113 protein-coding genes and 1 pseudogene (2 of these 114 only partly in view) are annotated in these 113,355 nt (G+C 56.0%); 48 read left to right on the top strand and 66 right to left on the bottom strand.

Going from position 1 to position 113,355, the window contains the following annotated elements:
• The 3 genes in view from BMW97_RS02510 to BMW97_RS02520 are tightly spaced (each overlapping or abutting the next) and all read right to left on the bottom strand, a layout consistent with a single transcriptional unit that may run on beyond the window.
• Positions 1-662, bottom strand: partial view of a DUF3131 domain-containing protein gene (locus BMW97_RS02510; RefSeq protein WP_045910595.1) — the 5' portion only. The gene continues 886 nt to the left of window position 1, outside the view; the window shows 662 of its 1,548 coding nt (coding positions 1-662); it begins with the start codon at positions 660-662; its stop codon lies off the left edge, out of view.
• The gene (locus tag BMW97_RS02515) at positions 659-1,978 is read right to left on the bottom strand and encodes a DUF3131 domain-containing protein (RefSeq protein ID WP_090392512.1); all 1,320 of its coding nucleotides are present in this window, start codon (positions 1,976-1,978) and stop codon (positions 659-661) included. The genes BMW97_RS02510 and BMW97_RS02515 overlap by 4 nt, the downstream gene beginning before the upstream one ends.
• A complete protein-coding gene (locus BMW97_RS02520; RefSeq protein ID WP_045910593.1) occupies positions 1,975-3,792 on the bottom strand; it encodes a glycosyltransferase family 2 protein in 1,818 nt (605 codons plus the stop codon). Before BMW97_RS02520 ends, BMW97_RS02515 begins: the two co-directional genes overlap by 4 nt.
• Positions 3,793-4,073: 281 nt before the next feature.
• Here BMW97_RS02520 and opgC point away from each other — a divergent pair, with 281 nt between their 5' ends.
• Genes opgC through BMW97_RS02545 form a run of 5 tightly spaced genes read left to right on the top strand, consistent with a single transcriptional unit; the run spans position 4,074 to position 8,180 of the window.
• Entirely contained in the window at positions 4,074-5,291 is a 1,218-nt protein-coding gene (opgC, locus tag BMW97_RS02525; protein ID WP_045910592.1) for an OpgC domain-containing protein, read from the top strand.
• Between the two features lie 11 nt (positions 5,292-5,302).
• On the top strand, positions 5,303-6,202 hold the full coding sequence (locus BMW97_RS02530; protein ID WP_045910591.1) for a hypothetical protein: 900 nt from the start codon (positions 5,303-5,305) through the stop codon (positions 6,200-6,202).
• A 9-nt stretch (positions 6,203-6,211) separates the two neighbouring features.
• Positions 6,212-7,426, top strand: coding sequence for a PP2C family protein-serine/threonine phosphatase (locus BMW97_RS02535; protein ID WP_045910590.1), 1,215 nt, complete (start codon positions 6,212-6,214; stop codon positions 7,424-7,426).
• On the top strand, positions 7,416-7,754 hold the full coding sequence (locus tag BMW97_RS02540) for an STAS domain-containing protein (RefSeq protein WP_024908544.1): 339 nt from the start codon (positions 7,416-7,418) through the stop codon (positions 7,752-7,754). The genes BMW97_RS02535 and BMW97_RS02540 overlap by 11 nt, the downstream gene beginning before the upstream one ends.
• Positions 7,755-8,180, top strand: a complete 426-nt coding sequence (locus BMW97_RS02545; RefSeq protein WP_045910589.1) for an ATP-binding protein — start codon at positions 7,755-7,757, stop codon at positions 8,178-8,180.
• A gap of 24 nt (positions 8,181-8,204) precedes the next feature.
• Here BMW97_RS02545 and BMW97_RS02550 read toward each other — a convergent pair whose 3' ends face one another.
• A complete protein-coding gene (locus BMW97_RS02550; protein WP_045910588.1) occupies positions 8,205-9,695 on the bottom strand; it encodes a UbiD family decarboxylase in 1,491 nt (496 codons plus the stop codon).
• 113 nt (positions 9,696-9,808) lie between these two features.
• Between BMW97_RS02550 and BMW97_RS02555 the strand changes: the two genes are divergently transcribed.
• Positions 9,809-10,693, top strand: a complete 885-nt coding sequence (locus BMW97_RS02555; RefSeq protein ID WP_008501665.1) for a LysR substrate-binding domain-containing protein — start codon at positions 9,809-9,811, stop codon at positions 10,691-10,693.
• On the opposite strand, the gene BMW97_RS02560 is transcribed toward BMW97_RS02555, so the two are convergent.
• The 4 genes from BMW97_RS02560 to BMW97_RS02575 all read right to left on the bottom strand — a co-directional run bounded on the left by BMW97_RS02560 (position 10,684) and on the right by BMW97_RS02575 (position 14,105).
• Positions 10,684-11,595 carry a LysR family transcriptional regulator gene (locus BMW97_RS02560; protein WP_045910587.1) on the bottom strand — a complete coding sequence of 304 codons (912 nt, stop codon included), beginning with the start codon at positions 11,593-11,595 and terminating at the stop codon, positions 10,684-10,686. The genes BMW97_RS02555 and BMW97_RS02560 overlap by 10 nt on opposite strands.
• A 4-nt stretch (positions 11,596-11,599) precedes the next feature.
• Positions 11,600-12,586, bottom strand: coding sequence for an MBL fold metallo-hydrolase (locus tag BMW97_RS02565; protein WP_090392514.1), 987 nt, complete (start codon positions 12,584-12,586; stop codon positions 11,600-11,602).
• Between the two features lie 142 nt (positions 12,587-12,728).
• Positions 12,729-13,487, bottom strand: a complete 759-nt coding sequence (locus BMW97_RS02570; RefSeq protein ID WP_090392515.1) for a 5'-nucleotidase, lipoprotein e(P4) family — start codon at positions 13,485-13,487, stop codon at positions 12,729-12,731.
• A 90-nt stretch (positions 13,488-13,577) separates the two neighbouring features.
• Positions 13,578-14,105, bottom strand: a complete 528-nt coding sequence (locus BMW97_RS02575) for a GNAT family N-acetyltransferase (RefSeq protein WP_045910584.1) — start codon at positions 14,103-14,105, stop codon at positions 13,578-13,580.
• 132 nt (positions 14,106-14,237) lie between these two features.
• Between BMW97_RS02575 and treZ the strand changes: the two genes are divergently transcribed.
• The 3 genes from treZ to glgX are packed head-to-tail and all read left to right on the top strand — an operon-like array spanning position 14,238 to position 20,581.
• The gene (gene treZ, locus BMW97_RS02580; RefSeq protein WP_045910583.1) at positions 14,238-16,025 is read left to right on the top strand and encodes a malto-oligosyltrehalose trehalohydrolase; all 1,788 of its coding nucleotides are present in this window, start codon (positions 14,238-14,240) and stop codon (positions 16,023-16,025) included.
• Positions 16,022-18,490: a malto-oligosyltrehalose synthase gene (gene treY, locus BMW97_RS02585; protein WP_045910582.1), complete on the top strand. Its 2,469-nt coding sequence runs from the start codon at positions 16,022-16,024 to the stop codon at positions 18,488-18,490. Before treZ ends, treY begins: the two co-directional genes overlap by 4 nt.
• Before the next feature lie 15 nt (positions 18,491-18,505).
• Entirely contained in the window at positions 18,506-20,581 is a 2,076-nt protein-coding gene (gene glgX, locus BMW97_RS02590) for a glycogen debranching protein GlgX (RefSeq protein WP_045910581.1), read from the top strand.
• Here glgX and BMW97_RS02595 read toward each other — a convergent pair whose 3' ends face one another.
• Positions 20,582-21,127 (bottom strand): winged helix DNA-binding protein, encoded by a 546-nt coding sequence (locus BMW97_RS02595; RefSeq protein WP_024908533.1) that lies wholly within the window; start codon positions 21,125-21,127, stop codon positions 20,582-20,584.
• A 200-nt stretch (positions 21,128-21,327) separates the two neighbouring features.
• On the opposite strand from BMW97_RS02595, the gene BMW97_RS02600 reads away from it, so the two are divergent.
• From BMW97_RS02600 to BMW97_RS02610, 3 genes are read left to right on the top strand one after another with little or no spacing between them, the layout of a single operon-like run.
• Positions 21,328-22,050, top strand: a complete 723-nt coding sequence (locus tag BMW97_RS02600) for a DUF969 domain-containing protein (protein WP_008501655.1) — start codon at positions 21,328-21,330, stop codon at positions 22,048-22,050.
• Positions 22,047-23,033: a DUF979 domain-containing protein gene (locus BMW97_RS02605; protein ID WP_045910580.1), complete on the top strand. Its 987-nt coding sequence runs from the start codon at positions 22,047-22,049 to the stop codon at positions 23,031-23,033. The genes BMW97_RS02600 and BMW97_RS02605 overlap by 4 nt, the downstream gene beginning before the upstream one ends.
• A gap of 9 nt (positions 23,034-23,042) precedes the next feature.
• Positions 23,043-24,038: a DUF2891 domain-containing protein gene (locus BMW97_RS02610; RefSeq protein WP_045910579.1), complete on the top strand. Its 996-nt coding sequence runs from the start codon at positions 23,043-23,045 to the stop codon at positions 24,036-24,038.
• Positions 24,039-24,084: 46 nt separating this feature from the next.
• Here the strand turns inward: BMW97_RS02610 and BMW97_RS02615 are convergent, their stop codons facing one another.
• Positions 24,085-25,500, bottom strand: coding sequence for an MFS transporter (locus BMW97_RS02615; protein ID WP_045910578.1), 1,416 nt, complete (start codon positions 25,498-25,500; stop codon positions 24,085-24,087).
• A 117-nt stretch (positions 25,501-25,617) separates the two neighbouring features.
• Here BMW97_RS02615 and BMW97_RS02620 point away from each other — a divergent pair, with 117 nt between their 5' ends.
• Entirely contained in the window at positions 25,618-26,523 is a 906-nt protein-coding gene (locus BMW97_RS02620; protein ID WP_045910577.1) for a LysR family transcriptional regulator, read from the top strand.
• Between the two features lie 3 nt (positions 26,524-26,526).
• On the opposite strand, the gene BMW97_RS02625 is transcribed toward BMW97_RS02620, so the two are convergent.
• Together BMW97_RS02625 and BMW97_RS02630 are read right to left on the bottom strand one after the other, a co-directional pair.
• A complete protein-coding gene (locus BMW97_RS02625) occupies positions 26,527-27,981 on the bottom strand; it encodes a Cu(+)/Ag(+) sensor histidine kinase (protein WP_045910576.1) in 1,455 nt (484 codons plus the stop codon).
• On the bottom strand, positions 27,971-28,654 hold the full coding sequence (locus BMW97_RS02630) for a copper/silver response regulator transcription factor (RefSeq protein ID WP_045910575.1): 684 nt from the start codon (positions 28,652-28,654) through the stop codon (positions 27,971-27,973). Before BMW97_RS02630 ends, BMW97_RS02625 begins: the two co-directional genes overlap by 11 nt.
• A 162-nt stretch (positions 28,655-28,816) precedes the next feature.
• Here BMW97_RS02630 and BMW97_RS02635 point away from each other — a divergent pair, with 162 nt between their 5' ends.
• Genes BMW97_RS02635 through silA form a run of 4 tightly spaced genes read left to right on the top strand, consistent with a single transcriptional unit; the run spans position 28,817 to position 34,980 of the window.
• Positions 28,817-30,202 (top strand): efflux transporter outer membrane subunit, encoded by a 1,386-nt coding sequence (locus BMW97_RS02635; RefSeq protein ID WP_045910574.1) that lies wholly within the window; start codon positions 28,817-28,819, stop codon positions 30,200-30,202.
• A 23-nt stretch (positions 30,203-30,225) separates the two neighbouring features.
• Positions 30,226-30,567 (top strand): cation efflux system protein CusF, encoded by a 342-nt coding sequence (gene cusF / locus BMW97_RS02640; RefSeq protein WP_045910573.1) that lies wholly within the window; start codon positions 30,226-30,228, stop codon positions 30,565-30,567.
• Positions 30,568-30,578: 11 nt separating this feature from the next.
• A complete protein-coding gene (locus BMW97_RS02645; protein ID WP_045910572.1) occupies positions 30,579-31,829 on the top strand; it encodes an efflux RND transporter periplasmic adaptor subunit in 1,251 nt (416 codons plus the stop codon).
• A 10-nt stretch (positions 31,830-31,839) separates the two neighbouring features.
• The gene (gene silA, locus BMW97_RS02650) at positions 31,840-34,980 is read left to right on the top strand and encodes a Cu(+)/Ag(+) efflux RND transporter permease subunit SilA (RefSeq protein ID WP_045910571.1); all 3,141 of its coding nucleotides are present in this window, start codon (positions 31,840-31,842) and stop codon (positions 34,978-34,980) included.
• Positions 34,981-35,021: 41 nt separating this feature from the next.
• Here the strand turns inward: silA and BMW97_RS02655 are convergent, their stop codons facing one another.
• The gene (locus tag BMW97_RS02655; RefSeq protein ID WP_045910630.1) at positions 35,022-35,591 is read right to left on the bottom strand and encodes a hypothetical protein; all 570 of its coding nucleotides are present in this window, start codon (positions 35,589-35,591) and stop codon (positions 35,022-35,024) included.
• A 178-nt stretch (positions 35,592-35,769) separates the two neighbouring features.
• Between BMW97_RS02655 and BMW97_RS02660 the strand changes: the two genes are divergently transcribed.
• Positions 35,770-36,093 carry a hypothetical protein gene (locus BMW97_RS02660; RefSeq protein WP_045910570.1) on the top strand — a complete coding sequence of 108 codons (324 nt, stop codon included), beginning with the start codon at positions 35,770-35,772 and terminating at the stop codon, positions 36,091-36,093.
• 353 nt (positions 36,094-36,446) lie between these two features.
• Here BMW97_RS02660 and BMW97_RS02665 read toward each other — a convergent pair whose 3' ends face one another.
• From BMW97_RS02665 to BMW97_RS02695, 8 genes and pseudogenes are all read right to left on the bottom strand, one after another.
• A complete protein-coding gene (locus BMW97_RS02665) occupies positions 36,447-37,250 on the bottom strand; it encodes a carboxymuconolactone decarboxylase family protein (RefSeq protein WP_045910569.1) in 804 nt (267 codons plus the stop codon).
• A 15-nt stretch (positions 37,251-37,265) separates the two neighbouring features.
• On the bottom strand, positions 37,266-37,961 hold the full coding sequence (locus BMW97_RS02670; protein WP_045910568.1) for a putative quinol monooxygenase: 696 nt from the start codon (positions 37,959-37,961) through the stop codon (positions 37,266-37,268).
• Between the two features lie 59 nt (positions 37,962-38,020).
• Positions 38,021-38,137: pseudogene (locus BMW97_RS23770) on the bottom strand (aldo/keto reductase); the annotation flags it as partial.
• Positions 38,134-38,682 (bottom strand): NAD(P)H-dependent oxidoreductase, encoded by a 549-nt coding sequence (locus tag BMW97_RS02675; RefSeq protein WP_045910567.1) that lies wholly within the window; start codon positions 38,680-38,682, stop codon positions 38,134-38,136. The gene BMW97_RS02675 and the pseudogene BMW97_RS23770, both read right to left, overlap by 4 nt.
• 150 nt (positions 38,683-38,832) lie before the next feature.
• On the bottom strand, positions 38,833-39,867 hold the full coding sequence (locus BMW97_RS02680; RefSeq protein WP_045910566.1) for an amidohydrolase family protein: 1,035 nt from the start codon (positions 39,865-39,867) through the stop codon (positions 38,833-38,835).
• Between the two features lie 102 nt (positions 39,868-39,969).
• A complete protein-coding gene (locus tag BMW97_RS02685) occupies positions 39,970-40,917 on the bottom strand; it encodes an aldo/keto reductase (protein ID WP_045910565.1) in 948 nt (315 codons plus the stop codon).
• A gap of 84 nt (positions 40,918-41,001) precedes the next feature.
• The gene (locus BMW97_RS02690) at positions 41,002-41,691 is read right to left on the bottom strand and encodes a type 1 glutamine amidotransferase domain-containing protein (RefSeq protein WP_045910564.1); all 690 of its coding nucleotides are present in this window, start codon (positions 41,689-41,691) and stop codon (positions 41,002-41,004) included.
• Positions 41,692-41,702: 11 nt separating this feature from the next.
• A complete protein-coding gene (locus BMW97_RS02695; protein WP_045910563.1) occupies positions 41,703-42,008 on the bottom strand; it encodes a hypothetical protein in 306 nt (101 codons plus the stop codon).
• A 139-nt stretch (positions 42,009-42,147) separates the two neighbouring features.
• Between BMW97_RS02695 and BMW97_RS02700 the strand changes: the two genes are divergently transcribed.
• Positions 42,148-43,047: a LysR family transcriptional regulator gene (locus BMW97_RS02700; protein WP_045910562.1), complete on the top strand. Its 900-nt coding sequence runs from the start codon at positions 42,148-42,150 to the stop codon at positions 43,045-43,047.
• Positions 43,048-43,083: 36 nt separating this feature from the next.
• Here the strand turns inward: BMW97_RS02700 and BMW97_RS02705 are convergent, their stop codons facing one another.
• The gene (locus BMW97_RS02705; protein WP_045910561.1) at positions 43,084-43,992 is read right to left on the bottom strand and encodes a LysR family transcriptional regulator; all 909 of its coding nucleotides are present in this window, start codon (positions 43,990-43,992) and stop codon (positions 43,084-43,086) included.
• Between the two features lie 212 nt (positions 43,993-44,204).
• Between BMW97_RS02705 and BMW97_RS02710 the strand changes: the two genes are divergently transcribed.
• Positions 44,205-45,191, top strand: coding sequence for an aldo/keto reductase (locus BMW97_RS02710; protein ID WP_045910560.1), 987 nt, complete (start codon positions 44,205-44,207; stop codon positions 45,189-45,191).
• 104 nt (positions 45,192-45,295) lie between these two features.
• On the opposite strand, the gene BMW97_RS02715 is transcribed toward BMW97_RS02710, so the two are convergent.
• A complete protein-coding gene (locus tag BMW97_RS02715) occupies positions 45,296-46,333 on the bottom strand; it encodes an aldo/keto reductase (protein ID WP_045910559.1) in 1,038 nt (345 codons plus the stop codon).
• A 425-nt stretch (positions 46,334-46,758) separates the two neighbouring features.
• Between BMW97_RS02715 and BMW97_RS02720 the strand changes: the two genes are divergently transcribed.
• The 3 genes from BMW97_RS02720 (at position 46,759) to BMW97_RS02730 (ending at position 48,166) form a co-directional block, all read left to right on the top strand.
• Positions 46,759-47,202, top strand: coding sequence for a PACE efflux transporter (locus BMW97_RS02720; protein ID WP_045910558.1), 444 nt, complete (start codon positions 46,759-46,761; stop codon positions 47,200-47,202).
• 94 nt (positions 47,203-47,296) lie between these two features.
• Positions 47,297-47,668 (top strand): VOC family protein, encoded by a 372-nt coding sequence (locus BMW97_RS02725; RefSeq protein WP_045910557.1) that lies wholly within the window; start codon positions 47,297-47,299, stop codon positions 47,666-47,668.
• 135 nt (positions 47,669-47,803) lie between these two features.
• Positions 47,804-48,166, top strand: a complete 363-nt coding sequence (locus BMW97_RS02730; RefSeq protein ID WP_045910556.1) for a TIR domain-containing protein — start codon at positions 47,804-47,806, stop codon at positions 48,164-48,166.
• Positions 48,167-48,204: 38 nt separating this feature from the next.
• Here BMW97_RS02730 and BMW97_RS02735 read toward each other — a convergent pair whose 3' ends face one another.
• Positions 48,205-48,978 carry a DeoR/GlpR family DNA-binding transcription regulator gene (locus tag BMW97_RS02735; protein ID WP_045910555.1) on the bottom strand — a complete coding sequence of 258 codons (774 nt, stop codon included), beginning with the start codon at positions 48,976-48,978 and terminating at the stop codon, positions 48,205-48,207.
• A gap of 86 nt (positions 48,979-49,064) precedes the next feature.
• On the opposite strand from BMW97_RS02735, the gene BMW97_RS02740 reads away from it, so the two are divergent.
• Positions 49,065-49,649, top strand: a complete 585-nt coding sequence (locus tag BMW97_RS02740) for an NUDIX hydrolase (RefSeq protein WP_045910554.1) — start codon at positions 49,065-49,067, stop codon at positions 49,647-49,649.
• 306 nt (positions 49,650-49,955) lie between these two features.
• Positions 49,956-50,648: a helix-turn-helix transcriptional regulator gene (locus BMW97_RS02745; protein WP_045910553.1), complete on the top strand. Its 693-nt coding sequence runs from the start codon at positions 49,956-49,958 to the stop codon at positions 50,646-50,648.
• Positions 50,649-50,662: 14 nt separating this feature from the next.
• On the opposite strand, the gene BMW97_RS02750 is transcribed toward BMW97_RS02745, so the two are convergent.
• Positions 50,663-51,301, bottom strand: a complete 639-nt coding sequence (locus tag BMW97_RS02750; protein WP_045910552.1) for an acyl-homoserine-lactone synthase — start codon at positions 51,299-51,301, stop codon at positions 50,663-50,665.
• Between the two features lie 439 nt (positions 51,302-51,740).
• Between BMW97_RS02750 and tam the strand changes: the two genes are divergently transcribed.
• Positions 51,741-52,499 (top strand): trans-aconitate 2-methyltransferase, encoded by a 759-nt coding sequence (gene tam / locus BMW97_RS02755; protein WP_045910629.1) that lies wholly within the window; start codon positions 51,741-51,743, stop codon positions 52,497-52,499.
• Positions 52,500-52,504: 5 nt separating this feature from the next.
• Here the strand turns inward: tam and BMW97_RS02760 are convergent, their stop codons facing one another.
• From BMW97_RS02760 to BMW97_RS02790, 7 genes are all read right to left on the bottom strand, one after another.
• Positions 52,505-53,695, bottom strand: a complete 1,191-nt coding sequence (locus tag BMW97_RS02760) for a cytochrome c biogenesis protein/redoxin (RefSeq protein ID WP_045910551.1) — start codon at positions 53,693-53,695, stop codon at positions 52,505-52,507.
• Between the two features lie 137 nt (positions 53,696-53,832).
• Positions 53,833-55,134, bottom strand: coding sequence for an ATP-binding protein (locus tag BMW97_RS02765; protein ID WP_045910550.1), 1,302 nt, complete (start codon positions 55,132-55,134; stop codon positions 53,833-53,835).
• The gene (locus BMW97_RS02770; RefSeq protein WP_045910549.1) at positions 55,131-55,871 is read right to left on the bottom strand and encodes a response regulator; all 741 of its coding nucleotides are present in this window, start codon (positions 55,869-55,871) and stop codon (positions 55,131-55,133) included. Before BMW97_RS02770 ends, BMW97_RS02765 begins: the two co-directional genes overlap by 4 nt.
• Positions 55,872-55,915: 44 nt before the next feature.
• The gene (locus BMW97_RS02775) at positions 55,916-56,911 is read right to left on the bottom strand and encodes an alpha/beta fold hydrolase (RefSeq protein WP_045910548.1); all 996 of its coding nucleotides are present in this window, start codon (positions 56,909-56,911) and stop codon (positions 55,916-55,918) included.
• Positions 56,912-57,056: 145 nt separating this feature from the next.
• Positions 57,057-57,497 carry a GNAT family N-acetyltransferase gene (locus BMW97_RS02780; RefSeq protein ID WP_045910547.1) on the bottom strand — a complete coding sequence of 147 codons (441 nt, stop codon included), beginning with the start codon at positions 57,495-57,497 and terminating at the stop codon, positions 57,057-57,059.
• Positions 57,498-57,509: 12 nt separating this feature from the next.
• Positions 57,510-57,980: a GNAT family N-acetyltransferase gene (locus tag BMW97_RS02785; RefSeq protein ID WP_045910546.1), complete on the bottom strand. Its 471-nt coding sequence runs from the start codon at positions 57,978-57,980 to the stop codon at positions 57,510-57,512.
• An 11-nt stretch (positions 57,981-57,991) separates the two neighbouring features.
• Positions 57,992-58,567 (bottom strand): hypothetical protein, encoded by a 576-nt coding sequence (locus BMW97_RS02790; RefSeq protein ID WP_045910545.1) that lies wholly within the window; start codon positions 58,565-58,567, stop codon positions 57,992-57,994.
• A 132-nt stretch (positions 58,568-58,699) separates the two neighbouring features.
• Here BMW97_RS02790 and BMW97_RS02795 point away from each other — a divergent pair, with 132 nt between their 5' ends.
• Positions 58,700-59,248 carry a GNAT family N-acetyltransferase gene (locus tag BMW97_RS02795; RefSeq protein WP_045910544.1) on the top strand — a complete coding sequence of 183 codons (549 nt, stop codon included), beginning with the start codon at positions 58,700-58,702 and terminating at the stop codon, positions 59,246-59,248.
• Here BMW97_RS02795 and BMW97_RS02800 read toward each other — a convergent pair.
• The 9 genes from BMW97_RS02800 to sad all read right to left on the bottom strand — a co-directional run bounded on the left by BMW97_RS02800 (position 59,236) and on the right by sad (position 69,602).
• Positions 59,236-60,150: a bestrophin family protein gene (locus BMW97_RS02800; RefSeq protein WP_045910543.1), complete on the bottom strand. Its 915-nt coding sequence runs from the start codon at positions 60,148-60,150 to the stop codon at positions 59,236-59,238. The genes BMW97_RS02795 and BMW97_RS02800 overlap by 13 nt on opposite strands.
• A gap of 200 nt (positions 60,151-60,350) precedes the next feature.
• Positions 60,351-61,802, bottom strand: a complete 1,452-nt coding sequence (locus tag BMW97_RS02805; protein WP_045910542.1) for a tagaturonate reductase — start codon at positions 61,800-61,802, stop codon at positions 60,351-60,353.
• A 117-nt stretch (positions 61,803-61,919) separates the two neighbouring features.
• Complete coding sequence (locus BMW97_RS02810) at positions 61,920-62,447, bottom strand: GNAT family N-acetyltransferase (RefSeq protein WP_045910541.1); 528 nt, start codon at positions 62,445-62,447, stop codon at positions 61,920-61,922.
• Between the two features lie 82 nt (positions 62,448-62,529).
• Entirely contained in the window at positions 62,530-63,495 is a 966-nt protein-coding gene (locus tag BMW97_RS02815) for a sensor domain-containing diguanylate cyclase (protein WP_045910540.1), read from the bottom strand.
• A gap of 119 nt (positions 63,496-63,614) precedes the next feature.
• Complete coding sequence (locus tag BMW97_RS02820; RefSeq protein WP_045910539.1) at positions 63,615-65,054, bottom strand: GGDEF domain-containing protein; 1,440 nt, start codon at positions 65,052-65,054, stop codon at positions 63,615-63,617.
• Positions 65,055-65,167: 113 nt separating this feature from the next.
• The gene (locus BMW97_RS02825; RefSeq protein WP_045910538.1) at positions 65,168-65,524 is read right to left on the bottom strand and encodes a DUF4186 domain-containing protein; all 357 of its coding nucleotides are present in this window, start codon (positions 65,522-65,524) and stop codon (positions 65,168-65,170) included.
• Positions 65,524-66,450 carry a glutaminase B gene (gene glsB, locus BMW97_RS02830; protein WP_045910537.1) on the bottom strand — a complete coding sequence of 309 codons (927 nt, stop codon included), beginning with the start codon at positions 66,448-66,450 and terminating at the stop codon, positions 65,524-65,526. Before glsB ends, BMW97_RS02825 begins: the two co-directional genes overlap by 1 nt.
• Before the next feature lie 62 nt (positions 66,451-66,512).
• Entirely contained in the window at positions 66,513-68,102 is a 1,590-nt protein-coding gene (locus BMW97_RS02835) for a methyl-accepting chemotaxis protein (protein WP_045910536.1), read from the bottom strand.
• Positions 68,103-68,213: 111 nt separating this feature from the next.
• Positions 68,214-69,602, bottom strand: a complete 1,389-nt coding sequence (gene sad, locus BMW97_RS02840) for a succinate-semialdehyde dehydrogenase (protein ID WP_045910535.1) — start codon at positions 69,600-69,602, stop codon at positions 68,214-68,216.
• Positions 69,603-69,700: 98 nt separating this feature from the next.
• Here sad and BMW97_RS02845 point away from each other — a divergent pair, with 98 nt between their 5' ends.
• Entirely contained in the window at positions 69,701-70,579 is an 879-nt protein-coding gene (locus tag BMW97_RS02845; RefSeq protein WP_032674777.1) for a putrescine utilization regulator PtrR, read from the top strand.
• Here the strand turns inward: BMW97_RS02845 and BMW97_RS02850 are convergent.
• The 3 genes from BMW97_RS02850 to BMW97_RS02860 all read right to left on the bottom strand — a co-directional run bounded on the left by BMW97_RS02850 (position 70,533) and on the right by BMW97_RS02860 (position 72,714).
• Positions 70,533-71,015 carry a GNAT family N-acetyltransferase gene (locus BMW97_RS02850; protein WP_024908460.1) on the bottom strand — a complete coding sequence of 161 codons (483 nt, stop codon included), beginning with the start codon at positions 71,013-71,015 and terminating at the stop codon, positions 70,533-70,535. The genes BMW97_RS02845 and BMW97_RS02850 overlap by 47 nt on opposite strands.
• A gap of 91 nt (positions 71,016-71,106) precedes the next feature.
• Positions 71,107-71,898, bottom strand: coding sequence for a PhzF family phenazine biosynthesis protein (locus tag BMW97_RS02855; RefSeq protein ID WP_024908451.1), 792 nt, complete (start codon positions 71,896-71,898; stop codon positions 71,107-71,109).
• A 27-nt stretch (positions 71,899-71,925) separates the two neighbouring features.
• On the bottom strand, positions 71,926-72,714 hold the full coding sequence (locus BMW97_RS02860; RefSeq protein ID WP_045910534.1) for a PhzF family phenazine biosynthesis protein: 789 nt from the start codon (positions 72,712-72,714) through the stop codon (positions 71,926-71,928).
• A 177-nt stretch (positions 72,715-72,891) separates the two neighbouring features.
• Between BMW97_RS02860 and BMW97_RS02865 the strand changes: the two genes are divergently transcribed.
• The gene (locus BMW97_RS02865) at positions 72,892-74,088 is read left to right on the top strand and encodes a sugar transporter (RefSeq protein WP_090392517.1); all 1,197 of its coding nucleotides are present in this window, start codon (positions 72,892-72,894) and stop codon (positions 74,086-74,088) included.
• A gap of 93 nt (positions 74,089-74,181) precedes the next feature.
• Here BMW97_RS02865 and BMW97_RS02870 read toward each other — a convergent pair whose 3' ends face one another.
• Positions 74,182-74,847 carry a MarC family NAAT transporter gene (locus tag BMW97_RS02870; protein WP_032651801.1) on the bottom strand — a complete coding sequence of 222 codons (666 nt, stop codon included), beginning with the start codon at positions 74,845-74,847 and terminating at the stop codon, positions 74,182-74,184.
• A gap of 255 nt (positions 74,848-75,102) precedes the next feature.
• Between BMW97_RS02870 and marR the strand changes: the two genes are divergently transcribed.
• Genes marR through marB form a run of 3 tightly spaced genes read left to right on the top strand, consistent with a single transcriptional unit; the run spans position 75,103 to position 76,192 of the window.
• Positions 75,103-75,537 carry a multiple antibiotic resistance transcriptional regulator MarR gene (gene marR / locus BMW97_RS02875; protein ID WP_008502236.1) on the top strand — a complete coding sequence of 145 codons (435 nt, stop codon included), beginning with the start codon at positions 75,103-75,105 and terminating at the stop codon, positions 75,535-75,537.
• 22 nt (positions 75,538-75,559) lie between these two features.
• On the top strand, positions 75,560-75,940 hold the full coding sequence (gene marA, locus BMW97_RS02880) for an MDR efflux pump AcrAB transcriptional activator MarA (protein ID WP_008502237.1): 381 nt from the start codon (positions 75,560-75,562) through the stop codon (positions 75,938-75,940).
• A gap of 33 nt (positions 75,941-75,973) precedes the next feature.
• Positions 75,974-76,192 (top strand): multiple antibiotic resistance protein MarB, encoded by a 219-nt coding sequence (gene marB / locus BMW97_RS02885; protein ID WP_008502238.1) that lies wholly within the window; start codon positions 75,974-75,976, stop codon positions 76,190-76,192.
• 32 nt (positions 76,193-76,224) lie between these two features.
• On the opposite strand, the gene eamA is transcribed toward marB, so the two are convergent.
• Entirely contained in the window at positions 76,225-77,130 is a 906-nt protein-coding gene (eamA, locus tag BMW97_RS02890) for an O-acetylserine/cysteine exporter (RefSeq protein WP_021242508.1), read from the bottom strand.
• A 194-nt stretch (positions 77,131-77,324) separates the two neighbouring features.
• On the opposite strand from eamA, the gene ydeE reads away from it, so the two are divergent.
• Entirely contained in the window at positions 77,325-78,542 is a 1,218-nt protein-coding gene (gene ydeE, locus BMW97_RS02895) for an efflux MFS transporter YdeE (protein WP_045910532.1), read from the top strand.
• Between the two features lie 46 nt (positions 78,543-78,588).
• Here ydeE and zinT read toward each other — a convergent pair whose 3' ends face one another.
• The 8 genes from zinT to BMW97_RS02935 form a co-directional block, all read right to left on the bottom strand.
• The gene (zinT, locus tag BMW97_RS02900) at positions 78,589-79,230 is read right to left on the bottom strand and encodes a metal-binding protein ZinT (RefSeq protein ID WP_045910531.1); all 642 of its coding nucleotides are present in this window, start codon (positions 79,228-79,230) and stop codon (positions 78,589-78,591) included.
• 52 nt (positions 79,231-79,282) lie between these two features.
• Complete coding sequence (gene urtE / locus BMW97_RS02905; protein WP_045910530.1) at positions 79,283-79,981, bottom strand: urea ABC transporter ATP-binding subunit UrtE; 699 nt, start codon at positions 79,979-79,981, stop codon at positions 79,283-79,285.
• Between the two features lie 9 nt (positions 79,982-79,990).
• Entirely contained in the window at positions 79,991-80,788 is a 798-nt protein-coding gene (urtD, locus tag BMW97_RS02910) for an urea ABC transporter ATP-binding protein UrtD (protein ID WP_045910529.1), read from the bottom strand.
• Positions 80,788-81,861, bottom strand: a complete 1,074-nt coding sequence (gene urtC / locus BMW97_RS02915) for an urea ABC transporter permease subunit UrtC (RefSeq protein WP_045910528.1) — start codon at positions 81,859-81,861, stop codon at positions 80,788-80,790. The genes urtD and urtC overlap by 1 nt, the downstream gene beginning before the upstream one ends.
• The gene (gene urtB, locus BMW97_RS02920; RefSeq protein ID WP_045910527.1) at positions 81,861-83,435 is read right to left on the bottom strand and encodes an urea ABC transporter permease subunit UrtB; all 1,575 of its coding nucleotides are present in this window, start codon (positions 83,433-83,435) and stop codon (positions 81,861-81,863) included. Before urtB ends, urtC begins: the two co-directional genes overlap by 1 nt.
• Before the next feature lie 24 nt (positions 83,436-83,459).
• The gene (urtA, locus tag BMW97_RS02925; RefSeq protein ID WP_023618714.1) at positions 83,460-84,731 is read right to left on the bottom strand and encodes an urea ABC transporter substrate-binding protein; all 1,272 of its coding nucleotides are present in this window, start codon (positions 84,729-84,731) and stop codon (positions 83,460-83,462) included.
• Between the two features lie 202 nt (positions 84,732-84,933).
• Positions 84,934-86,037, bottom strand: a complete 1,104-nt coding sequence (locus BMW97_RS02930) for a cobalamin-independent methionine synthase II family protein (RefSeq protein ID WP_045910526.1) — start codon at positions 86,035-86,037, stop codon at positions 84,934-84,936.
• Between the two features lie 156 nt (positions 86,038-86,193).
• Complete coding sequence (locus BMW97_RS02935) at positions 86,194-86,607, bottom strand: rhodanese-like domain-containing protein (RefSeq protein WP_008502248.1); 414 nt, start codon at positions 86,605-86,607, stop codon at positions 86,194-86,196.
• 73 nt (positions 86,608-86,680) lie between these two features.
• On the opposite strand from BMW97_RS02935, the gene ftrA reads away from it, so the two are divergent.
• The 3 genes from ftrA (at position 86,681) to BMW97_RS02950 (ending at position 88,779) form a co-directional block, all read left to right on the top strand.
• The gene (gene ftrA, locus BMW97_RS02940) at positions 86,681-87,688 is read left to right on the top strand and encodes a transcriptional regulator FtrA (protein ID WP_045910525.1); all 1,008 of its coding nucleotides are present in this window, start codon (positions 86,681-86,683) and stop codon (positions 87,686-87,688) included.
• A gap of 33 nt (positions 87,689-87,721) precedes the next feature.
• Entirely contained in the window at positions 87,722-88,258 is a 537-nt protein-coding gene (locus BMW97_RS02945) for a dihydrofolate reductase family protein (RefSeq protein ID WP_090392690.1), read from the top strand.
• Positions 88,259-88,548: 290 nt separating this feature from the next.
• The gene (locus BMW97_RS02950; protein WP_045910627.1) at positions 88,549-88,779 is read left to right on the top strand and encodes a DUF2554 family protein; all 231 of its coding nucleotides are present in this window, start codon (positions 88,549-88,551) and stop codon (positions 88,777-88,779) included.
• Here the strand turns inward: BMW97_RS02950 and BMW97_RS02955 are convergent, their stop codons facing one another.
• Both BMW97_RS02955 and BMW97_RS02960 read right to left on the bottom strand, forming a co-directional pair.
• Positions 88,780-90,744 carry a peptidase U32 family protein gene (locus tag BMW97_RS02955; RefSeq protein WP_045910524.1) on the bottom strand — a complete coding sequence of 655 codons (1,965 nt, stop codon included), beginning with the start codon at positions 90,742-90,744 and terminating at the stop codon, positions 88,780-88,782.
• Positions 90,745-90,824: 80 nt separating this feature from the next.
• Positions 90,825-91,352: a helix-turn-helix domain-containing protein gene (locus BMW97_RS02960; protein ID WP_045910523.1), complete on the bottom strand. Its 528-nt coding sequence runs from the start codon at positions 91,350-91,352 to the stop codon at positions 90,825-90,827.
• A gap of 92 nt (positions 91,353-91,444) precedes the next feature.
• On the opposite strand from BMW97_RS02960, the gene BMW97_RS02965 reads away from it, so the two are divergent.
• A complete protein-coding gene (locus tag BMW97_RS02965) occupies positions 91,445-92,611 on the top strand; it encodes a benzoate/H(+) symporter BenE family transporter (RefSeq protein WP_045910522.1) in 1,167 nt (388 codons plus the stop codon).
• Here the strand turns inward: BMW97_RS02965 and BMW97_RS02970 are convergent.
• Positions 92,591-93,463, bottom strand: a complete 873-nt coding sequence (locus tag BMW97_RS02970; protein ID WP_045910521.1) for a helix-turn-helix transcriptional regulator — start codon at positions 93,461-93,463, stop codon at positions 92,591-92,593. The genes BMW97_RS02965 and BMW97_RS02970 overlap by 21 nt on opposite strands.
• Before the next feature lie 173 nt (positions 93,464-93,636).
• On the opposite strand from BMW97_RS02970, the gene BMW97_RS02975 reads away from it, so the two are divergent.
• On the top strand, positions 93,637-94,533 hold the full coding sequence (locus BMW97_RS02975) for a DMT family transporter (protein WP_090392521.1): 897 nt from the start codon (positions 93,637-93,639) through the stop codon (positions 94,531-94,533).
• Between the two features lie 39 nt (positions 94,534-94,572).
• Here BMW97_RS02975 and BMW97_RS02980 read toward each other — a convergent pair whose 3' ends face one another.
• The gene (locus BMW97_RS02980) at positions 94,573-95,247 is read right to left on the bottom strand and encodes a DUF3313 domain-containing protein (protein WP_045910520.1); all 675 of its coding nucleotides are present in this window, start codon (positions 95,245-95,247) and stop codon (positions 94,573-94,575) included.
• A gap of 135 nt (positions 95,248-95,382) precedes the next feature.
• Complete coding sequence (locus BMW97_RS02985) at positions 95,383-96,978, bottom strand: ABC transporter substrate-binding protein (RefSeq protein WP_090392523.1); 1,596 nt, start codon at positions 96,976-96,978, stop codon at positions 95,383-95,385.
• Positions 96,979-97,089: 111 nt separating this feature from the next.
• On the opposite strand from BMW97_RS02985, the gene pepT reads away from it, so the two are divergent.
• Positions 97,090-98,319, top strand: coding sequence for a peptidase T (gene pepT, locus BMW97_RS02990; RefSeq protein ID WP_045910518.1), 1,230 nt, complete (start codon positions 97,090-97,092; stop codon positions 98,317-98,319).
• Here pepT and tehB read toward each other — a convergent pair.
• Positions 98,316-98,909 carry a tellurite resistance methyltransferase TehB gene (gene tehB / locus BMW97_RS02995; protein WP_045910517.1) on the bottom strand — a complete coding sequence of 198 codons (594 nt, stop codon included), beginning with the start codon at positions 98,907-98,909 and terminating at the stop codon, positions 98,316-98,318. The genes pepT and tehB overlap by 4 nt on opposite strands.
• Positions 98,910-99,044: 135 nt before the next feature.
• Here tehB and ydcK point away from each other — a divergent pair, with 135 nt between their 5' ends.
• Positions 99,045-100,025 (top strand): YdcK family protein, encoded by a 981-nt coding sequence (ydcK, locus tag BMW97_RS03000; RefSeq protein WP_045910516.1) that lies wholly within the window; start codon positions 99,045-99,047, stop codon positions 100,023-100,025.
• On the opposite strand, the gene rimL is transcribed toward ydcK, so the two are convergent.
• The 4 genes from rimL to BMW97_RS03020 form a co-directional block, all read right to left on the bottom strand.
• On the bottom strand, positions 100,020-100,559 hold the full coding sequence (gene rimL, locus BMW97_RS03005; protein ID WP_045910515.1) for a 50S ribosomal protein L7/L12-serine acetyltransferase: 540 nt from the start codon (positions 100,557-100,559) through the stop codon (positions 100,020-100,022). The genes ydcK and rimL overlap by 6 nt on opposite strands.
• Positions 100,560-100,661: 102 nt before the next feature.
• On the bottom strand, positions 100,662-102,317 hold the full coding sequence (locus tag BMW97_RS03010) for a glucan biosynthesis protein D (RefSeq protein WP_045910514.1): 1,656 nt from the start codon (positions 102,315-102,317) through the stop codon (positions 100,662-100,664).
• A gap of 242 nt (positions 102,318-102,559) precedes the next feature.
• Positions 102,560-103,333, bottom strand: a complete 774-nt coding sequence (locus BMW97_RS03015; protein WP_045910513.1) for a transporter substrate-binding domain-containing protein — start codon at positions 103,331-103,333, stop codon at positions 102,560-102,562.
• Between the two features lie 22 nt (positions 103,334-103,355).
• Positions 103,356-104,525: a pyridoxal phosphate-dependent aminotransferase gene (locus BMW97_RS03020; protein ID WP_090392525.1), complete on the bottom strand. Its 1,170-nt coding sequence runs from the start codon at positions 104,523-104,525 to the stop codon at positions 103,356-103,358.
• Positions 104,526-104,639: 114 nt separating this feature from the next.
• Between BMW97_RS03020 and BMW97_RS03025 the strand changes: the two genes are divergently transcribed.
• Positions 104,640-105,482, top strand: a complete 843-nt coding sequence (locus BMW97_RS03025; protein WP_045910511.1) for a LysR family transcriptional regulator — start codon at positions 104,640-104,642, stop codon at positions 105,480-105,482.
• Here the strand turns inward: BMW97_RS03025 and BMW97_RS03030 are convergent.
• Positions 105,469-106,974, bottom strand: a complete 1,506-nt coding sequence (locus tag BMW97_RS03030; protein ID WP_045910510.1) for a carboxylesterase/lipase family protein — start codon at positions 106,972-106,974, stop codon at positions 105,469-105,471. The two genes, BMW97_RS03025 and BMW97_RS03030, sit on opposite strands and share 14 nt — an antisense overlap.
• 43 nt (positions 106,975-107,017) lie before the next feature.
• Positions 107,018-108,361, bottom strand: a complete 1,344-nt coding sequence (locus BMW97_RS03035; protein ID WP_045910509.1) for a 2-oxoadipate dioxygenase/decarboxylase HglS — start codon at positions 108,359-108,361, stop codon at positions 107,018-107,020.
• 527 nt (positions 108,362-108,888) lie between these two features.
• Here BMW97_RS03035 and BMW97_RS03040 point away from each other — a divergent pair.
• The 7 genes from BMW97_RS03040 to cydB all read left to right on the top strand — a co-directional run.
• Positions 108,889-109,074, top strand: a complete 186-nt coding sequence (locus tag BMW97_RS03040) for a con-10 family general stress protein (RefSeq protein WP_004150795.1) — start codon at positions 108,889-108,891, stop codon at positions 109,072-109,074.
• Between the two features lie 94 nt (positions 109,075-109,168).
• Positions 109,169-109,663 (top strand): YciE/YciF ferroxidase family protein, encoded by a 495-nt coding sequence (locus BMW97_RS03045; protein WP_023311678.1) that lies wholly within the window; start codon positions 109,169-109,171, stop codon positions 109,661-109,663.
• A 23-nt stretch (positions 109,664-109,686) separates the two neighbouring features.
• A complete protein-coding gene (locus BMW97_RS03050; RefSeq protein ID WP_013096662.1) occupies positions 109,687-109,890 on the top strand; it encodes a hypothetical protein in 204 nt (67 codons plus the stop codon).
• A 25-nt stretch (positions 109,891-109,915) separates the two neighbouring features.
• A complete protein-coding gene (locus BMW97_RS03055; RefSeq protein WP_014883791.1) occupies positions 109,916-110,422 on the top strand; it encodes a ferritin-like domain-containing protein in 507 nt (168 codons plus the stop codon).
• A 17-nt stretch (positions 110,423-110,439) separates the two neighbouring features.
• Entirely contained in the window at positions 110,440-111,312 is an 873-nt protein-coding gene (locus BMW97_RS03060) for a manganese catalase family protein (protein WP_008502274.1), read from the top strand.
• 67 nt (positions 111,313-111,379) lie between these two features.
• Positions 111,380-112,783, top strand: coding sequence for a cytochrome ubiquinol oxidase subunit I (locus BMW97_RS03065; RefSeq protein ID WP_045910508.1), 1,404 nt, complete (start codon positions 111,380-111,382; stop codon positions 112,781-112,783).
• Positions 112,783-113,355, top strand: the 5' portion of a protein-coding gene (gene cydB / locus BMW97_RS03070) for a cytochrome d ubiquinol oxidase subunit II (RefSeq protein ID WP_045910507.1). Its footprint extends 438 nt past the window's final position; only the first 573 of its 1,011 coding nucleotides appear in the window; it begins with the start codon at positions 112,783-112,785; its stop codon lies beyond the right edge, outside the window. Before BMW97_RS03065 ends, cydB begins: the two co-directional genes overlap by 1 nt.

Here is a 113,355-nt window from a genome sequence, read left to right on the forward strand (position 1 = left end):
CCGGCCGCGCCGTACTCTTCATAGCCCAGCCGACCTTCCTGAACATATTTCGGCTGGCCGTTCTCCAGATAGGCCCCGTACAGCGTGCCGCAGGGGTCGATCGCGTGGCTGAAATCCCAGCCGAGCACCACGTTATCAATGCTGTTGCCGTATTCCGGATAACGCTCTTTGATGATTTTCAGCCAGACCAGCATTCGCCCGATATCCAGCGCCGAGAAGCCAATTTCGCCGGGCTTGTTGGTGTAGTCCACTTTCTGGCCACTGATGGTGTTATAGGCTTTGTTGGGGAGCTCGTTGCGGAACAGTACCAGGGTGTTTAAAGTGGCGAGGAATTTCAGCATCCGGCGGTCAAATTCCGCTTTATCAATGATTCCCAGCTCGCGCGCCGCCGTCAGGGCGGCCAGATAGGAGGCGCTGTCCCACATGGTGGTGGAGGGATATTTGTTGACCGCATTCACCAGGCCCGTCGTGGGCTGATAGTTGGAGACGAAATACTGCCAGGCGTTTTTCGCGATGGTCATCTCCCGGGCGGTCAGCTCGCCGCTGCGCGGGGAGTAACCTGATGCAGGCAGCTCGGTATCCGCACGCACGGTCGATAACGCCAGCCAGCAGATCGTTATTCCCGTGAGCAGGTGAAAAAGGATCGGGGATCGTGGCTTCATGGCGTTGCTCCTGCTGAGGGGGAAGTGTAGAGGCAGGCCAGACAGAGCATCTGGCCATGCGCGATGTAAGACAGACTTTCCAGCACAATGGCATTGGTATCGGCGTCTACGACGGCATTGACGCTGTTGTTGAGATTTAACCCGCGCTGCCAGCCTTTACCCGGCACCTGAAGGGCCAGAACCTGCTGGCGCAGCGCTTCGCTCCAGCTGTTGCGGAACAGGGCGTACCAGGCAAATGCGGTGCGGGTGGAGGTAATCGCCACTTTCTCCGGCACCTCGTCGCGCAGGTTGCGCGCCTGAACCGGCTGCCTGTCCGGCAGATCGTTGACGTAATCCGGCGCCGGTTCGGCATAATCCGTGCTGACCGGCGGTTTTGGGCTGCGCAGGCTATGGCGCCGCTGCTGGATCTGCATAATCCGCCACGCAATTTCAGCGCTCTGCGCATCAAAGCCAAGCTCAAGACCGGTTAACAGATAGGGGAGACTGATCAGGGAGGTTTGCTTGCCCCATGGCGTGCGAAGCCCTTCATCCGGCACCATCACGCCATCCAGATCGATCATCTTTTGCCCTTCAGGCGGGTTGGTCACCGCGAGGCCTGCCGCGCTGTCAATCAGGCGCAGCGTATGGCTGGCATAGAGACGGTAGCCAAAGCTGTCCCGCTGTTCGTCATCAGTCAGCGTCCAGTGATGGAGCGGAACGGCCGCCTGACTTTGAACGTTATTTTCAATCAGTGCGCCGGTGTTCCAGAGACTAAACAGATCGTGGATAGCCGCCGCGTGCTGAGGATAGCGCCACAGGAGGGTCTGAAGCGCCGTCAGCAGGCGGCTCAGCCCAATTGCCGAGGCGTCGGGTTTGCCGAGGATCTTCAGGGTGTCAGCATGGTAATACGCGGCAGGGAGGCCTTGCTTGTTGAGCGGTAACTGCCCCAGCGTGAACAGGGCCGTGCCGACCCTCTCGTCGAATTCATCGGCGGAAATAATGTTGAGCTGCTCTGCGGCAGCGGTCGCAAACAGGTAGCTCCCTACGCTCCAGAGGCTCAGCCACGGCTCACCGTCGCTGGCGTTCGCCAGCCCGTTTGGCTGGGTATTATTCACGTAGTATTGCCAGGCGACCCGCGCCCAGATGGCTTCGTCATAGGTCAGCGCGCGTTTCGCAGGCAGCGGCGGGAAGTCTTTACTGAGCGCGATGCCGCCGCTGCTTTCCACGCGCGTGGGCATCTGTTTCTCCACCCAGACCACAATGGCAAAGCCGATCAGGAAGCCGAGCAAAATGGTGAGGTAGCTGCGCGCGGGCTGCAGGGCATCACGTATCCTCATTGGGTGACCTCGTCCTCTTCAGCGGGCGTCCACATGGCCGCGAAAATCAGCGGCAGCATGGCGGCGATGTTCACCCCTCCCCAGAAAATATTGATGACGTAGCCGGAGGGGTCGTCTACCTGTCCACGCGCCACCTGGATACCGCCCCAGATAAGCCCTGCGAGGGTCAGCACCACGATGGCAATCTGCGGCTTCACCAGGTAGAGAAAACGGCCCGTCTGCCGCTCTTTTGGCGTGACGTGAAATTTGATCTGCTCGCCCCGCAGCACCGTATTGAGCGCGCGCAGGTTCATGGAAAAGAAGGAGAGATAAGAGGCCCTGCCGTCCCAGGCCGAGATCCCCCAGGTGCCAAACATAAAGGCCAGTTCAGAGAAAATAAAAAACGGGAGAAAATGCAGATAGAACGGCGTCGACCAGGCGGACACCGGCGGAATGCCGGTGAACAGATAGATAATGGGCGAAATCAAAAACACCGTGTTCCACACGCAGGCCATATACGACCAGAAGGTGGTGGCATACATCAGCGTCTGGGGGAGGGAAAGCCTGAAGCGGCGACGGCTGAAGATGTTGTCATGGAACAAAATATCCAGCGAGCCGGCGGCGTACTTAAAACGCTGGATCATCCAGGTCAGCATATCCTGCGGAGAGAGCATCTTCGACTCCACCCGCGGATGCATAACCGAGCGCCAGCGTCGTGCGGCGTCACCGTGCAGCAGCACCGAGGTGTAAATATCTTCCGAGACGTGGAATTTGTAGGGGGTAAGCTCGGTGTCAAACGCCACGTGCGGACGCATTGCATTCTGCAGCGCGTCCCGCGTTTCGTCATCGCGGATGTCGCGGGTATGTCGATGGATCTCCTCTTCGACGGACCAGACATAGCTTCTCAGCGCGGCCTGCATGACCGCCTCACGACGGTGAATGGACGCCGCACCGCAGCAGAAAGCCGCGTTCGCCCAGTTGCGCCGCCGCAGGATCACGTCATAGAACATGCGCGGATCGTTAAAAAACGGGTCGCGGCCTATCGTGACCGGGCCAACACACTTTTGAATCAGCCAGCCCAGACCGTAGCCCACTTTTCCGGCTTTTCGCTGGCCCCAGCGCGACAGGTTTTCTCCTTCCGGAAGATCGAAGAACCACTGCGGCGTCTGTACCCAGGCCACGTCCGGATCGCGAAAATAACCCAGCGTATGGCTGAGCAGGGTGGGAAATACGCGGGTATCGGCGTCGCAGATAACAATAAAATCGCCGTCGGTTTGCTCAAGGCCGTTGCGCAGGTTGCCGGCCTTAAAGCCGATGTTGGTCTGGCGAGTAATATAGTTAACGCCTTCCTCTTCACAGACGGCTTTCATCTCCGGGCGGCGACCGTCATCAAGCACGTGGATGCGGTAGTCAATCGGGAACGGGTACGCCATCTTCAGGGCATCGCGAATGGATAGCCTGACCAGCTCGGTGTCTTCCGAGTAGGTGGCAATGAACAAATCCACTTTTACAGGACGAGGTTCTACGGCCTCCTCAGGCGACAGACATTCGTTAATTTCGCCGGGCGGCGGACTCTGAGGAGGATCCTGTTCTTTCCACAAATTGATGGTAAACAGCACGGTGCCAATCCACGCCAGGGTTTCGGCGAGGACCAGCGGAATGGCATACCATAATGCGTCAGTATTCAGGGAGGCGGTCCAGCGCCAGTAAATATAATTGGCACCCAGAATAAGCGCCGCGACCGCTAACACCTGCCAGGTCATCATTACCCAACGCGGTGTTGTTAACGGCTCCGGAGGACGACGATGTTCAAAACGGGAAAAATAAAAATCCATAGTTCCGGCGTTCCTGATTCCGTGAAAATGCAGACCCATTCTGCTGCGCAGACAGTTGCCCAAAAGCGAAAGAAAATAGCGATTAAACAAGATTTAAGATAAGTGTAGAACGCCGAATAAAAGTGTCCAGCCACGTTTTTATTAATATTTAGCGGTGGTTAATTCAGCTTAAATTCTGCTTAATGATGTTTCATCGGCCGTCGATTAATTGCGGTTACTATTCCTTTAGGCTATCTACTTTATTTAGACCTTAATTTTCGTTTTCAGGCAAAGGACACCCTATGAGCCATGTTGCGCCGTCGGTAGCGCAAGAAGATGATGCTAAATCAACAGCATGGCGTTATGCCGTAGCAGGTGCACGGGACCTGAGAATTGACTTTATGCGCGGCATAGCCCTCGTCATGATGGTCGTGGCGCATACGGAGGTCATGTCGGTATTTAATATATTCTCCTGGGAACGTTTTGGGCTAACAACCGGTGCAGAAGGCTTTGTCATTCTCTCGGGGTTTATGCTTGGCATGCTGAATCGCGCGCGACTGCAAAAAGTGGTTTTACTCACGGTTTCCTGGGGGCTTTATCTCAGGGCGTGGAAAATATATCGCGTAAATATCATTATCATAGTGTCATTTATTCTGCTGGCCTATATCCCACATATTAATGTGTTCGAGGTCACCCATTTTACCGACCGTTTTTCGGGTCAAAGTTGGTCGCTTTATCCTGTTACGCCGCAAATTAAAGAGACCTGGTTCAACATTATTCTCTATTTGCAGATCGGCCCCCATCAGACGCAGATTCTTGGGCTGTATATCTTCTTGCTGCTACTCAGCCCGCTATTTTTGGGGATGCTGCAGAAAGGGAAAGTCTGGTGGCTGCTGGGGCTGTCGCTGCTGGTGTACAGCCTGTGGCAATGGTGGCCGCTTCGGCTGACGCCATCGGAGTTCGAATTTGCCTTTCCACTGCTCGCCTGGCAGTTCATCTTTGTGCTGGGGATGGCCAGCGGCTGGTATAAAGCCGAACTGCTCTCTTTCGCCCGGACGCCGCCGGGAAAAGGGGTCGCGATCGCGCTGGTGCTGGTGGCGCTCATTCTGGGGTTTGTTGCCCAGAACCATACCAACCCGTTTATGCCGCCCGCGCTTCTCATGCACGTCATCCCGCCTGACAGCTTCAATACGTTTTATCACACCTGGGCGGCGAAGAACGGGCTGGGCCCGGTGAGGGTGCTAAACGATATCGCCCTGATGGTTACCGTCTACCTGGTGCTGACGTATTGCTGGACGCCGCTCAACCGCCTGCTGGGATGGTTCCTGATCCCGCTAGGCCAGCACTCGCTCTATACCTTTATTTTGCATGTGTACGTGGTGCTGCTGGTGAGCCAGTTCATCACCTTCGATTTATGGCGTCACGCCTGGATAGAGAACACGTTAGTGCATGCGGCGGCACTGGGTATTTTGTGGCTGATGGCAAAATACGACGTCGGCGCACGCTGGATACCTAACTAAGGATGGCGGTTATGCGCGAAAAATGGCTTCTGGCGGGCGTGCTGCTCGCCGCGATCCCCGCCGCAGAGGCGGCACAAAATAGTGATAAAGAAACCCTGCGCGATAAGAACGGTGAACCCGTTCAGGCAGGCGTTTTTACCAGCCGGTGGGGGCGTTTGTTCTCGGGAAATGACAAGAAATTTTCAGGCGCTCTGAGCTTCAGTTCGGGGCTGAAAGAGCAGCTGGTGAGCGTGCCTAATAGCTCTGACAGCGCCGCGCAGGAGAAAAAAATAAACCAGACGCTCAACCTTAGTCTGCAGTATTCCCCGTACAGCTTCTGGTTTGCCAACATTACCTCCCGGTTGCCGGTCAGAGATACCACCCGCTATACCGCCGATTTTCGCTACAGCTTCGGCTATGACGACTGGCACGCCAATACGTTCAGCCTGGTTTACGGTAACTACGGTGAAAACCACTTCTGGACGTCTGGCAGCCGGAGACATACCTATTTCGAACAGGGCGCCTTTACGCTTGCCTATAAGTTTTCACTACCGAAACCGGTTGAAAACACGCTCCTGATTAATAAAGGGGATTCCATCATTTGCCAGGTCGGGTACAGCTGGGTGCCGCGCTACTACGACCTCAGCAGCGATGACATCCGCAAAAATAAAAACGTCATGCTCGGCGGCTGCGGCTACACCTTTAAACAACATTTCTTCGTTCGCGCAACTGCGTTCTGGTTCCCGGACAGCAGCCAGCAGCAACCCTGGAACGGCGATTACAGCTACAGCTTCGGCTACGCGGGCTATACGCCGGGATCGTTCTCTGTCCAGTACGCAAACTATGCGGGGACGCGCTATCCGGGGCACGGCAACGGTAACGCAAAATTCAGGGAAGGGACCGTGAGCCTCATCTGGTTCTTACCGCTATAGGAGGGATACATGTCGGCGCTGCACGTGTTAATCGTTGAAGATTCGCTGATTTATCGTCGGTTACTCTCCCGGATGCTCACCCAGTGGGGGTATCTCGTGAGCGAGGCGGAAAATGGTGTTGCTGCGCTGGAAATCTTGTCCAGCCAGCCAGTCAGCATGGTGATAAGCGACTGGGAAATGCCGGAAATGGACGGGCTGATGCTGTGTCAGACCATCCGCAACCGTCAGTTTGGCCGCTATGTGTATATCATCCTGTTGACGGCCCGCGAGAATGCCGGGGACGTGACGCAGGGGTTTGATGCCGGGGCGGATGATTTTTTGAGTAAGCCCGTTGAACAGGCTGAACTCCGGGCGCGGCTTCACGCCGGGGTTCGTATTTTGACGCTGGAGGCGACCCTCGCGGCGCACAACAAGCGCCTGAGTGAAGCCTTGCATCAGATTGAAAAAGATCTTGAACTGGCGGCACGCGTTCAGCACTCGGTGCTGCCTTCACACCGCTTACGCTACGGCGACTACTTCTCCGACTGGCTTTTCTTACCGTCAGCCTGGGTCTCGGGCGATGTGTTCAATATCTTTCCGCTGGATTCCCATCTGGGATTTTATTGCGTTGATGTCTCGGGTCACGGCGTGGGGGCCGCGATGATGTCCCTCGCGGTGGCTCGCCAGTTTTTACATGGCCGGGTGGTGGACCGCTTCCTGTTTACCGATGAGGGCGGCATTCAGTCACCCGCGGAGGTTGTCAGGATGTTGAACAGCCGCTTTTGCAGTGAAGAGAGCGACATCACCAGTTATTTCACGCTCATTTACGGCGTGATCGATCCAGAAAGCGGGCAGGGATTGTTGTGCCAGGCAGGGCATCCTACTCCCGTCATTGTGAACGCAGACAGCGCTGTCACGTCCGTGGGCGATGGCGGCCCGCCGGTCGGCCTGATCCCAGACCTGAGCTGGGAGGATGTCGCGTTTACCCTCAATCCGGGGGATCGCTTATGCTTATTCAGTGACGGTATTACGGAGTGCGAGAACGTCAGCGGCGAGCAGTTTGGCCCGCAGCGTCTCGAACGCTGGCTTCATGAGCATGCCCGGCTCCCGGTTGACCAGCTCCTGCCGCGGTTTGGTGACCACCTGACTGGCTGGCGCAATGCAAATCGTGATGAACCGATCGCCTTAACCGACGACGTGTCACTGCTCGTGATTGAACGTCAGGGAGAACAGAATGATTATTAACACCGAGCGACTACCGCATGCCAACATTCTCACGCCCGCGGTCCGGCGGCTGGATGCCTCCGTTGCCGCGACGTTTAAAGCGTCCGTGACGGAGGAAATTGGCAGCGATCGTAAAGCCTTAATCGTCGACTTTAGCAAAGTGGATTTTATCGACAGCAGCGGGCTGGGGATGCTGGTGTCGTTGTTCAAGTTGATGAACGGAAAAGGCGAAATGGCGCTGTGCTCCCTGAACCCCGGGATCATGAACATGTTCACCCTGACCCGAATGGATCGCATCTTCCGCATCTATCCGGATAAACATAGCGCGCTTGCGCAGCTGGGGCAGTAGATGCAGAGGCCGGAGCAGGCTGAATTTCCGGCGGCGATCGCGTCCCTGACGCCGCTGTCCGGCTGGCTTGGCGACAGGTTGAGCGCGCTTCCCGTCGATGATGAGTGGCGTTTCGCCTTCGATCTCGCCGCCTGTGAAGTGGCGACGAACATCATCCGCTACGCGCTTCACGAGGATAACTCGCGCCTCTTTCGCGTCCAGTTCGATGTCCGTGGCAATGACGTCTGCGTTGTTTTTAGCGACGCGGGTGACGCGTTCCCGCACGAGCGGCTTGAGGCCGCCAGGCGAGACCGCTTCTGCGAAATGTCGCCGCTGCTGGAGAGCGGCAGGGGGCTGATGCTCATTTTGCTGAGCGTCGATCGTTTCACTGTGGAACGCGTGGCGGGTGAAAATATCGCCACGCTTGAGAAGAAAATCAGCGTATGACCCGCAGGTCATACGCGCGTGATTTTATTTCGTGTTGTCAGCAAACAGTGTCGGCGCCCATGGACGTGGATCCACCTCCATAAACGGCGCGCGCTCGAAGCGGTCCTTCAGTGCCCACGGCACCGTGCAGTCGAAGATCGTCTTGCAGGAAATGCCGTTGCCGCGAATCGAGGTGCTGTAATCCGGCGACTGGGACGGATCGAGCTGGTGGCCGCGGATCCCCGGAATATTGGTGATGCTGACATCGCCCTGCATGCGCGTCGTCATCGCCCACAGGATGTCGTCGCTGTCGAAAATATCCACGTCTTCGTCGACCAGAATAATGTTTTTCAGCTCCGAGTAGGTGGCTAAGGCGATAAGCGCCGCCTGGCCCTGACGCCCTTCGTCTGACGGCTGGCGTTTTTTCACCTGCAGTATCCCGAGGAACTTACCGCCGCCCGCGGTATGGGCATAGACGTTTTGCAGGAAGCCCGGAATTGCCTCCTCAACGGCATTGCGGATGCTGGCCTCGGTCGGCAATCCGGCCAGCGTGGTATGTTCTTCCCCCGGTCCCACCAGCGTCTGCAGGATGGCGTGGTTTCGCATGGTCACGGCTTTCACTTTGATCACCGGCAGGGAGGGATTCGCCTCGCCGCAGTAGCCCGGGAACTCCGGCATCGCGTGGCCGGTGTTGGTGTGCTGATCCTCTCTCACGCGCACGCCCGGAAGCAGTTCACCTTCGATGATGATTTCCGCCCGCGCGATGGCTTTCTCTTTGACCGCCACGCCCTGCACCAGCTCAACCGGCTGCTGGCGCAGCGCCCCGGCGACGCCCAGCTCGTTATAGCCAAACGGCGTGGTTGGGGCCTCAAAGCACGCGCCGATATAGATGGCGGGATCGAGACCCATGTTGATCGTCACCGGCAGCGGCTTTCCGGCATCCTCCGCCTTTTTGCGGAACACTTCGATATGTCGCCCGGCGGCAAGGAACATGGAAAGCTCGTCGCGCTCCTGCACGCAGAGGCGGTGAATGGTGACATCCGTCAGCGAGCTGTCTTCCGGATCGCTTGCCAGCACCAGCCCCAGACAGAAGAACGGACCCGCATCAATCGGCGTGTTGGTTGGGGCCGGAAGCAGCTTGCGAAGGTCGAAGTCAGGATCGTCAGCGTAGAAGACCTGCTCCTGACAGGGGGCCTGCGAGGCCGGGACGACAACCGGCGCAACCGGTTTTTTGACTGCCTGGCCGACGTGTTTTGCCAGTTCAGAGGGCTCGCAGCCCAGAAGGAGCGCCGCGCGCTCGCGGCTGGCGTGCATGCCCACCAGGATGCGGGAGTGCGGATAGCCCTTAATGCTGTTGAACATCATGGCCGGGCCCGTACGGGTTGGACGTTTGACCGTGCCACCCGCGCCGATATGGCGATAGACGCCCGCCAGCTCCGCATTGGGATCGACCGGATGATCGGTTTCGATATACTGCCCTTCGTGGCGCTGCAGTAAGGCGATGGCGCTGCGGAGATCGTTAATCTTGTGTTCCATATTTTCCTCCCTCGGTTGAATACCTCCATTTTTATGGCAATGACCAATAGCATCAATTGCATCATTACTGTTAAATTGATAAGTAAATTTATATCAATTCAGGAAGTCGTCTCGTGCAGTTTCGTCAGATGCGCCACTTCATCGTCGTGGCCGAAGAGCTCCATATGCACCGGGCCGCCGAGCGTCTGAACATGGCGCAACCGGCGCTGAGCCAGCAGATAAAGGCGCTGGAAGAACGTTTAGGCGTCACGCTTTTCAGCCGTGCGAATCGCCGCTTAACCCTGACGCCCGCGGGCGAAGCGTTCCTGGTAAAAGCCAGGCTTGCCATCTCGTTAACCGAGCAGGCGGTGCTGGACGCCAGACAGACGGCAAGGGGCGAGCAGGGCGTGTTAAACCTCGGGTGCGTGTCGAGCGCGATGTTCGACGGCAGGCTACCCGCCGCGCTTCGCCAGATGCATAGCCGCTGGCCGGCCATTACCATGTCGCTGATGACGGGAAACGTGCAGACGCTCTACGCCGCCGTGCAGAGCAACCAGCTGGATGTGGCCATCATCCGCGCGCCGCTGCCGTCGCTGCCGGACGATCTGCAAAGCCGCCCGTTCGCCTCGGAGAAAACGGTGCTGGCGCTCTATCGTCAGCATCCGCTGGCCGGGTCCGCCGCACTGACGCTCTCGTCGGTGAAAGACGAAAAATGGATCTCCCTGCGCGACCCGGAAGGAATGGGGCTGGAACAGTATTTCTATGACGCCTGCAGCGGGGCGGGCTTTCAGCCGGACGTGGTGCAAAACGCGACCGACGTGCCCACGGTGATAAGCCTGGTATCGGCAGGGTTTGGTCTGGCGCTGCTGCCCGCGTCGGCAAAGGCGGTGAGCGTCGAGAACGTCGTCTACGTGGACATCCTCGACCGGTTGCGGGAGAGCGAACTCACCCTGGTTTGCCACCGGATTATACGCTCAGAAGTGCTTAAAAAGTTTCTGGTTACCCTCGATCACACCTGACGTCCGGCGGCCCGCAGCAGTTGCTCGCGCAGCCAGGCATTCGCCGGATCCTGGCTGTTTTTCGGGTGCCAGTACATGTTGATGGTAATCGGCTGGAGCGGCAGCGGCGGTGGAAAAATATCCAGCGTGCTGGCGAACCGTCGCAGCATCCGTTCCGGCAGGGTACAGACCAGGTCGGTACCGGCAACCAGCGGCGGCGCCATGGCGTAGCTCTGGGTGGACATGGCGACGTGTCGCTGATAGCCCAGCCCGGCAAGAGTTTGGTCGACAAAGCCGGTAAACGGATCTCCCACTGACGACACCACCAGATGGGAAAGCGCGCAGTAGCTTTCCAGATCTAACGGACCTGTTCCGCGCGGATGGCCTTTACGCTGGGCGGTGGCAAACGCGTCGTCGAGGAGTTTGCGCCTCACCCAGCCGTCATGAGCGCCCGCGCTCACGCCGATGTAGATGTCCACATCTCCGTTTTCCAGCTGCTGCGGCAGGTCAGCCATCTCCGGCAGGGCGAAGCGCAGGCGGATGCCGGGTGCGTCGGTGCCCACCTGGTTAAGCAGCCCGGTGCCGAGCATCAGCGCCGGGTTCTCATGCAGCGCGATAACAAAGGTGCGGCTGCTGGTTTGCGCATCAAATGCCGTGGGGGCAAACATCGCGCTGATGCCGCGCAGTACGTTCGCCACCTGCGGCCTGAGCGCTTCCGCTCGCGGCGTGGGAAGCACCCCGCGTCCATGCGGGGAGGGAATGAACAGCGGTTCGCCAAACAGCGTGCGCAGACGGGCGAGACGGGCAGACAGCGCGGGTTGGCTGATGCCCAGCCGAGCGGCCGCATGGGTGATGTTCCTGTCCTGAAGCAGGGCGTCCAGCGTCAGGAGCAGGGCTATGTCCATGTCAGATATCCGCGTCATCGCTCTATTTCGCGCCGCTGGCGTCCCGGTTGGTATAGGTGACAGGGACCCAGGCATAACCGCCTTTCTCGCCTTTCGTCACATAGCCGATGCCCGGGAAAGGCAGGTGCGGGGCGGCAACCAGGTCCTTGTTTTTCACAAAGTCAGCGAACGCATACTCGCGTACGCTTGCCGCTTTGTTCTGATCTTCATCATAGGTGATGGTCACCGCAGGCTGCGGGAACTGAACCGCCGCGGCATGAATGATGTCGCCGACAAAGGTGATCTTCTCGCCTTTACTCGTTAGCGTGTAGAAGGCTGAACCCGGCGTATGGCCGGGATGAACCGTGCCGGTCAGACCCGGGAGAATCTCCGATGTGCCGCTAAACGGCACCACTTTCCCCGCGTCAAGATAGGGCTTCAAGGTCTTCTGCGCGACGTCAAAGTAGTTCTTGCCGTAGCCGGTTTTCTTCTGATTGTCGTCGTTAAAGAAAAAGTCGATATCCGGTTTGCCAACGAAAACGCGCGCGTTGCTGAACACCACCTTGCCATCTTTCACCAGGCCACCGGCATGATCGGAGTGAGCGTGAGTCAGCAGGACTTCAGTGATGTCCTCGGGTTTTATCCCCTGCGTGGCGAGGCTTTCAACCAGACGTCCGCCGGTATCAGGACCAAAGAGCTGGCCAGAGCCGGTATCCACCAGGATTTTATGTCCGGGTATCGCAATCAGGAACGCGTTGATGGAGACCTCAGCCGGGTTGGTCTGGACGTTTTTCGCGAGCAGTGCATCAATGTTTTGCGGCGTAGTCCGGCGCAGCAGCTTGTGCAGATCCTGCGCGACGGTCCCGTCGGTAAACGAGGTGACCAGGACGTCCCCAACCTGAACGCTGTATCCGCCCGCCGGTTGTTTAACGACGTGCTGGGGCGTCTCTGCCGAGGCCTGGATCGCAGGGTAGAAAAGCAGTGAACTGGAAATCAGCGTGGAAAGAGCAAGTTTTTTCACGGTAAGCATACGAGTCTCCTTTGAAAGTGCTCATCTTACTGCTCCGTAAAATTATAAGAACCTGCCCAGAAATGATAGGACCTATAAACGGGATGGATAGTCAACCGAAGGGCCGGGAAGGCGGGCAATGCCTTTTCCGGCCCGTAAGACCTTATTTTTTCAGCGGTGCGTTCCAGCTCTCGATCGTGGCTTTGGACCAGGCGCCATAAGCGGCATTAGGCAGCACAATCCAGTCGTTGCCGAAGTGTTCGGCGCTGGCTTCAACCAGCTCACGCTGCTGCTCGCTCGGCTTTTTGTTTTTAAACTGCACGGCGAAATCCGGCAGGCTGTCGCCGAACAGCATCACGATCTGCTGCTTTTTGAGGATGCTCTGGCGGCGCTCTTCCTTGCTGACCGTATCCAGCAGCACGCTTTCGTCAGACACCTGCGGCAGGCCGAGAGCGTTTAACGTCTTCAGCGTGTCGGCTTTATTTTCCTGCATACGATCCGAGACATAGTAGATCCGGACCTTGCTCTGATTCACGTGGTCAAGAAACGCTTTTGCTCCCGGGATTAAGCCGGGTTTTCCCTGCTTCTCCCAGTCGCTCCAGGTGTCCCATTGTGTATAGTCGTGACACTGCTCCGCGTCGCGCACCAGCAGAGGGGTGTTATCCAGCACCGTTTCGTCGAGGTCCATCACCACGGCGTAGTTTTCGGGCGTTTTCAGATCTTTTAACTTCTCGTTGAAACGCTCGGTGGCAAACCGATAGGTTTGCAGCTGAAGGGCCATAATCTCTGCCGATTTCTGCTGATAGCGCAGCGCCATTTCGTACGCTTTCGGTTCACACAGGTCGCGCCCGGCAGCCGTCGCGGTTGCCGCTGCACTCATAACAGGTAATGCCAGCAGTAATGCCTTAGCCATTGAATTCACGCTTTTTTCCTCAACACCCTGGTTAAAATCCCGAAAGCGTAATGAAATTCAGTGACAGAAATATGACCGCGATGTGGCAATGTGTTTCCGCTAGACCAGCATGTAATACCAGAACAGGGCGACCTCGTCTTTTTCCGGCAAGGCGTTGTAGAGATAACGGTCGTACCCGCCCAGGGTGAATCCGTAGTGACGGTAAAACAGGCAGGCAGAGACGTTCACATTTTGTGTTTCAAGCCGTAATCCCGGCGCGTTTACGCTGCGGGCCCAGACGTGGGCGGCGGCCATTAATTTTTGCGCGGCGCCGGTTCTGCGTCTGGTGCGATCAACGGCAATATAATCCACTGAAATAAACTTATTCCAGCCGATCGACGCGGTAATAAATCCGGCTAATTCACCGTCATCCGTTTCCGCCACAAGAAATATGGCGTCCGGATTAACGCAATGGTTTTCAAGCGTTTGAATGTCAAGTTCGTAGGTTTTTATCCACGGCTCGGCGACGGCTTCAATATGCAAATCACAATGGATAAAGGGCTCTCGCGCAATGTGGCTAATGGTGAAAGAAAAGTCACAACATTCAAGACGGACGAGGTCCGTATTTAATCCTTTTCGAATCTGCATAGTATTCCCGATAGTGAGTTATTTCATAAAGAATAGACGAAGCGGTTAAATCTGCTGAGCTCACGCACTTTTAATCCTGAACTAAGCTTGTACTTCGTTCCGCGTAAAATGTGGGTCATTCGAGGACAATGAATGGAATTCAGGACATTTCAAAAGCAGTGGGGTGCTGAGTTTATTTCCGATGACGTTGTACGTTTTCGCGTCTGGGCAGAAGGACAGAAAGAACTTACGCTACGTCTTGCCGCCACCGATGTGCCGATGACGGCAACAGGCGGCGGCTGGTTCCAGGCAGACGTCCCTGGCGTCACGCACGGTGCAGAATATCAGTTTGTTCTTCAGGACGGCATGGCGGTGCCCGATCCCGCCTCGCGGGCGCAAAAGGGCGACGTTAACGGACCCTCGGTAGTGATCGATCCCCGACGTTACCAGCCGGTCAACCGCGACTGGGCAGGGCGGCCGTGGGAAGAGACGATCATTTACGAACTGCACATCGGCACCTTTACCCCGGAGGGCACCTTCCGGGCGGCCATCGACAAGCTGCCGTATCTGGCAGAACTTGGGATTACCCAGCTTGAAGTGATGCCCGTCTCTCAGTTTGGCGGTTCCCGCGGCTGGGGGTACGACGGCGTGCTGCTGTATGCCCCTCACTCTGCCTACGGTACGCCGGAGGATTTCCACGCGTTTATCGATGCCGCGCACGGGCTGGGGCTTTCCGTGGTGCTGGATATCGTGCTCAACCACTTCGGCCCGGAGGGGAACTATCTGCCTTTGCTGTCGCCCGCGTTTTTCGATGCACAGCGGATGACGCCGTGGGGCAACGGCATCGCCTACGAGCGCGAGCCGGTGAGACAGTACATGACCGACGCGCCGCTCTACTGGCTGACGGAATACCGGCTGGACGGCCTGCGGTTTGATGCCATCGACCAGATTAAAGACGGCTCGGACACGCATATTCTCGAGGAGATTGCCGCAAAAATTCGCGAGGCCATTCCGCACCGTCACGTTCACCTGACCACGGAAGACAGCCGCAACGTGATTTTCCTGCATCCGCGCGATGAACAGGGCAACGCGCCGTTGTTTACCGGCGAGTGGAACGATGACTTCCACAACGCCGCCCACGTGTTTGCCACCGGTGAGACGCACGCCTACTACCAGGATTTTGCCTTTGAGCCGGAGAAAAAGTTCGCCCGGGCGCTGGCGGAAGGGTTTGTCTACCAGGGCGAGGTGTCTCTGCAAACCGGAGAATCTCGCGGGGTGGAGTGCCGCACCCAGCCGCCGCAGTTTTTCGTCGATTTTATTCAAAACCACGATCAGACCGGCAATCGCGCCCAGGGCGAGCGGCTTATCTCCCTCGCGGGTGCCGACAAGACGCGGGTGCTGCTTGCCGCGCTGCTGCTCTCCCCGCATATCCCGCTGCTGTTTATGGGCGAGGAGTTTGGGGAAACGCATCCGTTCCTGTTCTTCACCGACTTTCACGGCGAACTGGCAAAGGCGGTGCGGGAAGGGCGCGCGAAAGAGTTTACTGGCCATGCCGGGCACGATGAAACCGTCCCGGACCCGAACGACGTGAACACGTTTATCCGCTCAAAGCTCGACTGGCATAAAGTCGCCACCGACGAGGGCAAGACGTGGCTGCGCTATACGCGCCATCTGTTGACGCTGCGCCATCGCTATATCGTTCCGCTTCTGCATCCGGGCGGTGCCGTTGAGGGCCATGTGCTCAAGACCGCGCCCGGCATGGTGGCGGTGTGCTGGCGCTTTCCGTCGGGGACGCTCTCACTGGCGCTTAATATCGGCATTAAGCCCGTCGCGCTGCCTGCTATGGCGGGGGAGACGCGTTTTGCCTCGCCGGAGGTCACTGACGTTTTACCCCCGAACGGTATTGTCGTTCGCTTTGCTGATGGAGAAGCATCGTTATGATCCCTTCCGCCACGTACCGAATTCAGTTCCGTAACGGCATGACCTTCGACCGCGTTGTGGCGCTGGTGCCGTATATGAAGGACCTCGGCATCAGCCACCTTTACGCATCGCCCGTGTTCACTGCCACGACGGGGTCTACCCACGGCTATGACGTGACCAACCCGAATGAAATCGACCCTGCCATCGGCGGGCGAGACGGGTTTGACCGCATGACCGCCGCGCTCAAACAGGCCGGTATGGGGTTGATTCTGGACATTGTCCCCAATCACATGTCGACCTCGCTGGAAAACGCATGGTGGCGGGACGTGATTGAATATGGCCAGCAGAGCCGCTATTTCCGCTACTTCGATATCGACGGGTCGCGACCGCTAACGCTGCCGTTTCTTGGCGACACCTTTGAGGCGGAGCTGGAGAAGGGAGCTATCACGCTAAAACGTGACCCTGTCACGAAAAAAACCGCGCTGGTCTACTACGACGCCGAGTATCCGCTCAACCCCGGCACGTACAGCGAGGAGAAGAGCATTGCCGAGCTGCACAACGCGCAAAGCTGGCGGCTGATGTCCTGGCGGGAGGCACCAAAGCAGCTCTCGTGGCGGCGCTTCTTTGAGATCACCGGACTGGTCGGCGTTCGGGTTGAAGATGATGCGGTCTTCGACGACACGCACCGGCTGATCCTTGAGCTGGTCCACGCGGGCGTGGTGGATGGTCTGCGCATTGACCATGTCGACGGCCTGGCGGATCCGCTGGGCTATCTGCAGCGCCTGCGGCAGGCCACCGGGCCCGACTGCTACATTACGGTCGAAAAGATTCTCGCCAAAGGGGAACAGCTCCCCGCTGACTGGCCGGTATCCGGTACCACCGGCTACGAGTTTATCGCCTCGCTGGCGGAAGTGCTGGTCGACGACGATAGCCTGGGGCGTCTGGAGAAAATCCATGACGAGACGCTGGGCATCACGGTCGATCGCCACGCGGAACTGCGCGATGCCAAAGGCCTGATGGCCGATCGTAATTTTGAGGGTGAATTCACTACGCTGCTAAACCTTGCTGAGGATCTGGCACGCCGCAATGAGGTTGCGCTGCCACGCGAGGAAATCCGCCACGCGCTGCGCGAACTGCTTATTGCGTTTCCGGTCTACCGCACCTATGGCACTCGCGAGGGGTTAACCCCGCCGGACGTGGCGCTGCTTAACCGCGTGGTTGCCAGCGTGGAGACGTCGGAAGCCGCGCTCAGCCTGATCGTGCGCATTCTTACCGGCGACCTGCCGGAAGATTGCCGCGAGAGCGCCGCGCTGTTCAGGACCCGCTTCCAGCAGCTCACCGGGCCGCTGATGGCGAAGTCCGTTGAAGACACGCTTTTCTTTCGCCACAACCTCGAGCTTGCGCTCAATGAAGTCGGTGCCGACCCGACCCCGCGCGCGTTTTCCTTATCCCGCTTTCACCAGGAGATGCGCATTCGTCTGGCCCGTCAGCCCGACGCGCTGCTGGGCACCTCCACGCACGATACCAAGCGCGGGGAAGATGCCCGGGCGCGCCTTTACACCCTGACGGAAGCCCCGGAACGCTGGGGGGAAAATCTGGTCCGCTGGCGGCAGATGAACCAGACCCAGGTGCGTTTTCTCAATGACGGTACCGCGCCGAACGCCGCCGATACGTGGATGATCTACCAGGCGCTGGCGGGCGTCTGGCCCGCCACGCTGTCACCGGACGACGCAGACGGGCTGGCATCACTGCAAGAACGTTTTCTCGGCTTCCTCGAAAAAGCGCTGCGCGAGGCGAAGCAGCGCACCGACTGGATTGACAGTAACGAGAGCTATGAGAGCGTGGTGTTGAGCTACGCGCGGCACCTGCTTTCACCGGACAATAGCCTGTTCCTGCACGATTTCAGCGAGGCGATGCAGCCCTTTATCCGCGCCGGGCTGATGAACAGCCTCAGCCAGACGGTGATCAAGCTGACGGCGCCCGGCGTGCCGGATATTTATCAGGGCAGCGAGGCGCTTAACTTCAGCCTTGTCGACCCGGATAACCGACGCGAGCCGGACTTTCCGGCCCTGGTGCAGAGCCTCAGTGCGGCGGATGCCGGGGTGTTTGACAACCCGGCATGCTGGCGGGACGGCAGGGTAAAACAGTTCGTTACCGCCACGCTGCTACGGCTTCGACCGCACTACGACGCGCTTTTCCGCTACGGCGACTGGCTGCCGCTTAAGGTCAGCGGCGAGCGCGAGGAGAACCTGATTGTCTATGCGCGCGTTAAGGACGACGAGGCGCTGATTGTCGCCGTGCCGCGTCTGGTTTTTGACGTCACCGATAATCATCAGCTGTGGGTCAATACCACGGTCGCGTTACCCGACGAGCTGGCCGGGAAGCGCTATCGGGATCTGTTCAGCGGCGAAAGCCGCATGCTGCAAGAAACGCTGGCGTTAACGTCAGAAAAGGGATGTGTACTGGTTCTGCTTACCTGCGAATAATCGTGGAGAACGAAAATGGCAAAGGATACATCGTTTGAAATTCGGGCCGGTAATGGCCAGCAGTTGGGGGCGAATTATGACGGGAAGGGCGTTAACTTCGCGCTGTTCTCCGCTCACGCTGAACGGGTGGAGCTCTGTCTGTTTGACCCGTCCGGGAAAACGGAAATCGCCCGGCTGGAGCTGCCGGAGTATACCCATGAGGTCTGGCACGGCTATGTGCCCGACCTGAAGCCGGGGGCGCTGTATGGCTATCGCGTCTACGGCCCCTACGACCCGGAAAACGGTCATCGCTTCAACCCGCATAAGCTGCTTATCGACCCCTACGCTCGCGAACTGGTGGGTGACATCGACTGGAACGATGCCCATTTCGGCTATGAGCTGGGGCATGACGAGCTTGATTTGAGCTTTGACACGCGGGACAGCGCGCCGTTCACGCCGAAAGGCAGGGTCATCGACCCGAATGCCTTTGACTGGCAGGACAACAACCGGCCGAACGTTCCCTGGCCGCATACCATTGTCTATGAGAGCCACGTGAAAGGCTTTACCCAGATGAACCCGGCCATACCGCCCGAGCTACGCGGCACGTTTGAAGGCATGGGGCATAAAGCCTCGGTCGATTATATCAAAAGCCTGGGCATTACCTCGGTGGAGCTGCTGCCGGTTCACTGGTTCCCGGATGACCAGCACCTGCTCGACCGCGGCCTGAAGAACTTCTGGGGCTATAACACGCTGGGCTTTTTTGCTCCGGCGTCGCGCTACTACGGCCCGGCAGGGATTCAGGGCTTTCGCGATATGGTGCGCGCCTATCATGACGCGGGCATCGAGGTCATTCTTGACGTGGTGTATAACCACACGGCGGAAGGGAACGAGCTTGGCCCGACGCTCTCGTTTAAGGGGATTGATAACTACAGCTATTACCGCACGCTCCCGGACCAGCACCGGTACTACATCAACGACACCGGGACGGGAAACACGGTCAACACCTCGCATCCGCGCGTGTTGCAGATGGTGATGGATTCCCTGCGCTACTGGGCGGAATCGATGCACATTGACGGTTTTCGTTTCGACCTCGGGACGATCCTGGGCCGCGAGCCCGAAGGGTTTGACCCGCGCGGCGGTTTTTTTGACGCCATGACTCAGGATCCGGTCTTATCCCGACTGAAGCTGATTGGTGAACCCTGGGATATCGGTCCCGGCGGCTATCAGGTGGGCGGATTCCCGCCAGGCTGGGGGGAGTGGAACGACAAATACCGCGACACCGTTCGCGAGTACTGGAAGGGGGACAACGTCTCCACGGACTTTGCCGCGCGTCTGCTCGGTTCCGGCGATCTGTACGATCTGCGCGGACGCCGTCCGTGGGCCAGCGTCAATTTCATCACCGCCCATGACGGCTTTACGCTGAATGACCTGGTGTCGTACAACGAAAAGCACAACGCCGACAACGGTGAGGACAATAACGACGGGCATAACGATAACCGCTCGTACAACTACGGCGAGGAAGGGCCAACCGAGAACCCGGATATTATTGCTACCCGCGAACGGCAGAAACGTAATTTCCTGACCACGCTGCTGTTCTCCCACGGCACGCCGATGCTGCTGGCGGGGGACGAGTTTGGCCGTACGCAGAAGGGGAATAACAATGGATACTGCCAGGACAGTGAGATCTCGTGGATCGACTGGAAGGGACTCTCCGAAAACGACGCTGCGCTGCGCGAGTTTACCCGTCGTCTCATTGCCCTTCGCGCGCAACAGCCGCTGCTGCGCCGTGAAAGCTGGCGCGACGGGCTGGAGATCCGCTGGTTCAATGCCGGAGGTGGTCCACAGCAGGCCGAGCAGTGGGATGAAGGCTCGACGCTTGGGGTCTCCATCAGCAGACCGGATCTGCGGCAGGAGGACGGTATCTGGCACGACGTGCTGATGCTGTTCAACCCGTTTGAAGGCACCGTGCCGTTCCAGATCCCGCAATTTGGCGAAGGGGGATGGGTGCTGGAGCTGTCTACGGCGGATGACGCTGCCACCGGGACAGCGATCACCGAAACCGTTGAGTACGAACTGGCCGGGCGCAGCATTACGCTGTTCCGCCGTCCTTAGTTACAGTGACGCCGCCGCCCGGGCGGCGGTGTCATACAGGGAGGAGATCGTGCGTAACAGCTGCGCGGTCTCGCCAATCGACTTCCCGGCAATGCCGCTCTCCGCGTGGATCGCAATCAGACACGCTTCCCGCACGTCCCGGTATTTCATGCACAGCGCTTTCCCTTCCTCCGTGGTGGAGAAAAAAAGCTCTTTACCCGCTTTCTCGCTCGTCACGTAGCCTGCTTTGACCAGCTTTTTCAGGGCATAGGTCACCACGTGGGTATCTTCCACGTTGAGGACGAAGCAGATATCGGCCAGCTTTTTCTTGCGGTCGCGGTGGTTCACGTGATGCAGCAGCGAAACGTCAAAGGCGCCCATATCGGGCTCGCCGGCAGCCGTCATGCAGCGCACCATCCATTTGTTGAACGCGTTGCTGGTCATGATCAGCGCATATTCCAGCTCTGATAACTCCGCGCAGCGCTCGGATACCAGGTGGCGGGAAGAGACGATCCGGCCATCGTTGATATCGTCGCGATCGGGTGAAGCACTCTTTTCTGAGGTCATAACGTTCCTTAGCCAGAAATGTAAACTCATCGATAAAATAAGAACATTTTATTGATAATTTGTTTACATGTTTTTGAGGTTCAGATATAGCTTTTTAGCGCAGGTTTTGCGAAGCCTGCCAACAAAACACAACATCGCTCGCCGCAAATTAAAAAAATAGCCGTCGGCGCGCAACGCTCACTTTCGATAGGGTAAACGTTATGGACGGTACTACGCTGTTGCCGCTGATCGGGATACCGATCGTGGTTATTGGTTTTGCACTGCGCTTCAACCCGCTGCTGGTGGTCGTGGTAGCGGGGCTGGCGACGGGTCTGCTGGTCGGGATGGATTTCGGCATGCTGCTGGAAACCTTTGGCGAGAAGTTCGTCAATAGCCGATCGCTGGCCACCTTCATCCTGATCCTGCCGGTGATTGGTCTGCTGGAATATTACGGGCTTAAAGAGCGCGCCCAGGCCTGGGTGGCGAAGATCGCCAGCGCCACCTCCGCGCGTATTCTGATGCTCTATTTTGTCGCGCGGGAAGGCACCGCCGCGCTGGGTCTGATGTCGCTGGGCGGTCACGCGCAGACGGTGCGCCCGCTGCTGGCGCCGATGGCCGAAGGGGCGGCGCTGAACGAATATGGCGAGCTGCCGCAGCATATTCGCGACAAAATCAAAGCCCACGCCGCCGCGTGCGACAACATCGCGGTCTTCTTTGGGGAAGATATCTTTATTGCCTTCGGGGCGGTGCTGCTGATCGACGCGTTCCTGAAAGAAAATGGTATTCAGGGCATTGAACCGCTGCATATCGGCCTGTGGGCCATTCCCACCGCGATTGCGGCATTGATTATTCATATGACGCGCCTGCTGCGCCTCGATGCAAGTATCCGTCGCGACGTGATGGCCTGGCGTGCAGAGCAGGGTACGCAGGAGGCCGCGCAATGATGACGCTTATCACCATTAACCGCGTGTACTACCTGATTGGCTTTGTCGTGATGCTGCTGGTTGTGATGACCCTGCGCGATCGCGCCAATCCGAAGCGCTTTACCACCGCGCTGTTCTGGTTCTTGTTTGGCGGGATCTTCCTGTTTGGCGATCTGATGGTTCAGGAACTCGGCAAATCGCTGGCGTACCGGATTATCGGCGGCGGGGTTATCGCCATCGCGCTGCTGGCGGGCTTTGGCCTCGTCGGGAAAGGGCACTATAAAATGTCCACCGAGGAGGAGCGCGTCACGTCGTCAAACCGGCTTAAAAACTGGCTGTTCCTGCCCGCGCTGATGATCCCGGTGGTGACGGTGTTGGGCACGTTATTCCTGAAGGGCGTTTCGATCGGCGGCGTGTTTCTGCTCGATCAGAAGCAGCTCACCCTGGCGGCGCTGTGCGTGGCCTGCGTCGCGGCGATCTTTACCGGCTGGTGGCTGACCAAAGGCACACCGCTGCATGCCGTTCGTCAGTCCCGTCGTCTTGTCGATACCATCGGCTGGGCGGTGATCCTGCCGCAGATGCTGGCCATGCTCGGCGGCGTGTTCGTGGTGGCTAACACGGGCGACTCGGTACAGAAGGTGGTGAGCCTGTTTGTGAACCCGGACAGCCGCTTTATGCTGGTGGTGATTTACTGCGTGGGTATGGCGCTGTTTACCATGATTATGGGTAATGCCTTTGCGGCCTTCCCGGTGTTAAGTGCCGGTATCGCCTTGCCGTTTCTGATCAACGTGCATCACGGCAACCCTGCGCCGCTGCTGGCGATTGGCATGTATGCAGGCTACTGCGGCACGCTGATGACGCCGATGGCCGCGAACTTCAATATCGTTCCCGCCGCGCTGCTGGAGCTGAAAGACAAATATCAGGTGATCAAGATCCAGATCCCGACCGCGTTAACCCTGCTGGTGGTGAACGTGTTCTTAATGTATTTCCTCGTGTTTCGCTAAGGAGCTGTCATGGAATTAACGCAACATCAGGCCGACGCGTTTGCCCGCATGCCTTTGACCTATTTGCGCCAGGAATACCCGAACCACATTATGCACCTGCTGAATGATGATGGTGACGTTCTGCCGCCGCGTGAACTGCATCCCATTTTCTACGGCTGTTTTGACTGGCACTCGGCGGTGCACGGTTACTGGCTGCTGCTGCGCTGCGTGCGCCTCTATCCAGAATTACCGTGCCGGGACGCGATCGTCGCGCTTTTTGACGAGCACATGACCGAAGAGAACGTGGCGAAGGAGCTGGCCTATTTTACCGCGCCGTTCCGCGCCTCGTTTGAGCGTCCGTATGGCTACGGCTGGCTGCTGGCGCTGGCCCAGGAGCTGAAGCAGTCGACGCTGCCGCAGGCCGCGGGCTGGCACCAGACGCTGGCACCGCTCACCCAGGATATTCGCAACCGGCTGGTGGATTACCTCGGTAAGCTCACCTATCCGATCCGCGTCGGGACGCACTACAACACCGCGTTTGCCCTCGCGCTGGCACTCGATTACGGTCGCGCAGTCGGAGACAAGGCGCTTGAACAGACGATTGTGGCAGCGGCGGAGCGGTTTTATCTCGCCGACACGCGCTATCCGGCTCATTATGAGCCCGGCGGAGACGAGTATATTTCCGGCGCGCTGACGGAGGCGCTGCTGATGAGCAAGGTGGCTGAAGAGTTCCCGGCCTGGTTTGACGCGTTTCTGCCGGAGGTGGGCGCCGTTACGGCACTGATGAACCCGGCGGAAGTGAGCGATCGTACCGACCCGAAAATTGCCCATCTGGACGGATTAAACCTCAGCCGCGCGTGGTGTATGAAGCACATTGCGAAAGCGCTTCCTGCCAGCCACCCGGCGCAACCGGCATTGCGCGAGGCGGTGACGAAACATCTTGCCGCCAGCGTCGGGCATGTGGTCGGCAGCCACTATAGCGGCGGGCACTGGCTGGCGAGTTTTGCGCTGCTGGCGCTGGAGTAAACAAACGCGCCGTCTTTCTTGCCGGGTGGCGCTGCGCTTACCCGGCCTACATTGTGCAACGCTTGCCTGTAGACCGCGCGGGGCGCAGCCTGCTCAGGCTAAATACCACCGAACCTGTCGAGGCGATGACGGCTAGCCACAGTGCAACCTGGATAGCATGTTGATGGTCCCATCCTGCCGCTGCTCCCAGCAGAACCCCCACCACGGCGGCGCCGAGACACTGGCCGAATGTCCTCACAATCGACAACACGCCGGAAGCATAGCTGGCATATTCCCGCGCGACGTTAGCGAGCATTTCCCGGTTATTGGGGCTCTGAAAGCAGCCAAATCCAATACCGCATACCAGGCTGCGCAGGCAGATATTCCACACGGAAGGATTCTCCGGCAACGTGGCCAGCAGGACCAACCCACCGACAAAGACGATAAGCCCGAGGGTCGAGATCAGCGGCGCGGAGATCGTATCCGCCCAGCGACCCGCGTGCGGCGCGATCAGCACGATGCCAATCGGCCACGGGGTAAACAGCAGCGCCGACACCACCGGGCTGTAGCCATACACGCTCTGAAACAGGAACGGCAGCGCGACAAACGTGATCCCCTGGCTCACAAACGAGGCCAGCGAGGTCAGCGCGGCGAGGGTGAAGCGCCCGTTTTTGAACATCACCGGTGGCAGTAACGGATGTTGCGCGCGCCGGATACGCCAGGTAAAGGCGAAGGCGCTGACCAGCGCGAGAACGCCCCAGCAGACGGCCTGCCGGTTAATGTGTTGCGTCACGTGCTGAAGGCTGTCGGCCATCATGATTGCGGAACCTAACAGGACGGCGGAGAGCACGGCGCCTGGCGCGTCAAAGGGAGTGCGGTCAACGGCCGATTCCCGCGGCAAGGCCCGCCATGCGAGCAGCAGGGCGATGCTGCCCGGAATAAGGTTAATGGCGAACAGCCATTGCCAGCTCAGGGCGTCCAGTATTGTTCCGCCGAGTACCGGGGCAATCGCCGTGCTGGAGGCGATAAGCAGGGCGTGCAGTCCCAGGATACGGCCCAGCAGTCGGCCCGGAAAAACGGACCGCAGGATCGCCGGGGCGATACTCAGGGTCGCCGCGCCGCCGATGCCCTGCAGAATTCGCATCCCGGTTAACATTTCCGGCGTTGTTGCCAGCGCGCAACCCAGCGAGGTGAGCGTAAAGGTGGCAAGCCCGGCCAGAAAGATTGGGCGATAGCCCACCCGGGCCGCCAGCGCCGCGAAGATGGCCAACGTCATCGCCGCTGACAGCAGATAACCGTTAGCGAACCAGACCGCAACGTTCGCGGGGACCTGCATCGCTCTTGCCATGGAGGGGAGCGCGATGTTGATCATGGTACCGTCAAAAACGCCCATCAGCGTGGTGGTCATAACGGCGGCCATCACCCTGGCGCGTTCATGTCCGGGTAAACCTTCATCGCCGGGCTGGTTTGAAAAGAGCGTCATCGTCGTTACTCCGAATAAGAATCGTGATGACGAAACTATAATCATGCGGTATACAGGGCGGAAGACGCAGCATTTGCACTTAATCATTGCACGTAACGCCATATCTGAGGAGCCATCGTGTCCGATCCTGATTTTAACCTTCTGGTTGCGCTCGACGTTTTGCTGGCAGAAGCCAGCGTGGCGGGCGCGGCGCGACGTTTGAACCTGAGCACCTCCGCCATGAGCCGCACCCTGAGCCGGCTGCGGGAGGTGACCGGCGATCCGATCCTGGTACGGGCCGGTCGTCACATGGTGCTGACGCCCTGGGCCGAAGCTACCCGGGACCGCGCCAGAAGCGCTGTGCACGAGGCGAGGGCGGTGCTGCAGCCCTCCACCGACGCGCTGAAGGTGGAAAGCCTCGAACGGCTGTTCACCATCCGGGCCAACGACGGTTTTGTGGTGGCGTTTGGGCCTCTGCTCATTGCTGCGGTTGCGAGCGTTGCGCCCGGGGTGTGCATCCGCTTCTCACCGAAACCGGAAAAAACGTCGCGCTACTTGCGGGAGGGACTTGTCGATCTGGAGATCGGCGTGCAGGGCAACATGGGGCCTGAAATACGGCTGCAAAGGCTTTTCCAGGATCGGTTTGTTGGCACGGTGCGCAAGGGGCATCCGCTGTCAGAGCAGCCGGAGGTCAGCCTGAGTGACTATGTCGCCTGGGGGCATGTGGTGGCCTCGCCGGACGGATCGCTGCACGGGTTTGTCGATGAGGCGCTGGCGGAGCGCGGGATGAATCGTAAGGTCGCCAGCGTGGTGCCCGGCTTTCCGACGGCGTTATCCGTGGCGCTGGCCTCCGATCTGATTGCCATGGTGCCAGCGTTATACCTGCTCAATCAGGCGATGACCGAGCGCGTGCACGTCTTTGAACTGCCCTTTAAGATCCGCACTATTACGGTATCCCAGATGTGGCATCCGCGCATGGAACGGGACCCGGCGCATCGCTGGCTCAGGGAAAAAGTCCTTGAAGTGTGCCGCGCGGTTTGCTGACGCTCAGAGCACTTTCCCCGGCACGGTGAGGATGAAGCGCGTCGACACCGCATCCGATTCCACGCGGACTTTTCCGTGGTGTGCGGTGACGATGGACTTCACGATGGCAAGCCCAATGCCGCTGCCTTCACCTTTACGCTGCCTGGACGGATCGACGCGATAAAAACGGTCAAACAGCTTCGGCAGATGCGCCGGCGGGATCGGCGTACCGGGGTTTTCTGTCACCAGCTCAACGTCATTATCCTGTTTTCGCAGTGAGACCGTCACCGTTTTGCCCGCTGGCGTATAGCGCAGGGCGTTAGATAACAGATTATTGATGGCTCTTCTGAACATCTGCGGATCGCCTTCTATCAGGCAGGGCATCCCATTGAATGTCAGCGCGATGTGGCGTTCTTCCGCCCAGGCTTCGAAGAAATCAAACACCTTCATGACCTCGGCGCTCAAATCAAACATCACCCGATCCGGGATGAGCTGATTATTATCGGCCTGTGCCAGGAACAGCATGTCGCTGACCATGCGGGTCATCCGGTTGTACTCTTCCAGGCTGGAGTACAACACATCCTCCAGCTCCTTCGGAGAACGGTTCTGACTCAGCGCGATCTCCGTTTGCGTCACCAGGTTGGTGATAGGGGTTCTGATTTCGTGCGCGATATCGGCGGAAAAGTTAGCCTGACGGGTAAAGACATCTTCAATCTTTTCGATCATCTGGTTGAAGGAGATGACCAGCTGTTCCAGCTCAACGGGGACGCGGGACGGCTCCAGTCGTGCATCCAGGTTTTCGGAGGTGATGTTTTTAATGGCGTTGCTGACGTTACGCAGGGGCAAATGTCCCTGACGCACCGCGATGCGGATGACAAGAATAATCAGCAGGCTGATAACCGCGGCAATCGCCAGAAGGTTTTTTTTCAGCGCCTCAAGATAGTGGAGATGAAAATTAATGGAGAGCCCGATCAGCATGACGTAGTCCTGGGTTTTGCCCTGCAGCGTCGCCGTTCCTGAGGAGGCGATAATCCGGTACGTTTCCATTTTCATGGCGGACCCGGCATGCATGGGGGGGGCCGGGTCTTCTACCGTCCAGAGAAACACATCCTGTGCACGACGGTGTTCGCTAAAGTCCGCCGTCTTCATTGCCGGGCGCAATGCCGCCCCTTGCGTCGAGCTGAACAGGGTATTGCCCAGCGGATCCAGAAGCAGGACGGCCACGTTGCGGTAACTGGCGATCGACTCTTTGATCTTACTGATTTTCTTTTGGTCGGGATCTGCCGGTGAGTGCAGAATGCGGTGCATCGCGGTGCTGATCTGCTGAAGGTCGCTGATATCCTGCTCGGCAAAGTGCTTCTCAACGGAGTGCAGCATGAACCAGGTAAAGGCGAAGAAGGCCAGTATGGTGGAGAGGCTGATAAAAAAGGTCAGCCGCAGCGCAAGAGAGAACGGGCGTCGGAGGGGCTTAACGCGCATCCGGTACCTCCAGCATATAGCCCACGCCGCGCACCGTCTGGATCAGCTTCGGTTCAAAGTCATTATCGATCTTTGCGCGCAGCCGCTTTACCGCCACGTCAATCGCGTTCGTGTCGCTGTCAAAGTTCATGTCCCATACCTGGGAGGCAATCAGGGAGCGGGGCAGCACTTCCCCCTGATGGCGCATGAAAAACTCCAGCAGACTGAACTCCTTGCTGGTGAGCACAATCCGACTTCCGGCCCGGCTGACCTTTCTCGACACGAGGTCAACCGTCAGATCTGCTACCTGAAGCTGGCTTTCTGCGATCACCGTATTTCCGCGTCTTAACAACGTCCTTACCCGGGCGAGCAGCTCGGCAAAGGCGAATGGCTTGATCAGATAATCATCTGCGCCCAGCTCAAGCCCTTTAACCCGGTGTTCAATCGTACCGAGAGCCGTCAGAAGCAGTATGGGCATCCCTTTGCCGGCAGAGCGGAGCATACGGACAATGTCCCAGCCGTTCACATCGGGCAGCATGATGTCGAGAATCAGCAGATCGTATTCAGCGGTCATGGCGAGATGGTAGCCGTTCAGGCCATTATCAGCGTGGTCCACGACAAACCCCGCTTCAGTGAGTCCCTTGCTGAGGTACTCACCGGTTTTCATTTCGTCTTCAACGATCAGTATTTTCATCTTGCTCCCCTGACTGGCTGCTGATGACATTCTATGGCGCCCGCCACCGTTCACAATGACTTACGTTAAAAATGACAACATTGTCATTATCCCGTCACCCGTCAAACAGGAAGCGTTCAGTAGAGTAGCCCTAAAAATACTCTGGACTTCATTTGAACCGTTATGTTCCTGATAAAACGACTTAGCATCAGTACGGTATTTATCCTGGCAGGCTGCGTCTCGCTGGCCCCCGACTATCAGCGCCCGGCGTCACCGGTCCCCCAGCAGTTTTCGCTTTCACGCAACGGCCTGACGCCCGCGGTGGCGGGGTATCAGGACACCGGCTGGCGCACCTTTTTTGTCGATCCGCAGGTAGCCGGGTTGATTACGGAAGCCCTGAACAATAATCGCGATATAAAAATGGCCGTCCTGAAGGTTGAAGAGGCGCGGGCGCAGTTCAACGTGACGGAGGCGGGGCGTTATCCGCAGCTGAATGGATCCGCGGGTATCACGTACAGTGGAGGACTGAAAAGTGACAAACCGACTTCGCAGCAGTACGACGCGGGTCTTGCGCTCATTTACGAACTCGACTTTTTCGGCAGGCTGAAGAACATGAGTGAGGCTGACCGACAGAACTATTATGCCCAGGAAGAGGCCCGTCGCGCCGTGCATATCCTGCTCGTCTCTAACGTGTCGCAGAGCTATTTCAACCAGCAGCTGGCGTATAAACAGCTGCGTATCGCGCGGGAAACGCTGGAAAATTACCGGCAGTCTTATGCATTCGTTGAGCAACAGCTGGTGACGGGCAGTACGAACGTACTCGCGCTGGAGCAGGCCCGGGGACAGATCGAAAGCACGCAGGCAGAGATTGCCAAACGTGAGGGGGAGCTGGCGCAGGCCAATCATGCCCTGCAGCTGTTCCTCGGGACGTACCGTGCGCTGCCGGGCGACAGTGGAATGAACGCCAGCGATATTGCGCCGGTAAAACTCCCGCCTCATCTTTCCTCAGAGATACTGCTGCAGCGCCCGGATATTATGGAGGCGGAGTATCAGCTTAACGCGGCCGATGCGAATATCGGCGCCGCGCGTGCCGCCTTTTTCCCGTCGATTTCCCTGACCAGTGGGCTTTCCACAGGCAGCACGGAATTATCCAGCCTGTTCACCGCGGGCAGTGGAATGTGGAATTTTATCCCTAAAATCGAAATTCCCATTTTTAATGCGGGCAGGAATAAGGCCAACCTGAAACTGGCTGAAATTCGTCAGCAGCAGTCGGTCGTGAATTACGAACAAAAAATACAGGCCGCCTTCAAACAGGTCGCCGATGCGCTCGCGCTGCGGGACAGCATTAACCAGCAAATTGACGCTCAGCGTCGTTATCTTGATTCGCTCCAGATTACGCTCCAGCGTGCCAGAGGATTATATGCCAGTGGTGCGGTCAGTTATATCAACGTGCTGGACGCGGAACGTTCTCTTTTCTCCACCCGCCAGACCCTTCTCGACCTTATTTATGCCCGACAGGTTAATGAAATAACGCTCTTCACCGCCCTGGGCGGCGGTTGGGTCGAATAACTGTACTTAAAGAGGAAACTAAAATGCGTAATTCACTTAAAGCCGTGGTATTCGGTGCGATCGCCGTGACGTTTTCTGCCGGCCTTCAGGCTGAGGTTCATCAGCACGAGGCGATGAGCGCCGCCCGTGAAGGGGCCGCTGAGCAGGTTATTACCGGGACCGGTATCGTGAAAGACATTGATCTCACGAATAAAAAAGTCACGATTTCTCATGAGGCCATCCCGGCGATTGGCTGGCCCGCGATGACCATGCGTTTCACCTTTATTGAGGCCGATGAGAGCATCAACGCCTTAAAGGTCGGCAGTCACGTTGATTTTTCATTTGTTCAGCAGGGCAATATCTCATTACTAAAGAGCATTAAATAGCGAGAAACGGCATGGCCTCATTAAAAATAAAATACGCTGCCATGATAGTCAGCAGCCTTATTGCCGGAGGGCTGATATCCGTGACGGCGTGGCAGACACTTTATTCATCTGTAAAAACAGCAAATAGCGTTGCGGAGAGAAAGGTCCTTTTCTGGTATGACCCGATGAAGCCTGACGTGAAATTCGACAAGCCCGGTAAATCACCGTTTATGGATATGGATCTGGTCCCGAAATATGCGGACGAAAATGACGATAAAAGCGGTGGCGGTATCCGTATCGATCCGACGCAGGTCCAGAATTTAGGATTAAAAACGCAAAAAGTGACGCGCGGAACGCTGAATTATGCCCAGACGATCCCGGCCAACGTCAGCTATAACGACTATCAGTTTGTCATTGTGCAGGCGCGCGCGGAAGGGTTCGTTGAGAAAGTCTACCCGCTGACGATCGGCGATAAGGTGAAGAAAGGCACGCCGCTGATTGATATTACCATTCCGGACTGGGTCGAAGCGCAGAGCGAGTTCCTGCTGCTCTCCGGCACCGGTGGAACGCCCACGCAGATTAAAGGGGTTCTGGAACGGCTTAGGCTGGCGGGTATGCCGGATGAGGATATTCAGCGGCTGCGTGCGACCCGCACTATCCAGACCCGGTTTACCATCAGGGCGCCCATCGACGGGGTGATCACGGCATTTGACCTGCGCACCGGGATGAATATTTCGAAAGATAAGGTCGTGGCGCAAATTCAGGGAATGGATCCGGTCTGGATCGGCGCGGCGGTCCCAGAATCGATTGCGTATCTGCTGAAAGATACCTCGCAGTTTGCTGTTTCGGTACCGGCCTGGCCGGATAAATCCTTCCCGGTTGAAAAGTGGAGTCTTCTGCCAAGCGTGGATCAAACCACCCGTACGCTGCAGGTGCGCCTGCAGGTCTCCAACAAGGATGAGCTGCTGAAACCGGGCATGAATGCCTACCTGAAGCTGAATACCCAAAGTCAGGAAATGCTGCTGATTCCGTCTCAGGCCGTTATCGATACCGGCAAAGAGCAGCGCGTTATTACCGTTGACGCTAACGGGAATTTTGTACCGAAAAGGATCCACGTTCTGCATGAATCTCAGCAGCAGTCCGGCATTGGTAGCGGGCTGGAAGAGGGGGTGTCAGTCGTCGTCAGCGGTCTGTTCCTGATTGACTCGGAGGCCAATATTACCGGTGCGCTGGAGCGCATGCGCCACGCTGAAACCCCTGACGAAGCCCATTCTGGCCATTAAGGAGACGATGATGATTGAATTGATTATCCGGCGGTCAGTGGCTAATCGTTTCCTGGTTATGATGGGGGCGCTGTTCCTCAGCGTCTGGGGGACATGGACCATCATCAACACCCCGGTTGATGCCTTGCCCGATCTGTCTGACGTTCAGGTGATTATCAAAACCAGCTATCCCGGCCAGGCCCCACCGATTGTTGAAAACCAGGTGACCTATCCACTCACCACCACCATGCTGTCGGTTCCCGGCGCGAAGACCGTGCGCGGCTTTTCGCAGTTTGGTGATTCGTATGTTTATGTCATTTTTGAAGATGGCACCGATTTGTACTGGGCCCGTTCGCGCGTGCTGGAGTACCTGAACCAGGTTCAGGGCAAACTCCCTGCTGGCGTGAGTTCCGAGATCGGCCCGGATGCCACCGGCGTGGGCTGGATATTTGAATATGCGCTGGTGGATCGCAGCGGAAAACACGATCTCGCCGAGCTGCGCTCATTGCAGGACTGGTTCCTGAAGTTTGAGCTGAAAACGATCCCGAACGTGGCCGAAGTGGCCTCCGTTGGCGGCGTGGTGAAGCAGTATCAGATTCAGGTTGATCCGTTAAAGCTGGCACAGTATGGCGTCAGCCTGCCGGACGTTAAGCAGGCCCTTGAATCGTCTAATCAGGAAGCAGGGGGATCGTCCGTAGAAATCGCGGAAGCGGAGTATATGGTGCGGGCCAGCGGCTATCTGCAGACCATCGATGATTTCAATCACATCGTCCTGAAAACCGGCGAAAACGGCGTACCGATCTATCTGCGTGACGTTGCCCGCGTACAAACAGGGCCGGAAATGCGCCGCGGTATTGCCGAGCTGAACGGGCAGGGTGAAGTGGCGGGCGGTGTGGTGATCCTGCGTTCGGGTAAAAACGCGCGCGAGGTCATCACGGCGGTGAAAGATAAGCTGGAGACGCTGAAGGCCAGCCTGCCGGAAGGCGTTGAGATTGTGACCACCTACGATCGCAGCCAGCTCATCGACCGGGCCATTGATAACCTGAGCGGCAAGCTTCTCGAAGAGTTTATTGTGGTGGCCATCGTCTGCGCGCTGTTCCTCTGGCACATTCGCTCGGCGCTGGTGGCGATTATCTCTCTGCCGCTTGGCCTGTGTATTGCCTTTATCGTCATGCATTTCCAGGGGCTGAACGCCAATATTATGTCGCTCGGAGGTATTGCCATTGCCGTCGGCGCAATGGTGGATGCCGCCATCGTGATGATTGAAAATGCGCATAAACGGCTGGAAGAGTGGGATCACCAGCATCCGGGGGAACAGATTGACAACGCCACCCGCTGGAAGGTGATCACTAATGCCTCCGTTGAAGTGGGGCCAGCCCTGTTTATCAGCCTGCTGATCATCACCTTGTCGTTCATTCCCATCTTTACCCTCGAGGGACAGGAAGGGCGGCTGTTTGGTCCACTGGCCTTCACGAAAACGTACGCCATGGCGGGCGCGGCCGCGCTGGCCATCATCGTGATCCCCATTCTGATGGGATTCTGGATCCGGGGTAAAATTCCCGCCGAGACCCGTAACCCGCTGAACAGACTGTTGATTAACGCCTATCATCCGCTTCTGATTCGGGTGCTCCACTGGCCTAAAACAACCCTGCTGGTTGCGGCATTATCCATCTTCACGGTGATCTGGCCCCTGAGCCAGGTAGGTGGCGAGTTTTTACCGAAGATCAACGAAGGCGATCTGCTGTATATGCCCTCGACATTGCCAGGCGTGTCTCCGGCAGAAGCGGCGGCGCTCCTGCAAACCACGGACAAACTCATCAAAACCGTGCCTGAGGTAGCGTCGGTGTTCGGTAAAACCGGTAAAGCCGAAACGGCCACGGATTCCGCGCCGCTCGAAATGGTCGAAACTACCATTCAGCTTAAGCCTGAGGATCAGTGGCGACCCGGCATGACGATTGACAAGATCGTTGACGAGCTCGATAAGACCGTTCGTTTGCCTGGCCTGGCGAATCTCTGGGTTCCGCCCATCCGCAACCGCATCGATATGCTTTCAACCGGGATTAAAAGCCCCATTGGCATCAAGGTGTCAGGTACCGTTCTGGCTGATATCGACGCCACGGCGCAGCGCATAGAGGCAGTCGCCAAAACGGTGCCGGGCGTGGTGTCTGCCCTCGCTGAACGTCTGGAAGGCGGGCGCTACATTGATGTCGATATCAACCGGCAGAAAGCCTCCCGCTATGGAATGACGGTGGGCGACGTGCAGCTGTTCGTCTCCTCGGCCATCGGCGGCGCGACGGTGGGGGAAACGGTGGAAGGCGTGGCCCGCTACCCGATTAATATTCGTTATCCTCAGGACTACCGGAACAGCCCGAACGCGTTGAGGCAGATGCCGATCCTGACGCCGATGAAACAGCAGATCACGCTGGGTGATGTGGCGGATATCAACGTGGTTTCCGGCCCCACGATGCTAAAAACGGAGAATGCCCGACCTGCAAGCTGGATTTATATCGATGCCCGCGGCAGGGATATGGTGTCCGTAGTGAACGACATTAAAACGGCCATCAGTCAGAACGTAAAGCTGAGGCCGGGTACCAGCGTGTCATTTTCCGGACAGTTTGAACTGCTTGAGCACGCCAACAAGAAACTGAAGCTGATGGTGCCGATGACGGTGATGATCATTTTCATTTTGCTCTATCTGGCGTTCCGTCGCGTGGACGAAGCGTTGCTGATCCTGATGAGCCTGCCGTTCGCGCTGGTCGGTGGGATATGGTTCCTCTACTGGCAGGGTTTTCATATGTCAGTTGCAACCGGCACCGGGTTTATCGCCCTGGCCGGCGTGGCCGCAGAATTTGGGGTGGTCATGCTGATGTATTTGCGTCATGCCGTTGAAGCACATCCGGCGTTGTCCCGCCAGGAAACGTTCACTGAACGGGGGCTTGATGAGGCGCTTTATCATGGTGCCGTGTTGCGCGTGCGGCCAAAGGCAATGACCGTCGCGGTGATCATCGCGGGTCTGCTGCCCATTCTCTGGGGGACCGGCGCAGGGTCAGAAGTCATGAGCCGGATAGCGGCACCCATGATCGGCGGGATGATTACGGCACCGCTACTATCGCTGTTTATTATTCCTGCGGCGTATAAGTTAATTTGGTTGCGCAGACATAAAAAGCCATAAAAAAACCCGCCGGTAGCGGCGGGTTTTTACGTGATGAATGCTTAGCGCGCCTTGCTGATCAGTTTGCGCCAGGCTCTGTTATGTAGCGTAAATAGCAGCATCTTATAGAAAGCGGTAGAGAGGATACAGCTGCCGCTAAGCCCCAGCATGACAGTACTCACCATCGCAGCGGTCAGACTGACGCCCGGAGCAGCGCTACCGCTCAGCGCGGCCAGCAAATAGGCTGCCGTTAATACCAGACTCATCACCGCCAGCGTAAGATGTAACCGCACGGCGCGCATGCTGCCTTTGCCAATCATAAACATCGTCACGCCGTTGATGCCTGCGAACAGTAGGGCGATCAGCACAATCCACACGAATACGCGTTCGGCTGGCTGGCCGAGTGCGGCGAGTACGCCATAGCCCAACCATAGCTGAGGAATCGCGAAGCTGACAATTACCCCGAGAGTGCTGATTGCCGCCGGAATACCCATGGTGTGTAGACCCACAGGTTTGCCCATTTCTTCAGCCAACTGAGTCTTTAGCTGTTGCAGCTGTGTCGGGGAGGTATTGCTTATGCTGGTAGCCACCTCGTTACAGTGTTGCAGGCGACGGGATGCTCTTCTAATTATTTGAATAATCAAAGTTTTGCCTCTCTCACTCCTTGAGTCCTGGATCAGGGTAGGGATTAAGCCCCTGGAGTGACAGAAATGTCACTCGCCAGTCATGCGATAAACAGCGGCCGGTTTTTATAATTCATTATAAAGAAGGCCACCAACTGTTGAGCACTTTAACTTCGGAGATACAACCATGAAAAAGCTCCTTTTATCTGTTATTGCCATCCTGGCGGTTTCTGCATCCAGCTGGGCTGCAGAGACAAACAACAACGAACAGGTAATGTCTCATGACATGATGCAAAACAACACAGAAGCTGCACACCAGAGCATGGCTGACATGCATAAGGAGATGATCAAAAACGGTCCATGCAGTACTAACGAAACAGCGACGTCGTTTTCTGCGATGAATGAACACGAGAAAGCGGCGATTGCACACGAAACGGCGAATAACGGACAGTCTTCGGCTAGCCATCAGCAGCAGGCGCAACAACATCGTCGCCAGATGACAGAGAATTAATCGGCTGCGAAGCCTCTCAGTGATTATTGACGTTACTCATACGCTCCTTAAAAAAGGGGCGTTTGTTAGTGGGAAGGCCGGGTTATCACGTAGAGAATAGTTATTGGCATATCGTATTTAACTATTCTGGGTTTGAGGAATATACATAATTTACGACAGCACCAGAAACAGTATAACAAACTGTTTTAAATGCATATTAATCAAATGGCGATTCAAACTCACAGTTATGAACTCAGTTTTGGTTCATAACTGTGTTAAACGCTGTCCATAAATCACTCGATGTCACGCCTGTTGGTTCATGAACTGTTCGTTCTAATTTTGTGATGTGCGTCAGGTTTTAGTGTTCAGTAATGTTACCTTTTACTCGATGATCGATTGTTTAGCACCTCTCCGACAACCGGAGCAGCAGTAAATGCGTTTGGCCAGCCAGCGTAGAACGCGGCCTGGGTAACGATCTCACCAGCTTCCTCAACAGAAAGTCCATTATCCATTGCTCTATTGAGGTGATAGCCAATCTGCGCGCTCTGTCCGGATGCGATTAACGCGCTGACCGTAATCATACTTCTGTCGCGGGGTTTCAGCGCGGGTCTTTGCCAGAGATCCAGGAACAGTGGATCTGTAGTGAATTTAACCAGGCCCGGAGATATTGGGCCAACATTTTTTTCCACTGTCTCTGAACGCTGCTTTTCTGCTTCCTGATTGAGAGGAAGCAGGTCCGGAGAAGCTTCAGGAAGTACATCTGCCGTGACGCCACGAGTTTCAAATACTGCTTTGGTCACGCTGACGGCTGACATGGCATTTGACCAACCTGAGTAGAACGCCAGATGGGTAATGATTTCTGACAACTCCGCTGGCGTAACGCCATTATCAAGGGCAATGTCTATATAGTGCTTAAGGTCGCCAGGCTGGTTTCTGGCAATTAGCATGGCGACGGTCACCATACTACGATCCCTGGGCGAGAGGGCATCGCGTGTCCACAGATCTTCAGTAATCGCTTCTCGACCAAAGCGCGCAAGAGCCGGTGAGACGGAACGAATATCAGCTTCCGAAATTGTTGAAGGTTCAATTTTCATCATCGCTTTACCTTTTGTTTCCTCAGCAGTAGCAAAATCAGAAATAACAAGCGACATGGCCGCCGCTGCAATTACGCTTTTCATGTTAATCCTCACTGGTCAACGGTGCGGATCCTGTTTGATTCCGCTTTTGTTACGAAGAAATACCGGTTTTACCGGGATAGCGTCCTTACTGGCGCTCATATGCGCCGTTTGCCTGAGATAGTCACGGAAGTGTGGCGTTTGTCGGTGCAGTTGATACGCTTCCTCACTGGCGTAAATCTCATAGAAACACCAGCGGTTCGGAGTCTGTGAATCTGTAGCGGCATACATCGCTAATACGCCTTTCTCTACTTTGAGCGATTCCGCCATTTCGGGCAGGACGATGTTTTTAAACTCGGTCTGAAATTCAGGCTTTACCTCGACGATCACCAGATTATTAATGGTTCGCTCATCCGGTATGATGTGTTTGTCCCCCAGAAATTGGGGCTCCAGGGTGATTTTATTTTTCCGATCGATAATGTCAGGTGCCCGGGCAGCGAATGCCTTATATGGTTCGGCATTCAGATGTTTGCGGTAAGCACTTTCGTTTTCATAAAGTTCGACCATGAATGCCTGACGTGGATTGTCGCTGCGGTGCAGGGCGTACATCGCCAGCGTACCTGCTTCATGATCAACCGAAGCGGAAATCGTCTGTCTGGCTACGTCTGCAAAATCTTTGTCCCGATCGGGCCTGACGCCGAGCTCAAAGAGATTCATCACTCGCTTATCCGGCGCGTCCAGTTTTGTTGCAAAGACAGGGCTGCTTATGAGCATACAAATTAAAAGCATAAGGGGCTTTTTCACGATGATCCTTTTACTGAAATTACTGTTTGCTACCGCGTCCAGACCTGATTAACGTCTTTCGTTTGCGGCGTGTTTTGCGCCATGATCCCCGTCAGAACGTGCGGCTGGTAGGTTTCTTCCAGAAACCGGATTTCCTCCGGGCTCAGTAATTGAGCAGCTCGACAAGCCTTGAAGCGTGTTCCCGGGCAAGCGTTTTTTGCTGCGCGATTTTGTCGGCATCCCGGTCGGCATAGCTGATACCGCAGGTATAAACCGGCGCCAGCAGCTCAAGATTGCACAGTTTTGCCGTGGTCTCGAACGGAATAAGATACTCTTCAATGGCATGGTCAAAGAAACCGTCAGCGGTATAGAGCGCCTGTGGCGCCCCTGTAGTGAAGGAGAGGAGCAGCTTTTTACCGCCCAGTTTCGCCGTTGAGCCATGCGCGAAGCCGTGGACAAAGACCTCGTCCAGCCATTGTTTCATTAACCCGGGCAGCCCATACCAGGAAAAAGGAAACTGCCAGACAATCACATCGGCCCTGAGCAGGCTTTCCTGCTCCGCAGCGATATTGAATTTGCCGTCCGGATAGAGCCAATCCAGACGACGAATTTCAGCATCGGGAAGGGCGGTCGCCACTTCATCAAGGATCGTGGCATTGGCGACGGAATGGGTAAGCTCAGGATGGCCTGAAACAATAAGGATATTTTTCATTTCAATGAGTTAAATATATTTGATGAATGTTTAACCCAGTATAGAGTGACACCATTATTTTTTTTAGAGCAGTAAAGACTCATTCACTTTTAGACAAAAACTAATAATGGTCGACTGTTCTCATTGTACCGGTCATCACGAACCCGTGAACTACGCCGTGATGCCCAGTAAACGTTCTGCATTGCGAAATGCGATGGCCTCTTTTTCAGCCTTGTTGACGGGCAGACTGTCGATAAAGGTTTTTACACCGTCCAGGGTCTGATAGGGATAATCGACGGAGAACAGGATCCTTTCTGCCCCCATTAACGCGTAGATAAACTGGAAGTGCGGCAGCGACAGCATACCTGACGGGGTAACGTAAACGTGCTCCTGGAAGGTTCTCGTTAGCGTGCGTGACAGACCCGTTGCAGCCAGTGGAAGGCTGTCATCAAGACGCTGCAGCCAGAAGGGCAGCATCTCCCCCCAGTGGCCACTGATTACCTGCAAGTGGGGATATTTATCAAATACGCCCGATAACATCAGCCGTAACAAATGGATCCCGGCTTCGTGATGCCAGCCCCAGCCAAACATAGAGAGCCGGGCGTTGACCTCTGCGCTGAAGCCCGTGAAGTAGGCCTGTTGCACGCTGTTAAACGGTAATCCGGGATGAAGATAGAGTGGCACATTCAGTTTATTAAAGCGGGAAAGCAGGGAGTCATAGTCAGGATGATCGAGAAAGCATGAAGAGGGTCGGCCATTCAGAAGTGCCCCCTTAAACCCCAGTTCTTCAACTGCGCGGACAAGCTCTTTTTCAGCCTCTTCCGGCTGTGCCCAGGGAAGAGTGGCAAATGCCGCGAAGCGATCCGGATGATTTCTTACCGCCCCGGCAAGGCGGTCGTTTGCCGCCGTATTTAATGTTACCGCTTCATCCTTAGGTGCCAGCTGGGGGAATCCGCCCACAGAAAGGATCTGAAGGGTAATTCCAGCCTCATCCATATCCTTGAGGCGGCGGCTTCCCAAATCAGCGCCTTTCGCGTTTATCAGCGCATTCTTTTCTATCTGCGGCCGGCTTCGGTCAGGATTATGACCATCAGCGACGGTTTTCCCCCAGTCGCCAAGGAAAGGCGCCTGCTCAAGCGCAACAGGCATACACGCTCGGCCTAACTCGCTGTCGAGATAATGTTCTTCAAGGCAAATGATTTTCATATTCTCACCCTTCATACAAAGCAGTAAAAGTGATACAGATTAGAATCACCCGGAACAGCCCGTTCGTGTGTGTCATTCATGACAGTCTGTTCCGGACGGGCTTTACACCATCGGTTTTTCCCAGGCGCCTCGTGTATCCACTCTGGTCTCTGCGGCGAGTTGTTCCAGCAGGATGATTTCCTCATCGCGTAACTGGATGTCTGAAGCGCAGGCGGCGTCCAGAACGTGATGGACTTTAGTCGCACCAACGAGGGGAAGGGTACCTTTCGCAATAGCCCATGCGATGGCTATCTGTGCCACGCTGGCATTCCTTTCGGCTCCCATTTTTTTCATGGCGGCGGTTAATCTTTCAATCTGCGGCAGTACAGAGTTATAACTTTCGGCCCGGCCACTCCCGGCAGGCATGGGATGATTTGAATCATAACGACCACTGAGCGCGCCTTGCTCCAGGACCATGTAAGCAAAGAACGTGATGATATTTTGTCGGCAATAATCAAGGATTCCGGCCTCTTCAGAAGCGCGATAGAGCAGGCTGTAGTGATTTTGTACTGCACTGAGGGAATAACCGGAAGCGTTAAGGATTTCGTTGGCGCGTCTGATTTGTGCCAGATTGTGGTTGGAAACTCCTACGCGTTTTACCTTACCGCTTTGTAAAAGTGGGATTAGTCCTGGCGTCCATTTCTCAACGTCGAGGGGATTATGGATCCAGTAGATATCAATCGCGTCCACGCCCAGGCGTCCGAGGCTGGCCTCAAGCATATCGCTGACAGGCTGCGCTGACTGTTCGTTCGCAATCTGCGGCGTGAATTTGGTGGATAAAATCATATCCTCGCGGGGGAACTGACGGACTAATGCTCCCAGCGCTGCCTCGGAACTCCCCATGCCATATACTGCTGCGGTATCCCAGAGATTGAGGCCCTTACTCATGGCCGTGGTGAACACGTCTGCCATCTGAGTATCAGAAAGATGATTGCCGAAGACGGTGTCGCCACCGGCGAAACCTGTGCCCCAGGACCATGTGCCCAGCGCGACGGGAGGTAGTGTTTTCATATTCAGCTCCTGTAAAAAGGCCGGAACGTTGCTGACGTAAACCGGCCAAAGAGGGTGAGTAACGGTGAAAAAGAGATGAATGGATTAAGCTGACTGGCGGAGGGCATTTAACAGCGCCACACCGACACCGTGCGCTGAAGCGGGATTCTGCCCCGTGATAAGGCGACCGTCAGTAACCACATTTTCAGACCAGCTCGGGGCTTCATGATGAAGCGCGCCATGCTCGCGAAGTGCAGTCTCAAGCAGGAAGGGAACCACATCTGTAGTGTGAACTTCTTCCTCTTCCTTGTTGGTAAAGGCCGCCACGTTTTTGCCTTTCACCAGGTATTCGCCGCTACTGAGCTTTGCGTCAACCAGTGCCGCAGGTCCGTGGCAGACGGCTGAGACAATGCCATCACTTTCATATACTTCGCGGATAATACGCTGGGCATCCTGGCTGTCGCGGAAATCCCACATGGTTCCATGGCCGCCTGCAAAGAAAACGGCGCTGTAATCGGTACCGTTTAGCTCGGATAACGCTGGTGTTGTTGCCAGGCGCTGCTGAAAATCGGTTTCGTTCCAGTACCAGGCGTTGACAGGATCACTGAGGTCAAATCCATCCACCGGCGGCTGTCCCCCGCGAATGCTGGCGATCATCGTTTTTAGTCCGGCATCTTCCAGTACTTTCAGCGGATGGGTCAGCTCGGCCAGGAAAAAACCGGTTGGTACACCGGATGCGCCTTTAATCGGATGGCTGGAAACGACACACAGCACGGGTTTATCTGCAGGTTTCATATCGGGCCTCACTATTTATTTTTAAATTCAGCGGCAAAGAGATTTTCCCAGTTAATAAAGGAGCCAAGCGGAATGCACTCAAAGCTTAATAAGCCAGCTTTTGCCAGCGGGAATTCGGCCATTACGTTCATCGCTTCATCGACAGAGTCACATTCAAGAAAAATAGCGACGCCAGGTCTGTCCTGACGGAAGTAGATGTCGCGGATGAAGCCGGATTTATACAATCCCCAGGCGTGCAGCGCTTCAGCGTTAAGGTGTGGCGCATATTTTTCCAGCGATGCTCCAGGTGCGGGGATATCCAGACATAAAATTCGCATCATAGTCTCCTGAACTCAGGTCGTTGTAGAAAGAGATAAAAGTATAAGAGGCGAATTTCACGAAGATTAGAGGAGCATTGACTTAAGCATCTTTAGACTGTACTTAATAATCAGGCGGAGATTGCTTTAGGAAAACATTATGAATAACGCCCTGTATAACCAGATACGGATCTTTCAGAGCATTGCACGTGAGGGCAATATTTCGGCAGCCGCAAGAAAACTGGAAATTACGCCTCCCTCCGTCAGCAATGCGCTTAAGCTGCTGGAAGATCATATTGGCCATCCGCTTTTTGTGCGTACGACCCGCCGTATTGAGCTGACGGAAACTGGGCAGCTGTTGCTGGAACAGACCGCTGCGGCGGTGGAGTCGCTGGAACATTCGCTTGAAAGCATTCGCGACCAGAATCAGGAGCCCTCTGGTATCGTGCGAATCACGCTCTCGCGTTTTGCCTATCTGTTAATTCTTAAGCCTGCAATGGCGAAATTCTGTCAGCAATATCCGGGTATACAGCTTGAAATTTCGGTTTACGACGGTACCGTGAATGTTATCGAAGAGCGTTTTGATCTTGGGATCCGTTTTGGCGATATCCTCGAAAGTGGGGTGGTGGCGCGGCCGTTAATGAAACCCTTTCGTGAAGGGCTATATGCATCCTCAGCTTATATCAGCGAGCATGGAATGCCCGAGGAGCCGGCTGACCTCAGTCATCACAAGCTGATTGGCTACCGTTTTATCACTAACAACCGCATCCTTCCGTTGATTCTGAACGATCGCGGAGAGCAGTTGACGGTTGAGATGCCCGGGCAGTTAATCAGCAACGATATTGACGTTATGGCAGACGGGATCCGTAACGGCCTGGGAATTGGACGTTTGTTTGAACCCATCTGGCAGTTACAGCCGGACAGGGAGCGCTTTATACCCGTGATGGAGAGCTACTGGAAAACCTACCCGGCAGTGTATCTCTATTACCCCAAAAATGCGGGTAAAACGAAAAGAGTGAAGGCCCTGATTGATTTTCTGATATCCGCTACGGGACGATAAAGACGATAACGCCTCGTTCAGTATGGAGGCGCTATTTCACAACCCTAGCGGTCGGGCCTCCTGTATGAACTCAATCAGAAGGCGAAGCCCGGTCGGTAGTTGCCGGCGGCTTGAATAATAGATATGAAAACCTTCCTCCAGCGGGGACCACTCCGTAAGCACCAGGCGGAGCCGTCCATCCTTCACATAGGATGCAACAAGAGGCTCCGGAAAATACATCAGGCCGGCTCCGCCTAATACGGCCACAAGGCCCGTTTCAGCCTGATTGACCGTCACAGAGCCAGGCACACTGATTTGGTACGTTTCGCCGTCTCGCTCAAGTTCCCAGCGATAAATCCGATCGTCGCCGAGACGATTGCTTATACAGCGATGGTGTAATAAATCATCAGGATGTTCAGGCGTTCCGTAGCGTTCAAGGTAGTCGGGGGATGCTGCGATAACCCAGCGAATATCGGCAGATAAACGCCGGGCAACCATGTCTTCCGGGACGGTGCCACCATAGCGGATACCGGCATCGAAGCCCGCATCAGTGACGTCAACCATACGGTTGCTGGCCACAATATCGATTTCAATATCGGGATAGCGATCCATAAACGCGGGCATAACTGGCGCAAGCAAAAGATTGGCCGCTTCAACGGCAGCATTGATGCGGATACGTCCGGTAGGGGTATTACGATACCGGTTAAGCGATTCAAGCGCGCCTTCTATCTTGTCGAAAGGCTGAAGGACAGACTGAACCAGTTCTTCACCTGCAGCCGTAGGTGTAACGCTCTTGGTCGTGCGATTAAGGAGGCGAACCCCGAGCCGGGTTTCCAGTCCCTTCAGGGCATGACTAAGCGCTGATGCACTGACACCTAATTCAATCGCCGCACGGCTGAAACTGCGATGACGTGCAATAGCCATGAAATAAATGAGATCGGCGACATCCGCTCTGCTTATTTGCATACAGAATCGTTTTCCTTGTGCGTTAAGGCCCGAATGTATTGATACGGAAATGATATACACCATAGACCGATTAGCGCTAATCCGTTGCTGAATTTATTTCACAAGTCCATCCACTCATCGCCTCTCACTGAACACGTTGTGCTTCGTTATTCTTGAAAATTATGCGCTCTGGCCGTCGGTCAGGGCGGAACATTCACCTAACGGAGCCGTGTATGAACTATACGCATCTTGGCCGCACCGGCCTGAAAGTCAGCCGCCTTTGTCTCGGAACCATGAATTTTGGTGACGTCACCGACGAGAAAACCAGCGCCTGCATTCTGGATGAAGCGCTTGAGGCAGGTATAAATTTCATTGATACAGCAGACGTGTATGGCACTGAACAATCACCCGATATCCAGCAAGGCTCGGGGCTGTCCGAAGAGATTATTGGTCGCTGGCTCCAGCAGGGTGGCCGGCGAGACAGTATCGTTCTGGCGACGAAAGTCTATCAGCCAATGGGGCCAGGTCCGAATGATCGCCGTCTTTCTGCTTACCATATTCGCAAGGCCTGCGAGGACAGTTTGCGACGGCTTAAGACCGACCATATTGACGTCTATCAGATGCATCACATCGATCGCTATACGCCATGGGAAGAGATCTGGCAGGCCATGGAACTCCTTGTTCAGCAGGGAAAAGTGCTTTATATCGGTAGCAGCAATTTCGCGGGCTGGGACATTGCGACTGCGCAGTCAGTTGCTACGGCCCGTCATTCCCTTGGCCTGGTTGCTGAGCAAAGTCTCTACAATCTAACTGCCCGAACTGTTGAGCTGGAGGTCATTCCCGCATGCCGCCATTTTGGCATGGGATTGATCCCCTGGAGCCCACTTGCCGGAGGGTTGCTTGGCGGCACACTGAAAAAGATGGCAAGCGGGCGCCGTGCAAGGCCCGCGTTTGCCCGTCTAATTGAACAACACCGTCCTCAGCTGGAAGCCTACGAAGGATTATGTGAGGACCTCGGCGAAACCCCTTCCGATGTGGCGCTTGCGTGGCTCCTGCAGAATCCTGTCGTTACTGCTCCACTTATCGGGCCTCGTACGGTCGAACAACTCCATCAGGCGCTTCATGCAACGACAATCACACTATCAGACGACACCATGAGCTGTCTCGACGAAATCTGGCCCGGACCCGGGGGAGAAGCGCCCCAGGCTTATGCCTGGTAATTACCGTATGTAGGGTGGTCGCGCAGACCCGTTAACCGAGAGTCAGTTTGATAAAAGTTAAACTTTTACTGGGGGACCCGGCAACGCCGGGCCAGAGTAGGGCATTAACAGTCCTGTATTGCTGAAGGCTGCGTGAGTGAAGGTGGCGTATCCGGAAGTGGGGGAATGATCCCGTCGACGGGGTGCGGCAGATAGTGTGCCTCGAGTTCCATGATTTCGGCATCGCTAAGTGAAAAGTCCAGCGCGCTGATAGCCGTGGAAAGATGTTCTGGTTTCGTCGCGCCGATGATCGGTGCTGTGATGACCGTTTTTGATAGCAACCAGGCAATTGCAACATGGGCTCTTGGCACATCGTGCTTTTCAGCAATTCTGGCAACAACATCAACAACGGGCTTATCCAGCAGGGCTGCGTTCTCATACATTTTTAACGCAAAGGCATCGTTTTGCGTTCGTCGGGACGTGACACTCCAGTCGCGCGTGAGCCTGCCGCGTGCCATCGGACTCCAGGGGATCACACCAACGCCCTGGTCTTCACACAGGGGTAGCATCTCGCGCTCTTCTTCCCGGTAAAGCAGGTTGTATTGCGGTTGCATCGTAATAAATCGGGACCAGCCGTTACGCTCTGCAGTATGCTGCATTTTTGCAAAGCGCCAGGCTTCCATAGATGATGCGCCGATGTAACGTACTTTTCCTGATTTAACGAGGTCATGCAGAGCCTCCATGGTCTCTTCAACAGGCGTGGAGTGGTCAAAGCGGTGAATTTGAAAGAGATCCACATAATCCATACCTAAGCGCATCAGGCTATCGTCAATAGACTGAAAAATGGCCTTGCGGGAAAGAAACCCGGTATTGGGTGAGTTGCGCCATGGAAAGAAGGTCTTTGTCGCCACAACGATCTCGTCGCGTCTGGCCATTTCTCTCAGCGCTTTTCCTGTGATCTCTTCAGAACTTCCGCCCGAGTAGATATTTGCGGTATCAAAAAAATTAATGCCAGCTTCAAGCGCCTGACGAATGAGCGGACGTGACGCTTTTTCATCCAGGGACCAGGGTTGAGGCAAACGTTCGGGGTCACCATAGCTCATACAACCGAGACAAAGACGGGAGACTTTCAAACCGCTACGACCCAGATTCACATACTTCATTCGTTGTTCCTTCTTTTATTACCAGCAATTCTGTATGCGACAGGTTATTGCACTGGTATGAAGGGGACCAGCATGTGCTATCGAATGGTGCTGTGAGTTTTTCTCACAAATGGTTTGTTATCGACGGTGGATTTTATCGAGAAGGGAGGACACCAATGTCCTGATTTCTGTTGCTGCATGAGAGCACAATGGAGAATAGACCTATAAATGCAATTTAACATAATATACATTATGCGCACCAATGTATGATTCCTCAAAATCTGGATGTATTCGGTCGTAATTGTCCTGGACCATTCCGAGCTCGTGCAGTCGCCTTTTCACGCGTTCATGCTGACATGATACCCACACAACCCAACATCTGCGTTTACACATGGTTGAAAGACGTTTGATATACTTCAGCCTTTGACCACTGCTGCCGTAAACTTATGGAAATTGAATTAGATAAAAGTGTCAGAGAAAGGATTTTCCACGCGGTCATTTTTGAAGTGACGGCTAACGTTATCATCGCGCTGTCGCTTGCCTGGCTGATGAACGTGTCGGTACTCCAGTCAGGCTCGCTGTCCGTGATATCCGCGCTAACCGCCACGGCCTGGAATTTTGTGTTTAACAAACTCTTTGACTCTCTTCAGAAAAAATACCGATTTGAAAGAACATTTCTGGTCCGCGCGCTCCATGCGGCCTGTTTTGAAGTTGGCCTTATCATCACGTTAATTCCTGTGGCAATGGTGATGCTGAATTTAACGGTGACGGAGGCTTTTTTTGTTGAGATCGGTCTTGTACTGTTTTTCCTGCCGTACACGATGCTGTTTAACTGGCTCTACGACTACCTGCGCTGGACATTTGTTGGACGGAAACGGTCGACTCAGTAGCGAGACATCTGTCACATAGGCACGCCCTTGATCATATTCGACTCCTCTCACCTTCTATACTCTTCATTTCCCTATCTCTTTTGAGGAGTCGATAATGTTTGACCATGTTAAATTCGGCGTCAGTGATTATGAAAAAAGTAAAACCTTCTTCCTTGAGGCGCTTCGCCCGCTTGGTGTGGAACTCATTGATGAAGGCGCGCCAGATTACGGTGTTGAAATGAGCGCTGGCGACGTTTCACTTTGCCTTTTCCAGACAAATGATAAACCTGCGCCTCTGCATCTGGCGTTTGTGGCTACTACACGTCAGCAGGTTGATGATTTTTACCACGCCGCGCTGCGCGTTGGCGGACGTGATAACGGCGGGCCGGGATTACGACCGTACGGTGAAAATTATTATGCCGCTTTTGTCATCTCACCTGATGGTCATAACATCGAGGCCGTGTGCCATGCACCGGAGAACCGGTAGCACAACGCCTTTGTCAAAATGCTCATGCGACTTTGTGCACGATATTGCACGAAGTATTGTGTTTCAGGCCGGTAATGGCGTAAGGTATCCTCTGTAAATGTGCAGTTTCATGCAATAACGCTGACAGAGGTATTAATGACACAACAGTTGATTTTAATTGCCGGTCCCTATCGCAGCGGAACCGATGGTGTTCAGGCGCGAATTGATGAGAATCTGGCGCGTCTCGAAAACGCAGCATTAGCCGTTTACCAGCGTGGCCACATCCCGGTCATTGGTGAATGGCTTGCTTTGCCGCTGGCAAAAGCCGCAGGCTCAAAAACGGTGGGTGATGAAATCAGCGAAGCGATGCTGTACCCCGTTGCTCACCGGCTCATCGCAAAATGCGATGCGATTTATCGTATTGTCGGTGCGTCTAAAGGTGCCGATATGGACATTGAGGTAGCCAGGAAATATGGTCTCAGCGTGTATACCGCGCTTGAGAACATTCCAGAAGCGTAAGCCTGGACGCCAGCCAGCCTGACGTTAAAGGCTGGCTGTCAGAGGCGGTCACGATCTGAGGCCAGCACGACGGATACCCCCTTTTCCGATACCGCGCGGATCCACGCCTTATCCGTACCGTCTTCAACGACGATGGTATTCACTGAAGATACATCGCCAATCACAAACGACGACGCGGTGTTGATCTTTTCCGGAGACGCCAGAACTACCGTTTCCGCGGCTCTGCCGGAAAATGCACGTTTGATGCATGCCTCTTCGAAATCACCGGTTGTCAGCCCCGCATCGGGATGAATACCGGTCACTCCCATAAAGAACAGGTCTGCATGTATATTCTCTATGCCTTCGATGGCCGCAGCACCGACCGCAACAATCGAGTGTTTATACAAGCGTCCGCCGATTAAAATCACCTCAATGGAAGGATGATCAACGAGCCCCAGAGCAATACTTGGGCTGTGCGTCACCACGGTGATGCGTAAGTCAGGAGGAAAAAATGTAATCAGCTCCGAGGTAGTCGTGCCACCGTCGACAATCACCACCTGGCCTGATGAAATCAGCTGTGCTCCTTTCCGGGCCACCCTTTTTTTCGCATCCATCTTCACGGATTGCCGTTCTGCAAACGGAGCTATAGCGGAAGATGATGGCAGCGCGCCGCCATGAACACGCTGCAAACGCCCTTCTGCCGCCAGCTCGCGCAGATCGCGCCGGATGGTGTCTTCAGAGACGTCAAAGAGAATGCTGAGCGCTTTTGACTGGACCTGGCCTTCGGCATCCAGCTTTTCAAGGATCAATTGTTTTCGCTGACTGGTGAGCATCATGAATTCCTGATGTTGCATGTTTAATCTTGAACATGCATGATATTGCTGTTTATGATCATTACTCTACGTAAGGAGGAACAATCGTGCAATCAAAACGTGCAGATGTGCGCATCATCGACAGTGAAACCCTCTCAGACAACTGGTACATCCTTAAAAAATATACCTTTGACCTGCAGCGACGTGATGGCGAATGGCAACGGCAGCATCGGGAAGTCTATGACCGTGGCAACGGCGCGACGATTCTTCTCTATAACCGTGAGAAAAAAACGGTGATCCTGACGCGTCAGTTCCGCTTCCCTGTCTTTATCAACGGCCACCAGGACGATTTAATTGAAGCTGCCGCGGGATTGCTGGACAACATGGATCCCGAAAGCCGCATAAAAGCAGAAGCGGAAGAAGAGACCGGCTTTCACGTTTCGCGCGTGCAGAAAATCTTTGAAGCCTATATGAGCCCAGGCTCCGTCACGGAAAAACTCTATTTTTATCTTGCCGAGTACCAGCCAGATGACAGAACCGGCGCAGGCGGTGGGATCAAGGCTGAGGGGGAAGATATCGATGTGCTGGAAATGACGCTTGAAGAGGCTTTACGCAGCATTGAAACGGGCAAGATTGTCGACGGTAAAACCATCATGCTGCTTTATCATGTTGCCCTGAAAGGTATTCTGTAACCTACTGGTTTACATCCTGATTTGAAGGCGTACGAAATCGGGACGCTTGTGCACTACCCGGATGAAAAGCGTAAAACCTCCTAAATTTTGCAGCCTACTATATTTAGTGAACGCTTTCGAAATTCGATAAAATCATCAACTATTCCCTGAGTCACCTGCATTTATCATTCAAAAATGCCAAACGTTCACGAGGCTGCCTGCTGAGGTAGCCTGTCTTATCGGTTGTCTGGATTAAAATGCGACTCGCTACAGATAACGAAGCATATTATACTTGGTCCTCCACTCGAACAGGAGGCAGCAACTCACGTGAAGGATACATATTACAACGACATAACGATCAACACGCAAATTCAGAGTGAGCTGGACGCGTTTTTTGAGGATTTCAAAGGGATCGTCTTCGCCTACGCTATTATGAACAAGAAAGATCCTTCACAGATGAGGATACTCAATAATAGCCCCGAGTGGTTTAATATCTATCTTGAAAGAAAATATCAGTTCATTGACCCTGTCATTATACGGGCTTTGCGCTGTGTTGAAGATTTTTTCTGGGAAAGTGATGTCGTCCTGTCGGATGGTTACAACCTGACACGCATTTTCGACGAAAGTGTCCAGTATGATATTTACCAGGGACAGACGTTTCCTCTGCATGACTATCTGAATAATCTTGTGGTCTTATCCGTCATCAGTCCTAAGCATTCTGGCATTGACATAGAGAAATATCGACCGCAATTTCTACGCTTCCTTGTTCAGTTACATCAGAAGACACTCAATCTTTATAGTCAGCATCAGCAGAAGAAGAATGTTTTCTTATCGCCACGCGAGCGCCAAATCCTTAAATGGGTCAGCGCCGGGAAAACGTACGCAGAAATTGCGGTTATTTTGTCTATTGCTGAGCGCACCGTTAAATTTCACATGGGCAATATAATGAAAAAACTCGGTGTAAATAATGCCAGACACGCAATAAAACTTGGAACGGAACTCCGGTTACTGGAGGACTGAGCCTCAGCCACTGGTTATAAATGGCGTAAATGCTCGAGCATTTCGCGAAGCCAGTGACTGGATTTATCTTTGCTAATAATGTCTTCAATAATGCTGGGGCTGGCAGGCATATAAATATAATAAATAACCTCCCCTTTTTCAGAGACACCGCGCTGAATTACTTCAACTTTCCAGTTTGCATGGCGAAATATGGCATACATACCACGACTGGCTACTGCGTACATCCCGTGATATTTTTTCTTTAGGCAATAAATATTCATTGCAAGAAACAATGCTTTACTGGCGGGCACGCCCTGCAGACTTGCAGAGTCTCGTGTTTCTTTATCTAAAAATAAGCGACTCACTTCACAACAGGGAACATCTGCTGGAAAAACAATGGGATTATCGAAATAGTTGTGAAAGATCTCGCTTATCATTGTCGGCTGCGTTGCGTTAATAAATCGCGCGCCGCATAACAGCTGTCCATCATACATTCCCAGCAAGTATGTCGTGTTATGGGAATCAAACTGATCCTTTTCCATACCTCCGATGCATTCCACTTTCCAGTCGAGTCGGTCCCGAAAAGTTTTTCTTCTGAGTCGGTAGAGTTCGTGTGCTAATGCTGGTGGTAAATCATCGTAGTCGTGTAAAAAAAATTCAATGACAGAATTCATGCTCTTGTTCCTGATAATAACACCTGAAACTATTATCACCTGTCTTTAAGGACAGCTTTCATTGTGCCGCATATTCCCTATACTTAAAAAGTACCTGACCACGAAGTTCTCGCAAAACTAAGCGGTCAGGAGGTCAAAGACCTACGAAACACCAGGGATATACCCATCGATGATTATCTAATATTTAAAGTTTCGGGTACAGAGCATAAGAAGCACTTTGCCGATAAAATATTAAAAAACAATAATCACAAAATAATTACAATAAAAACATTGCCCCTTAATCTTTTAAGGGGTAATATTTCTGTTTGCTTATTTTTTCTACCTTCCCTTCGTTTTACTGACTCTGCTGATTTCATCTGTCCAAAACCCTCGTCGGTACCGCTTTACAGACATCTGCCTGTGCTATTCTTGCTGAATCATGTAAGACGGAGAATTGATGATGGCCGACTGGAACCCTTCTCTTTACCTGCAATTTGGCGCAGAAAGAACGCGTCCAGCCGCCGAATTGCTCGCCAGAATTCCTCTGAATGAGGCTACGACTATCGCCGATCTGGGCTGCGGTCCGGGCAACAGCACGGCGCTGTTGAAGCATCGCTGGCCTTCTGCGCACATCACCGGGGTCGATAACTCCCCTGCTATGCTCGAGGAAGCACGCGCCGCCTTACCTGACTGCCACTTTGTTGAGGCCGATATCCGGCAGTACAAGCCTGGTCAGCCGCTGAGCCTAATTTATGCCAACGCGTCGCTGCAATGGGTTCCGGACCATTATGATCTCCTGCCGCATCTTGTCTCCCTGCTTAAGTTAAATGGCGTGCTGGCGATCCAGATGCCCGACAACTGGCTGGAACCTACTCATGTGGCGATGCGTGAAGTGGCGCTGGAGCAAGAGTACCCAGACCGGGGCCGCGAACCTCTGCCGGGCGTACATGCTTATTACGATATTCTGTCGGAGGCTGGCTGTGACGTGGATATCTGGCGGACAACCTATTATCACAAAATGAGCTCTCATCAGGCCATTATTGACTGGGTAAGCGCCACCGGCCTGCGGCCCTGGCTCCAGGAACTGAATGAGAGCGAACAGAAACGTTTCCTGAAACGCTACCATGAACTGCTGGAAGAGCAGTATCCGCTCCAGGAAAACGGGCAGATACTGCTGGCTTTTCCTCGGTTGTTTATCGTGGCTCAACGCCAGCCCTGATCCGATTACAGGCGGGCTTCTTTGAGCAACTGCTGGATAACCTTTTCCTGCTGCGCATAATCCCCCTCGCCAAAGGCGGTATAGCGCAGCTGCCCTTTAGCATCAAAGTAGTAATGCGCTGGCCAGTACTGGTTGCCGAACGCATTCCAGATTTGATAGTTGTTATCCGTCACGACCCGATACGGCAGTTGCCACTTTTTCACCGCATTTTTAACCGACGAAAGCGGTTTTTCCCAGGGGTATTCCGGGGTGTGAACCCCAATCACCACCAGACCCTGCGATTGATACTTTGTAGCCCACTCCCGCACATATGGGAGCGTATGCTGACAATTAATGCAGTCCCAGGTCCAGAAATCAATCAGAACAACCTTCCCTCGCAATGATTCAGACGTGACAGGGTCACCGTTAATCCATCCTGTTCCACCACTTAGCGAAGGCAGCTGGCTACTGGGCTCAGCGATTGCCACCGGCTGGAGCTTCACCGTCGCGGTTGTGGGTTTTGCCAGGCTTAAGAGCGCGGTCTCAAGACGGTCTGCGACGCCGTTAGCGCCTTTCAGCAACGAGGTCATCCCCGTCGCATTCATGACGACTGCCGCTAACATCGCCACCCCCGCCCCCTGACGCAGCTTCGCCATGAGTGCCGATTTTGCTCTCAGCGGGGTCATTAGCGTGCGGCCTCCAGTGACGAGTAATCCCAGCATCAGCGCGCATCCGCTGCCATAGGCAGCCAGCAGTGCGCCGGTGGTAATGGCGGAATCCCCCGCAATGTTAATGCTGAAGATCGCTCCCAGGATGGGGCCCGCGCAGGGAGACCAGAGCAGTCCTACCGCAAGCCCGGCCAGAAATGCCGATGCCATTCCGCGCGTTTGCCCGCTTCGGGTGTTGAGGACATTTCCCGCGCTGACGGCCGGACCGGCAATACGCTGGGCGAAAGACGGGAAAATTAAGGCCAGCGCGGCGGTGGCCAGAATGACGAGCGCGATCCAGCGCCCGACAATGGTCGCCTCTGTTATCCACTCGCTGGCGACGGTGACGACCATCGCCACCAGGGTGAACATCACGACCATCCCTGCGAGCAGGGCCAAAATATGTCGTCGTTGCCCCTGAAAACCGGCAAACAGGAGTGGAATAACCGGGAGCGTACATGGGCTGAGCAGGCTTATCATCCCGCCCAGAAAAGCGATTAACAGAAACATAATGACCTCACATTACACGTCCTGCGACACTGCAGTGAGGCTATTTCATCGTCCTGATGTGTTCAGGATATGTGTAAACGCGCGGTTTTTGTCTGGCTCTGTATCACCCAGGCCAGGAGATACAAAGCCGTACAATTTTACGAACGACGCGGTAGCGTAATGGCGACATCCAGTCCGCCTCCGGCGCGGTTAGCCAGCCTGAGTTTGCCGTCCAGCTGTGCGGTCAGCTGCGCGGCAATCGCCAGGCCGAGTCCTGTCCCGCCGGTATCGCGATTACGCGAGGTTTCAACCCGATAAAACGGCTGCAGAACCGCCTCCAGTTCGGCTTCGGGTATTCCCGGCCCGTCGTCCACAATGTGAATCACCACCTCTTCGGCAGACGAAATATCAATGGCAATGACGGCACCGCCGCCGAACTTAAGCGCATTATCCAGCAGGTTAGTCATCACTCTACGAAGCGCCTGTGGACGCGTGACGATGGGCAAGCGGGTTTCGCTTGCCAGAAACTGCACGTTTTTACCAATGTCCTGATAGTCGCTGGCGATGCTGTTGACCCAGGCGTTCAGCTCCAGCTTCAGCGACGTTTCTTCCAGTGATTCTGATGACCGGGCATACGCGATACCCTCCCGCACCAGACGAGACATGCTATCAAGATCATTGAGGAGCTTGTCGCGTAGTTCCGGTTCCCCGGCCATTTCGACACGCAGCTTCATGCGAGTAATGGGCGTCTGGAGATCGTGGGAAATCGAGGCCAGGATCTGTGCGCGTTCCCGGAGATAAGACTGAATGCGCGCCTGCATGGCGTTGAAGGCATGCGCTGCCCGCTGCACCTCAAGCGGCCCCTTTTCCGTCATTGGCGTGCTGGCCGCCGGATCCAGCGCGTCCACCGCGCGGGTAAAGTGTGAAAAAGGCCGTACCACCTGCCGCACGGCGATCCAGGCGCAGACGGCCAGAACCAGCAGCTGCAGGACGAGAACGATCGGGAGCCAGCTGGCGACGGGCGGCATGCGCGGGATCAGGTCAATGGTCAGCGGCGCGCCATCGCGTAATGTAAGATGGGCCTGAATATGTGAAATGGCGCCGGGAACCGCGGTAAAGCTAAGCGGGTAATGCGCGGCAAGCGTCGCTTTTAAGGTTCGGATGGCATCTTGCGAACGCTTATCCGTCGGCGCTGCGCCGGGTTCCCCTGTACCCAGAATATAACGATAGTTACCTCGTTCAAGCCGAGGCAACCAGGCGGCGCGTTCGCTGGCCGGTAAGCGGTCTAAAATGGCGACGCTGGTTGCGACATCGTTTTCCAGATTACCGAGCATTACCGTGCGCGCGCTGTGCATGCGTTCAGTCATGACCAGCGTCAGGCTCAGGGCGTTAGCCAGCAGCAAACCGGACAGTACGACGATCAGCAAACGGGCCAGCAGAGAGCGTGGCCAGAACGTCATTCGTTAACCTCTTTGATGGTCACCGGCATCGTAAAGACGTAACCTTCGCTGCGCACGGTTTTGATATAGGCGGGCGTGCGGGCATCTTCATTGAGACGCTGGCGAACCCGGCTTACCAGCAGATCGACAGAACGTTCAAACAGTTCGGCGTCACGTCCCTGCGTCAAATTGAGCAATTGGTCACGGGTCAGCACGCGTTGCGGATGGTCCAGGAAAACGCGCAGCAGACGATACTCCGCCCCACTGAGTGCCACAATCACCCCTTCCGGGTCGATTAAGTGGCGAGCAACGGTATCGAGCTGCCATTCACCGAACATCACCAGCCGCCCTGCTTCTGTCACCTGTAGATTGGGCGGCATTGTGCGAAAACGCCGTAAAATCGCTTTAATGCGTGCCAGAAGCTCACGGGCGATAAACGGCTTCACCACGTAGTCATCCGCCCCCATCTCCAGACCCAGGATCCTGTCCGTCTCCTCATTGCGCGCCGTCAGCATCAGGATGGGCAGATCTTTATGTTTGCCGCTGCGTAGCTGCCGGCATAGCGTGAGACCGTCATCGCCGGGCATCATGACGTCCAGCACCACCAGGTCGATATGTTGTTTATCCAGTACGCTACGCATCTCTTTGCCGTTGGCCGCGCCCGTCGCGCGATAGCCAGACTTACCGAGATAATCGACAATCAGTTCACGAATATCCCTGTCGTCATCGACGACAAGGATGTGGTCAATATGTTCCACCGAACTCTCCAGACCGAAGGGTAACGTACTGAAAATAGCACATTTCACAGCTTATCCGCGTCGATAACTGCCTTGACGAAATCCTGTGGATCTTCCTGAGGCGGGTTATGCCCCACGGTTGCGCCGAAGGTGCGGTGCTCATATTTGCCGGTAAATTTAGCTGCATAGGCCTGCGGTGCCGGATGCGGCGCGCCGTTGTTGCCGCCTTCGATGGTGATCGTTGGGACGGTGATATTCGGCAGCGTGGCCAGTTTTTGCTCGTAGCGGTCGTATTTGCGCTCGCCTTTTTCCAGTCCTAAACGCCAGCGATAATTACTGAGCGTCACCGCGACGTGGTCCGGATTATCGAGGGATTTGGCGCTGGCGTTAAAGACCGCATCGCTAAATTTCCAGTCAGGCGAGGCCTGCGACCAGATTAAGCGCGCAAAGTCATGCGTGTTTTTGGCATAGCCTTCAGCACCGCGTGCGGTGGCGAAATAGAACTGATACCACCACTGCTGCTCTGCTTTTGGCGGCAGCGGCTGTTTGCCAATCTGCTGGCTGCTGATGAGATACCCGCTCACCGACACCAGTGATTTTACGCGTTCAGGCCACAGCGCCGCGACGATATCCGCCGTCCGGGCGCCCCAGTCATATCCTGCAAATACCGCCTGCCTGATATTCAGGGCATCCATCAGATTAACGATATCTTTCGCCATCGCCGAGGGCTGGCCGTTGCGCGGTGTGTTTGCTGACAGGAAACGCGTGGTACCGTAGCCGCGCAGAGACGGCACAATGACCCGGTACCCTTTTGCCGCCAGTGCGGGTGCAACCTCGGCATAGCTGTGAATATCGTAGGGCCAGCCATGCAGTAAAATAACCGGCTGACCGTCTTTCGGGCCAATGTCGACATAACCGACATTCAGATCGCCGGCGTTAATTTGCTGAGGATGATCAAAGGCTGCGGTGACGTTTGTGCCAGTGACTTCGGCCTGACAGGACATCACGGTGCCAAGCGAAACGGTCAGTGCGAGGGTTGAGTAAGCAAGTTTGCTGAACATGTTGGTATCTCCGGTTGAGTACAATTCACGGGGATATCACAACACCTCAATGTATAGCGGATATGTGCGAAAGCGGGTTTATTGCAAGCCTGTGTATGTATCCGGGACGCTGATACAGTGTGATACAAACACAGGCGCTGAAGTTTTAGAGGGAGAGACGATAGCGGACGTAATCGTCAGCTTCACCATATTTGTCATAGAGTTTACGCGCCGGGTTGTTTTCCCGGGTGACCCAGTACAGTTTCGACCACCCTTCGCGCTTGCCTTCCTCAATCAGCGCGTCAATGAGCGCCTTACCGGCTCCCGCCCCGCGTTCGGCAGCATCAACAAACAGATCTTCCAGGTAGCAGATGGGCGCGGTTGACCAGGTGCCTTCATGCAGAACACACATTGCGAAACCGATGACCTTTTCGTCCTTCTCCACGACCCGGCAGAACATCGATGAATGCGCTGAGAGCGCCCTTTCCCACGTCGCTGCGGTGACGGATTCCTCGAGGAAGCAATCATAAAAATGGGTGTAACCATCCCACAGCGGTCGCCATTGGGAATAATCCTCTGCGCGTAAAGGTCTTACCGTAACTGCCATGTTTTCCTCACATTACAGGTCAATTGCCATTTCAAAACAGCGTAAATCAGCCCCCGCCATACGCGAATGATGATTATGTTCTCTCAGCGTAACAAACCCAAGCTTCTGATAAAACGACTGGGCGTTAGGCGTCGCATCGAGCGTCAGGCGGGTTATCCCCCGGCTGCGGGCCTCATGTTTGAGTGCCTCAATAATCCGGGTCGCCATGCCTTTACCGAAGGCTGCAGGCAAGGTGAAAATCGCCTCCAGGCAATGGGTATCCAGATCGAGATAGCCGCTTGCCGCAACATCGCCCTTTTCATCTTCAACCACGTAAAAAGGGTATTCAATGACCATCTGCCGATAGCGTTCGGGCATCAGATCAGGCGTCCAGCGCGCAATGACCTCTGCGTCGTAACTGGTTTTACAGCCGTGACGAATCGCCTGGTTGCGAATATTCCAGAGTGTTTCGGCTTCCTGTGGCCTGGCTTTTCGTAATGTCATAAGCTCCCCCTTTAACGGCTTTTTAGCCGCATTTCCTGTGCCGATCTGGCAAGACGCTGAGTACGACAATAGAGCGTAAACAGCACAAAGCCGCTGCTGTTCATCACCACCCGACAAAGTAACAGCGCGAAAGATGCAATGACGAGTGGCCAGAGGCTTCCATCATGAGAAAGCAGGATATGTAGAACCTGAACGAGGGTCGTTATCAGCAGGATGATGAATAACGCCATAAAGCCCGACAATCCCGACGTCTTACCACGAGCCAGTAGTGCGCTTGTCACAATGAGCGCGCCTGTCATCGTCAATGATGGTAAGAAAAAGCTCAATGCATGATGTAAAGGAGACAAACCCTGCAACGTGCTGAGAAAAGGCAAAAGGTTTAACGCAAACGCCACTAAAAACAGAGGTAACAGCATAGCTACCGGATAAGGATTTTGACGCGGAAGCTCGCTGAGGGGGCGCGAAAAATACCGTTCCAGCTCGGGAGTGGGTCGGGTATCCCCACGGGTAACAGCTTCCTCTATCTCTCTGCCATGCTGCAAGAGATTCTGGAATACGCGTCCAACTAAAAGAGACAAAAATTCCATTAAAATTTCGCCATTAGAGATGCAACCCATCTTTGGTAGTGAATAACCACAGCACGTCTCAACAGAATGTGATAGAGATGAAAATACCAGAACGCAAACAAAAGCATAACGCCTAAATAGGGAGATCCGCGCATGACAATACCGACGCTCACGACAGAACGTTTACTGCTGAAACCGCTGGTTGCGGAAGATGCCGTCCAGATACAAACGCTGTATCCGCGCTGGGAGATTGTCCGCTATATGGTCTCTTCCGTGCCCTGGCCCTATCCGGATAACGGCGCGGAAAACTATGTCAACAACGTGGCGCTGCCGGATATGGCGAAAGGGATTGCCTGGTTCTGGAGCATCCGGCGACGTGAGGTGCCGGATGAATTGATGGGCATTATTTGCCTGTACGACGTCGAGGATAACAACCGCGGGTTCTGGCTCGCGCCGGAGTTCCAGGGTCAGGGATATATGCGCGAAGCCAGCATTGCCGCGACGGATTACTGGTTCAACACGCTAAACAAATCCGTTTTGCGGGCCCCGAAGGCCGCTGCTAACAGCCGCTCCCGTCGTATTTCAGACAGTAGCGGCATGCGGCTTATCAGGACGGAGAAGAAAGCCTACGTCAGCGGGATGCTGGACTCCGAGCTGTGGGAGATCACCCGCGACGAGTGGAACGCCCGTCAGGTCAGCTGATAGTGCTTATCCGGCACCAGCCTTTCCGGAATATTCTCCTCGTCGTTCATCTGCAGCAGATCGCGTTCCATCATGTTGCAGATGGCGTCCAGCGGCAGGTCGTTATCTTCGGTGCCAAACGGGTCTTCCAGCTCTTCCGCCAGGGTGTCCAGCGAGATAAAGGTGTATGAAATCAGCGCCGAGACAAAGGGCGTCATGTAGTGCAGATCCACAACCAGCGCAAACGGCAGCATGATGCAGAACAGATAGACCGTACGGTGCAAAATCAGCGTGTAGGCAAACGGTACTGGCGTGGTCGCAATGCGCTCGCAGCCGGACAGGACGATGGACATATCGTTCAGACGGTTGTTCAGGCTGTGAAACAGGATGTCTGAGAGTTGCCCGTTACGTCGCCGCACGGCCAGCCACTCCCCCATGATCAGTAAAATACGGTTCGCGGGCGCACTGGCCTTCATCACCTGACGTAAATCATCCGGAGAAAGATAGCGAGAGAGTTGATCTGCGTTTAGCTCCCGGCGCAGGGTCATCCGCAGGCAGTTGGCAAAAGCAATCTGCAGTCGCACGAATTCGCCGAGGTGCTTATCGTCAGGCAAGGTGTTTTTTACCTCGCGAAACAGCGAGCGTGCCGCTATCATCAACTGCCCCCAGAGCAGGCGAGCCTCAACGTAGCGTGAATAACAGGCGTTGTTTCGGAAACCCAAAAAGATAGCGATCGCCACGCCGAGAATGCTGAATGGCGCCACGGTAAATTTGATGCCCAGTGAGGTATACCACGGCAACATCAGGATAACGGCAATAGAAAGCAGGAAATTGAGCAGCAATCGGGTATAGATCTTAGGCAGTACCGAACCGTGCCAGACAAAAATCAGTTGTAGCCAGTGCTGTTTAGGACGAACGATCATAGTGAGTTTCAGGAAAGAAAAGAGCGAGGCTATTAAACGAGATCCCCGTCACCGTTGCAAGCTTGTTAACGGGGCATTGCATTTTCTCCCCTGATTAGCGAAATCCGCACAGTGCTGCATCTGCTTTTTAAAAACAAAGCCAATAGTATGTTGTAACTAAATAGATCGTATTCAAACCCGGCCGAAGCCGGGTGAACGCATTAGCAAAGCGGTTTAACCGCAGCGCGCATGCCCTTCAGCAGAATGGCATCCAGGTCCAGCGTGACCTGGTCGACAAGCCCACTCACCTGCGTCAAGTCCTGCTCCCAGTGTTCGCGTGCGCTGAGCACGGACTGTACCAGCTCACGGGTGCTCAACTGCCGATCGCGGTGCTGCGCCCAGAGCTGCTGATAGCTTTCCAGCCAGCACGCATCATCCTGCACCGGATAGCTCTCCCCGTCACGCTCCGCGCGGTAGAACGCGATCAACGCGGCTAAGGCAAACGTCAGACGTGCCGGTAATTGCCCCGTTGCCTTCTGCCCTGCCAGCAGCTGCGGCAGGATGCGGGTACGGTATTTGGTCATACCGTTAAGCGCAATGGAAAGCAGCTGGTGTCTGATGTAAGGGTTACGAAAACGCCCAGTCACCGCACTGGCGAAAGATTCCAGCTCGTTACGCGGCAAATCGAGGACCGGAATGATCTCCTGATAAATTGCTTTTTCGACGAACGCGCAGATCTCCGCATCATTCATCGCCTCGCCTACCGTATCCAGCCCGGCCTGGAAGGCGACCGGCACCAGCGCCGTATGCGCCCCGTTCAGAATGGCAACCTTGCGTTCTTTGTAGGGCCTGATGTCGTCGACAATCCGTACATTTAGCGGGTACTTATCCAGACGAAGTTCGCGGGCAAGGGATGCAGGTCCCTGAATAACAAACAGATAGAAGTGTTCGGCCGTGTCCAGGAACCCATCGTGATAACCCAGCTCAGCTTCAAGCGCAGCCGCTTCGTCACGTGGATACCCCGTCACGATACGGTCAACCAGCGTCGAGCAGAAGCTGTTGGCGTCATTGAGCCACTGAATAAAGGCGGCGGGCAGCGCCCACTCCTGCGCATAGCGCAAGACGAGTTCACGCAGTGCGTCACCGTTGTAGTCAATCAACTCGCAGGGAATGATGATCCAGCCCTTGTCAGCCGCACCGTTGAAGTGGCTAAAGCGCTCAAACAGCAGACGCGTCAGCTTCGCCGGGTAGCTCACCGCTGGGGCATCGTCGAACCGGTCACCCTCGTGGTAGCTGATACCCGCTTCGGTGGTATTCGAGAAAACAAAGCGCATATCCGGATTGTGTGCCAGCTTCAGGAACGCATCATACTGATTGTAGACGTCGATTTCCCGGTTAACGGAGCGGATAAGCCGGCTCGCGGTAACCGCCTCACCCTTCTCATTCAGACCACGAATGAGCGTGGTATAGAGACCGTCCTGCGTATTCAGTGACGGCGGGAAGTCGCTCTGAATCGGACGGACGATAACTACGCCGGCGTTAAGATCGGTATGTTCGTTTAACAGGTCAATTTGCCAGTCGACAAACGCGCGCAGGAAGTTGCCTTCACCAAACTGAATGATGCGTTCGGGATACAGAGCACCGGGAAAATCGCGACGGTTGAGCGTGTTCACAAGAGGTTCCTTTTATGATTAGTCATACAGCCTGATAAGATTGGTACGATAACTTATCAAAACTTAACGACCAGAAACCCTGTTTTGATCAATACGTCGCGTAGTTGTGCAGAAAAATTATAAGGACTTATAAAACACGGACGTGGATGTCATGGCACCGTCCGGCATCAGGGCATAGCGCGGGATCTCACCAACCTTTTGCCAGCCGGCACGCTGGTAGAAAGTCTCGGCCCCGCTGCCGGTGGAGGTATCGAGCACCAGCACCGAAATCTCTCTGGCTCTGGCCTCAGCTTCCAGCGCTTCCATCAATGCCATCGCGGCCCCTTTCCGGCGCGCTTTCTCGTGGACCAGCAGCTTCGCCACATCGGCGCGATGCGGCTGGTTTTCCGGCTGATCTGTGATCAGCTGCACCGTTCCGATGATGCCGTCCTGCGCATCGACGCAGGCAAGCACCAGTCGCTCGCCACGCGCGACGCTTTCGGCAATACCGCGCCAGAAAATACGGGCCTTATCCAGGCCATAAGGAAGCATAAAGCTGACGGATGCCCCGCCGTTTACGCAGTTTTCGAGGATCCCGGCCAGCGCATCAAGATGGGTGAGGATCTCTTCCCGGGTGAGATTTTTGATTTGCAGTGAGGTATTCATTGTTTTTCCTTACGTTGAATACACTCACTTTGTATTTAACAACTTATTAACGCAAGCGGAATGGACATAGGCTTTTGTTATGTCACCGGGCGCGCTGGCGCTGCTGTTTCATGGCGTACATCTTTTCATCGGCATCTTTTAACCACTGCTGCAGGTCGTTGCCGTTATGATCGAATTCGCTAAGCCCCCATGAGAACTGAAGCGACCAGGGATGCAGCTTGCGGGCGTTATAGTGTTCCACCTGCTCAGCGAGATACTGCATGGCTATCCAGGCGCCCTGCTCGTCGGTATCCGCAAACAGCACGGCGAACTCGTCCCCGCCAAAACGCACCAGCAGATCCGCTTCACGGAAAGAAGCACGCATCAGTTGCGCCATGACTTTCAGCGCCTTATCACCCTCTTCATGCCCGTAGCGATCGTTAATCTCCTTAAAGCGATCCAAATCCAGCCAGCCGAGCGTGAGCGGCTCAGCCCGGCGCCGGGCAACAGAAAGCGTGAACCGCACCAGCTGATTAAAGCCCCGACGGTTGAATAAACCCGTTAATTCATCCGTTGTCGCCGCGCTGATAGCGGCAAACTCATCTTCAGCCAGCGCGCCAAGATCCCCCAGCACCGCGAGATCGGCCGCTGAAAACTCCCTGGGCGCGTAGTCAATCAGGCAGAGCGAGCCCACGCTCGCGCCGTCACGCAGGCGCAGCGGGAAGCCCGCGTAAAAACGCACGCGAGGTTCACCGGCCACCAGCGGATTATCCGCAAAACGATCGTCCTGCAGCATATCCCCCACCACCAGCGGTGCTTCGGTGAGGATCGTATGGCCACAAAACGAAATGTTACGCGGTACGGAATTGGGTGCCTGCCCGTCGGCCGACTTCACAATAAGTGAATGCTCATCAATCAGATTGACCATCGCCAGCGGCACCTGGAAGAAGCGCTTTGCAAGACGTGTTAACCGGTCAAACGCCGGGGAGCTGTCTATCTCAAGCAAACCGGATTCGCGCAGCGAGTTCAGTCTGTCTGTTTCATTTTCAGGGGTTGCAGGTGCTTTCATAATGTCTCCTGACGTAAAGCGTTACTAAAAGCGTAGCTTAAACAGAGACATTGTCAGTGTTCGAACATCCTGTTAAGCCGCTTGCTATTCACGTCAATGCCTTATGACGATTAACGCAGCTATATTTCACTCCCGGAGGTCGCGGCAACTTGCTCGTCCGACATCCGGGCACTGGTACGATTTCGACCCGCTTTTTTTGAACGATAAAGATGATCGTCCGCTTCGGCCATCAACGTGTTGAAGACCTCGGTCAACTGCCATGACTCAGACTTTCCGCTTCCGAGGCCAATACTGACCGTCAGATAGAGCGTCTGGTGGCGCCACGTAAAAGGATGGCTGGCGACGGTGGTTCTGATACGTTCCGCCAGTTCATAACCGTTTTGCGAATTACCAGAGTTTACCACCACCGCGAACTCTTCCCCGCCCATTCGCGCAACCATGCCGTCTTCGCCGACAACCTGTTGAACCTGTCTGGCAAATGACGCCAGCACGCGGTCACCACACTCGTGGCCATAGTTATCATTAATGCTTTTAAAGTAATCGATATCCAGCAGCATGACGGTCAGAAAACGCGAGTGCCGGTGCGTCTCTTCGTGTTTTAACGCCTCATAAAGCCCGGAACGCGAGTAAACATGCGTTAAGAAGTCATAATCCGCCCGCAGGGAAACCTGACGGATCAGGGAATTAATGGCAGCCATGCTGACGGAGACCATCACCGGACAGATCGCCATCGTGGCAATACCCAGCCGGGCAGAAAACATCATTGGGGTGGTAAACGGCGTCGCCACGGCAATATTAATCACCGAGTTGGCAACCAGAATAATTTCAATGGCACCCGTCACAAACGTCAGCAAGCAGGTCACAGGCAATGGGTAGCGTACCGCACACCAGATAAGCGCAGGCAGAGGAAAAGAGAGGCTCCCCGCTCCGCCGATCACCACCGACGCGACCACCGAGACAATTAGCGCAATAACCGGTAACAGTTGCTCCAGACGCAACCTGAATTCGCGCACGGGCATGCCCAGCGTGAGCATACACGGCACAACAAGCACCCCGGTTGAGAACTGCTCGCTAAACCAGTCGGCGAACAACGGCCAGAACGTATGACTGTCAATCCCGACCGAACCTACCGCGCCGAGCAACGCGCACAGCAGCGCGGCAATCAGACAGTAGTTGAACAGGCGTAATGCGTTAAGCGGATCGGGGGTTTTCTTCATCAGCCGCTTGTCACGCTGAACCAGCACGGCCACAACGACGATAAAGACCATGTTAGACAGGTTGATCACCACGGAGGCCATCCCCCAGCTGGTCGTGACCGCGTCGTACATCAGCATCGCGACATAGGATACCGCATAGTAATGCAGGCGATTCAGGAAAACATATCGGGCAAAGATCCCTGCCATCACGCCATTGAGTGGCCAGAACAGCGACAAGGCCTCCACGAGACGTAATTCCGCGCCCACAAAATAGAACAAGGTGGTGAGGATAAAGATCGTCGATGCATTTCGCAGCGGCGTGTCAGGCTGGAACGGTCTGAAAGCGGTAAGAGCAGAACGCATTAAATATCATTCCATATGAAAGCTTATGGCAATTATTGCGGTCGTCAGCACGATCGGAGCTCACTTAAGATGCATCTATAACACAAATACAGCGGGATCATAACTCGTCAAATTTAGGCGTTCATCTGCAGTACCAACCAGTGGTGAATAACGCTGACGATATACTGCTGCTGCTGTGCGGTGAGCTGAACACCGTGTGGAATATTATGCCATTTTGCCAGGCAGCCCCGACAACAGGTGGCGGTAGCATGCTGGGCGATAAACACCGGGTGACCGCGCATGGGCGTCTGTTTCCCGTCGTTTGCAGGTTGTGCAGGGGCAAGACGCTTTTCGACAAAATCCGCGGCATGCCGGTCAATGGTATCCGGGCCTTTGTCCCAGCAGTACTGCCGTTCCTTATCGCCTAAGCGAAAGCGCGAGCGAAACGTCGATCGCGCCAGACGGGAAAAAAGAGGATCCAGGTCAGACATCAGTAGACTGAACGTCCCATACGCTGGGTCAGTTTCTCCAGAACCGCCACACCGGCAAGCGAATTTCCGGTTTCATCCAGCTCCGGGCTCCAGACCGCAATCGCCATTTCATGCGGCACAATAGCCACGACTCCGCCACCGACGCCCGATTTAGCCGGGAGACCAACGCGCCAGGCAAACTCGCCGGCGTTTTGATACATCCCGCTGGTCGCCATCAGCGCGTTAACCTGGCGAGCCTGCAGAGGTGAAACCACCTCCTGATCGAGATGCGGCGCGTGCCCCTGATGCGCCAGGAACAGGAACGTCTGAGCCAGCTCAACGCAGCTCATCTTCAGGGCGCAGTAATGGAAGTAGTTTTGCAGGACGGTCGCCACGTCGTTATGGAAATTGCCGAAGGATTTCATCAGCCACGCGATGGCCGCGTTACGGGCGGAATGTTCGAATTCCGAGCGGGCCACCACCGGATCGTAGGCAATGTCGTCGACGCCCGAAAGCTGGCGCACGATCTCCAGCATTCGCTGACGCGGCGCGCTGAGTCGGCTTTGCAGCATATCGCAGACCACCAGCGCCCCGGCGTTGATAAAGGGATTTCGCGGTTTACCCTGTTCTATCTCGAGCTGAAGCAGCGAGTTAAAAGGCTGGCCGGACGGATCTTTGCCCACCCGCTGCCAGATCTCGTCTTCTTCATACTGGCGCATCGCCGCAACCAGACTGAGCACTTTCGAAATGGACTGAATGGAAAAACGTTCTGTTGCATCCCCTGCCTGGTATCGCTGTCCGTCGATGGTACAGATAGCAATGCCCAGCTTATTCCCGCTGACCGAGGCAAGGGCCGGAATATAGTCGGCAACCTTCCCCTTTCCAATTAACGGACGAACCTGCGCCAGAATCTCGTCCAACATCTCATTATGGATGACCGCAGCCACACTTTGCTCCTTGCCCTCAGGCTAAAACGGGCTGCGAGTATAACAGAGGCTTATGTATTGCGTCAGGCGCTAAGACGAAAACGCGAAACGGCCTGCAATAAAAGATCGGATTGCTTTTGCAGACGTTCAGAAGCATCCGAGGCGTCAGAGACCAGCAAATCCGTCTGACGGGAGACCTGGTTCAGCGCCTGAAGCTGACGCGTCATCTGGTGAATACTGTCTCCCTGGCTGAGCGTGGCGGTGGAGATCTCATTAAGCAAACTGCTTAAATTGCCCACCAGACCGGTGACCTGCTGCAGATTCTCTTCCATCAGGGTGACGGCACGAGAACCGTCTTCAATCCCCTGCACCGAGCGGTTGATCAGCTCCTGAATGGTCTGCGTTGAGTGGCTGCTCTTTCTGGCCAGCAGCCCAACCTCCCGGGCAACGACGGCAAATCCGCGCCCCTGATTTCCGGCATGGGCCGCCTCAATGGCGGCATTCAGCGCCAGGATGTTCGTCTGAAACGCCACGCTGTCGATCATCGCCACGATCCCGCGCATCTCTGACGATCGCTCGACGATCGCCTGCATGGACGCGTTTACGGTCGACATCATCTGGTCTCCCCCCACGGCTGCCTGGCGCGCTTCATCGGCCCGGGAGCTGGCGAGTCTGGCATACCCGGTATTGCCTTCAACGTGGCTTTCCAGCGCCGCGATATGCGCCGTCACATCTTCAAGCTCTTTCGCCTGGCGTGCCGACTGCTGATACAGCTTCTGATTACCCTGAGCCAGAGCATCAATGTTCTCCACCATGGTCGCCGTGGCATGGCTGACCTGCGTCACCAGCTGCTGCAGGCCAAGCTGCATCGTGGCGATACTGTCGCTAAGCTGCCCAATCTCGCGATTGAAACGCATAACGTTCGGCGGCGTGCCGGAGAGATCCCCTGCTGCCAGCCGGTTGATATGCGCGATGAGCCGACGCAGCGGTGTAATCACCCATCGGGACATACCGAACCAGACGACAGCGGCGATGGCGACTAACAGCACCGGGGCAAACAGGAATAACGTTTGCAGGTCGGAGAGTTGCGCCATGAGGCTCTGACGCCCCTGCATCGCCTGCTTCTCGCTTGCCTGCTGATAGCGCGCATAGTTGTCGTTAAAATCCGTCTGAAACGCCTGCGCCGGGACGGCAAAAAAAGCGTCGATGGTGTTGGTTTTGACCAGACCTTCAGCCTGCTCTTTGATCGCACCGTAGAAAAGTTGATAGCTGTTCACCAGCGCGTCGTCTTTCGGCGGATTCAGCGCCAGCCAGGCCTTCCATGCCTGCTGCGAAACCGTCAGCGCCTTTTGCGCGTCATCCATCAGGCTATGCCAGCTTCCGTCGGAGCCGGTCTCTTTATCCTGCATAAACCAGACGCCGGAGCGGTTGAGGAGATCGCTTGCGGCCAGCAGAGAGACGCGAGCCAAATCCAGCTTGCTCTGCTGCTGCCAGGCCAGCAGGTTGTGCTGCTCGTTGCGCTGGGCTTCGTTCAGGGAGGCATTAAGCAGGAGTGACGAGGAGAGCTGCAGCGCGGAGAAAAGGCCAATGATGCAAAAGATACCCGTCAGCAGGCCAAAGTGACGGGGGGTGAGACGCTGCGCAATACGGCGGAAAATTTGCGTTAGGTTCATAATTAGCTTCATTTACAAGGCGTTAGACGCGAGCGAGTCTACGAAATGAAAATGACAGAACCATTGCAGAATAGTGACAACGGCCCTCGCGATGAGGGCCGAAAATAAGGATTACACGCGATCCTTCCACACCGTCTGCGCATTACAGAACTCGTGCAAGCCAAAGTGGGAAAGCTCGCGGCCAAAGCCGCTTTTCTTCACGCCGCCAAAGGCTACGCGCGCATCGCTGGCGCTAAAGCCGTTGATAAACACCCCACCGCACTCCAGCTCGCGGGAGAAGGTCTCTGCCAGCGCATCACTGGCGGTAAAGACCGTGGCTGACAGACCAAAATCGCTGTCGTTGGCCAGCATCAGGGCGTGCTCCGCGTCTTTCGCGACCGTAATGGCCGCGACCGGACCAAACAGCTCCTGACGGAACGCCGTCATCGACGGGGTGACATTCGCCAGCACGGTTGGCGCATAATAATTCCCCTCGCCGCTGATTTTCTCACCGCCCAGCAGCAACGTTGCCCCTTCTGCCAGCGTCGCCTGTACCTGCTGATGCAGTTCATCGCGCAGATCAAAACGCGCCATCGGGCCCAGATAGTTTTCTTCCTGGTCCGGCGCACCCAGCTTCAGGGCCGCAACCGCATCGACAAAGCGTTGGGTAAAGGTGCCCGCAATACCTTCTTCCACAATGAAGCGTTTGGCCGCCGCGCACACCTGTCCGGTATTCTGGTAGCGGCCTGTTACCGCCGCCTTCACGGCAAGATCCAGGTCGGCATCGTTGAGAACGATGAACGGGTCTGAGCCGCCCAGTTCAAGAACGCATTTCTTCAGCGCGGCCCCCGCCTGAGCACCAATGGCTGCCCCGGCACGCACGCTGCCGGTGACGGTCACCGCCGCAATACGACGATCGTTAATCGCCTGGCTGACGCCGTCGTTGGTGGCGTTCACCCAGCCGAACACGCCTTCAGGAAAACCCGCATCCGCAAAAATCTGCGCGATAAGATCCGCCGAGCCGAGCACGTTGGGCGCGTGTTTGAGCAGATAGCTGTTCCCTGCCAGCAGAATCGGCACCGCGCCGCGCAGCACCTGCCAGAGCGGGAAGTTCCACGGCATTACCGCGAGGATCGGCCCCAGCGGACGGTATTCAATAACCGCGTTCTGGTTTTCCACCTGCGTGGGTTCCGCACGCAGCATCGCCGGGCCGTGCTCGGCGTACCAGTCGCACAGGCCGGCGGATTTCGCCACTTCCGCCCGCGCCTGCTGGATGGGTTTGCCCATTTCACGGGAGATCGTCTGCGCCATCTCTTCAGCGCGATGACGCAGCGCGGCACCAAGATCGCGCAGCTTTTGCGCCCGGTGGGAGACGCTTTCGCGACGCCACTGGCGATAGCCCGCGTCGGACTGAGAAATCGCGCGTTCAACCTGTTCCGGCGTCGCCCACGGATACGCGGCGAGGGTTTCACCCGTGGCCGGGTTGACAGAGAAGGCATGTGTTGCAGAGGAATAAGTCATAGTGTTCTCCACGTTTTTCGGTTGATTAATTGTGGCCCACTCTGCTATTTCTTAAAAATGAATAATACTAACCACCTTATTCACGAAACGAGAACATTATGGATTTAACCCAGCTTGAGATGTTTAACGCCGTCGCGCTGACGGGCAGTATCACCCAGGCGGCGCAAAAGGTGCATCGCGTGCCGTCTAACCTGACGACCCGCATCCGCCAGCTGGAAGCCGATCTGGGCGTTGAGCTGTTTATTCGTGAGAACCAGCGTTTGCGTTTATCCCCGGCCGGGCATAACTTCCTGCGCTACAGCAAGCAGATCCTCGCGCTGGTGGATGAAGCGCGCATGGTTGTCGCGGGGGATGAGCCGCAGGGCTTATTTGCCCTCGGCGCGCTGGAAAGTACTGCCGCCGTGCGCATTCCTGAAACGCTGGCACAGTTTAACCAGCGCTATCCGCGCATTCAGTTTGCCCTTTCGACCGGGCCATCCGGGACGATGATTGATGGCGTACTGGAGGGAACCCTGAGCGCCGCCTTCGTCGACGGGCCGCTGTCGCACCCGGAGCTGGAAGGAATGCCGGTCTACCGGGAAGAGATGATGCTGGTCACGCCTGCCGGGCATGTGGAGGTGACGCGCGCCGCGCAGGTCAGCGGCAGCGACGTGTATGCCTTTCGCGCCAACTGCTCGTATCGCCGACACCTGGAGAGCTGGTTTCACGCTGACCGCGCCGCGCCCGGTCGCATTCATGAGATGGAATCCTATCACGGCATGCTCGCCTGCGTTATTGCGGGCGCGGGCATCGCGCTGATGCCGCGCTCGATGCTGGAGAGTATGCCTGGACATCATCAGGTGGAAGCCTGGCCGCTGGCAGAAAACTGGCGCTGGCTCACCACCTGGCTGGTGTGGCGACGCGGGGCGATGACCCGCCAGCTGGAGGCCTTTATAGCGCTGCTAAACGAACGTCTTCAACCAGCGCCTTCTCCATAAACAGGCTGAGCGGATCGTCAACGTACGGGGCAAACGCCGGGCGCAAATCGTATCCGCACTGTTCATAAAGACGCACCGCGGCATGCTGCTTGATGCCCGTCTCCAGCCGTACCGTATGGCAATGACGGCTCAGAGCTTCATCTTCCAGGGCGGCCAGCAGCGTCTCTCCCAGATGCTGGCCACGATGGGCCGGATCAATATAGACCCGCTTCATCTCGCCCGTACCGTCGCCGTTGAGCACGATAGCGCCACAGCCAACGGCCTGAAGCTGCTGGTCGCGAATGATCATCAGGATCAGCGAGGCTTCCGGCAGCGCAGCCAGATCGAGCAGATGATTACTTTCAGCGGGATAGAGTTCGCTCTGATAGCGGTCAAGCGCCGCGATCAGGCTAAGAATGTCCGGGTGACGTGCAGATTCAGAGGTAATGGAATACATGGCAGGCTCCTTGCTTTTTTATGAGGCTAAATTTCAACATAGCGCAGGCCTGCCAGGGTGCTTCATAGTATTAACTTATCGCTCCGCCCTGTTAGCGCAAAAAAACACGCCCTTTCAGATACAGGGTGGCCTGACCGCCGATCAGCACGCGGTCGCCCTTCAATTCGCAGCGCAGATCCCCGCCACGGTGTGACACCTGGCGGGCATTGAGTGACGTTTTACCCAGCTTTTCGCTCCAGTAAGGGATCAGCATGCTGTGGGCAGATCCGGTAACCGGATCTTCGGGCACCCCTTCGCCCGGGCAGAAAAAGCGGCTGACGAAGTCATATTTATCGCCCGGCGCCGTCACGCAGATCATTTTATCCAGCGGAAGCATTGCCCCAATATCCGGCGTTAACGCTTCTACCTGCTGCTGGCTCTCCAGCACCACCAGGTAATCACGTCCAACGCGCACCTCTTTTGCCTCTGTGATGCCCAGACCGCTAAACAGCAGCGCAGGTGGGTTCTCGACCACCTCCGTTGACCACGCGGGGAAGTTCAGCGTCAGCCAGTCGCCGCTGCGTTTAACCGTCAGCTCGCCCACGAAGCGCGTGGTGAAGGTGATTTCAGTGTGCGGATAGTCAAGGTATTCGAAAATAACGTGCGATGCGGCAAGCGTGGCATGGCCGCACAGGTTAATTTCATCCAGCGTGGTAAACCAGCGCAGCTCAAACCCACCGTCGGTACGGACGAAAAAGGCGGTTTCAGACTGGTTATGCTGCTGCGCCATTTTGAGCAGCGTCTCGTCCGGCAGCCACTCTTCCAGAGGACATACCGCTGCCGCGTTGCCGCCAAAGGTTTTGTCGCTGAAGGCATCCACCAGATAAAAATCAATTTCCTGCATTGTCTCTTCCTCTCTTGTTATGGGTATTTAGCGCAGAAAAACTGTGCCTTTCAGATAAAGTGAAGCCTGTCCGCTCATCAGCACGCGCGAGCCTTTCAGTTCACAGCGCACGTCGCCGCCGCGCGCGGAAACCTGACGGGCAAGCATGGCTGTTTTCCCCAATTTTTCGCTCCACCAGGGAATTAGCATGGTGTGCGCGGAGCCGGTGACCGGATCTTCCGGTACGGAAACGCCGGGGGAGAAAAAGCGGCTGACAAAATCGTATTCCCCCTCACCGCGCGCCGTCACGCTCACCTTATGCTCGCCCGGCGTCATCGCCGAAAAGTCCGGGGCGAGGGCCTCGACCTGCTGGCGATTTTCCAGAACGATGACCCAGGCGCGCCCTTTCCGGGCTTCAACGTAGCGGCTGATACCCAGCGCCGAAAGCATTTCCGGCGGAGGCGTTTCTTCATGGATTGGGCATGCCGGGAAGTCCAGCGTCATCCAGTCCCCCTCCCGGGTGACCGTCAGGCGGCCAGAGGCGGTATCAAAATGGATCCGCGCGTCCGGGTAATCCAGCTCGGTAAACAGTACGTGCGCCGCCGCCAGCGTAGCGTGACCGCAGAGATTGACTTCGCTAAGCGTGGTAAACCAGCGTAGCTCAATGCCCCCTTTGCTGCAGACGAAAAACGCCGTTTCCGACTGATTATGCTGCTGCGCCATCTTCAGCAAGATCTCATCGGGTAACCATGCTTTCAGCGGGCACACGGCGGCCGGATTACCGCCAAACGTGGTATCGCTGAACGCATCGACCAGATAAAAATCAATCTCCTGCATTGTCTTACCGCCTGTTTTTATTGTGTTGTTCTTTTATATTCAATGAAAACAGCGTCCCCGGCTACCGCTTTCATAAGGTAAATATTGAGATCTGCGTCACATAATGGTTGAGTTTTCGCCGTTCGACGTTTTAAGATCGTCTCCTCCTCTTTTCAGCAACGAATCTCAGACATCCCTATGACAACGAACACAGTTTCCCGCAGGGTCGCGTGGCTACGCGTGGTCACGCTGGCAGTTGCCGCGTTTATTTTTAATACCACAGAATTTGTGCCGGTTGGGCTATTGTCTGACATCGCTGACAGTTTCCAGATGGAAACGGCGCAGGTGGGCATTATGTTGACCATCTACGCCTGGGTGGTGGCACTGATGTCTTTGCCGTTTATGCTGCTGACCAGCCAGATGGAGCGGCGCAGGCTGCTGATCGGTCTGTTTGTCTTGTTCATTGCGAGCCATGTGCTGTCGTTTATGGCGTGGAATTTTACGGTGCTGGTCATGAGCCGAATCGGCATCGCCTTTGCCCATGCGGTGTTCTGGTCGATTACCGCGTCGCTAGCGATTCGCCTGGCGCCGGCGGGTAAACGCGCCCAGGCGCTGGGCCTGATTGCCACCGGTACCGCACTGGCGATGGTGCTGGGTCTGCCAATCGGCCGCATCGTGGGGCAATACTTCGGCTGGCGCACGACCTTCTTCGCCATCGGTATGGGCGCGCTGGCGACGCTGTTATGCCTGATTAAACTGCTGCCCGCGCTGCCGAGCGAACATTCCGGCTCGCTGAAAAGCTTGCCGCTGCTGATGCGTCGCCCTGCGCTGCTGAGCATCTACCTGCTGACTGTAATCGTCGTGACGGCCCACTACACGGCGTACAGCTATATTGAACCGTTTGTGCAGGTGGTGGCGGGCTTTAGCGCCAACTTTGCCACCGTCTTACTGCTGATCCTCGGCGGCGCGGGCATTATCGGCAGCGTGCTGTTTGGCAAGCTGGGTAACCGGCACGCCTCCCTGCTGGTGAGCAGCGCCATCGGCCTGCTGCTGGGCTGTCTGCTGTTATTGATGCCCGCCGCGGGCAGTGAAAGCCATCTGGCGATCCTCAGCCTGTTCTGGGGCGTGGCGATCATGATTATTGGCCTGGGTATGCAGGTGAAGGTGCTGGCCCTGGCGCCGGATGCGACGGACGTCGCCATGTCGCTGTTCTCGGGGATTTTCAATCTGGGCATTGGCGCGGGGGCGCTGGTGGGAAATCATGTCATCCTGCACGTGTCGATGTCGGCGATTGGCTATCTGGGGGCTATTCCGGCCCTGGTGGCGCTGATCTGGTCGGTACTCATCTTCCGTAAGTGGCCGGTGGCGCTGGAGGAACAGGGGCAGCACGGGTGAGGGTTGTTGGTGCCGGGTGGCGGCTTCGCCTTACCCGGCCTACGTTATTACGATTTGTAGGCCGGGTAAGCGCAGCGCCACCCGGCAATGAACTTAATGATAGGTCTTAATAATCTCCAGCACGCCGTTAATAATAAACTGCACGCCCATACAGACCAGTAAGAAGCCCATCAGACGGGAAATTGCCTCGATACCGCCCTTACCTACCCAGCGCATAATGGCGCCGGAGCTGCGCAGCGACACCCACACGATAAGACCGATAATCGCAAAAATCAGCGGTGGCGCAACCGTCAGTACCCAGTCCGGGAAAGTTGCGCTGTCACGCACCGTTGACGCGGAGCTGATGATCATCGCGATGGTCCCCGGCCCCGCCGTGCTCGGCATGGCAATCGGCACAAAGGCGATATTCGCACTCGGTTCGGTTTCCAGCTCTTCCGATTTGCTGGTCGCTTCCGGCGACTCATGCGCTTTTTGCGCCGGGAACAACATGCGGAAACCAATAAAGGCCACAATCAGCCCCCCGGCGATACGCAGACCAGGGATGGAAATCCCGAAGGTATTCATCACCACCTGTCCGGCGTAATAAGCCACCATCATGATGGCAAACACATACACCGAGGCCATCATCGACTGATGGTTGCGCTCTGCGCTGTTCATGTTCCCTGCCAACCCGAGGAAAAGCGCCACCGTCGTTAACGGGTTAGCCAACGGCAGCAAGACCACCAGCCCAAGGCTGATTGCTTTAATTAAATCCAACATAGTGCGTTGTCGTCCTTATCCATATTTAACACAGCAATTATAGGGGGAAAGTGTGACATTCAGCCATGGGGGCAACGTAACGATTATTTTCCTTCAGAAAAGATAACTGTCAGTTATCTCTATGATTTGAAAGACCTCAAAAAAAGTTCATGAAACGTTTTAGCAATTCGTGGCATCGGCTGATTCATTCAGTTGACTTATACTTGCCTGAGCAATAATATCTGCCGTGACTAACTACTTGCCAGGGCAACCATTGTGAAAAGCACCAGTGATATCTTTAACGACGTTGTTCCGCTGGGTCGTCTTATTCATATGGTCAATCAGAAAAAAGATCGCCTGCTCAATGACTACCTGTCACCGCTGGATATCACCGCAACACAGTTCAAAGTGCTGTGTTCCATTCGCTGCGAAGTGTGTATCACGCCGGTTGAGCTGAAAAAGGTGCTCTCTGTCGATCTGGGTGCGTTAACCCGCATGCTCGATCGTCTCGTCTGCAAAGGATGGATAGAACGAAGCCCTAACCCGAATGACAAACGCGGCGTACTGGTGAAGCTAACCAGCGATGGCGCGGCCATGTGCGAGCAATGTCATCAATTAGTAGGACAAACACTGCATCAGGAACTAACAAAAAACTTAACGGCAGATGAAGTGGCAACCCTTGAGCTTCTGCTGAAGAAAATCCTGCCGTAAACAGAAAAAAAGAGGTATGACGATGTCCAGACGCAATACTGACGCTATCACCATTCATAGCATTTTGGACTGGATCGAGGATAACCTGGAATCGCCGCTCTCCCTTGAAAAAGTGTCAGAGCGTTCGGGTTACTCCAAATGGCACCTGCAACGGATGTTCAAAAAAGAGACCGGTCATTCATTAGGTCAATATATTCGCAGCCGCAAGCTGACGGAAATTGCCCAGAAACTGAAAGAAAGCAATGAGCCGATCCTTTATCTGGCGGAGCGTTACGGATTTGAATCACAGCAAACCCTGACGCGTACGTTCAAGAACTATTTTGACGTGCCGCCTCATAAGTACCGAATCACCAGCGTGCCGGGCGAATCCCGATACCTGTATCCGTTAAAACACTGTAGTTAATCATCGCCTGTAACAGACGTAACCGAGGAAATCATGAAAGTTATCGCCTCCGCCGCCCTCGCCTTGCTGGTGCTGTTCTCCAGCCAGACCTTCGCGGAGCAAACCCCTCGTGCAACGCAGCAAAATAATCCTGATACGATGATTTTGCCGTCAGCACATGACCAGTCGCCTTATGATTTCAACCACATGGGTGCTGGTAGCGACAAATCCGACGAATTAGGCGTGCCTTATTATAATCAGCACGGCTTCTGATTCGTTTTTGCCCCGCAGATGCGGGGCTTTTTTTATGCCTTTTCGCTTACCCGCGTCGTCCGACGAACCCGCAGACCAAACACGTTAATGTACAGCCCGGCCATGATCAGCACGGCACCCAACAGCTGCAGCGCGCTTAGCGTTTCATCCAGCAATATCGCCGCACTGGCAAGTCCTACCACCGGCACCAGCAGAGATAACGGCGCGACGCGCCAGGTCTCATACCGCCCCAGCAGAGATCCCCAGATCCCGTAGCCCACAATGGTGGCGACAAAGGCCAGATAGACGAGAGACAGGATCGTGGTCATATCGATGTCGACCAGACTGTTCAGCATCACCGCCGGACCGTCCAGAATACTCGACGCCAGCAGAAACGGAATAACCGGGATCAGTGCGCTCCACACCACCAGCGACATCACCGCCGGGCGCGCCTCGTGCTGCATAATCAGCTTGTTGAAGATATTCCCGCAGGCCCAGCTCAGCCCTGCCGCCAGCGTCAACATAAACCCGAGCAGCGCCACATGCTGACCATTCAGGCTGGCCTCGATCAGCACCAGCACGCCGAACACCGCCAGGGTGATCCCCGCCAGCTGTTTGCCCTGCAGACGCTCGCCAAACACAAATGCGCCGAGAATAATGGTAAAGAACGCCTGCGCCTGTAACACCAGCGAGGCAAGACCCGCCGGCATACCGAACTTGATGGCGCAAAAGAGAAACGCGAACTGGCCAAAGCTAATGGTCAGACCGTAGCCCAGCAGCAGTTTAAAGGGGATCTTTGGACGCGCCACAAAAAAGATGGCCGGGAAAGCGACCAGCATAAAGCGTAAACCGGCCAGCATCAGCGGCGGCATGTTATGCAGCCCCAGCTTAATGACCACAAAGTTGAGCCCCCATACTACGACCACCAGCAATGCCAGCAGCCCGTCTTTCCGCGTCATATCCCGCCCCTGAATTATTAATAATTTGTTAACACTTCAAGGTAACAGAAAAAAGTACGTCACGAGAAGATCATTATTTCTGGCAGGCAGCTGAAGCACTTAGGGATAAATCAGGTGCTATACAAGCCCCTTATGTCATGGTAATCCTGTTAACACACATCTAATAAAAGCATAAGCAACTGTCGGGCAGGAATATGAAACCATCTCTCAGGCGCTCAACCGCAGCGCTGCTGGCATCGTCATTGTTGTTAACCATCGGTAGAGGGGCAACGCTGCCGTTCATGACCATCTATCTCACGCGCGTCTACAGCATGAGCGTCGAGAATATTGGTTATGCCCTGACCGTGGCGCTGACCATTGGCGTGGTATTCAGCCTGGGATTTGGCATTCTGGCCGATAAGTTTGATAAAAAACGCTACATGCTGATCGCGATTGTGGCGTTTATCGCCGGCTTTGTGGCGATCCCGCTGGTCAATAACGTTACGCTGGTGGTGCTGTTCTTTGCGCTGATTAACTGCGCCTACTCCGTCTTTTCGACGGTGCTGAAAGCCTGGTTCTCCGACGTACTGACGTCCAGCCAGAAGGCGCGGGTCTTCTCGCTGAACTACAGCTTCCTGAACATTGGCTGGACGGTCGGCCCGCCGATTGGCACCCTGCTGGTGATGTACAGCCTGCAGCTGCCGTTCTGGCTGGCAGCCTTCTGTGCCGCCCTGCCGCTGGGCTTTATCCATTTCTTTGTGCAAAAAAGCGTGGCGTTAGATACCGCAGAGGAGAAGACGCCCTGGCAGCCGTCGGTCTTGCTGAAAGACCGCGCACTGTTCTGGTACACGCTCTCTGGCCTGCTGGCGTCCTACGTGGGTGGATCGTTCGCGAGCTGTATTTCGCAATACGTTCTGGCCGCACATGCGGACAGTGATTTCGCCGAAAAGGTGGTGGCCGTGGTGCTCCCGGTCAACGCTGCCGTGGTGGTGACGCTGCAATATGCGCTGGGCCGCAAAATCTCAGCCAGCAATATCCGCCCGCTGATGACCCTTGCCACTCTGTTTTTTATCGTGGGACTGGGCGGCTTTATGCTCTCCGGGGAAAACCTGGTTTACTGGGGCATCGCTGCCGCCATTTTCACGCTGGGCGAGATTATCTATGCGCCGGGTGAATACATGCTGATCGACAACATTGCGCCACCGGGTATGAAAGCGAGCTATTTCTCCGCGCAGGCGCTGGGTTGGCTCGGCGCGGCGGCAAACCCGATGATCACCGGTATCATCCTGACCAACCTGCCGCACTGGTCCTTGTTTGTGATCATGATGGTCGCCATCGCCATGGCCTGGCTGATGATTTTGCGCGGGATGAGCGTGAAAAGTGAAGATAGCGTGTCGGGTGGCGCTGCGCTTACCCGACCTACAAAACCCTAATCGTAGGCCGGGTAAGGCGAAGCCGCCCCCCGGCAAAAGCAAAAAACTAGTGGTGCAACATCTCCTCCACCACCTGCTCTTTATACATCTCGTTCGGGTAATAGGTCGGCCAGTTGTCCATCTCTTTCAGCAGCGCCTCCTGAGAAGTGTTGCCCATGAAGATATGGAAGTGAGACGAGGCCTTCGGTCCGATGGTATGGTCGCTAAACTGCACGAACTTCGGCGCCTTGCTAGCGACGTCCTTACACTCAAACAGATAGCGAACGCCTTTCTTACCTGACGCGTAGGTCAGAATTTTGTAGCCGCTGTAATCATACTGACACCGGCTGACCGCTTTGCCCTGATGGAATTCCATCACGTTATTTTCGATGCCGATGGCATCCACGTCCGTCGCATATCCCGTGCGGTAGTAGGCTTTCACCTCATCAAAGGATTTGCTTTTATCCTTCTGCGCTTTCTGCTTAAAGACCGGATCCAGCGAACCATCGAGCAGGAACGGATAGACCGACTGCCAGGTGCCGTCCCAGTCAGACAGCGTTCTGTCCTTCACGTCTTTATCCTCAAACACGCCGTTCGCCGCCTTCTGTTCCGCTTCGGTCATCTGATGGCCGTGCGAGTGAGCAAACAGCTGGCCGCTGACCAGCAGCGCTCCCAGAGTCATGGCAAATTTTCCAATATGTGCAGCCAAAGTAACGCCCTCATTCCGTTTTATAAGAATAAGAATGTTATATTATAACATTTCAGATCGCAACCAGGCCGCGCACGCCCTCCTGCTCCATGTTTTCGCCCCGCCCGCGCTGAATAATGGTGCCGCGGGACATCAGCAGATAGCTGTCGGCCAGCTCGGCGGCAAAGTCGTAAAACTGCTCCACCAGCAGGATCGCCATGTCACCTCTGTTTGCCAGGGTACGGATCACGTGGCCGATCTCTTTAATAACGGAAGGCTGTATGCCTTCGGTCGGTTCATCCAGGATCAGCAGCTGCGGACGGCTCGCCAGCGCGCGCCCAATCGCCAGTTGCTGCTGCTGCCCGCCGGAGAGATCACCCCCGCGACGATGCTTCATCTCTTTGAGCACCGGGAACAGCTGCCAGATCTCCTCCGGTACCTGCTTCGCCTCGCGGGCGGAAAATCGCGACAGTCCCATCTGGAGGTTCTCCTCCACGGTCAGGCGCGGGAAAATCTCCCGTCCCTGCGGGACATACGCCACGCCAGACTGTACCCGCTGGTGCGGTTTACTGTGGGTGATCGTTTTTCCCTGCCAGATGACCTCCCCGGTTTTCGCCGGGATCAGCCCCATCAGACACTTCAACAGCGTGGTTTTCCCCACGCCGTTGCGACCCAGCAGACAGGTGACTTCGCCGGTGACGGCCTCAAAGCTCACGCCGCGCAGGATATGACTGCCGCCGTAATACTGATTCAGTTCGTTGACCTGTAACATTCCCTCTCCTTAACGTCCCAGATAGACCTCAATCACCTGCTCGTTGGCCTGAACTTCGCGAAGCGATCCTTCCGCCAGCACCCGCCCCTGATGCAGCACGGTCACATGGTCGGCGATGGTTTCAACAAAGCCCATATCGTGCTCCACCACCATCAGGGAGTGTTTGCCTGCCAGCGTTTTGAACAGCTCTGCGGTGTATTCCGTTTCCGCGTCGGTCATTCCGGCGGCGGGTTCATCCAGCAGCAGGAGATGCGGGTCCTGCACCAGCAGCATGCCGATCTCCAGGAACTGTTTCTGCCCGTGGGAAAGCAGCCCGGCCCGTCGGTCGCGCTCCGCGCTAAGGCGCAGCAAAACCAGCATCTCGTCAATGCGGTCGCGCTGCTCGCCGTTGAGTTTTGCTCGCAGGCTCGCCCAGACGGATTTATCGGTTTTCATAGCGATCTCCAGGTTTTCCCACACCGTCAGCGCTTCAAAAACCGTGGGCTTCTGGAATTTACGCCCGATGCCCTGGCGGGCGATGGCCGCAGGCTCCAGCGCGGTCAGGTCGATGGACTGATCGTAAATCGCCCTGCCGCTCTTTGGCCGCGTTTTGCCGGTGATGACGTCCATCAGCGTGGTTTTACCCGCCCCATTGGGACCGATCACGCAGCGCAGCTCGCCCACGCCGATATTCAGCGAGAGATCGGTCAGGGCCTGAAAACCATCAAAATTGACGTTAATGGATTCAAGCTGAAGTACAGGGTCAGTCTGGTCCCGGTAACGATCGCCGGGTAGCTGGCGGGTGAATAACCCTTCGGCTGGCTGCATTATTTTTCTCCCTTACGAAACAGTCCGTAGACGCCGCGCGGTAAAAACAGCGTAACGGCGATAAAAATCAGCCCCAGAAACAGCTGCCAGTATTCCGGCATCGCGACGGTGAAGAAACTTTTCGCCCCGTTCACCAGCGCCGCGCCAATCACCGGCCCCACCAGCGTGCCGCGCCCACCCAGCGCCACCCAGATGGCGGCCTCTATCGAGTTTGTCGGCGACATTTCGCCCGGGTTGATAATGCCCACCTGCGGCACATAGAGCGCCCCCGCCAGACCGCACAGTACAGCAGAGAGCGTCCACACCAGCAGCTTGAACCCGCGCGGATCGTAGCCGCAAAACGTCAGCCGGTTTTCGGCGTCGCGAACGGCGGTCAGAATGCGGCCAAACTTGCTCTTCGCCAGCGCAAACCCTGTGCCCAGGGCCAGGAGCAGCAACAGCACGGTGGCCAGAAACAGCGCGATACGGGTCGTCGTTTCCGTTACTGAAAACCCGAGCAGCGTGGTGAAGCCGGTAAAGCCGTTATTGCCGCCAAAGCCGGTTTCGTTGCGAAAGAACAGCAGCATCCCGGCATAGGTCAGCGCCTGGGTCATAATCGAGAAATAGACCCCTTTGATCTTCGAGCGGAAGGCAAACCAGCCAAATACCAGCGCCAGCAGCCCCGGCACCAGCACAATCAGCACCAGCGCCCAGGCAAAATGCTGGGTGCCCCACCAGAACCATGGCAGTTCGCTCCAGGAGAGAAACGACATAAACGCAGGCAGACCGTCACCTGCAGCCTGGCGCATCAGGTACATGCCCATCGCGTAGCCGCCCAGCGCGAAGAAGATCCCGTGCCCAAGCGACAGCATTCCGGCATAGCCCCACACCAGATCCAGCGCCACCGCAACGATGGCATAGCAGAGGATCTTGCCAATCAGCGTCAGCATCCAGGTCGACAGCGCCAGCGGATGCGTCGCAGGCAGTAAGGCGAAAAACGGCAATATCAGCAGACACACCACCAGCAGGCTGCCTGCAAGTTGCGTTGTGCGTGGCGCTTTGCGCGCCAGCGTTAAGGTCAGCGGCTGGCTCATCAGTCAATTACCCTCCCTTTCAGCGCAAACAGTCCCTGCGGGCGTTTCTGAATAAACAGCACGATCGCCACCAGAATCACGATCTTGCCCAGCACCGCCCCCATCTGCGGTTCAAGAATTTTATTGAAAATGCCCAGACCAAACGCCGCGGCCACGCTGCCTGCCAGCTGGCCTACGCCTCCGAGCACCACCACAAGGAAGGAGTCGATAATATAGCCCTGGCCCAGCTCCGGCCCGACGTTACCCAGCTGCGATAGCGCCACGCCGCCTAACCCCGCAATCCCTGAGCCAAGCCCGAACGCCAGCATATCGATGCGCCCTGTCGGTACCCCGCAGCAGGCGGCCATGCTGCGGTTTTGCGTCACCGCCCGCACGTTGAGCCCCAGACGGGTTTTATTCAGAATGAGCCAGGTGAAGAACAGCACCAGCAGCACGAAGCCCAGCACCACAATGCGGTTCCACGGCAGCGTCAGGTTGGCAAAAACCTGCACCCCGCCGGAGAGCCATGCCGGGTTCGCCACCTCGAGGTTCTGGGCGCCAAAGGTCATGCGCACCAGTTGGATAAGCATCAGGCTGATGCCCCACGTCGCCAGCAGCGTTTCCAGCGGACGACCGTACAGATGACGGATCACCGTGCGCTCCAGCACCATTCCAATGCCCGCCGTCAGGCAGAACGCGACCGGCAAGGCGATAACGGGATAGAGCGCCAGCCACTGGGGCGCAAGCCCGGCCATCGCCTGCTGCACCATCCAGGTGGCATATGCCCCCAGCATCAGCATCTCGCCGTGGGCCATGTTAATCACGCCCAGCAGGCCGTAGGTGATAGCCAGCCCCAGCGCGGCCAGCAGCAGTACCGATCCGAGGGACAGCCCCATAAACGCCTGGCCCAGTAGATCGCCCCACATCAGTCGGTGCTGGATCTGGCTAAGACTCTCATCTGCGGCCGCGCGAACGCCGCTATCCGGCTCCGTCTGTGGCTGGGTAAACGGGGTGAGTCTGGACTGTACGTCCGGATCGTCGGACTGGCCTAACAACGCCACGGCCTTGCGGCGCACCTCGGCCTGCGGGCTTGCCAGCTGGAGATTCGCGACCGCCAGCAGCAGCGCCTGACGCGCCACGGCATCCGTTTCATCGCTCACTCGCTTTTCCAGAAAAGCGAGCATGTCGGGCCGGGCATCGCGCTGCAGCTGACGCGCCGCCTCCCGCCTTTCGGTGACACTGTCACTCACCAGCTGATGCGTGGCGATGGCGGTCGCAGCCAGCACGCGCAGCCGGTTCGTCAGACGAACGGCTTTGGTTGGGCCCTCTGCCGTCTGGCTTTCCCCCAGCGGGATGACGTTGCCATCGCGTTGTGCAAAGGCGTGCTTTTGCGTATCGACGTAGAGATTTTCTTTTTGCAGCGCCTCAAGGAGCGGCACTCTTGACGCATCCGGCGCGGCGGCCCACTGCGTCAACAAATCCGCCTGCTGGCTGCGGCTGGCGGCAACAAAACGATCGGCATCCGATGCCTGCACCATCCCTGGCAGCAGTCCGGAAAGCCATACAAGAGCGATGAACAGGCGCATGGCGTTCATGACGTTTCTCCCTGCGGTGATGGCTTAGTTACTGGCGGTTTTCATCGGCTGGTCGGGCTTTTTGTCATTCCCGGCGATGAACGGACTCCACGGCTGGGCGCGTACCGGCTGTTCGGTCTGCCACACCACGTTAAACTGACCGTTGCCTTCGATTTCACCGATCATGACCGGCTTATGCAGATGATGGTTGGTGGCATCCATGGTGAGCGTAAAGCCTGACGGCGCCTTAAAGGACTGACCGGCCATCGCCGCACGCACTTTGTCCACATCGGTTGTGCCTGCTTTTTCCACCGCCTGCGCCCACATATGAATCCCCACGTAAGTCGCTTCCATCGGGTCGTTGGTCACCACGGTGTCGGCGTTCGGCAGCTTGTGCGCCTTCGCATAGGCTTTGTAATCCGCCACGAACGCCTGGTTAGTCGGATTATCGACGGACTCAAAGTAGTTCCACGCCGCCAGGTTACCCACCAGCGGTTTGGTGTCGATCCCGCGCAGCTCTTCTTCACCGACGGAGAAGGCCACCACCGGCACATCGGTCGCTTTCAGCCCCTGGTTAGCCAGCTCTTTGTAGAACGGTACGTTGGAGTCGCCATTGATGGTCGACACCACGGCGGTTTTGCCGCCCGCAGAGAATTTTTTGATGTTGGCGACGATGGTCTGGTAGTCGCTATGACCAAATGGGGTATACACCTCTTCAATATCCTTATCCTCCACCCCTTTCGAATGCAGGAACGCGCGCAGGATCTTGTTGGTGGTGCGCGGATAGACGTAATCGGTTCCCAGCAGGAAGAAGCGTTTCGCCGCGCCGCCGTCTTCGCTCATCAGGTATTCCACCGCCGGGATCGCCTGCTGGTTCGGCGCCGCGCCGGTATAGAAGACGTTTGGCGACATTTCCTCGCCCTCATACTGCACCGGATAGAAAAGCAGGCCGTTCAGTTCCTCAAAGACTGGCAGTACGGATTTGCGCGAAACCGAGGTCCAGCAGCCGAATACCACCGCCACTTTATCCTGGCTCAGCAGCTGACGGGCCTTCTCGGCAAACAGCGGCCAGTTTGAGGCCGGATCCACCACCACCGGCTCCAGTTTCTTACCCAGCACGCCGCCTTTGGCGTTGATCTCGTCGATGGTCATCAGGGCAACATCTTTTAGCGGGGTCTCGGAGATAGCCATCGTGCCGGAAAGAGAATGCATGATCCCCACTTTGATGGTATCGGCCGCCTGCGCGCCAAAACTCATCCCCATCGCCACGACGGACGCTGACAACGCGAAGGCTTTTAGTAAAGTACGACGGTGCATATTTTCACTCCTGAAAAAGAACGCTGTGCGAAAACGTCCGTTACGGCGTGGACGCGGAAAAAATGTGTCAGCGAAGCAGGAGCAAAAAGAATGCCAGAATGGAGATAGCGCTATTTCTGGGAGGGGAACGCCGGATGTAAAGAGAACGTCTCACAATGGCACAGCGCTGCACTTTTATAATGCAGCGCTGAGGAGGAAGGTTTTACCAGACTTCGCTGGCGATCTGCGTGACCAGACGGACTTTGTCCCACTGCTGGGATTCGCTCAGGCTGTTGCCCTCTTCGGTAGAGGCAAAGCCGCACTGCGGGCTAAGGCAAATTTGCTCTTTCGCCACGTATTTCGCCGCCTCTTCCAGACGGGCTTTAATCCCCTCCGGGTTCTCCAGCTCGCCGTTTTTTGTGGTAATAAGACCCAGCACCACCTGCTGCTTGCCCGGGCGGACAAAGCGCAATGGCGCAAAATCCCCGCTGCGGTCGTTATCATATTCGAGGAAGAAGGCGTCAACGTTGACGGTTCCGAACAGCACTTCCGCTACCGGCTCGTAGCCGCCCTCGGAAATCCAGGTGGAGCGGAAATTGCCGCGACAGACGTGCAGCCCGATGGTCAGGTCGTCCGGCTTGCCCTCCAGCGCCTTGTTCAGCACGCGGGCATAGATGCGCGCCAGCTCATCGGCGTCGTCGCCGCGCTCGCGGATCTGACGGCGCTGATCGTCCGAGCAGAGATAGGCCCAGACGGTGTCATCCAGCTGCAGATAACGGCAGCCCGCATCGTAGAAGGCCCGAATGGCGTCGCGCCAGGTGGTGGCCAGATCGTCAAAATAGACGTTCAGGTCCGGATAGACGGTCGCATCAATGTCTTTGCGACCGCCGCGGAAATGCAGCACGCTCGGGCTGGGAATGGTCATTTTCGGCTGGGCGTTCCCGCTGATGCTTTTCAGATAGCGAAAGTCTTCCAGCATCGGATGCTCGCCAAAGCCCAGCTTGCCGGTGACGCGCACGCCGTGGGCTTTGGTTTGCACGCCGTTAAACTGAATGCCCTGCTGCGAATCATAACGCTCAACGCCCTGAAGACCGTCGAAGAAGTCGAAGTGCCACCAGGCACGACGAAACTCACCGTCGGTCACCACATGCAGGCCGCACGCACACTGCTGCTCGACGACGTGGCGAATGGCCTCATCCTCTACCGCGCGAAGCTGCCCGGCATCAATCTCACCGCTGGCAAATTTCAGGCGAGCCTGCTTGATGGCATCCGGGCGTAAAAAACTGCCGACTACATCGGCGCGGAACGGGGCGTGGTGTCGTTGCATGGAAATCTCCTCAGTCTGCCGGCAATAATTGCCCGCAGTGATAATTCATCATTTGAAGTTTTAGACTTCTGGATGTCTAAATGTCCAAAAACAATGTCATACCTCACCGGTGCCGGCAAACGAGAAAATTTCACGGGTGTTGAAAAAAATTCATCTTCACAGCGCGGCGACGGACGCCTCGCTGGCAAACGCGTAGCGTTCATCTTCCCAGCCGGTGATCCCACCGAGCATGATTTTGACCGGCAGACCGAGACGCGCCAGCTTCAGCGCGGCTCTGTCCGCGCCGTTACAGTGCGGCCCTGCGCAGTAGACGACGAACAGCGTCCCTTCAGGCCATTGGGCCATGCGCTCAGCGGTCATCTGGCTCCACGGCATATGCAGAGCGCCCGGCACATGGCGACGGGCAAACTGCTCCGGGCTTCCCACAACGTGCAATAAAACAAAGTCCTGCTCATTATGCGTGATGGCATGATGCACATCGGCGCAGTCGGTTTCGACGCTCAGGCGGCGCAGGAAATGGGTAACGGCTTCCTGCGGCTCGGCAGCCGGAAATTCAGTAACATAGCTCATGATCCTTCCTCATCTTTGGCGTTTGTGTTAACACTACTCTATCCACAAATTCAGCCCGTGAATGCGCTCGCTTATGCCAGAAAACAGCAAAAAGATGACAACGTTAAGACAGATTGCCCGACCGAAGGTTGTGGTGCTGGCGTATGACGGTCTGTGTACCTTTGAGTTTGGGGTGGCGGTGGAAATCTTCGGCCTGCCGCGCCCCGAGTTGGGCGACGACTGGTATCGTTTTGCCGTGGCAAGCGTTGACAGCGGAGAGCTTCGGGCGACAGGCGGGATCCGTATCATTACCGATGGCGATCTCTCCCTGCTTGAGTCTGCCGATCTGATCGTGGTGCCGGGCTGGCGGGGGCTGGACTCGCCGGTGCCGGACGCGCTCTGCAACGCATTACGTCAGGCCAGCGCGCGAGGCTGTCAGCTGCTCTCCATCTGCTCGGGCGTATTTGTGCTGGCCGCCTCGGGGCTGCTGAACGGACGTAAAGCCACGACGCACTGGCGCTACATCGAGACGCTAAAAACCCGCTTTCCTGACATCGACGTGGTCGAGGATGTGCTCTACCAGGATGAAGGCGATATACTGACTTCCGCAGGCAGCGCGGCGGGAATCGATCTCTGCCTTCACGTTGTACGAAGAGATTATGGGATGGAAACCGCCAACAGCGTGGCGCGTCGGCTGGTCATTCCCCCTCATCGGGATGGCTCTCAGCCGCAACAGCTGAGTCGCCCGGTGGCGCAGCTGCGCGAAAGCCAGCGCCTTGGTCAGCTGTTTGATTTTCTGCACACGCATCTTACCGAGCCGCACAGCGTCGACTCGCTGGCGCGCCGCGTCGGTATGAGTCAGCGCACGTTTCTTCGTCGCTTCGAAGCGGCAACGGGAACGACGCCTGCCCGCTGGTTACTCAATGAGCGCTTGCTGCGGGCGAAAGATTATCTGGAAAGCAGCCGTTTAAGCATCGACAGCATCGCGGAACAGACCGGGTTTGGCCAGGCATCGACGCTGCGTCATCATTTTCGCCAGCAGTTCGCAATTTCCCCGGCCCAGTACCGTAAACAATTTTCTCATTCCGGTACTGCCCGCTGAGGCGTTAGTTTTATGGTTAATACGGAGCACCAGATGGTCACCACACACGTTTTTATCGCAACCAGTCTTGATGGCTACATCGCCAGACACAATGACGATATCGAGTGGCTGCTGCAGCGCGATGACCCGACTGAGGATCATGGCTACGCGGCGTTCATCGCGGACAAAGAGTGGATCGTTATGGGCCGGGGGAGCTATGAGAAGGTGCTGACTTTTGACACCTGGCCCTATGACCGGCCCGTGCTGGTCCTCTCCCGACGGCTGGCCGACACGCCCGTGCCCGACGCACTGAGGGGAAAAGTACAGTTTTCCGGCCTCACGCCAAAGGAGGTGCTCGACGATCTGGCGATGCAGAACGTCCATCGCGTCTATCTCGATGGTGGGCAGGTGATACAGTCGTTTCTGCGGGAAGGACTGGTCGCCGATATGGTGATCACGACCGTTCCTGTCCTGCTCGGCTCGGGTAAATCACTGTTTGGCGCCCTGCCCGGGGATATCGACTTGACACTGGTCTCCAGCCGCAGCTTCCCTTCGGGTCTGGTGCAGTCGCACTACCGACTGATGCCGTAAAACCACGGTAGACACTGCGCAAAAAAAAACCGCCAAAAATGGCGGTAAATGCTTGCATGGATAGATTTGTATTTTGGTCTCTACGTCCCGACACGACATGGCCGGGCTGCGGATCCCATACAACCTAACATCCGTTGTCTTAACGAAGGTTAAACAGCCTTTTTAACCTGCTGCAGCGCGCCCGAAATCATACTCTTTGACATTTCCTTTGCGCTAATTTGAAGTTTTGAATAATAACCATAATAAATAATCGGCATGATCAAGCCGCAATGTTATTCGGCGGTGACTTCATGGTTAAAAAAGGTTTATCTCTCGTGATGCTGATCTGTGCCCTCTTTTCAGGCCAGCTTATGGCCGGGCACAAAGGACATGAATATCTGTGGGTAAAGAATGTGGAGCATCAGCTGCGTCATGAAGCCGACAGCGATGAATTGCGAAGTGCGGCGGAGGAGTCGGCGGAAGGTTTGCGCGAACACCACCTGTGGCAGAAATCGCGCAAACCGGACACGCACGTTCGGTAATTAGCTGCCCTTGCGTTTTGGCAGCGTTTTCATCAGATCGTCCGGACTGACGGACGCCACAATACTGCCGGGCTGCGGCATTTTGAAGATGTGGTTTTTCATCTTGCCAATCACATGCATTTCGCACGGACGGCAGTCAAATTTAAGGGTCAGCACTTCGTCACCGTTTACGAGCTGCATAGGGGTAGCCTTCCAGCTCTTGATGTTGCCTTTCGCCTGCTTAGGACACAGGTTAAACGCGAAACGGAGGCAGTGCTTGGTGATCATCACCGGCACATCGCCCTTCTCCTCATGCGCTTCATAGGCCGCGTCGATCAGCTGCACGCCGTGGCGATGATAAAATTCACGTGCTTTATGGTTATAGACGTTGGCCAGGAAGGATAAATGCGTATCCGGGTAGACGGGCGCAGGAACGGCTTCCGCTTTACGGCTAGCGCGTGGGTAGTTCGCCAGGCGCGCGTCATCCAGCATCTCGGCGGTTTCACGGCGGAACTGGTTGAGCAAACTGTTCGGCACAAACAGGGCATCCGGCAGGTTGATCTCAACGTTGCGGGCGTAGTAAATCGTCTGGCCCAGCTTCGCGACGCCATCCTTCAGGCTGTTGAGCGCTTTCTCCGCGTTGTTTGCCACCTCGAACAGGCCATCAAGCGTATGCGTTACGCTGATGCCGTCTTCACAGGTCATGGTCAGAATCAGCTGCTCTTCCCAGCCGCCCAGTTCTATATCCACCGCGATACGACGTTCGCTGGAGGTTTTCAGCAGCGCCTGCTGCCAGTTATGATCGAGGTTACGGTTAAGCGCCGCGTTCGGTCGCGCCTTGTAGAGATCGGCCGGCATTTCATTCGGCCACACGCGGTAGCGGTTCTCGCCGGTTTTTTCGACCGTGTTGGCGCGGAAGCCCACCACTTCACGCTTAATCATCACGTTAAGGCCATCGCCGTTCGCCAGCGGCTCCGTCACCGCAACATCAAGGTGATCTTTCGCCACTTTCAGCACTTCGCCAACCGGTAAGCCGATAAACTTCGGTGAGTCAAACGCGCCGATATCCCCTTTACGGGCATTCACAAAATAGTCCGTGCTGCCGCGGTGGAACGTTTTGTCCGTCGACGGAATAAAGAAATGCTCGGTACGACCGGCCGACGCGCGCGCCAGGTCACCGCGATCCTCAATAATGGCATCCAGCATCTGGCGATAGTGCGCGGTGATGTTCTTCACGTAGCTCATATCTTTATAGCGCCCTTCAATCTTGAAGGAACGCACGCCCGCGTCGATCAGCGCGCCCAGGTTGGCGGTCTGATCGTTATCCTTCATCGAGAGCAGGTGTTTTTCAAATGCCACGACGCGGCCCTGATCGTCTTTCAGGGTATACGGCAGACGGCAGGCCTGTGAACAGTCGCCGCGGTTGGCGCTGCGCCCCGTTTGCGCGTGGGAAATGTTGCACTGACCGGAATAGGCGACGCACAGCGCGCCGTGGATAAAGAATTCAATCGTCGCGTCTGTCGCCTGGTGAATATCGCGGATTTGATTCAGGTTCAGCTCGCGGGCCAGGACGATCTGCGAAAAGCCGACGTCAGAGAGAAACTTCGCCTTCTCTACCGTGCGGATATCACACTGGGTACTGGCGTGCAGTTCAATGGGCGGAATATCCAGCTCCAGCACGCCCATATCCTGAACAATCAGGGCATCCACCCCGGCCTGATAGAGATCGGTAATCAGACGTTGCGCAGGCTCCAGCTCATCATCATGAAGAATGGTATTCAGGGTCACGAACACTTTCGCCCCGAAACGGTGGGCGAACGGCACCAGTTCAGCAATATCGCTCAGGCTGTTGCTGGCGTTATGGCGGGCACCGAAGCCAGGACCACCAATGTAGACGGCATCTGCGCCATGAAGGATCGCTTCACGGGCAATGGCGGCGTCACGGGCCGGGCTTAAAAGTTCAAGATGATGGGATTGCAGGCGCATACTTCGTCGTTATCCGTTATGGTCAAAATGGCGGCTATTGTAGTCAGAAGTCTGCGTCAGCGAAACAGTTTTGCGTAGCCTCAGCGGGGATAATGAATCAGGGAGTGAAAATGCACCGTCCGGTCGCTGCTGTTGCGGTAGGCATGCGGTTTATCGCCGGCGAAACGGACGCCCGAATCGGCAGAGATCGTCTGCCACTTGCCCTCGAGCTTCATCTCCAGCTCGCCGCTGACCACCACCACATGTTCAATCACCCCCGCCTCATGCGGCGTGGATTCACTCAGGGCGCCGGGGGCCAGGGTAATGGAGAAATAATCAAACCGGAACGCCTCGTCCCACGGAAAGAGCGGCTTGACGACCATCGCCTGCTGCTGCGGGTCAAACACCGCCTGTCGGTCCGCCTCAGGCGTGATGAAGGCGGAAAAAGGCACGTTCAGTCCTGTGGCAATTTTCCACAGCGTCGACACCGTGGGGCTGGATTCATTTCGCTCGATTTGCCCGAGCATTGCCTTTGACACGCCGGTCTCGTCCGCGAGCTTCGACAAACTCCAGCCGCGTGCCTGGCGCAGCGTTTTCAATGTGGTTGCAAGATGTCGTGTGATGTCCATGTTCCCTCCTGGTGACATTCAGCATACCACTTGTACGCTATAGCGCACAGTGCTACCTTACTGCGGACGTTATAACGCACAACGGAGTTTTCATGCGCCCTTCCTCTCATCTTATTCCAGTCGCACTGGCTGGATTTGTCGCCGTACTGGTCGGTTACGCCAGCTCGGCAGCCATCATCTGGCAGGCCGCCGCCGCGGCAGGCGCCAGCGCGCAGCAGATTGCGGGCTGGATGACCGCGCTGGGGATTGGGATGGGCATCAGCACGCTGGCGCTCTCCTGGTGGTACAAAGCGCCCGTACTTACCGCCTGGTCGACGCCCGGCGCGGCGCTGCTCGCCACCAGCCTGCACGGCGTCACGCTGGCGGAAACCATTGGCGTGTTCATCTTTGCGAACGCGCTTATTTTGCTCTGCGGCGTTACCGGGCTTTTCGCCCGACTGATGAAGCTGATCCCCCATTCGCTTGCTGCCGCCATGCTGGCCGGGGTATTGCTGCAGTTTGGCCTCCACGCGTTTGCGCATCTTGAGGGACACTTTCTGCTGTGCGGCAGCATGATTGCGGCGTGGCTGATCGCCAAAGCGCTGTCGCCGCGCTATGCCATCGTGGTCACGCTCCTGGTGGGCGGTATGGTGGCATGGGTCGGTGGTGACGTTGTCACGGATAAGCTCACGCTTTCACTGGTGATGCCCGAATTTATTGCGCCCGCCTTCACCTTCACCAGCCTGGTGAGTATTGGCTTGCCCTTCTTCCTGGTCACCATGGCCTCACAAAACGCGCCGGGGTTCGCCACGATGAAAGCCTCCGGTTACCCGCTGGCGGTCTCACCGCTCATTATCGTTACGGGGGGAATGGCGCTGCTGTTTTCTCCGTTTGGCGTCTTTTCAATCTGCATTGCGGCCATTACCGCCGCCATTTGCCAAAGCCCGGATGCTCACCCGGATGCGGGTAAACGCTGGCTGGCGGCCATCGCTGCGGGAGGGTTTTATCTGCTGGCGGGAATTTTCGGTGGCTCCATTACCGGGCTGATGGCCGCGCTGCCGCTCAGCTGGATCCAGACGCTGGCCGGTCTGGCACTGCTGGGCACCATCAGCGGGAGTTTATATCAGGCGCTGAGTCACGAAGCGGAGCGCGACGCGGCTATCGTCACATTTCTGATGACCGCAAGCGGCGTGACAATCCTGGGCATCGGTTCGGCATTCTGGGGGCTGATGCTGGGCGGAGTATGCTACGCCCTGTTTTCACGCGCTCGCCGCGCGTAGCTGCGAAGGCGTCATGCCCGTCGCGCTGCGAAAGCGGTTGCTGAAGTGGCTGGCGGAGTTAAACCCGCAGGCAAGCGCGATCTCCGTCAGCGGCGTCGTCGTATGCTGGACAAGGGCTTTCGCTTTATCCATTCGCCTCTGCATCACATACTGATGCGGCGCCAGCCCCGTCGACTGGCGGAACATGCGGGCAAAATGGTATTCGCTGAGGGCAGCCTGCGCCGCCAGTTCGGCCAGCGTCAGGGGCTGCCCGAGATTCTCTTCGATAAAGGCGAGGACGTTGCGCAGCACAAACGGCGACAACCCTCCCGTGACAACCGGCAGCTTCCACTGCACGTTTGAGTAGTTTTGCAGCAGATGGGTCAGCAGCAGCGTGGAGGCCGTGCTCAGGGTCAGCTGGTTGGCGTGCTGCTGCCAGTCACAGCCCAGTAAAAACTGGCGATACAGCGTGGTGATCTTCGGATCGCTGCCAAAAATGCGCTCGTCCAGGGTCAGCGAAAGCGGTCGCTTGTCCCAGATTTTCTCCCCCACGTCGCGCAGGTGTTCATCGGTGCAGTAGAGATGCACAAACGACAGGTCATCACGGATGTCCCACGTCGATTCGCTCTCTTTGGGCATCAGGCAGAAACGGTCCGGCCCCCCACCGTTCTTCCAGCCGCCCGGCGTTTTTTGATAGCTTTCGTAGCCGTCCGCCACGTACAGGCTGAGGGTGTGATGGTTACTTTTAACGGTTATCGTGTCGTGCTTGTTGTACCACGCTGCCAGCTGAATACCCGAATTCAGCGAGACGGTTTCCCGCAGGACTGCATTCTGTTGGCAAAGCGTTTCAAAGGTATCGTAAGCGTGAGACATAACCGTTAGCGCATGAATGATCGGAATATCAGTCTAAAAAGAGTTGTCCCCCGTTGCCAGACCCCAGGGAAGAAAAAAGCGCAAGATTTTGCAAGTCACCCGCAAGCAGGTGAAAGCCCGTTACGCAGTTCAGCGCCATACTGCGGGCTTCCGCGGTTTGAGAAGAGACAACTATGAACGCATTATTATATGGACTCGTGGTCATTATCTGGGGAACCACCTGGATTGCGATTTTCCTGCAGCAGGGCCCCGTCGCGGCGCCGGTGTCGATTTTCTGGCGCTTCGCCGTCGCCAGCCTCACCATGATGGTGGTGTTACTCGCCCTGCGTCGCCTGCGCACGCTGGCGCTTCGGGATCATCTTTTTTGCCTGCTTCAGGGATGCTGTGTTTTCTGCTTTAACTTCTGGTGTTTTTACACGGCAGCGGCACATATCAATACCGGGCTGGAGTCGGTGATCTTCTCCATGGCGGTACTCTATAACGCCATTAACAGCTTTATTTTCTTCGGACAGCGCCCGCCCGCGCGTTTCTGGACGGCGGCGGCACTGGGGCTGGTTGGGATTGTCACCCTCTTCTGGGACGATTTGCTGGCCAGCGGCTGGAGCGCGTCACTCCTGACCGGTATTGGGCTTTCCGCGCTCGGAACCTACGGCTTCTCGCTGGGCAATATGATCAGCATGCGCCATCAGCGCAGAGGCCTGGAAACCATGACCACCAACGCCTGGGCGATGCTCTATGGCACGCTGGTGATGGGCTGCATTGCGCTGTTCAGAGGCGATAGCTTTGTGCCGGAATGGACGGTGAGCTATCTCGGCGCGCTGGTGTATCTGGCACTGTTTGGCTCGGTGATTGCTTTTGGCGCCTACTTCACGCTGGTTGGACGTATTGGCCCAGGCAAAGCGGCCTACAGCACGCTGCTCTTTCCGCTGGTGGCGCTCTCCATCTCCACGGTCTATGAAGGCGACGTCTGGCATGTCAACGGTATCGTGGGATTAGTGCTGATCCTGGGAGGAAATATGGTGATGTTTACCAAACCGGAAACCTGGTTCAGACGCTTACGGATGGCGTAAATAAAAAGGCCTGCATTACGCAGGCCGTTTTATTTTATTTTATTTTGCGGTCTTTTTCACATCAAACATGGTGGCATCCGTCGCCATATCATCAACAACCTGCTTCAGCGTCGCAAAGGTCATTGGCGTGCTTTCGTTATTCAGCTCTTTACCTTCGCCTTTACGTACCACCTTCATGACCGGTTTGTTGGTGGCCGCATCGATCAGCTCGCCTTCAAAGAAGAGATGCGTATCCATGGTGCGGTGTCCGGTCGCCATCTGCGTACCGGCAACCACCAGCGCAACAGGCACCACTTCATAGAACTGCAGCCCCTCTTTCTGCGAACTCACCCCGGTAATCGCGCCGCGGAAAATCAGGCTATGTTTACCCGGCGTGGTCACAACCGGCTTACGCGTACCAATCGCCGTTTTCATTTTGTTATTGGTGTAATTCAACAACTCATCAAGCGTTTTTTGACCAATTTGCGTGGTCGGTTTTGGCGTTGGGTAATAGGTAATCGGTGTCCAGAGAATACTGTCGTAGTTAGCCTCATTATAAGAAGGATCAACCCAACGCAGCGTTGGTTTACCCGTCGCAGACGTTGTCTGCTGCAAGCCTGAGTAGTCTTTTAAAAAGCCGGAGTATTGTTCTGGAGCGGCGACTTTTGAAGAACAGCCCGCCAACGCCAACAGACCAGTAAGCACTGCAACTTTAAAAAAAGTTTGAGTACGCATGATAGTTTTCCATGTTATCTGCAAGTATGCATTTGAAGTTATAGCAAAAGACGGGCGGGTTTGTTGTGACAAAAAATGATGCGGTGAGCACAAATTGCAAAAAGATTGCCCGGACGCAAGCCGGGCAGTGAAAAATTACTGATTTATATCCACTTGCCAGAACAGATGTTTGCCAAACGGGTCGATTTCATAGCCCTTCACCTCCTTGCGTACCGGTTCGAAAATCGTTGAATGCGCAATCATCACCGCAGGCATCTGGTCATGCATCATCTGCTGCGCCTCTTTATACAACGCCACGCGCTTATCATGATCGGTTATCGATTTCGCCTCGGCAATGAGGCTATCGAAGGGCTTGTAGCACCATTTCGCCGAGTTTGATCCGCCGTTCGCCGAGGTGCAGGTAAAGAGCGGGCCGAAGAAGTTATCCGGATCGCCGGTGGCCGTCGTCCAGCCCATCAGCGCGGCCTGATGCTCTCCGCCCTTCACGCGTTTCAGATACTCGCCCCATTCGTAGGTAACGATTTTGGTCTGTACGCCAATTTTCGCCCAGTCCGCCTGAATCATCTCCGCCATGCGTTTCGCATTCGGGTTATAGGGACGCTGAACCGGCATCGCCCATAAATCGATGCTGACGCCGCTGGCAAAACCGGCTTCTTTCAGCAGCGCTTTGGCTTTTTCAGGATCGTAGTCGTAATCCTTAAGCTCGCTGTCGGCACTCCAGACGCCCGGCGGCAGCAGATTCTTCGCCACAGTGCCGGTACCGTGGAACACCGCATCAATAATGGCCGGTTTGTTGATGGCCATCGCCAGCGCCTGACGGACCTTCACGTTATCCAGCGGCGGCTTCTGCGTATTGAACGCCAGGAAGCCGGTATTCAGTCCGGCCTTGCTCATCAGGTTGATATCTTTGTTGGCCTTCATGCGCGGCAGATCGGCCGGGTTCGGGAACGGCATCACCTGACATTCGTTCTTCTCAATTTTGGCAAAACGCACGGAGGCATCCGGGGTGATGCTAAACACCAGCCTGTCCAGCTTCGATTTCCCCTGCCAGTAGTCGGCAAACGCCGTGAACAGGATCCGGGAATCCTTCTGATACTGCGCCAGCTTAAACGGCCCGGTGCCGATGGGTCCCATATCCACCTTCTCCGGCGTGCCCGCTTTCAGCATCGCGTCGGCATACTCCGCTGATAGGATCGAGGCAAAATACCAGGCCAGATCGGCGACAAACGGCGCTTCCGGGTGCGCCAGGGTAAAGCGCACGGTGTGGTCATCGACTTTATCAATGGCGGTAATCAGGCTGCCGAACTCCAGGCTTTCGAAGTTGGAATAGCTGCCGTTAGAGACGTTGTGGTAGGGATGATTCACGTCTTTTTGCCGCATAAACGAGAAGATCACGTCGTCGGCGTTAAAGTCACGGGTCGGCGTGAAGGATTTATTGCTCTGGAACTTCACGCCCTTGCGCAGATGGAAGGTGTAAACCTTGCCGTCGTCGCTCACCTCCCAGCGCTCCGCCAGGCTCGGCACCAGCTCCGTGGTACCAGGTTTGAAATCGACCAGACGGTTATAGACCGGCACGGCGCTGGCGTCGACGCTGGTTCCCGAGGTGTAAATCTGAGGGTTAAAGTTTTCCGGCGATCCTTCGGAGCAATACACCAGCGTTTTCGCAGCGACAGCGGAACTGACCGTGAGTGCCGCGAGCGCCAATGTGAAAGTTGTGAGTTTGCTTGTCATCATTTATTCCTGTCTTTTTAATTCGACGGCTAATTAATTCTTTTGCCATTTCATAAATAACATTAAAGTGATGTGGCAAACACCTGAAAAATAAATAAGGAATAAATCACTATGGGCTCGCCGCTTTCCAGACAATTAACGCACCGTTTTTTCCGCTATCTCGCGATCACCAGCCAGAGCGATCCCAAAGTCAAAACCCTGCCCTCAACGCCGGGCCAGCATGACATGGCGCGCGAGCTGGCGCAGGAGCTGGCACAACTGGGGTTAGACGACATTGTTATTGATGAATTCGCCACGGTGACGGCGATTAAAAAAGGCAACGTGCCCGGTGCGCCGCGCATCGGCTTTATTACCCATATTGATACCGTCGACGTGGGACTTTCACCGGATATTCATCCACAAATATTAACGTTTACCGGTGAAGATCTCTGTCTGAATAAAGAGAAAGACATCTGGCTACGGGTAAAGGAGCATCCCGAAATTCTGGCTTATCCGAACGAGGAGATTATTTTCAGCGACGGAACCAGCGTATTGGGCGCCGATAATAAATCGGCGGTCACGGTGGTCATGACGGTGCTGGAAAACCTGACGGCGGAGCACCGGCATGGCGATATCGTCGTGGCGTTTGTGCCTGACGAAGAGATCGGCCTGAACGGTGCCAAGGCGCTGGATCTAAAGCGCTTCGACGTCGACTTTGCCTGGACCATTGACTGCTGCGAGCTCGGTGAGATTGTCTACGAGAACTTTAATGCGGCAGCCGCGGAAATCCGTTTTACCGGCGTGACGGCGCACCCGATGTCCGCCAAAGGCGTGCTGGTGAATCCCCTGCTGATGGCGACTGATTACATTAGCCAATTTGACCGCCAGCAAACGCCCGAGTGCACCGAGGGACGTGAAGGCTATATCTGGTTTAACGGCATTCAGGCCGGACAGAACGAGGCCGTTCTTAAGGCCAATATCCGCGACTTTGACAAGGAGAGCTTTGCCGCGCGCAAGCAGCAGATTGCCGACGTAGCCGCGCTGATTGCCGCCCAATATCCGACGGCCAGAGTGGACTATCGCATTGAAGATACCTACAGCAATATCAGCAATGCGATTGGCGAAGACCGGCGTGCAATCGATCTGATGTTCGAGGCGATGGAATCGCTCGGCATCACGCCGAAACCGACGCCAATGCGCGGCGGCACCGACGGCGCGGCGCTCTCGGCTAAAGGGCTACTCACCCCGAACTTCTTCACCGGGGCGCATAACTTCCACTCGAAGTTTGAATTCCTGCCGCTGTCGTCGTTTGAAGCGTCTTATAAGACTGCCCTGCAGATCTGCCTGCTGGCCGCCCGTTAAGCGGGCTTCCGTGCCAGCATCGTGGCAAAGCGCAGCTTGATGCGATTGCCGTTTTCATCAGTGCGGTGCAGTTCGCCAACGTCCTCGTTGTATTTGAGCAACTCCCAGCCTTCGTAGTAGTTGCTCAGCTCACCGCTCCTAAAGGCAAACGGGAAGCCGACCGTGCAGGGGTAGTCTGCCGTATCCATGGCGGCAACGATCAGATTGTAACCGCCCGGCGTCGTGCAGCGCTGCATATTGGCGATAAGGCCCGGGATGGTTTTTGCCTCCAGGAACATCATCACCACGGTAGAGAGAACAAAATCGTACTGGCCGTCAAAGCTCAGGTTGTTGAGATCCTTAATCGCGGTATGCAGATTAGCGATCCCTTCTTCCGCCTTGATGCGCTCGATATTGTCGATGCTCATCGGGTTCTTGTCCCACGCGGTCACATCGTACCCGTTGGCCGCAAGGTACAGGCTGTTACGGCCGTTGCCGCAGCCCAGATCCAGCGTTTTACCGGGCTTCACAATCTCCGCGCTGTACAGCACCTCTGAATGGGTACGGGTTAAGCCATATTTCTCTGTGAAGTAATTCTCATCGACGGTCATTATTTTTCCTGCATTCGCATAAAGTGAAAGTGTATTTTACATGCCATTTTAAGGCGTTTACCGTCTGGTTGCCAAGCCGCTCGAAATGCGAAAACTTTGCTACGTTTAGTGAAGACGCTTATCAGAGACATGAAGATGAACAAATATCGCCTTAGCGACGAGACACGCCTCTGGCAATGGAAAAACGGCGAAATCACCCACGCCACCACGCTGCGGCAGATTATCGCCACGGCGGACTTTAACGACGTGACAGTCGGCACGAGAGGCGGCTGGATTGACGATGAGCGCGCCCTCGCGCAGGACGGCGACTGCTGGATCTACGATGAAAACAGCGTGGTGTTCGCGGGGGCAGTCGTCTCCGGCAACGCACGTCTTACCCTGCCGTGCATCATTAGCCATGACGCGCACATCGGCGACAGCTGCTGGTTGGACGGCGTGGAGGTCAGCCACGGGGCGCGAATAAGTGACAACGTCACCATTCAGCAATCCTGCGTACGGGGCGAGTGTCATATCTACGGCGACGCGCGCGTGCTGCATCACAGCGTGGTCATTGCCGCCAAAGGGCTGACGCCGGACCATGAACAGATCCTGCAAATTTACGACAAGGCTACGGTGAGCCAGTCGCGGATTGTGCACCAGGCGCAAATCTACGGCGAGGCGATGGTCAATTTTGCCTTTATTGAACACCGGGCCGAAGTCTTCGACAACGCGATCCTGGAGGGTAACGAACTGAACAACGTCTGGGTGTGCGACTGCGCTAAAGTCTATGGTAACGCCCGGGTGATAGCCGGGTTTGACGACGATGCCATCCCGACGGTGCGCTACAGCTCGCAGATTGCGGAGAATGCCGTGGTCGAAGGCAACTGCGTCATCAAGCATCACGTCCTGATTGGCGGGCACGCCTGGCTGCGCGGCGGGCCGATCATGCTGGATGATAAAGTGGTGATCCAGGGGCGCGCGCGCATCAGCGGAGATGTGCTTATCGAGCACCGGGTTGAAATCACCGACGATGCGGTCATTGAAGCGTTTGCCGGCGAGAGCATTCACCTGCGCGGCGAAAAAGTGATTAACGGCGACCAGCGCATCACCCGCACGCCGCTGCTGGGCGCGTTATAGGGTATAGATCCGGCCGTAGATATTGACATCGTCAAAGCGGCCATTCAGGTATTCCGCTTCCCGCAGGTACCCTTCCAGCGTAAAACCGTTGCGCACGGCAACGCTGTTGCTGTGCTGATTCGCCACCCGACACTTGATCACAAAACGACGGATCTCCCCGCGTTCAGCGTAGTAGCGCATAAACGCCTGCAGTGACTGAGAGAGAATGCCCTGACCCTGGTGGGCTTCATCCAGCCAGTAGCCGATGTAGCCGGCTTTGTTGGTCGGTTCAATGGTGTTGAACGACAGCACGCCAACCAGCGCATCATCCTTGAAGATCAGAAACATTTTGGCGTAGCCGCGCTGGTGCAGCATCTGGTTGCTCTGCACGTTGCGGCGGGTATCCTCTTCGCTGCCCACGTGCTGCGCCCAGTCAAAGGCGGTTTGCAGAAAGGCTCTGTTTTTGACGACGAGATTGTGCAGGTCGGAGGTGTAGCGCTCTTCGACGGAACGTAGTTCGATGTGTTGTGAAACGGGGATGACTTCAGATGTCATGGTGCCTCGTCATCGCCCGGTGGCGCTGCGCTTACCGGGCCTACAGTACTGAAACGTACGCCGGGTAAGGCGAAGCCGCCACCCGGCACAATCCCACAAAAGTTAACGCATTACCCGGTCGTCAACATACTGACGTTTATCCGGCGCCGGTGGGAAATACTGGTACAGCCAGGTTTCACTGATGGCATCGCCCTGGCAGCGCAGGAACAGGCGCATATCCACCGGTTCCGTCGAATCTGACGTCGGGTACCAGTCAAACAGAATGCGATAGCCGTCAAACGGCTCAACGTAGAGGATCTCTACCTGCTTCGCTTCACCGCTGGAGAGCGTAATCACCGGCTCGATGCCTTTTGGCGCAGCAGCCTTCAGGTCGCCGCCGACGAAGTCGATGGCAAAGCGACGGGCCCACACTTTCGGGTAGTTTTCGCCCGGCGCCCAGCCTTCCGGGAAGCCGCCCATGCCGGTACGGGTGGCATAGACGTTGGCCAGCGGGGAGCGCACCGGCGGCATCGCGCTCCAGTAGAGGCGATATTTAAAGTCCAGCTCGTCGCCCGCTTTGACGGCTTTTTCCGGCTGCCAGAAGCAGACCACGTTATCCAGCGTTTCACCGGTGGTCGGGATCTCCATCAGGCCAACCGCGCCTTTACCCCAGTCGTTACGCGGTTCCACCCACAGGCTTGGACGCTTGTTGTACCATCCCATCACGTCCTGATAGTGCGAGAAATCGCGATCGAGCTGCAGCAGACCGAACCCTTTCGGGTTTTTGTCCATATAGGCATTGAACTGCAGCTTCTGCGGGTTGTTCAGCGGACGACAGATCCACTCCCCGTTGCCGCGCCACATCGCCAGGCGGTCGGAGTCATGGATTTGCGGGTGAATAGTGTCACACATGCGGCGTTCGTTATTACCGCAGCTGAACATGCTGGTCATCGGCGCGATGCCGAGCTGCTTGATGTCCTTACGCGCGAAGAGGTGGTTTTCCACCTCCATGATCACCTGACTCTTCTCGCAGTGGATCACGAATTTATAGGCACCCGTGATGCTCGGGCTGTCGAGCAGCGTATAGACGGTAAAGGTCGTGTCGCCGGGCTTGACGGTCTCAAACCAGAAGGAGGTAAAGTCCGGGAACTCTTCCGGCGTGTCGGTAAAGGTATCTACCGCCAGGCCGCGGGCGGAAAGGCCGTACTGGTAAGTGTCATCCACTGCGCGGAAATAGCTCGCGCCCAGGAAAGAGACGATATCGCGACGCGCCAGCTCCGGCGCCTTAAACGCGCGGAAGCCCGCAAAGCCGAGATCGCTTTGCCCTTCCAGCTGTTTGGTATCCACCCCCGTTTCACCGTAGCTGAACAGCTCCGGACGGAAGTGGATCTCGCGCGCCATAGAGGTGGACTGGTCCAGTGAGAACATCCGCACGCGACGGCGGAACCCCATTCCCATATGGAAGAACTGCACGTCCAGCTGACGCCCTTCAATGTTGTTCCACAGTGACTGTTTTTCATCGTAGCGGATGGCGTTGTACGCCTGCGGCGTCATCGTGGCCAGCGTCTCCGGCAGCGGGCGCGGCGCACCACCCCACGGGGTTTTCGCCAGGTCATGCGCCATGGATTGCAGGACGGAGAAGTCAAAACGACGGCTCTGGCCGTCAGCAATGTCAGAGTCAGCAGCGTAAGCCGCTTTGGAAAACAGGGAAGCAAGGCCGGATGTGCCGCTCAGGGCTGCCACTGCCAGCGAGCCTTTTAGAAAACGTCTGCGATTCATGCCTGGAAAAACGTCCTTATGGTCGTGTGAATGTGTTTCGCGCTCGGCGAAATGACGGCAAGAAAGAACGCACAGCCTAAACAAAAATGGTTAAGAATCCAATTGTTGGCCGGTGATTATCTGAACAAAGTGAGAAATATTTTCTGTCGACCAGAACGGCCCGAAAGTGGTGTAAAGAAAGCCTGGAAAATGTGTATAAAAATGCCCCGTCAGGACATCAGCTGACGGGGCGAATGAGGCGGTTATTTTACGCTGACATCGATACCCGGGAAGTACTTATCAGCGAGTTTGGCGATCGTGCCGTCGGCACGTACTTTATCAATTGCGGCATCAAGCTGCTTTTTGGTGGCCTCGTCACCTTTACGCAACCCAAAGCCGATCCCACTGCCGAGGATAGTGTCGTCAGACACCGGCTTGCCGATGAAGCCAAACCCTTTCCCCTGCGGCTTGCTGAGGAAACCTGCCTGCCCGGCCGCGGACATGACCAGCGAGGCGTCGATACGGCCATTCAGCAGATCGCCCCAGGCCATATTCTGATCTTTATACGACACCACGGTGACACCCTGCTTTTCCCAGTGCTCTTTGGCATAGGTTTCCTGAATGGAGCCCTGCAGCACGCCAATGGTTTTCTCCTTCAGCCCTTCTGGGGTTGCCTCAACCGCCGTGCCGGCCTTGCCGACCAGCTGCGACGGAATACGGTAAATCGGCTGGGTAAAATCAATGCTCTTGCGGCGCTGCTCGGTGATATTCATCGCCGAGTTGATGGCGTCGAATTTCTTCGCCACCAGGCCCGGGATCAGCGCATCAAACGAGGTTTCCACCCAGCTGCACTTCAGCGCTGCCGCTTTGCAGATGGCATTCCCCAGCTCAACGTCAAACCCTTCCAGTTCGCCTGCCGCATTGCGGCTTTCAAACGGCGGATATTCGGCTTCCAGACCGTAACGCAGCTCGGACGCCGCGAAGGAGGAAAAGGTACACAGCAATCCCATGCCGACAACTAGCGCGCGTATTTTCATCTCAAACTCCTCAGAGCCTATCTCAGCGTGGTTTAACCCGACACAGGGCTTGGGCACCTGCCCGTAACGTCGCCTCATCTTTCGCAAAAGAGAGACGAATCAATTTATTATCCGTACCGTCCGCATAAAACGCCGACAGCGGAATGGTGGCAACACCGTACTCAACGATCAGCCGTTTCACCAGCTCGCTGTCGCGCTCGTTGCTGAATTGGCTGTAGTCCGCCAGCATGAAGAACGATCCGGCGCTGGGCAGCAGCGTAAATGGCGAATCGGCCAGCAGACTCTGCAGCAGATCGCGCTTGCGCTGGTAAAACGCCGACAGCGACAGCCAGGTTTGCGGGTCGACCATATGTTCAGCAAACGCGTGCTGCATTGGCGTATCGGCAGAAAACATTAAAAATTGATGGACTTTACAAATCTCGTCCATCAGCACCGCCGGTGCAACACAGTAACCCACGCGCCAGCCGGTGACGTGATAGGTTTTTCCGAAAGAAGAAATAATCACGCTACGCTCCGCCAGCTGCGGGTGCGTGGCCATCCCGTGGTGCGGCTCACCGTCAAACACCACGTGTTCATACACTTCGTCAGACAAAATGATGATGTCGGTATTGCGCGTCAGCGCCGCCAGCTGCTGCAGGTCGTTGGCTGAAAAAACCTGGCCGCTCGGGTTGTGCGGCGTATTGATGATGATCATGCGCGTGCGCGGGGAGATGGCAGCCCGGACTTCGTCCCAGTTGACGGCAAAATCCGGCACGGTGAGCTTGATGGCAATCGGCGTTGCCCCCTGCAGACGGACAATCGGCGCGTAGCTGTCAAATGACGGCTCGAAGTAGATCACCTCATCACCCGGGTGCACCAGCCCGCTGATTGCCGAATAGAGCCCTTCGCTGGCGCTGGCGGTCACCAGCACCTCGCTGGCCGGGTCATATCGCGTGCCGTATAGGGTGGCAATTTTATCGGCAATACGCTCTTTGAGCGGCTGCAGACCGGTCATCGACGCATACTGGTTATGCCCCGCCTCCATTGCGCAGGTAACGCCCGCAACAAGCTTCGGGTCGCAGGAAAAATTCGGTGCTCCCTGAGAAAGGTTAATCGCGTTATGCTGCGCCGAGAGCTGGCCGATAACGGTAAAAATGGTGGTGCCCACATCGGGCAGTTTAGAGCGCGTTTGCACTGGCGTTCGTAAAGTCATCCTCTTTCCCTTCTCATGGACATTGCATAACTATTCAAACAACATCTCTGTTGTCGGGACAATCGAATTGTTGTCATAATAGCCATGAGAAAAATGCATAGCTGAGGTGTTTCCATGTCGCGCCGTTCGCTCCCGCTTAATGCCATCGACGCATTTTTAGTCACCGCGCGTCACCTGAATCTGACCCATGCTGCCGCAGAACTTTGCCTGACGCAGGGGGCCGTGAGCCGCAAGATAGCCTCCCTCGAAGCGTGGTTTGGCTTTCCGCTTTTTGAACGCCACGCACGCGGCCTGCGCCTCTCTTCGCAAGGCAGCGCCCTGCTCCCGGAACTGCAGTCTGCTTTCGAACACTTGCTGACCGTGGCCGACCAGGCCCGCAGCCAGCAGACCGTGATCCGGCTCAAGGCGCCCACCTGTGCCATGCGCTGGCTGGTGCCGCGCCTGCTGGAGGTGGAGCGTGAGCAGCCGGATCTGCAGATCGCCCTGACCACCACCACCGATCACAACGTCAACTTCAAAACCGAATCTTACGACGCGGCCATCGTGTTCGGCACGCACATGAGCGCAGGCGACCTGCTGTTCGAAGAGGCGCTCACCCCGGTGATAAGCCCGGTGCGGACGGGTACAGCGCTGGGATCGCTGACGTTCCTGCACCCCACAAGGGATAAGACAGACTGGTCGCTGTGGCTGACGAAACAGGAAGGTCCGGGCTTTGCCATGCACAAAAATCAACACTTCGACACGATGGATCTCGCCATCACGGCCGCCATTCAGGGGCTGGGCGTGGCCATTGCCGACGAAACGCTGGTGGCCGAAGATGTCCGCGCGGGAAGACTGATGCGGCCTTATGAAACCAGCATAAAAACCGGCGCGAGCTACCGGCTGGTGCTGCGCGAAACGCCAGGCGAGGAAAATGGACTGGCGGCGTTTCGCGCCTGTTTGCTTAATCGAGGCTGACGTGGTGCTTCATTACCCGTTTGAAGAGGCTCATGCGGGCGCGCATAAAGCGGTTTTCAAGCCGGAATCCTGCATGTTTATTCACGCCAATGCGTAACAAAACATCCCGCCCTTTTCGGCATGCGGGCCAGTGCGTCGGCCCTGGCAGGATCTCACGAGGCCCTGCATCTCGCGCAAAGCTCACCCAGTAATCGGCCACGTGGGCAGCAAACTGTAAATCCCGTTCGTTGACATACTGGCGTGAAGGCTCCACCTGGCCGAGTGTATCGAAGACGTAGGGCACCTCATTGCCGTGCCAGGCGCCGTTGATATAGGTGGCATGTTCTGCTTCCGCGACATAGTCAAACCAGTAACGCCAGCACAGTCCGCCGACGCGCTGCTGCGCCTGCATCACGACATAGCCCATCGTGGTGAACGCCATGTCGCGGCATACCTGCCTGCCCAACTCCTCATCGCCCTTGACGCCCGGATAGAGCAGCTTAATCAGCCCCAGCCCGAAGCGTCGCTCCCGGCGGAGCTTCTGGATTTGCCCGGCGAGATCGATGCCAAACACCGCCATCACGCTGGCCTCATCGCTGTTCGACCCAATCATCACCGGTACGGGATGCTGGCGGGCAGCGAAAAAGACGTCCAGCATCGCTTCGGGCAGAACGCAGTCCCCGACGATGGGCGCCGGGGCGACGTTCAGCGGCGCGGTGAGCGGCCAGAACGCGTCCGGCGAAATGGCGCGCAGCTGCTCAGCAGTCGCCTTCTCCAGGCCAAAATGGGCGGCCAGCGCCTCCCCTTTTTGCAGCGCCTGTTCACGCGGCGTGTCCGGCAAGGTATACCCGCTTTGCACAATCGCCTTGTGGAACAAGTCAGCCGCCAGGGGCGATGCCAGCAGAGAGAGCACGCTGCGCGCACCGGCGGATTCGCCAAACAGGGTCACGTTAGCGGGGTCGCCACCAAATGCGGTGATATTGTCCCTAACCCATTCGAGGGCCGCGATCTGATCCAGCAGGGCAAAATTATGCACCACGCGATCTTCCTCGCCTTCCAGCGCGGGATGGGCGAAAAAGCCGAGATGGCCGAGACGATAGTTAATCGTCACCACAACCACCCCGCGTGTGGCCAGCGATTTGCCGTTATAAGGCGGCAGGCCGCCTGCGCCAATCGTAAACCCGCCCCCGTGCAGCCAGACCATAACCGGAAGCGCCCCGGCGCGCTCTTTGGGGGACCAGACGTTCAGATAAAGACAGTCTTCCGAGAACTGACCGGGATCGCCCCCGCCCAGCTCCTGACAATATTCGCTGCTTTGCCAGCTTGAGGCCGAAAAGGTAGTAGCCTGGCGAACGCCATCCCACGGCTCAGGGGGCCGCGGGGAGCGCCAGCGCCACTCGCCCACGGGCGGTGCGGCGTAGGGAATGCCGCACCAGACGTGGACATTTTCATCGGTTAAACCAGACAGTGCGCCCTGGCGCGTTTCAACCACAGGGGCGGAAGGATTTTGCATAACGACCTTATTTTTTCCATCACACCCCAGCAGAGTAACGATTTCAGAGCAAACCGCAACGCTGTTTGCTGCGGGTTTCAGCCTCCTGGTAGAGCGTGAACTCGTCATACACCGGGCAGCCCAGAGCGTCTTCAAACGCATCGCGGCTGGCGTTGCCGTGGCTACGGGCCTGGGTTTCATTCCCGAGATTGGACTGGAATATCCCGGCGGCGCTAACCGGGAGGAAATCTTCGTAGGTGATCGGCTGAGCGACCACCCATCCGCGCTCTATTAGCGGCTGCGGATCATCGCCCGGCCGGAACGCATGGCGATGCGCTTCACCCGCAGGCGTCAGACGGTAGCGGAAATACGCCAGATCCTGACGGCGCATTAGCAGTTCACTGTCCGGGAAGGCGCTAAAGATCTCCCGCAGATGCAGCTGATGCGTCAGGTTATCTTTGCCGGTACCGGCCTGGGAAAGCAGGCTATCGTACAGTTCACGCCCTTTCGGGGTCAGCGCCACGCCGCGCTGCTCAATCTCACCGAAGCGCGCAGTGTGGGTGCCCTTATGTTCCCCGGCAAACAGCACCGGCTCTTCCAGGGCTTTAAAGCTGGTTTGACGCAGCAGGACGGGCACCTCGCGACGCGGCGGCCCTTCAATCAAAATTTTCGGCTCGATACCGTACTTCGGCATCAGCTCCTGCACCCGGTCAATATCCAGCGTGCGCGGCGTGAGGTGGTTAATATGGCAGCCCGGGAAGCAGACCACATCGGCAATCAGGCGATGCTCGTTATGCAGCGCCTGATAGGTTTCCTGATCGACCGTCGCATGACGGTGCCAGCGGAAGGTTTCCAGCGCTTCCTGCACAAACTCGTGCGCCTGTTCGTCAGTAAACTGCCCCTCAGATTCATACAGATCGAGCAGCGCCAGGCAGCGCGGGGTAAAGATGTTTCGGTGAGAGAGGATTTCCGCCGCCCGTTCGCGCAGCGCGACGTTGTCAATCAGCTCAAGGCGCAGCAGCGACGTAAAGATACGGAACGGATTACGGCACAGCGCCGCATCATCGATCGGGCGAAACGCCGTTGAGTGGACCGGCACCCCCGCCTGGGAGAGATCGTAATAGCTGACCGGGTACATCCCCATAATGGCAAACATACGACGCAGGGTTGAAAGTTCATGTGCTGTGCCAACGCGGATCGCCCCGTGCCGCTCCACGTTCAGGCGCGCAAGCTCATCGGCGTTTGCCAGTTGTTCATGTAATAGTGGGTTATTTTCCAGCACCGCCAGGTTTACGTCCGCAACCAGTTCGAGCAAGGTGCCGTACTGCGGAACTTCCTGCTGGTACATCGCCGACATAGCCTGCGAAAAGTGTTCCCGAATGTCATCAGCCGTGATGGTGTTCGCCATGATGTCATGCCTCCAGTGAATATTACCTGGAGTGTAGAGAAACCCGTTCCTTCCGGGGGGAAGAATTTCTGATTTGTGATCTTAAGACGACAGTGGTCAAACCGTGTGCTACTGGTCCCTGAACAGGTCCGAACGAAACCGCCCTTTCGACCTGAACGTTTTTATCCAGGATTTTCCTTATAATTATTTAGGGTTCCGCTTGCTAGCTATAAAGGAGTATTTTTTGCTTTTTTTCTGACTGCAAATTAACCAATTTGAGTGCGCCATTATTTTTTCCTCACCTTTCAAATTTTTAGTTCGAAGTTAGGATTAATCCGAATGGCTGTTTACAAGTCCCTCCTGCCTATCCATATTTCCATTTTAAGCGAAGCGTAAATTTACAAATATTTAAAAATAACGCAGCCGCAAATAGCAAAACGCATTTGACGGATGACGCACAGCGACTAGAGTTATTACTCGAACGACGAGTGATACGGAATATTTTCGTATCGTACTGACATAACCAATATATGACTATGAGGTTTAATATGGCAGAGCATCGTGGTGGTTCCGGTAATTTCGCAGAAGACCGTGAAAAAGCATCAGAAGCTGGACGTAAAGGTGGCCAGCACAGCGGTGGTAATTTTAAAAACGATCCGCAACGCGCATCTGAAGCGGGTAAGAAAGGGGGACAGAACAGTCACGGCGGAGGCCGTAAGTCTGATAACTCCTGATCTTATTTAGTATTCTTTTAATAAAACCAGAGAGCATGCTGCGGGCTGAAAAGCTCGCAGTACCCTTTCTTTATTTTACCGGAGCGTAATTATTATGAATATGAAAAGTGTTGAGGATGTATTTATTCATCTTCTGTCGGATACCTACAGCGCGGAAAAGCAGCTTACCCGAGCGTTAAGTAAACTTGCCCGTGCCGCCTCCAGCGAGAAGCTGAGTGCCGCCTTTACCGCACACCTTGAAGAGACGCAAGGTCAGATTGAACGTATCGACCAGATCGTCGAGCAGGAAGACGGTATTAAGATCAAACGCATGAAGTGCGTGGCGATGGAAGGCTTAATTGAAGAAGCCAACGAAGTCATCGAAAGCACGGAAAAAAATGAAGTGCGTGATGCCGCGTTAATTGCTGCTGCACAAAAAGTTGAGCATTACGAAATAGCCAGCTACGGTACCCTTGCCACATTAGCAGAACAACTGGGCTATAAAAAAGCCGTTAAACTTCTTGCCGAAACGCTGGAAGAAGAAAAAGAGACCGACCTTAAACTCACCGACCTGGCCGTTGGAAATATTAACCAAAAAGCGCAGAAATGACGCAATAACACAGGTTAAATAAAATGAGCATCAGTCCCAGGACAATTAAACGGTGCCATTTAACGGCAGCTATAATATGGTTCATACTCGCTATCCCTTCCGTAATATGGTGGAAGAACAGCGTGCTATGGGTCATTATCATCAGTATCTATGCCAATATTGTCGGCCATTTATCTGGCTACAGTGCCGCACGTGCCGATCAGGCTGCTGAAAGTGAGACCAAATAAGCGAACCCCTAATGAGGATACAATGATGAATCACGTAGAACACTACCATGACTGGCTACGCGATGCCCATGCGATGGAAAAGCAAGCCGAATCTATGCTGGAATCCATGGCCAGCCGTATCGATAATTATCCTGATGTTCGCGCCAGAATTGAACAGCATATTAATGAGACAAAACGGCAAATCACATTGCTGGAGGAAATCCTCGACCGTAATGATATTTCTCGTTCGGTCTTAAAAGACTCGATGAGCAAAATGGCGGCGCTGGGGCAATCCATCGGCGGCATGTTCCCTTCAGACGAAATCGTGAAGGGCTCGATCAGCGGATATGTTTTCGAACAGTTTGAAATCGCCTGCTATACCTCCCTGCTGGCAGCGGCCAAAAAAGCCGGGGACACCGCTTCGATACCCGCTATTGAGACGATCCTCGCAGAAGAGCGCGAAATGGCCGACTGGCTGATTCGCCATATCCCGCAAACGACGGAACAGTTCCTGCTGCGCTCAGACGCATCGGGTGTCGAAGCGAAAAAATAATCCACAGGAGAGTGCCTATGTTTCGACACGTCAAACAGCTGCAATACACGGTTCGCGTCGCCGAACCGAATCCCGGCCTGGCCAACCTTTTACTGGAACAATTTGGCGGACCGCAGGGTGAACTGGCCGCCGCCTGCCGCTACTTTACGCAAGGGTTGAGCGATGACGATCCGGGCCGCAAGGATATGCTGATGGATATCGCGACCGAGGAATTAAGCCACCTCGAAATCATCGGTACCCTGGTCGGTATGCTGAATAAAGGGGCCAAGGGCGCGCTGGCGGAAGGGGTGGAAAATGAGGCCGAGCTGTATCGCTCCATGACCGAAAACGGCAATGACAGCCACATCACCTCCCTGCTCTACGGCGGCGGTACCCCGCTCACCAACTCGGCGGGCGTGCCCTGGACGGCGGCCTACGTCGACACCATCGGCGAGCCGACGGCGGACTTGCGCTCAAACGTGGCGGCAGAGGCCAGAGCGAAAATCATCTATGAACGGCTGATCAACGTGACTGACGATCCCGGCGTTAAGGACGCGCTGGCGTTTCTGATGACGCGTGAGGCGGCGCATCAGCTCTCCTTTGAGAAGGCGCTGCAGTCCATCCGTAATAATTTCCCGCCGGGAAAACTGCCGCCAATCGAGGAATTCACCAACAAGTACTACAATATGTCTGAAGGTGGAGAGGTTCGCGGAAGCTGGAACAGCGATAAACATTTCGATTACGTTGAGTCCCCCCAGCCTGCGGTGGATGGCGGCGATGGCAGTGCCAGCGTCACGCTCACAACCGAGCAGGCAACCCTGGTCAAGGCGATGTCTGCCCGCACGAAATCCGATCCACATTCCGACCCACTGACCGGTGCCGAGCTGGGTGCCGGTAAGACTAAACCGTAATCGGTTTGCCGGGCAGGCCTGAACTGCCCGGCAATTCGCGTGCCCCATCGTCTCAGAGGTACGGACCATGTTCGAACTCGATGCGTTTCATCTGGCCAGAATTCAGTTCGCTTTTACCGTCTCGTTCCACATCCTGTTTCCTGCAATCACCATCGGTCTCGCCAGCTACCTGGTGGTGCTGGAGGGCATGTGGCTGCGCACCAAAAACGACGTCTGGCGATCGTTGTACCACTTCTGGCTAAAGATATTTGCCGTTAACTTCGGCATGGGCGTCGTTTCCGGGCTGGTGATGGCGTACCAGTTTGGCACCAACTGGAGCGGGTTCTCCCAGTTCGCTGGCAGCATTACCGGCCCGCTTCTGACCTATGAGGTGTTGACCGCCTTCTTCCTGGAGGCCGGATTCCTCGGCGTCATGATGTTCGGCTGGAACAAGGTCGGCCCGGGGCTGCACTTCTTTTCGACCTGCATGGTGGCGCTCGGCACGCTGATGTCGACCTTCTGGATCCTTGCCTCCAACAGCTGGATGCACACGCCGCAGGGTTTCACTATCGAGAACGGCCAGGTGATCCCGCAGGACTGGCTGGCCATCGTCTTTAACCCCTCCTTCCCTTACCGTCTTATTCATATGGCTATCGCCGCGTTTCTGAGCAGCGCGCTGTTTGTCGGGGCATCGGGGGCATGGCATCTGCTGCGCGGTAACGATACGCCCGCCGTTCGCACCATGTTTTCGATGGCGATGTGGATGGCGCTGCTGGTCGCGCCCATTCAGGCGGTAGTGGGCGATATGCACGGCCTTAACACGCTTGAACATCAGCCGGCAAAAATTGCCGCCATTGAGGGCCACTGGGAAAATCCCCCCGGCGAGGCCACTCCGCTGCTGCTGTTTGGTCTGCCGGATATGGAGGAAGAGCGCACCAAATACGGCCTGGAGATCCCCGCGCTCGGCAGCCTGATCCTGACGCACAGTCTGGACAAGCAGGTCCCGGCGCTGAAAGACTTCCCGAAAGAGGATCGACCCAACTCGACCATCGTTTTCTGGTCGTTCCGCGTGATGGTCGGGATGGGACTGCTGATGATTACCCTTGGTCTGGTCAGCCTCTGGCTACGCTATCGCCATCGACTTTACCACTCGCGTCCGTTCCAGTGGTTTGCCCTCTGCATGGGGCCTGCCGGGCTGCTGGCGCTGCTTGCCGGCTGGGTGACAACCGAAGTGGGCCGTCAGCCGTGGGTCGTCTATGGCTACCTGCGCACCATCGACGCGGTATCGCTGCATAGTACCCTACAGATGAGCATCAGCCTGCTGGCGTTCTTCGTCGTCTACTCATCCGTGTTTGGGGTGGGCTATGTTTATCTCATCCGGCTGATTAAGAAAGGACCTCAGCCCGTCGATACGCTGACGTCAAACACCTCGGGCACGCCTGCCCGTCCGCTGTCTGCCGCTGAGTCTGTTCCGGAAGAGGAGAGAATCTGATGGGCGTCGATATCTCAGTGATTTGGTTTGCCATCATCGTGTTTGCCACGCTGATGTACATCATTATGGATGGCTTCGATCTGGGCATTGGCCTGCTGTTTAACTTCGTGGGCGATGCGAAAGAGCGCGATGTGATGGTCAACAGCGTAGCGCCCGTCTGGGACGGCAATGAGACCTGGCTGGTGCTCGGCGGTGCGGGGCTGTTCGGCGCGTTTCCGCTGGCCTACGCGGTCATTATAGATGCGCTGACGATCCCCCTCACCGCAATGCTGATTGGCCTTATTTTTCGCGGCGTCGCCTTTGAGTTCCGCTTCAAAGCCACACCCTCACACCGCCGGTTCTGGGACTACTCCTTTGCCGGCGGCTCCCTGCTCGCCACCTTTAGCCAGGGCGTGGTGGTGGGGGCGGTGATCAACGGCTTTGACGTGGAGGGCCGACGCTTTGTCGGCTCGGCGCTGGACTGGCTCACCCCCTTTAACCTTTTCTGCGGCATCGGTCTGGTCGTCGCCTACACGCTGCTGGGCACCACCTGGCTCATTATGAAAAGCGAAGGCGCGCTGCAACAACGCATG

The organism is Enterobacter sp. NFIX58, from assembly GCF_900110475.1.
Classification (GTDB): Bacteria; Pseudomonadota; Gammaproteobacteria; order Enterobacterales; family Enterobacteriaceae; genus Enterobacter; species Enterobacter quasiroggenkampii.

Excerpts from the sequence above, each read along its gene's own strand:
- BMW97_RS02515 (WP_090392512.1), bottom strand. The coding sequence starts at position 1,978 with ATGAGGATACGTGATGCCCTGCAGCCCGCGCGCAGCTACCTCACCATT.
- BMW97_RS02520 (WP_045910593.1), bottom strand. The coding sequence starts at position 3,792 with ATGGATTTTTATTTTTCCCGTTTTGAACATCGTCGTCCTCCGGAGCCG.
- opgC (WP_045910592.1), top strand. The coding sequence starts at position 4,074 with ATGAGCCATGTTGCGCCGTCGGTAGCGCAAGAAGATGATGCTAAATCA.
- BMW97_RS02530 (WP_045910591.1), top strand. The coding sequence starts at position 5,303 with ATGCGCGAAAAATGGCTTCTGGCGGGCGTGCTGCTCGCCGCGATCCCC.
- BMW97_RS02535 (WP_045910590.1), top strand. The coding sequence starts at position 6,212 with ATGTCGGCGCTGCACGTGTTAATCGTTGAAGATTCGCTGATTTATCGT.
- BMW97_RS02540 (WP_024908544.1), top strand. The coding sequence starts at position 7,416 with ATGATTATTAACACCGAGCGACTACCGCATGCCAACATTCTCACGCCC.
- BMW97_RS02545 (WP_045910589.1), top strand. The coding sequence starts at position 7,755 with ATGCAGAGGCCGGAGCAGGCTGAATTTCCGGCGGCGATCGCGTCCCTG.
- BMW97_RS02550 (WP_045910588.1), bottom strand. The coding sequence starts at position 9,695 with ATGGAACACAAGATTAACGATCTCCGCAGCGCCATCGCCTTACTGCAG.
- BMW97_RS02560 (WP_045910587.1), bottom strand. The coding sequence starts at position 11,595 with ATGACGCGGATATCTGACATGGACATAGCCCTGCTCCTGACGCTGGAC.
- BMW97_RS02565 (WP_090392514.1), bottom strand. The coding sequence starts at position 12,586 with ATGCTTACCGTGAAAAAACTTGCTCTTTCCACGCTGATTTCCAGTTCA.
- BMW97_RS02575 (WP_045910584.1), bottom strand. The coding sequence starts at position 14,105 with ATGCAGATTCGAAAAGGATTAAATACGGACCTCGTCCGTCTTGAATGT.
- treZ (WP_045910583.1), top strand. The coding sequence starts at position 14,238 with ATGGAATTCAGGACATTTCAAAAGCAGTGGGGTGCTGAGTTTATTTCC.
- treY (WP_045910582.1), top strand. The coding sequence starts at position 16,022 with ATGATCCCTTCCGCCACGTACCGAATTCAGTTCCGTAACGGCATGACC.
- glgX (WP_045910581.1), top strand. The coding sequence starts at position 18,506 with ATGGCAAAGGATACATCGTTTGAAATTCGGGCCGGTAATGGCCAGCAG.
- BMW97_RS02595 (WP_024908533.1), bottom strand. The coding sequence starts at position 21,127 with ATGACCTCAGAAAAGAGTGCTTCACCCGATCGCGACGATATCAACGAT.
- BMW97_RS02600 (WP_008501655.1), top strand. The coding sequence starts at position 21,328 with ATGGACGGTACTACGCTGTTGCCGCTGATCGGGATACCGATCGTGGTT.
- BMW97_RS02605 (WP_045910580.1), top strand. The coding sequence starts at position 22,047 with ATGATGACGCTTATCACCATTAACCGCGTGTACTACCTGATTGGCTTT.
- BMW97_RS02610 (WP_045910579.1), top strand. The coding sequence starts at position 23,043 with ATGGAATTAACGCAACATCAGGCCGACGCGTTTGCCCGCATGCCTTTG.
- BMW97_RS02615 (WP_045910578.1), bottom strand. The coding sequence starts at position 25,500 with ATGACGCTCTTTTCAAACCAGCCCGGCGATGAAGGTTTACCCGGACAT.
- BMW97_RS02625 (WP_045910576.1), bottom strand. The coding sequence starts at position 27,981 with ATGCGCGTTAAGCCCCTCCGACGCCCGTTCTCTCTTGCGCTGCGGCTG.
- BMW97_RS02630 (WP_045910575.1), bottom strand. The coding sequence starts at position 28,654 with ATGAAAATACTGATCGTTGAAGACGAAATGAAAACCGGTGAGTACCTC.
- BMW97_RS02635 (WP_045910574.1), top strand. The coding sequence starts at position 28,817 with ATGTTCCTGATAAAACGACTTAGCATCAGTACGGTATTTATCCTGGCA.
- cusF (WP_045910573.1), top strand. The coding sequence starts at position 30,226 with ATGCGTAATTCACTTAAAGCCGTGGTATTCGGTGCGATCGCCGTGACG.
- BMW97_RS02645 (WP_045910572.1), top strand. The coding sequence starts at position 30,579 with ATGGCCTCATTAAAAATAAAATACGCTGCCATGATAGTCAGCAGCCTT.
- silA (WP_045910571.1), top strand. The coding sequence starts at position 31,840 with ATGATTGAATTGATTATCCGGCGGTCAGTGGCTAATCGTTTCCTGGTT.
- BMW97_RS02660 (WP_045910570.1), top strand. The coding sequence starts at position 35,770 with ATGAAAAAGCTCCTTTTATCTGTTATTGCCATCCTGGCGGTTTCTGCA.
- BMW97_RS02665 (WP_045910569.1), bottom strand. The coding sequence starts at position 37,250 with ATGAAAAGCGTAATTGCAGCGGCGGCCATGTCGCTTGTTATTTCTGAT.
- BMW97_RS02670 (WP_045910568.1), bottom strand. The coding sequence starts at position 37,961 with ATGCTCATAAGCAGCCCTGTCTTTGCAACAAAACTGGACGCGCCGGAT.
- BMW97_RS02675 (WP_045910567.1), bottom strand. The coding sequence starts at position 38,682 with ATGAAAAATATCCTTATTGTTTCAGGCCATCCTGAGCTTACCCATTCC.
- BMW97_RS02680 (WP_045910566.1), bottom strand. The coding sequence starts at position 39,867 with ATGAAAATCATTTGCCTTGAAGAACATTATCTCGACAGCGAGTTAGGC.
- BMW97_RS02685 (WP_045910565.1), bottom strand. The coding sequence starts at position 40,917 with ATGAAAACACTACCTCCCGTCGCGCTGGGCACATGGTCCTGGGGCACA.
- BMW97_RS02690 (WP_045910564.1), bottom strand. The coding sequence starts at position 41,691 with ATGAAACCTGCAGATAAACCCGTGCTGTGTGTCGTTTCCAGCCATCCG.
- BMW97_RS02695 (WP_045910563.1), bottom strand. The coding sequence starts at position 42,008 with ATGCGAATTTTATGTCTGGATATCCCCGCACCTGGAGCATCGCTGGAA.
- BMW97_RS02700 (WP_045910562.1), top strand. The coding sequence starts at position 42,148 with ATGAATAACGCCCTGTATAACCAGATACGGATCTTTCAGAGCATTGCA.
- BMW97_RS02705 (WP_045910561.1), bottom strand. The coding sequence starts at position 43,992 with ATGCAAATAAGCAGAGCGGATGTCGCCGATCTCATTTATTTCATGGCT.
- BMW97_RS02710 (WP_045910560.1), top strand. The coding sequence starts at position 44,205 with ATGAACTATACGCATCTTGGCCGCACCGGCCTGAAAGTCAGCCGCCTT.
- BMW97_RS02715 (WP_045910559.1), bottom strand. The coding sequence starts at position 46,333 with ATGAAGTATGTGAATCTGGGTCGTAGCGGTTTGAAAGTCTCCCGTCTT.
- BMW97_RS02720 (WP_045910558.1), top strand. The coding sequence starts at position 46,759 with ATGGAAATTGAATTAGATAAAAGTGTCAGAGAAAGGATTTTCCACGCG.
- BMW97_RS02725 (WP_045910557.1), top strand. The coding sequence starts at position 47,297 with ATGTTTGACCATGTTAAATTCGGCGTCAGTGATTATGAAAAAAGTAAA.
- BMW97_RS02730 (WP_045910556.1), top strand. The coding sequence starts at position 47,804 with ATGACACAACAGTTGATTTTAATTGCCGGTCCCTATCGCAGCGGAACC.
- BMW97_RS02735 (WP_045910555.1), bottom strand. The coding sequence starts at position 48,978 with ATGCTCACCAGTCAGCGAAAACAATTGATCCTTGAAAAGCTGGATGCC.
- BMW97_RS02750 (WP_045910552.1), bottom strand. The coding sequence starts at position 51,301 with ATGAATTCTGTCATTGAATTTTTTTTACACGACTACGATGATTTACCA.
- tam (WP_045910629.1), top strand. The coding sequence starts at position 51,741 with ATGGCCGACTGGAACCCTTCTCTTTACCTGCAATTTGGCGCAGAAAGA.
- BMW97_RS02760 (WP_045910551.1), bottom strand. The coding sequence starts at position 53,695 with ATGTTTCTGTTAATCGCTTTTCTGGGCGGGATGATAAGCCTGCTCAGC.
- BMW97_RS02765 (WP_045910550.1), bottom strand. The coding sequence starts at position 55,134 with ATGACGTTCTGGCCACGCTCTCTGCTGGCCCGTTTGCTGATCGTCGTA.
- BMW97_RS02775 (WP_045910548.1), bottom strand. The coding sequence starts at position 56,911 with ATGTTCAGCAAACTTGCTTACTCAACCCTCGCACTGACCGTTTCGCTT.
- BMW97_RS02780 (WP_045910547.1), bottom strand. The coding sequence starts at position 57,497 with ATGGCAGTTACGGTAAGACCTTTACGCGCAGAGGATTATTCCCAATGG.
- BMW97_RS02785 (WP_045910546.1), bottom strand. The coding sequence starts at position 57,980 with ATGACATTACGAAAAGCCAGGCCACAGGAAGCCGAAACACTCTGGAAT.
- BMW97_RS02790 (WP_045910545.1), bottom strand. The coding sequence starts at position 58,567 with ATGGAATTTTTGTCTCTTTTAGTTGGACGCGTATTCCAGAATCTCTTG.
- BMW97_RS02795 (WP_045910544.1), top strand. The coding sequence starts at position 58,700 with ATGACAATACCGACGCTCACGACAGAACGTTTACTGCTGAAACCGCTG.
- BMW97_RS02800 (WP_045910543.1), bottom strand. The coding sequence starts at position 60,150 with ATGATCGTTCGTCCTAAACAGCACTGGCTACAACTGATTTTTGTCTGG.
- BMW97_RS02810 (WP_045910541.1), bottom strand. The coding sequence starts at position 62,447 with ATGAATACCTCACTGCAAATCAAAAATCTCACCCGGGAAGAGATCCTC.
- BMW97_RS02815 (WP_045910540.1), bottom strand. The coding sequence starts at position 63,495 with ATGAAAGCACCTGCAACCCCTGAAAATGAAACAGACAGACTGAACTCG.
- BMW97_RS02820 (WP_045910539.1), bottom strand. The coding sequence starts at position 65,054 with ATGCGTTCTGCTCTTACCGCTTTCAGACCGTTCCAGCCTGACACGCCG.
- BMW97_RS02825 (WP_045910538.1), bottom strand. The coding sequence starts at position 65,524 with ATGTCTGACCTGGATCCTCTTTTTTCCCGTCTGGCGCGATCGACGTTT.
- BMW97_RS02835 (WP_045910536.1), bottom strand. The coding sequence starts at position 68,102 with ATGAACCTAACGCAAATTTTCCGCCGTATTGCGCAGCGTCTCACCCCC.
- sad (WP_045910535.1), bottom strand. The coding sequence starts at position 69,602 with ATGACTTATTCCTCTGCAACACATGCCTTCTCTGTCAACCCGGCCACG.
- BMW97_RS02845 (WP_032674777.1), top strand. The coding sequence starts at position 69,701 with ATGGATTTAACCCAGCTTGAGATGTTTAACGCCGTCGCGCTGACGGGC.
- BMW97_RS02850 (WP_024908460.1), bottom strand. The coding sequence starts at position 71,015 with ATGTATTCCATTACCTCTGAATCTGCACGTCACCCGGACATTCTTAGC.
- BMW97_RS02855 (WP_024908451.1), bottom strand. The coding sequence starts at position 71,898 with ATGCAGGAAATTGATTTTTATCTGGTGGATGCCTTCAGCGACAAAACC.
- BMW97_RS02860 (WP_045910534.1), bottom strand. The coding sequence starts at position 72,714 with ATGCAGGAGATTGATTTTTATCTGGTCGATGCGTTCAGCGATACCACG.
- BMW97_RS02865 (WP_090392517.1), top strand. The coding sequence starts at position 72,892 with ATGACAACGAACACAGTTTCCCGCAGGGTCGCGTGGCTACGCGTGGTC.
- BMW97_RS02870 (WP_032651801.1), bottom strand. The coding sequence starts at position 74,847 with ATGTTGGATTTAATTAAAGCAATCAGCCTTGGGCTGGTGGTCTTGCTG.
- marA (WP_008502237.1), top strand. The coding sequence starts at position 75,560 with ATGTCCAGACGCAATACTGACGCTATCACCATTCATAGCATTTTGGAC.
- marB (WP_008502238.1), top strand. The coding sequence starts at position 75,974 with ATGAAAGTTATCGCCTCCGCCGCCCTCGCCTTGCTGGTGCTGTTCTCC.
- eamA (WP_021242508.1), bottom strand. The coding sequence starts at position 77,130 with ATGACGCGGAAAGACGGGCTGCTGGCATTGCTGGTGGTCGTAGTATGG.
- ydeE (WP_045910532.1), top strand. The coding sequence starts at position 77,325 with ATGAAACCATCTCTCAGGCGCTCAACCGCAGCGCTGCTGGCATCGTCA.
- urtE (WP_045910530.1), bottom strand. The coding sequence starts at position 79,981 with ATGTTACAGGTCAACGAACTGAATCAGTATTACGGCGGCAGTCATATC.
- urtD (WP_045910529.1), bottom strand. The coding sequence starts at position 80,788 with ATGCAGCCAGCCGAAGGGTTATTCACCCGCCAGCTACCCGGCGATCGT.
- urtC (WP_045910528.1), bottom strand. The coding sequence starts at position 81,861 with ATGAGCCAGCCGCTGACCTTAACGCTGGCGCGCAAAGCGCCACGCACA.
- urtB (WP_045910527.1), bottom strand. The coding sequence starts at position 83,435 with ATGAACGCCATGCGCCTGTTCATCGCTCTTGTATGGCTTTCCGGACTG.
- urtA (WP_023618714.1), bottom strand. The coding sequence starts at position 84,731 with ATGCACCGTCGTACTTTACTAAAAGCCTTCGCGTTGTCAGCGTCCGTC.
- BMW97_RS02930 (WP_045910526.1), bottom strand. The coding sequence starts at position 86,037 with ATGCAACGACACCACGCCCCGTTCCGCGCCGATGTAGTCGGCAGTTTT.
- BMW97_RS02935 (WP_008502248.1), bottom strand. The coding sequence starts at position 86,607 with ATGAGCTATGTTACTGAATTTCCGGCTGCCGAGCCGCAGGAAGCCGTT.
- ftrA (WP_045910525.1), top strand. The coding sequence starts at position 86,681 with ATGCCAGAAAACAGCAAAAAGATGACAACGTTAAGACAGATTGCCCGA.
- BMW97_RS02945 (WP_090392690.1), top strand. The coding sequence starts at position 87,722 with ATGGTCACCACACACGTTTTTATCGCAACCAGTCTTGATGGCTACATC.
- BMW97_RS02950 (WP_045910627.1), top strand. The coding sequence starts at position 88,549 with ATGGTTAAAAAAGGTTTATCTCTCGTGATGCTGATCTGTGCCCTCTTT.
- BMW97_RS02955 (WP_045910524.1), bottom strand. The coding sequence starts at position 90,744 with ATGCGCCTGCAATCCCATCATCTTGAACTTTTAAGCCCGGCCCGTGAC.
- BMW97_RS02960 (WP_045910523.1), bottom strand. The coding sequence starts at position 91,352 with ATGGACATCACACGACATCTTGCAACCACATTGAAAACGCTGCGCCAG.
- BMW97_RS02965 (WP_045910522.1), top strand. The coding sequence starts at position 91,445 with ATGCGCCCTTCCTCTCATCTTATTCCAGTCGCACTGGCTGGATTTGTC.
- BMW97_RS02970 (WP_045910521.1), bottom strand. The coding sequence starts at position 93,463 with ATGTCTCACGCTTACGATACCTTTGAAACGCTTTGCCAACAGAATGCA.
- BMW97_RS02975 (WP_090392521.1), top strand. The coding sequence starts at position 93,637 with ATGAACGCATTATTATATGGACTCGTGGTCATTATCTGGGGAACCACC.
- BMW97_RS02980 (WP_045910520.1), bottom strand. The coding sequence starts at position 95,247 with ATGCGTACTCAAACTTTTTTTAAAGTTGCAGTGCTTACTGGTCTGTTG.
- BMW97_RS02985 (WP_090392523.1), bottom strand. The coding sequence starts at position 96,978 with ATGACAAGCAAACTCACAACTTTCACATTGGCGCTCGCGGCACTCACG.
- pepT (WP_045910518.1), top strand. The coding sequence starts at position 97,090 with ATGGGCTCGCCGCTTTCCAGACAATTAACGCACCGTTTTTTCCGCTAT.
- tehB (WP_045910517.1), bottom strand. The coding sequence starts at position 98,909 with ATGACCGTCGATGAGAATTACTTCACAGAGAAATATGGCTTAACCCGT.
- ydcK (WP_045910516.1), top strand. The coding sequence starts at position 99,045 with ATGAACAAATATCGCCTTAGCGACGAGACACGCCTCTGGCAATGGAAA.
- rimL (WP_045910515.1), bottom strand. The coding sequence starts at position 100,559 with ATGACATCTGAAGTCATCCCCGTTTCACAACACATCGAACTACGTTCC.
- BMW97_RS03010 (WP_045910514.1), bottom strand. The coding sequence starts at position 102,317 with ATGAATCGCAGACGTTTTCTAAAAGGCTCGCTGGCAGTGGCAGCCCTG.
- BMW97_RS03015 (WP_045910513.1), bottom strand. The coding sequence starts at position 103,333 with ATGAAAATACGCGCGCTAGTTGTCGGCATGGGATTGCTGTGTACCTTT.
- BMW97_RS03020 (WP_090392525.1), bottom strand. The coding sequence starts at position 104,525 with ATGACTTTACGAACGCCAGTGCAAACGCGCTCTAAACTGCCCGATGTG.
- BMW97_RS03025 (WP_045910511.1), top strand. The coding sequence starts at position 104,640 with ATGTCGCGCCGTTCGCTCCCGCTTAATGCCATCGACGCATTTTTAGTC.
- BMW97_RS03030 (WP_045910510.1), bottom strand. The coding sequence starts at position 106,974 with ATGCAAAATCCTTCCGCCCCTGTGGTTGAAACGCGCCAGGGCGCACTG.
- BMW97_RS03035 (WP_045910509.1), bottom strand. The coding sequence starts at position 108,361 with ATGGCGAACACCATCACGGCTGATGACATTCGGGAACACTTTTCGCAG.
- BMW97_RS03040 (WP_004150795.1), top strand. The coding sequence starts at position 108,889 with ATGGCAGAGCATCGTGGTGGTTCCGGTAATTTCGCAGAAGACCGTGAA.
- BMW97_RS03045 (WP_023311678.1), top strand. The coding sequence starts at position 109,169 with ATGAATATGAAAAGTGTTGAGGATGTATTTATTCATCTTCTGTCGGAT.
- BMW97_RS03050 (WP_013096662.1), top strand. The coding sequence starts at position 109,687 with ATGAGCATCAGTCCCAGGACAATTAAACGGTGCCATTTAACGGCAGCT.
- BMW97_RS03055 (WP_014883791.1), top strand. The coding sequence starts at position 109,916 with ATGAATCACGTAGAACACTACCATGACTGGCTACGCGATGCCCATGCG.
- BMW97_RS03060 (WP_008502274.1), top strand. The coding sequence starts at position 110,440 with ATGTTTCGACACGTCAAACAGCTGCAATACACGGTTCGCGTCGCCGAA.
- BMW97_RS03065 (WP_045910508.1), top strand. The coding sequence starts at position 111,380 with ATGTTCGAACTCGATGCGTTTCATCTGGCCAGAATTCAGTTCGCTTTT.